This is a genomic window from Hafnia psychrotolerans (genome assembly GCF_014639435.1).
Classification (GTDB): Bacteria; Pseudomonadota; Gammaproteobacteria; order Enterobacterales; family Enterobacteriaceae; genus Ewingella; species Ewingella psychrotolerans.
On record NZ_BMFZ01000002.1, the window covers coordinates 115,343 to 230,685 of the forward strand.

Genomic DNA, 115,343 nt, shown 5'->3' on the forward strand with positions numbered 1-115,343 from the left:
TAGTTTCCAGCCGATATCATCCTTCATTACCGCCTCAACGTTTTACCTCGGCGCGCTTCACCTCGCCTGAGGTACTTAACTGCATCAGTTATACCTATAATTTTTTTATTCGATAAACTTGCGCTTCAGATAAGTGGATACTAATGTTTTAAAATGACTGAAAATGAGATATTCAAAGCGCTGGCTGACCCTACCCGCCGCGCCATCTTCGAGAAACTGTCGACAGGCGGCCTGAATGCCACAGCCCTGCGCGAAGGCATGTCGATCAGCCAGTCGGCCATGTCCCAGCACCTTGCAGTTTTGCGTCACGCAAGTCTGGTGCGCGAAGAGCGTCAGGGGCGTTTCGTAAATTATGAAGTCGATCCCGCAGGCCTGGCGTTTGTCGTGCAGTGGTTGGCTAAATATCGCGCCTTCTGGCCAACGCGGATCGACAACTTGAAAACCTTACTGAAGGATATGGAGTAAACGACATGATGACCGAGAGGAAAAATAAAGATGTCGTGTTGAAATACGATCTCGAGGCGCCTCCAGAGAAAGTCTGGCGAGCAATAAGCCTTTCCTCCCTGCGTCAGCAGTGGTTACCGTCACAAGTTTTGGCCGAAAGCGCACCGATGTGTTCCATACCAGGTAAGGAAATCCGCTACAAAATGCAGGACGATGAGCCGCCGTATCTCGCCAGCATCGTGACATTTCAGCTTATGCCTAACGCGCAAGGTGGCACCACACTCACCATTATTCATAGACTGGAAGACGACCGGCTGACGCCAGCCAATGACGCTCAACCCAGACTGATGTGTGCCGCCTGAGCCCACGTTTAAAAATAATTTTCCCCGATAAAAGGAGTTCGCCATGCGCGAAATGATGCAACTCGTCCCGATGGTCGTCGAGCAATCCAGCACGGGCGAGCGGTCTTTCGATATCTATTCGCGCCTGCTGCGCGACCGGATCATATTTCTCAACGGCGAGGTTAATGACGGCATTTCCATCCTCATCTGCGCGCAACTGTTATTTCTGGAAGCAGAAAATCCCAACAAGCCGATAAATCTCTACATCAATTCACCCGGTGGCGTCATCACCAGTGGCCTGGCGATTTATGACACCATGTGTTTTATTCAGGCACCGGTGCACACGCTATGTATGGGCACCGCCGGATCGATGGGTTCATTCCTGTTAATGGCGGGCGAGCCCGGTGAACGAGCAGCGTTGCCCAACGCCAGTATCGTGGTGCATCAGCCTTCAGGAGGATTTCAGGGAAAGGCATCCGATATTTTCATTCATGCGCAGGAGATGCAACTGACCAAGAGCCGGATCACCGCGCTATATGCCCAACATTGTGGGCGTACCAATGAAGAGGCCGAGCGAGCGCTCGATCGCGACAACTTTATGACCGCAGAACAGGCGCTTGAATGGGGGCTGATCGATCGCATTCTGACCAGACGTTATTAATGCGCAGGCCCACCATACCGGGTAAGCAACAGCACCTGATCGTGGATGCTGATATCTGCCAGACTCTTCCACGATGAGTTTAGGGCATAAGAAAATGAAGACGTTGATCCCGCCGAGACCGATTACATAAAATGGGATTTTTCATCACGGGTTATTCATCTGCCGATGATCATCGAGGGCCTTATGCACTGATGCATCTCGGATATCATCGCATTTAAAGGAGTTTTACTATGTCGGGTTCTTCCGCCAATCTGCTTTCATGTTCTTTTGTCCTTGCCGTACCCGATCTTAAGAAAAGTGCAGCCTATTTTCGTGACGTTCTCGGATTTAGTTTAGCCTGGCCTGAAGACCTGGGCTGGCAAATGGCATCGCGAGGAGCTGTACGTATCATGATAGGCCATTCACCGGATGCAATCCCCCCTTCAGCAACGGGCGACCACAGCTATTTTGGCTATCTGAATGTCGACGATGCCAACGCGCTTTACCATGAATTTGTCAGTTCGGGAGCTATCATACTTCAGCCTCCGGCCGATCAACCTCATGGTATGCGTGAATTTACGGTAGCCACTCCAGAGGGTCATAGAATGATGATTGGTCAGGACTTGTCATCAAACGGGTAGAGAGTCTCCTGTGGCAAGCGACTGTTTATATAGGGATCTGATGGATATCAGGCGATTTTGGCCGCGCCTCGCGCTGCAGATATCCCAGGCAGAGTGACTCCAGTTGCCCACAAAGTTTCGGGATCATTAATTGCGGTGACTCGCCTTCAAGCACCAAACGTAGGGGGCCGACTAAAGCTCCCCTGAACATAAACGACGTCATGGCAACGTCATCAAAATGCGCATCGCAAGCAGTCCTCAGCATGGCCTCCAGTGCCACACGGTTGCGTTCCCCCACTTCGCGAACATAGCGGCGTGAGTCGAGTTCGGCAGCAACTGCGTAGAGGGCCCGAGACTCATCGAGATTCTCCGTCTTAGCCTGTACGAATGCGGTAACCACGGCCTTTACCATCCTTTGCAAAGTCCCGTTATGTGCTGACGCTGCGGCTTCCTCCGTCACACTCACTACTCTTTCTAAATGTCGCTGTAGCACGGCAAATAGCAGCGCCTGCTTTTGCGGAAAATACTGGTAAAGGCTGCCGACCGAGACTCCGGCTCTCTCAGCCACGCGGATAGTGGTAAGCCGCTGCAATCCCTCAGCACGTAAAACCTGAATAGTCGCATCAAAAATCGCCTCCACGGTAGCCTGGGAGCGCGCCTGCCGCGGCTGTTTGCGGGCCTTTAGCCCCTGTCCGTCATCTGTCTGCATATGCGAATTCACAATATGAATAATTATTCGTATTCTACATGAACATCTTGTCGCTTACTAAACACCCCCGGAATAAGGAACGCACCAATGACTGAAGTAACACAAGCCGGTATTTTTCAACTGGGCGATTTGTCAGTGACGCGCATGGGCTACGGCGCAATGCAACTTGCAGGACCTCACGTTTTTGGGCCGCCGAAAGATCGGGCGGCAGCGCTGGCAGTGCTTCGCGCTGCTGTCGAAAGCGGAATTACCCATATCGACACCAGTGATTTTTATGGCCCTCACGTGACAAATCAGCTTATCCGTGAGGCGCTCCATCCCTATTCTGACGCGCTCACGATTGTGACAAAGGTCGGTGCGCACCGGGGTAGCGATGCGTCGTGGAACGTGGCGGCATCGGCGGCTGAACTGGAATCGGCAGTGCATGATAATCTGCGCAATCTCGATCTCGATGTGCTGGACGTGGTGAACTTTCGCGTCATGTTCAACGCCGCAGCACCGACTGAAGGTGATATTGAAGAGCCTTTGACGGCACTCGCAGAGCTTCAGACCAAAGGCTTGATTCGTCACATTGGACTCAGCAATGTGACCGAACGACAAGTGGCTCAGGGCCGCACCATCACCGACATTGTGTGTGTACAGAATATGTACAATCTTGCCCATCGTCATGATGACGAGCTGATTAATCGTCTTGCCAAAGAGGGGATCGCCTATGTTCCGTTTTTCCCGCTCGGAGGTTTCTCTCCGCTGCAGGCCGATGCATTGAGCTACGTTGCAGAGCAATGCGAGGCGACACCCATGCAAGTGGCTTTGGCATGGTTGCTACAACGCGCACCGAACATACTGCTGATACCCGGCACCTCGTCCGTGGCGCACTTGCAGCAGAACATCAAAAGTGTGAACCTTCAGTTGCCTGCGGATTTCCTGTCATCATTGGACAATATAGGTATTTGAAGCGACCAAACAGCGGCAGGCCGGAACGATGAGTTGATCTCGTCGATAGTGGGGCCGTCGAGTGATTTTCAGAAATAAAAAAAGCCGATAACACCTTCATGTTATCGGCTTTTTGCTGCGGTTTAACGCAGAAATGAAGCTTTACGCGTTGAGCAGTTGCTGCGCCGTACCTTCAACCAGCGCCAATAGGACTTTCACATCCTCGAGGCTAACGGTCGGGTTCAGTAAGGTAAGCTTCAGGCAGGTCACGCCGTTGTGCTCGGTAACACCGACGTTGGCGCGGCCAGAATCCAGCAGTGCATCGCCGATCTTCTGATTCAGCAGCGCAATCGCGGCATCGCTGGCGGTGGGCAGTGACGGCGGACGGAAACGGAACAGGACGCTCGCCAACTGTGGCTGCATCACTAACTCCAGTGAAGGCTGCGCGGTGACAAATTTCGCCACGCCCTGAGCCAGCGTCACACCGTGATCGATGATCTCGGCGTACTGCTTCTGCCCTAACGCTTCCAGCCCCATCCACAGTTTCAGTGCATCGAAACGACGAGTCGTTTGCAAGGATTTGGACACCAGATTCGGCACGCCCGCTTCTTCGTCAAACTCAGAGTTCAGGTAAGCCGCCTGATAGCGCATCAGCTCATAGTGACGCGCTTCTTTAAGCAGGAACGCACCGCAACTGATGGTCTGGAAGAACTGCTTGTGGAAGTCCAGCGTGATGGAGTCCACTAATTCAATGCCATCCAGATAGTCGCGATATTTTTCGGACAGCAACAGCGCGCCGCCCCATGCCGCATCTACGTGCACCCAGATCTGATGCTCTGCCGCCAGCGCGGCAATGTCACGCAGCGGATCGATCGCCCCCGCATCGGTGGTGCCTGCGGTCGCGACAATCGCCAGAATTTGCTCGCCGTTGGCCTGCGCCTGAGCGAGTTTATCTTGCAGATCCTTGACGTCCATACGGGCGAAAGCATCGGTTTTCACCAGCGTCACTGACTGGTAACCCAGACCGAGCAGAGCCATGTTCTTCTGCACCGAAAAATGCGCATTTTCAGAACATAAGACTTTAATTTTCTTCAGGTTACCGACCAGGCCATCCTGCTGGATAGAGTGTCCCTGACGCGCAAAAAAGGCATCACGCGCCAGCATCAAACCCATCAGATTACTCTGGGTGCCGCCGCTGGTGAACACGCCAGCATCGCCAGCCTGATACCCCACCTGTGTACGCAACCATTCGATCAGCTTCATCTCAATGATGGTGGCTGACGGGCTTTGATCCCAGGAGTCCATACTCTGGTTAGTGGCGTTAATCAGCACTTCGGCCGCCTGGCTAATGACCAGGCTCGGGCAATGTAAATGCGCGACGCACTGCGGGTGATGCACAGACAGGCTGTCTTTTAAAAAGTACTCAATCGCACGTTCAATCGCGACCTGGTTGCCCAGCCCCTGTGGATTGAAATCCAGCGTAATGCGTTCACGCAGTTCGGCGACACTTTTGCCCTGATACATCTCAGGTTGTTGCAACCACTGCACAACAGCTTCGCTGCTCTGGGCAATCGCCTGCTGGTAGGCCTCAGTGCTCTGCGCTGAGGCGGCCAGGATCGGATTTAACTCGGACATCGCGGTCATTCACTCCACTCAGACAGGTTTTACGCCAGCGGCTAATAGGGCTTGTTCAAATTTATCCAGGAAAATACCCAATTCATCATTGGTGATCAGCAAGGACGGCAGTAAACGTAGAACGCAACCGTTACGGCCACCGCGTTCCAGAATCAGCCCAGCTTCAAAACATTTTTTCTGCAGCAGTGCGGACAGATAACCGTCAGCCGGGTAGCAGCCCATGTGATCCTGCGCTTCGTTAGGTTTAACAATCTCAATGCCGATCATTAGGCCCAGACCGCGCACATTACCGATGACCGGATAACGTTTTTGCAGATCGGCCAGTTTATCTTTCAGCCACTCACCCTGAGCAGCCACTTTATCCGCAATGTTGTGTTCTTTAAGATGCTGCAGGGTTGTCAGGCCAGTGGCCATTGCCAGTTGGTTACCCCGGAAAGTCCCGGTATGGTGACCCGGTGACCAGGCGTCAAACTCTTTCTTGATGCCGAGAACAGCCAGTGGCAAACCGCCGCCGACGGCTTTGGACATCACGATAATATCCGGTTCGATTCCCGCGTGTTCGAAGGCAAACAGTTTGCCGGTGCGGCAGAAGCCAGCCTGAACTTCGTCAATAATCAGCAGAATGCCGTGTTCCTGAGTGACTTTACGGATGCGCTGTAACCACTCGGCCGGTGCCGGGTTAACGCCACCTTCACCCTGAACCGCTTCAAGAATGACCGCCGCAGGCTTACGCACGCCACTTTCGACGTCATTGATCAGGTTTTCGAAGTAATAGGTCAATGCCTTCACGCCCGCGTCACCGCCAATGCCCAATGGGCAGCGGTATAGATGTGGGTAAGGCATAAACTGCACTTCAGGCATCATTCCGTTGACCGCTTCTTTCGGTGACAGGTTGCCCGTGACCGCAAGCGCACCATGCGTCATACCGTGGTAGCCGCCGGAAAAACTGATCACACCAGAACGACCGGTATACTTCTTGGCCAGTTTCAGTGCAGCTTCCACCGCATCGGCACCGGTTGGTCCGGTAAACTGCAGACAGTACTCTTGGCCCTGTCCCGGTAATAAAGAGAGCAGATATTCAGAAAACTGATCTTTCAACGGCGTTGTCAGATCCAGTGTATGTAACGGCAAGCCGCTGGTAATGACATTTTGGATGCTTTGCAGCACATCAGGATGGTTGTGTCCCAAAGCCAAAGTTCCCGCGCCAGCCAGGCAATCAAGATATTGATTATTCTCAACATCAGTGATCCAGACGCCATGGGCTTGCGCAATGGCTAACGGCAATTTACGGGGATAACTCCTAACATTCGATTCAAATTTAGCCTGTCTGGCTAAATAGGTTTCATTGTTTTCATTAAATGAATTCGCACCAAAATTATCAATACGGACTTTATCCGTCATCATATCTCTCCTACAACTGGGTTATCACTAACACCAAAGTTGAATAAATGAGTAAAAAAATAACCACTATGAATAAATCGCGGCCAATATATGGCTTTTTCAGCCTGTTCTCAATAATTTATTGTGAAGAAATCTGTTTGTTATTTTTTTATACAAATCAATGTAATGGCGACATATTGACCGTTCATCCTGTCATAAGCATATTACGTGGTCATTAATACGGCATAAAACGCAGGATATTTTCTATACAAATGGGTCAGATTTAGATTTCTTTGCGCTCTCCCCCATCTTCAGAGATACTGGGTTAATAGACAGTCTGTTTAAAAAAACAGGCGTTTTCTTAACATCTCAATGAGGGATATCATGGGTGAATTTTCCGGTTTTACTCAACCTGGCCTGACCTTTTTGCAGCAGCTTAGTCAAAATAACAATAAGGAGTGGTTTGAAGAACACCGCGATATCTACCAGCAGCAACTGCTCAAGCCCGTGCGCAATTTGGTGACGGATTTAAGTCAGGACATGCAGGTGATTGATGACCTGTTTGAACTGCGTCCTGCGATAGGAAAAACCATCTCCAGAATGCACCGAGATACTCGTTTCTCCCGCGACAAGTCGATTTATCGCAGCAATATCTGGATCACATTTAAACGTTCACGCAAGAACTGGACCGACGCGCCGACCTACTTTTTCGAATTTGGACAGGATTGGTGGCGTTACGGGCTGGGCTATTACAGCGCTTCCAAAACGACCATGGATCTGTTTCGCCAGCAACTGCTGCATGATCCTTCGGCTTTCCTAACCATGGCGAAGTGCATCGAGCCCAATTTCACCCTTGAAGGTGAAAGCTATAAACGCCCACTGATTAAAGATCAATGCCCGGAACTGGCGACCTGGTACAACAAAAAATCCTTCGCGCTCATCAGCACCCATAGGGACATGGACACGATTTTCTCTGACAGACTGACGGGCATATTGAGCAAAGATTTTCAGCGTATCGCTCCGCTCTATCACATGCTGATGAAGATCGAAGGTATGAAGAGAAACCAGCTCACGGGTTGACAGCGCAAGGTTGCAATAAAGGCCATAACGTCGGGCTGGCTATTGGGACTGCATCGCGTCCTGCTCAGGTTGGTGTAAAACACCGGTCATGTTTAGGCGATTATTTGGGCCAGCGTTTTTATCCCTGCCACCAGTTCTGACGGTGAATGTGCTGCAAAACCTAACAAGATGGCCTGGTCTGTGGGCCTTGTTTGACAGTAGCGAGAAAGAGGTTGCGCGCCTAAACCCACTTGACGACATTTATCTATAATGTCCTGTTCATTAAGACTGTCCGATAACCAACAAACAATATGAATCCCTGAGTCCGTTGGTTCAACCCTAATACTTGCCGGGAGATAGCACTGTATCGCTTCAATCACCACGCGTTGACGTTCATAGCACGCTTTTCGGACCCGCCTGACATGACGTGCGTAATGCCCTTCAGAAATGAAGGCAGCAAGCGTGGCCTGTTCTAAATAAGAGGTCCGTGTATCCGCATAATATTTAGCGACTTTAAATGACTCAATGAGTTTATTCGGTATAACGAGAAAGCCTAAGCGAAATTCGGGAAACATCATTTTCGAGAAAGACCCAGCATAAATCACTCGGTGTTGTGTATCTAACCCCTGAAGCGCCTGTATCGGTGGCGCGGTATATCTGAACTCACTATTATAGTCATCTTCAAAAATCCAGGTCTTATTTTCAGCAGCCCAATCAAGTAAAGCCATCCGCCTTGATAAGCTCAATGTTCCTCCAAGAGGGAATTGATGGGACGGTGAGGTGAATATCATTTTTGCATTTGGCCAATGTTTGATGCCGTAGGCAATATCCATACCGAACTTATCACTGATCACAGGGCAAATTTTTGCCCCCATAGCAGTAAAGACACCTAACGCACCATCATAACCGGGTTCATCTAACCAAACCTCATCATCTTTTTGCAACAGAACTTGTGCTGCAAGATTCATTGCCTGCTGCGTTCCATTAACAATAACTATTTGTTTTTCATTACAATTTAAACCTCGCGTGGTTCGAACATAGTCAGCAATTGCCAACCTTAGTGGTCGAAACCCTAAAGGTTCATTTAGTTTCCAGTCCTGATCACGAAACTGACGCCAGATTCGACCTAACAGGCGTCCCCAAAGCTCATGTGGAAATAAATCAGTGCAACCTACGCCAATATTGAATGTCAGATTATGCCCTTTGTAAGGCGAGGATTTACGCCAGTTTGAGAGCATTACCTTCATATTCGGATTGATATTAAGATCTGCATTTTTATCATCAACATGGTGTTGATGCGGTATAGGCCGTATATGAATCATTTCATCAGGAATAATGGCTGAGACATAGGTTCCCGACCCTTTTTTTGTCATGAGATAGCCTTCATCAACCAAACGTTCGAAACCCGATATGACAGAGTTTCTGGAAATTGACATCATTTCAGAAAAGGTTCTGCTGGAAGGGAGTTTCGTTCCTGATTTCAGTTGACCATTCAGTATCAGTTCTTTTAGAACCTGATGGAACTGCTCTTTAATCTTTCCTTTTTTCAGCAATAAGCCTGGAAAGCTGGCACCGTTCTTTTTTATCACTAAAGTGGATCCATAAAAATCAAACAAAGTGTCCCTTATGCTAACCCACCTTAAGGGCTATGATCCAACTACAAAACGATTTTATCTTTTACTCGTCAATATAATAGGTTGATATGATTAATAAAAAACTCACTATCTCAGTAACCCCGATACAAGAAGATGATTACTCAGCGTGGCTGCCCTACTGGTTAAGTTACCAGCAATTTTATCACGTTGAATTGCCAGAAAAGACAACGTTAGAAACATGGAAACGCTTCTTGAATACAGATATCCCCCTATATTGTGCAGTTGCCAGAGAAGGCCAGGTCATTGTTGGCTTCGTGCACTATGTTTTTCACGGCTCAACCTGGGGCATAAATGATTTTTGTTATTTAGAAGACTTGTTTGTTGATCCAAAAATAAGAGGGAAGCATGTTGGGAAATATCTGATTGAATATGTTCAACTGCAGGCACAAGAGCGTCAATGTGCTCGATTATACTGGCATACTCAGGAAAGCAACCTGACCGCTCAGAGACTCTACAACTGGATCGCAGAGAAACCCGGCGTCATTGAATATAGGATGTCACTCTGAATAGCTGTTGCTGAAAATTATTCTTCACGTCATTCTTTGCAAATACAAATCTCCAGCCGGAGTTTACGTCACCATTACAAAAATAAGCATAAAAACGAGGTATGTTTTTTCCGCATGCCTCATTTTTTCCATTTCATTTATCAGTCAACACGCCTCTTAATTAAATAATATTCACATCGGATTAATCATAGATAAAATAATTTAATCAACGGGTGATTTATCTTCAGAAAACTAATATTGACAGCCATAAAAATGATGCTATATTTTTTTATTTTTACTAAAAGGATGAAGTAATGAAAAGGTTATTAATCACCTCTGCGTTAGTTGCCACTATTGGTTTTAGCTCTTTTGCACAAGCAGATAATCACACCGTTTCTTTAGGCTATGCTTATGGAAAAGCAGACGATGTCAAGCTAAAAGGTGTTGATGTTAAATACCGTTATGAATGGGATAGCCCAGTCAGCGTGATTGCCTCTTTCACCTATATGAAAGATAACATAAGTGATAGCATGGTTAATGGGTTTGAGGCTAATGGCTATATTGATCAGTCAGTAGATGTGAAATATTACTCACTGGCAGCGGGCCCAGCTTACCGTATCAATGATTATATTAGTGCTTATGCTTTGGTTGGTGTAAGCCATAGTAAAATAGATAGCAATCTATATTATAGTGGCAATAACTACCGGGAAAACGATAATACCAGCTCTACCAATCTGTCTTACAGTGCGGGTGTGCAAGTAAATCCAATTGCGCAGATGGTCATTGATGTGGCTTACCAAGGCTCAAAAATCAAGGGCTTTAATGATTACAGCACGAATATGAACGGTATTGTGGTCGGTCTTGGTTATCGCTTCTGATAATAAATGACCCTGGCCTTATGTCGGCAGGTTCCTTTACATGATGTTAGCCGGATAGCATGCTTTTAATGGTGTTATCCGGCTATGTCACTAATAGTTTGGTATACCTATGTATTACAAGGAATTACATAGAGAAGTATTGCCTCAATGACTGAAAAACAGCCTCTCGGCGGTGGTCAGGTTAATTGTTCTGATAGAGATCCCAACGGTTGCCGTAGATATCTTCAAAAACCACGACGGTTCCGTACTCTTCCTGCCGCGGCTCTTCGCAGAAGTGCACCCCTTTCTCTTTCATCGCGTTGTAGTCGCGCCAGAAATCATCGGTCTGTAAAAACAAGAAAACTCTTCCGCCGCACTGATCGCCGATAAAGTCTTTCTGTCTTTCATTTGAGGCTCTGGCCAGAAGGATATGACAGTCACTCAAAGGGTTAGGCGTCACGACCACCCAGCGCTTGCCTGGCTGGGGTGTGTCTTCAACCAAGGTGAAGCCGAGTTTGTCCGTATAATATTCAATGGCGCGATCATAATCATCAACCACCACCGCGATATAGCCCATGCCTCTTTTCTGTGTTCTCAACACTTTTCTCCTTTAATGATATGCCAATGTCATGCATCCCGAAGAAGATACCGCAACTGACTCATCGTCATCATGAAAACTGTCATCACACGCTTGCAACTAACCCTGACATCAGCATCAGAGTTAGTCGCATAGTTGACGTTATTTAAACGCAGACTTCCCGGCAAAACGTGCTGATGCACCCAGCTCATCCTCAATTCTCATCAGCTGGTTATATTTTTCGATGCGCTCACCGCGGCACGGCGCGCCCGTTTTGAGGTGACCGGCACGCATTGCGACCGTCATATCGGCAATAAAGCTGTCCACGGTCTCACCGCTGCGGTGTGAGATGAAAGCGCCCCAGTTGTTATCATGGCAGAGCTGGACGGCGTCAAATGTCTCACTCAGAGAACCAATTTGATTGAGCTTGATCAGCGCAGCATTGGCGAGATTTTCATCAATGCCGCGTTGTATATACTTCACGTTGGTCACAAATAGATCGTCACCCACTAATTCAACCTGCTCGCCTAATGCATCATGGAGAATTTTCCACCCAGCCCAGTCATCCTCAGCCAGACCATCTTCAATCAAGGCGATCGGAAAATCGTTAACCAACGTCTGATAGTAATCGGTCATCTCTTGCGAAGTTAGTTCGGTATTTTCGGTACGCAGGTGATATTTACCCTCACGGTAAAACTCACTGGAGGCGGGATCCATGCAGATGACAATGTCTTCGCCGGGCCGATACCCGGCATTCTCTATGGCTTGAACAATCAGCTCAAGCGGCTCACGGTTTGATGAGACAACCGGCGCGAAACCACCTTCATCTCCGACGCCAGCGGACAGACCTTTTTCCAACAGAACCTGACGCAGTGACTGGTAGACTTCGCTACCCCAGCGCACCGCTTCTCTAAAGGTCGGTGCTCCGTAGGGAGCAATCATGAACTCCTGGAAATCAGCGCCCTGCCCACGGGCGTGAACGCCCCCGTTGATGATGTTCATACAGGGCACGGGCAGCAGATTAGCCCCGATACCGCCGAGATAACGATACAACGGCGTATGAGATAGCTGAGCCGCAAGCCGCGATACGGCTAATGAGACGCCCAGAATGGCATTGGCCCCCAGACGCGCTTTGTTATCCGTGCCGTCCAGGCTAATCATGATGTTATCAATGCCGCGCTGATCGCGTACATCATGTCCTTTCAAGCTGTCATTGATTTCAGTGTTAACACTTTCAATGGCATTGAGAACGCCTTTTCCTCCAAAGCGCGCTTTGTCACCATCACGCCGCTCTATCGCCTCGCGCGAACCCGTGCTGGCTCCAGAAGGCACCGAGGCTCTTGCTGTGGTACCACATTCGGTCATGACGTCGACTTCAACGGTCGGATTTCCGCGTGAGTCAAGAATTTCACGGGCAACGATTTTTTCAATAATAAAGCTCATATAAACCTCAAATATCAGTGAGTTCAGATATGTTTAATCAACACATCGACGGTAAGGTGATTGATAAATTCAATAGAATGAGAAGAGAGCATCCCGAACAACCTGTTTTTATGCCCCATAATGACCAAGTCAATCCCGGCCTCAGTGACGTAGGCTTCAACATCCTTAAAACGATGAATCGTGACGATCTCTTTAACATCAACAGGAAAGCTCACGGAATCCACCAGCCGGCTTAGCATCTCTTTTGCCGCAATAACTTCGGCTGACTGGCGATCTTTCGTTAAGGCATCAGAGGCAATATCTAACTCCCCATAATCCGCAGTGAGGTGTCCAAGGGTGATCGCCGTGCCTTGTTCATTGAAACCCTGAACCCCCTCGAGCAGAAACTGACCATCGGTTTCATCGTTGAGTAACAAGAGAGCATGTTTATAAATTTGCATTGGTTACCTCGAACACGTTGAGACAGCGCCCATCAGCCACGGCGATAGCGCCTTTTCCCTGCTCAAAGCAGTGATAAAGGACAGCCACGACAGGTGGAGGGCATTATTTTCTGAGGAATGTAACGTTGATTTTTTCTTAAAAATGTCGCTGACAGCCAACATTGCGATCTCAAGATCACAGTGTTGCAAAATAAAGGCGATTTCAGGAGTGATGTCACCGGGGCAGAATGGCATTACAGGGCCATTTACTCCGTAGGCCGCGACAAATGTGCAGCAAATACGGCTACTGTCGGAGTGTCGAGGGCCATAAACAGAGATCATAGCCCCCCCTCTGACAGGTCAGATGAGCATAAAACAGAGGATAAATAAGAAATTTTTTTCATAAGAATACCTGACATACGTGCCTAAGGAGAAAAGCAAAAAATGTATATCAGGCGTCATCATCCGAACTGGGCAGTCCGGCGGTTGGGAAAGGTGGAACACCATCACCTTGTTAAAGACTATAGGTCAAGATTTCTACTGGCGCAATGAAAGTTCTGCACTGCCCTCGTCCAGGGTGAATAACCGGATACTCAGAACATGCATTTTCAGAACTCATGTGCCGCCATGACGACCTCCGTTTGGCAGCAACCCGTGTCCCATGCGATGCAATATGAAGGGAGATGAGTCCAACGTTGTGCTCGACAGCCGAGCAGCAGGCATGTGGCTCAATGCTGCCGCTGCGACCAAGATATACCCCGCAAAATCATCACCCGCGATGCTTACAGTGACACGCTTTATCGCTTATTTTCTATTTATTATCATGGTATTAAATATATCAAAAAACATTCACAAGATTGCATGTATAAATATTGTGGTCGCCAATAAAAAAAGTATTCTTTGACGATTGAGGGAAAGGTTAATTACCGAAGGCCATGAGTCATACATTAAAAACCCTCATCGCTTTATGACACGGTAGTAAAAACGACATACACGTTTATTGCCTTATTATAATCCGTCGTTTCTACATTCATTATGACACCACCACAATTAAGCCTATTGGTATCATTACTAAAGAAACCATTATCTACATTTTCTTCAAGGAGTGTGCACTCAGTTTCCCAATACTTACCTTTTACCATTTCAGAATAACCAGGATCGAAAAATGGAAATGTAGTCCCGAAAGCGCATATAACGCCGAATACAAACAACACGCCTAATGACAGCCGCCACATCAACATACTCATCTCCTGAATTATCTGGCAACCCAATGGCGGCGTTTATGACGCACTGTTTATCTAAGGCTGAAACCCTGATAGCTAAACGCCCACCGTACCGCAAAAGCATCAAATGTCCATCACTCAATATTCCCTACCCCTTGTAAAGGCGCGCTCCATTTTACTTTATTGGTCGTATATGTTTAGTATGGTTCCCACTAGTTTCTAGTATGCGCTTTAATTTTATGGCTTGATCATCCGTTCTCCATATCTTCCAGACCTGGTGAATTCAAAGGGGTTATAGACCTCCTTGACACCACTCATTCATCATTTTTTTAATGCGTGAATACCTTCACCAGATGAGTGCATCACTCCAATTCTCCATCTATGTATGTCAAGGAAAAGAGGCTGCATGATAACCCACGGCTTCGTATAGAACGCGACAGTCCAGAAGGAACCATTATGTTAAAAAACAGCGTTGTTTTTTCTGTAGTAGGCGAACATATTGTCATTCAGCACCGCTATGAAGCATTAGGCGCGCTGAATGACGTTCTTATTGCTCTATGGTTTCTGATTGGGAGCATATTTTTCCTCTATGACCTCTTAATGATTGATGGCACTTGGCTTTTTATTGCCGGCAGTGCACAGCTCATGATGAAACCAGCCATCAAACTCGCAGGGCTTATCCATATTAGAAGTATTTACCGCAAAATGCAGAATGCGCCTGCTGATTCTCCCTAAGAGGCGAAGACTCTGCGGCCAACCGAGTAGGTCTGATGTACACTCTACTCAGCTTGAAAGGCATGCATTCTTTCGTAAACCATCACAATGAGGTCATCATGATATTTGTTTTCGGGCACCTGAATCCTGACAGCGACACAGTTTGCAGCGCGTTAATTGCCGCTGATTGGCTTAATACGCAGGGGCGACCGGCGCGTGCCTTCAGGCTCGGGGAAATAAACCCGGAAACACGCTTTATTCTCACAGCGGCTGGCGTGGAAGCTCCGCCGTTACTGGAGGAAAGCCTGGTAGATAAAGACGTCTGGCTGGTGGACTTTAGCGAATTTGAGCAAGGCCCGGCGTCGCTTCCTCACAGCAATATTTTGGGGATTGTCGACCATCATCGGCTGGGCACTGTCACCACTCGCAACCCCGCTGAAGTCTGGGTTCAGCCGCTGGGAAGCTGCGCTACACTGCTGTGGCAGTTGATCACCCGCGAAACGGATCAGAAAATCACCGCGTCTCAGGCCACGCTAATGCTTGGCGCACTGCTCAGTGATACTGTCGCCCTCACCTCGCCGACCACGACACCGGTGGATATCAAAGCTGCTGACCTGTTGTTTGCCATCAGCCAGCAGGATCGTGAAACCTTCATCAGCGGTCTGCTGGCGGCGAAAACCGATCTGGCAGGCATGAGCCCGGAGACACTGATCAATAAAGACGCAAAAAATTATCATATTGCAGGTCTGGACGTTCTGCTGGCGCAAATCGAAGTCAGCAGTTTTACCCAGACAGAGTCGCTTTTGCCCCAGTTGATCGCCGCGATGGACCACCAATGCAACAAGAACGCGCTGGACCTATTTGCGCTGATCATCACCGACATCAGCACTAAAAACTCAGTGATCTATTTCTCGCAAAATACGCTGTTCGACTCCGCGTCCGTCCCACTGCCTGGCATGCTCAGCCGTAAGAAAGAGGTTCTGCCGTGGCTAACGACAACGTTGGAAAAATATCAAGGCGCGTAACCTGCAATGAAAAGTGAGAGGAATATCCGTAGGGATTTTAAATGAGGACGACACTCACTCTTTACTATTTCGTCGATATTCAGCGCTGGCATTCAGCGCTGAAATAATGAAATAAATAGAAATAATAAGGTATTTACATTCCAAAATAGGTACTCAAAGGCGCGGTAGCCCGGTATTTTAGTCGACCACAGGCTATAACATCATCGCCAGAAATGAACCCAATAGTGCCAGTAAACTCGCAAAAACAGCATGCATTCCTCGTAATAAAGCAGCAAAAACCACCATCCCCAGAGAAGCAACGGAAACAACTACCCGCGACGGGTTTTCAATGATATATCCCAAAAAAGCGTCCATTATCTCTTATTCCTGATGATGACATTTCACTATATTGCGGGAGCTTACCATGTGCCGATATCAGCCCGTTTTTCTCTTTACAGGACATTACTTAAAAGACGGCATTATTGGCTGGGAAACATATCGCCGGATGAGTATGAATACCGACGTCAGTCATGTGCCTAAACCAGTGTCCGGTTTTAGTTAACCTTTACATAGTGGAGTGCCGCAGAGACTGTAGACAAATCTGACCTATATTTTGAGCAGCGAAGGAGTCTATCGGCACACCACGTTGGCAGTCTGTTTGTTTGAGTCAGTCATAGAGCCACTTACCCGCCCTTGCACTCTGTGCCAACATCCTGAGCGTCAGCGGTTGAGGTTCATCATCACCGCCACAGGTGCACAGCGCAAATAAGATAAACGTCTCTTCAGGCCAATACTTTTCAAATGCGAAGCCAGCAGGATCAACGTTGAAACGCTCGAAATACTCCCGCATGATGTCAGCACCTGTTTCACTTGCCCATACATAGCGACCCGTTGAAAGGCTAGTGTCAATCGTGACAGGAATCTGTTTCTTTGAGAACAATACAGGCTTGTTGAATCGCTGGTTGTACCAGCCTATGACATCCTCATTGTTTACCATAGTTTGTCGTTCCCCCTCGCTATGGTGTTGTATTTAGTTGTGGCCTTGTAGGCAATCTGCGAGACATCAGAAGCAATAATGATAATCCCCAGGATGGGAATCCAGCGACCGACAAAAGCACCAAGGTTTGTCACATAGCTGAACTTAAGCCTTTTGATGCTTCCCGTTGTCAGTGTCGGCAATCGTCGGGTTTCAATGTCGAGATAATACCTCAACTGTGAGCTAAGCGGTGATGTTCCCTTTGTTGCCGTTCCGGGTTTGGTGCGTGTTCCTATCGTTGGTTGACCTAACAGAATCAGGCCAATAGTCAGGAAATCATCAGCACCAAAATGTTCCGCGGTAGTGTCTAAGAAAATCCAGAACAGTAATGCACCTGATGACAGGTTAGAGTATCCCCGATAAAAATACGTTCCGTTTAGTTCTTCAACTGTATCCATGTCGTAGCACCTATCCGGTTATACGTTCATTCCATGCGTCACTATATTGAATGTTACCATCAAGGTAATGCCACGTGATTTTGTCATAGCGAATCTGAACCTGTTCAAGATGCCCCACGTTTATAACCGTCTTGGTGTCGTGCATCATCGGGGTCACTGATACGATTTTCACATTTTCGAGCAGCATGTTGTAATACTCGACTTCCTGTCCTGCATCGTTGATGCGATACCATTTGAATTCTGCTGATTTCAGACTCTGACCAGTGGCAACAGCTTTAAAAAGGTACGGTGAAGAGGAATCAAATTCTTTCTCAAAAATTAGTGCACCGTGAACACGTGTACCCGTTAGTTTTCCTGTGTTGCCATCTGTTGGAATGTAGAGATTATGGCTGAATGAAGTAATTTCTATAGCGTGCTCGCGGTCTTTGACGTCCACTGAACCTTTAATCAAAGCACCACCATCATCTTTCAACCATAAATACGCAGGTATTGCCATTTTCAATCTCCTTATTGAAATTATGGAGATAAATTATTCACACAAGACCCACGCAATAACAAGAAAACTTCATTAATCTGGCTTATCGTAATTTATGTTTATCTAAGCACCAAGAGTCATAACACTAACGCCCTTCCTGAACATTTTCTTCACGTCTTCGATTGCCGTATCGATGTCAGCACGGGAAATCCTGTCAAAATTCTCTACAATGATTAAAGAGCCTGCGGGAATTACCTTAGAAATAACATTGTCGAACATGCGTCTAAATGCAGCACCTTCGGCTTTATCTTTTGGTGAAACCCTGACTTTCCCTTGTCCACATAACGATGCTCAGGCGTCATGTAGTATTCGTCCTGATGATTAGCCTAGAAGCTATCTATCAGCTGCGGTTGCCGCCGTAGGCTATCATCTGAGTCCTCTTCTTGGTTGACCAGCGAATAAACGAAACGAGCAATTTCATAGTGTGGACTACCTAAATTTACGAGATTAGGAGAATAATACATGTCAGAAGAAAAACGTGGTAGGACAAGAATACTGGTACTTTATCATTCCATGTACGGCCATATTGAAACGATGGCGCAGAGCATCGCAGAAGGGGCTCGCAGCGTAGCCGGTGTAGACGTTACCGTGAAGCGTGTGCCTGAAACCATGGATGCAGAGGCTTTCAAAGCCGCAGGCGGCAAAACGGAACAGTCCGCTCCGGTGGCTTCGGTAGCAGAACTTGCCGATTACGATGCCATCATCCTCGGCACCCCAACCCGCTTTGGTAATATGACCGGGCAAATGCGTAATTTCCTCGATCAGACCGGCGGTCTGTGGGCAAAAGGCGCACTGGCAGGTAAAGTCGCCAGCGTATTTAGCTCAACAGGCACCGGTGGCGGTCAGGAAATGACCATTACCTCAACCTGGACCACCCTCGCGCACCACGGCATGATCATTGTGCCTATCGGTTATACCACGCCGGAATTATTCGATATTTCCCAGGTTCGCGGCGGCACACCTTACGGTGCAACGACCATCGCCGGCGGTGATGGTTCACGCCAGCCAAGTGCAGAAGAACTGCGAATTGCTCATCATCAGGGCAAACATGTCGCGACCATCACCAGTAAACTGGTGAGTTAAGCTGAAGGGAAAAAGAGAAAAGGCGCAAATTTTTGCGCCTTTTGATTACCTTAATTTATTGATCACTTGCCACGTGAAGCGATAATACTTTCAGCGACATTGCGCGGTGCCTCGGCATAATGGTTGAACTCCATGCTGTAGGTTGCACGGCCTTGCGACATAGATCGTAAGGTGGTCGAGTAACCAAACATCTCGGAGAGCGGCACTTCGGCTTTAATGATTTTTCCGCCGCCGCCCGCGATCTCTTCCATGCCCTGTACCGTCCCGCGGCGTGAGGATAAGTCCCCCATGACGCTGCCCGCATAGTCTTCCGGGGTTTCCACTTCGACCCGCATCATTGGCTCCAGGATCACCGGGCTGGCAAGCCGTGCGGCCTCTTTAAAACCGAAGATTGCCGCCATTTTGAATGCCATTTCCGAGGAATCCACCTCATGATACGAACCGAACGTGAGGGTGACTTTAACGTCAACCACCGGATAGCCAGCCAGAATGCCATTGTTCAGCGCTTCCACTACGCCCTTCTCAACTGCCGGAATGAATTCACGCGGAACCACACCGCCTTTGGTGGCATCAACAAAAGCAAAACCTTTGCCCGCTTCCTGCGGTTCCAGCGTAAAGACCACATGGCCGTACTGACCTTTACCGCCAGATTGACGCACAAACTTACCGTCCACGTCAGTCACCGTTTTACGTACCGTTTCGCGATAGGTAACCTGCGGTTTGCCGATGTTCGCTTCCACCCCGAACTCACGTTTCATGCGGTCAACGATGATTTCCAGATGCAACTCGCCCATCCCGGAAATAATTGTCTGGCCGGACTCCTCGTCAGTACGGATGCGAAATGAGGGATCTTCCGAAGCCAACCGCGATAGCGCAATACCCATTTTCTCCTGATCGGCCTGGGTTTTTGGCTCGATGGCCTGCGAAATCACCGGTTCCGGGAACTCCATGCGTACCAGCGTGATGATGTCAGACGGATCGCACAGCGTTTCCCCCGTGGTCACATCTTTCAGCCCCACACAGGCCGCAATATCTCCGGCGCGGATTTCATCAATCTCGATGCGATCGTTGGCATGCATCTGCACGATACGGCCAATACGCTCTTTCTTACCGCGCACCGGGTTGTACACACTGTCGCCTTTTTTCAGCACGCCGGAATAAACACGTACAAACGTCAACTGGCCCACGTACGGATCTGTCATCAGTTTGAACGCCAGCGCCGAGAACTTCTCATTGTCATCAGAATGACGAAATACTTCGTTGTCGTCTTCATCCGTGCCCGCCACCGGAGGAATATCCAGCGGTGATGGCATCAGTTCGATCACCGCATCGAGCATGCGCTGTACGCCTTTATTCTTGAAGGCGCTGCCACACAGCATCGGCTGAATTTCGCCGGCAATCGTACGGATGCGTAGGCCCTGAGTGATCTCATCCTCAGACAGTTCACCCTGTTCAAGATATTTGTCCATCAGCGCTTCGCTGGCTTCCGCCGCCGCCGAGACCATTTTCTCGCGCCACTCTTGTGCCAGTGACTGAAGCTCAGGCGGAACGGCGGCATAGCTAAAGGTCATGCCTTGCGTGGCATCATCCCAGTAAATTGCCCGCATTTTGCGTAAATCCACCACGCCGGTGAAATGCTCTTCGCTGCCAATAGGAATGACAATCGGTACCGGATTGGCTTTCAGGCGATCGACCATCATCTGACGAACGCGGAAAAAATCAGCGCCCGCACGGTCCATTTTATTGACGAAGGCTAAGCGCGGCACTTTGTATTTATTGGCCTGCCGCCAGACGGTTTCCGACTGGGGCTGCACGCCGCCGACCGAGTCATACACCATCACCGCGCCGTCGAGCACGCGCATGGATCGCTCCACTTCAATGGTGAAATCAACGTGTCCAGGTGTGTCGATAATATTAATGCGGTGAGAATCAAACGTGTGATCCATACCCTGCCAGAAGCAGGTCACCGCAGCGGAAGTGATCGTAATTCCGCGCTCCTGCTCCTGCACCATCCAGTCCGTGGTCGCGCCGCCGTCATGCACTTCACCCAGCTTGTGATTCATGCCAGTGTAAAAAAGAATACGCTCAGTAGTGGTGGTTTTACCGGCGTCGATGTGTGCTGAGATACCAATGTTACGGTAGCGCTCGATGGGGGTTTGGCGAGCCATATAACGTCCTTACGTGATGGATGGCAAAGGTGACAATCTAATCAGTACCGATTTCTTGTCATTTCATTTTACGGAACACATAATACAACGGTACGTGTATAGTCGTACAATAATTTTATCTATCGCTGAAATCGGCGCGCTGTAAACGAAAGCGGGTATAGGCTATATTGCGCGGCCAATCCCGCAGCAAGATGAAAGATTTGAGGAAAGTTTGATGATAGCCAATCACCCTGAACGCGAGCAGATCCGCCTCGAAAATGTGCTGACGGCATTAGGAAATCCGTTACGGCTGGCCGTCATCCGTACGCTGGCAAAAGGCGGTGAGCACCCTTGCGGTACCCTGTTGCAAGGCCTGTCGAAATCGACGCTCACTCACCACTGGCGTGTGCTACGCGAGAGCGGCGTGATCTGGCAACGCCCGGACGGCCGCGCTAATTTACTGTCACTGCGCCGCGAAGACCTCGACACCCGTTTCCCCGGCCTGCTTGACTCCCTGCTTAACGCCATTGAATCGGACGGCATCACGCTGGAATCCACTCAGAAGCACATCTCCGAGCAGCATCTTTAGTTTCCGGCCAATTGTGACGTAACCAGTTGGCAAAACGTATTAATGATAGACGATGCGTGACTATCTCCGCGCCGCGCCAAATATAAGGGCGCGCTGAGCTGAGTCGCTGCATCCAGCGGTAGGAACACCACACCCTCCCCGCCCAGTCGAGTCATGGACTCCGGCACAATAGATATGCCCAATCCTGCGCCAACCAAACTCAGACAGGAGGTTAAGCGCGGTGCTTCTTGCACGATATGCGGACTGAACCCTGCGCGGACATACGCGGCAAGTATGGCATCGTACAGCCCTTGCCCGGCCCGCCGCCGGTACAATACAAAGGGTTCATTGCTCAGATCTTCCAGTTTCAGAAGCTGACCGGTCCGTTGCAATGCCAGTCGGTGCCCGGCCGGCACGGCCACCCACATGGGTTCCTCCAGTACCTTTTCCATCTCTAACTCTGGCATCTCTTTAACCGACATCCGCACAAACGCCACATCCAACTGCCCGGCCACTACCGCGGCCAACAACTCGCCGCTCCCGCTTTCCTCAAGCTGCGTGCTGACCGAAGGGAATATTTCACGATAACGGCGCAGCAGTGCAGGCACAAAGGTGTGCAAAGCCGCCGAACTGGTGAAGCCGATACGGATGCGCCCCTGTTCGCCAAGTGCAGCACGTTGCATGGCGGCACTCAGTTGTTCGGCCCGTGCCAGCAGCGCACGGGCTTCCTGTAATAACACTTCACCGGCATCGGTTGTTACCACGCCGCGCGGTAAACGTCGCAACAGCGGCACACCGAAATCCTGCTCCAGCCCCTGTAATAAGCGGCTCAGCGGCGGTTGTTGAATAAATAACAGCTCGGCTGCCCTGGTAATACTCCCGGCCTCCACCACGGTCACAAAAGCCTTAAGCCGCTTTAGCTCGATCATTGCCATACTTTCAAGGTATCCATTGTAGCTAATAAATGCATTAGACATCATGGCACATCCACGCGCATGATCCTTAACGAAATTTGTGCCTTTGGCATTGCCGAATGACATTCGTGGGAGAACGTGAGAATGACAGAAGAAATACGGGAAGTGACCATGTTGAACCCTGGCGATCAAACAGCACCAAGACCGGATTGCCGACAACTCTTTATGGGGTTTTTTGTTCTGGGCCTGACCGGCTTTGGCGGCGTGCTACCCATGGCAAGACATATGCTGGTGGAGAAACAGCGCTGGTTGTCAGTCGGTCAGTTCACCGAACTGCTGGGGCTCTGCCAGTTCCTGCCGGGTGGCAATATCATTAACTTGTCGGTCGCCTTGGGGATGGAGTTTCGCGGGTTGCGCGGCGCGCTGTCGGCGTTGCTGGGTCTCATTCTGGCCCCGACGATTTGCGTCGTGCTGCTCGGTTTAGTCTACGCACGCTATCAGAATGAACCGCTGGTAGAACATTTGTTTGCCGGAATGGCGGCGGCCGCGGCTGGCTTATTGCTCTCGACCGGCATCAAAATGCTGGCACCGCTGTGGGGAAAATGGCTGCAACTGTTACTGGTCACCGCTGGCGTGTTGGCTATCGCCGTATTTCGCGTACCTATGTTGCCGGTCATGTTGGTGCTGGCACCCATCAGTATTTTCATCTGCGCCAAGAGTCAATTCTGATGGCCATTTTAATATCTCTTGCCCTACTGTTCACCGAGCTGTCTTTACTGGCCTTTGGCGGCGGCAATACTATTTTACCCGAGATGCAGCGCGCCGTGGTCGATGTGCATCACTGGATGAGCGCACAGGAATTCAGCGCCCTGTTTGCGCTAGCGCAGGCAGCACCCGGTCCGAATATGATGATTGTGCCGCTAATAGGCTGGCAGATCGCCGGATGGTCAGGGCTGCTGGTGTCCTCGCTGGCGAAGTTCGGCCCATCATCGATCGTGACGCTGATCGTGATGGGCGGCTGGCGACGCTATAAAGACAGGCCGTGGCGGCAGGTTATTCAGCGCGGACTCGTGCCGGTGACCGTCGGGTTGGTGGTGTCGAGCGGATTGCTGATCGCCAACGCATCGGCAACGTCGCTAATGTTCGGTGGAGTGATCGTCCTGTGTACCTTGCTGGCGATGAATAAACGTATTCATCCTCTGTGGGTACTGGCGGTGGGGGCATTGCTGGGGCTAATGCTGGGTTGATAAAAAAAGCGGGCCGGTTTGCTGGCCACTGCACAGAAAGTGACCAGCAAACCGACGTCGGGCATGTCACATGACAGTAAGTCCCCGTTACGAAATTGGCTTCGGGATCTCGCGCTAAAAACGGTTTTAACCGATTACCCGCGCCAGCACAAAACCGTCCCAGCCTTTACTGCCAACGGTTTGCAATGCAGTCGCCGTCAAACGCGGTTCCCGCTCAATCATCTCAATAAAGCGACGCACACCCTGAACACGAGCATCATCGCTGTTTGGATCCACCACTGCTCCGTTACGCACTACATTATCTCCGATGATTAACGTCCCCGTCTTAGACAGCTTTAGCGCCCACGCCAAATAGAGCGGATTGCTGGGTTTATCGGCATCAATAAAGATCAGATCAAAGGGGGCTTCAGCCTCGAGTAACGGCAGAGTGTCAGACGCCGCACCCACGTGCAGCGTGATTTTGTCCTGTAAACCGGCCAGCAGGATATTCGCCTGTGCGATTTTGGCATGATGCGGATCGGCTTCCAGTGTCACGACGGAGCCACCGTCAGGTATCGCCCGCGCCAGCCAGAGGGTGCTGTATGCGCCCAGAGTGCCGATTTCCAGCACTTTATGTGCACCGATCATTTGTGCAAAAAATGCCAGTAACTTTCCCTGATTCGGGGCGACGTCGTGCGCGGGCAATCCCCCTTCGCGGTTATTTTCGAGTACCTGCTCTAAAATGGGGTCATCTTCAATTAAATGGCTGACCAGATAATTATCGACCTGCGTCCATTTCTCACTGTATTGCGCTGGGCTTAGCTGGCTCATTCGTTCTCCCAAGAGTGAATCTGTTTTATTTTGCAAAACTCACTATTAAAGCTAATCCCTTCCTGACGATTTGCTCATGTTTTTCACTGAATATCTCATCCATCACGCCGTGACATCAGCATTGATGCCACGTTACCCGAGATCCTCTTGCTCATGTTAAAACCATAAAAACCATAAAAACCATTAATTTCATGCGGATAAATCTTTTCACACGTCACGTTTTTTGAATAAACATTACCTGCATTTATAAAATAACAATGATAATAGTTATCATTATGCTTACCATTACCATGGAGGTCCTAAAAATACCTTTTATCACTGGCGGGGTTTTCTACGTGAAAACCGTTGGCGTTCGGGATTCGTTTTAGAGACGTCATACGCCCAGTCAATGAATTCATCACTCATTTCTATTTTGAAATTTATAGGGACTTTGAACATGTCGTTGGCCTTGCCTCTGAAGCGCTCGGTACTGTTTTGTGCCGTCACTCTGACGTTTCCTGCTGCCTCTTTGGCGGAAGAAGCCGTAGTTGTCACCTCAGCGCCGGTGCAAACCGCCGATACGCCAACTCAGGGGTATAGTGCGAAAACCAGCCGGACTGCCACCAAGAGTGATCAGCCGATAATTACTACGGGTCAGGCCGTATCTGTCGTCACGCGCCAGCAGATGGACGACCAGAACGCCACCACCGTCAACGCGGCACTAAACTATACGCCGGGCGTATTCACCAATTTTGCCGGTGGCGCAACGCGCTATGACACTATCTCGCTGCGCGGTTTCCACGGCGGTGACGTCAATAATACCTTCCTCGATGGCCTGCGTATTCTGAGCGATGGCGGTAGCTACAATGCCATTCAGGTTGACCCATGGTTCCTTGAACGTATCGATGTGATCAAAGGGCCTTCATCAGCGCTGTATGGTCAAAGTATTCCAGGTGGACTGGTGATGGAAACCACCAAACACCCACAGTTTAGGGAAGAAGGTCATTTCCGCCTTTCCGGTGGTACGCAAAATACCCAAGGCGGCGCATTCGACTACACCAACGCCATCAATGACCAGTGGGCGTTCCGCCTGACGGGAATGACCCGCAGCAGCGACACACAGTACGATCATCAGCGTGAAGAGCGTTACGCGATTTCCCCGCAGTTGATGTGGCAGCCGGATGAAAATACCTCGTTGTTATTACGCGCCTATCTGCAAAAAGATCCCTCCGGTGGTTATCACGCTGCCGTGCCTGCCGACGGTAGCTTGTACGGGAACAAACTGAGTCGCGGTTTCTTTGACGGCGAGTCGTCGCTCAACCAGTTCAAGCGCTGGGAGCAAATCTACAGTTACGAATTCCGCCACGCTTTCAACGACATGTGGTCTTTCCGTCAGAACGCCAGCTATACGCACTCCAACACCGAGTTGGACCAGGTTTATCAGGCGGGCTGGAATGCAGACCGAACCCTGATGAACCGCTACTATTCCGGTGAAACCTCCTCGCTTGATAGCGTCGCCATCGATAACCAGTTGGAAGCCGATTTTGCTACCGGCGACCTGGAACATAACGTGGTGGTAGGTTTCGATTACGCCTACTTTATGAATGATCTGAAATCCCTGGCGGCGACGGCCAGCACGCTTAACCCTTACACTGGCTACACCGGTGGGTCGGATCTGGCTTATTACAGCAATAAAACCGGCAAAAATCGTTATGAGCAAATGGGCACCTATTTACAAGATGATATGGTGTGGAATCAATGGCACCTGACGCTTTCCGGCCGCTACGATACCCTGAAAACCAAAACGGCGGCCGTAGACAGTATTGCTCTGACCGATGTCACCACTGAGCGTACTGACCGCCACTTCAACAGTCGCGCCTCATTGCTGTATGCGTTTGAAAACGGCATCTCTCCTTACGTCAGTTACAGCCAGGCCATGACCCCTTCAGCCCTGCCAGGTCCGAACAACACCTTGCTCAAACCCATGCAGAGCGAGCAGTACGAAGCGGGGATCAAATACCAACCCGTCGGAACGTCAGACCTCTATACCGCAGCGTTATATGACCTGACTCAGAATGACGTGGGTAATCGTGTGGTCGTGGGTAGCTACTATGAGCCAGCGGGGAAAGTGCGTTCGCAGGGCCTTGAGCTGGAAGCCAAGAAACAGGTTACAGAACGCTTCAACGTAATGGCCGGTTATACGTACAACAAAGTGCGCCTGGAAGACGCGACGGAGAACAACGGCAACACGCCATACGTGACACCAAAGCAAATGGCCTCTATCTGGGGCCAATATAAGACGCCAGTCGGTGTGGATCTGGGTGCGGGTGTGCGTTATATCGGTACCCAATGGGCTGATAACGAAAATACCCAGCCTATGCCTTCCGCCACCCTAGTCGATGCTTCAGTACGCATGAATCTGGCGCCGTTTAACCCGCAGCTGAAAGGCGCGTATGTACAACTGAATGCCAATAACCTGTTCGACAAAAAGTATGTCGCCGCCTGTTACGGCACCAGTTACTGCTACTGGGGTCAGGAACGTACTGTGGTGGCGACCCTCGGTTACGATTTCTGATCGACATTTCATCGTTTAAAATGCAAAACCGGCAAATTTGCCGGTTTTTTCAGCGGAAATGTAAAAAATCGGTGATGAATGGAGAAAAAATGCCGTCTCTTGCGGGAACTTCTCACACTTTCTGAGAAAGCTTTGGCCTGTTTGAAATAAATCCTTATAATTAGCGGCCCAGAAATGTGATTAGTTACACATATTGATTCCCTCTCAACCTTATGTGTCTCTACAATACTCATCCGGTTGTTTAACGCCGGGTTACAACCTGATAACAACTGCCGGTGTGGCAATAACAACCAACGAAAATATGAAAATGAGCATTCGCGCGATCTTTACTATGGTTTTGGCAGTTGCTGCGTACAGCCAGGCAGCCTCTGCCGTGGTCTATCCTCTCCCGGCCAATAACGGACGGTTGATCGGGGAGAACATCACCGTCACCGTTCCAGAAAACAGCAAACTGCCGTTGGAAAGTTATGCTGCACAGTTCCAGATGGGCCTGAGCAATATGCTTGAAGCTAACCCTGGCGTAGATCCTTTTCTGCCAACGCCAGGCACCGTGCTAACGGTCCCACAGCAGCTTATCCTGCCAGATACCCCGCATGAAGGTATCGTGATTAACAGTGCTGAAATGCGTCTGTACTACTACCCGAAAGGCAGTAATACCGTTGTAGTTCTGCCAATCGGTATCGGCGAACTGGGCAAAGACACCCCGATGAACTGGGTGACGACTATCCAGCGTAAAAAAGCGGGTCCAACCTGGACGCCAACCGCAAAAATGCATGAAGAATATGCAGCACGTGGTGAATCTCTGCCTGCGGTCTTCCCTGCGGGTCCGGACAACCCGATGGGCCTGTATGCCCTGTATGTAGGTCGTCTTTATGCCGTGCACGGCACCAACGCCAACTTTGGTATTGGTCTGCGCGTGAGCCATGGCTGTGTGCGTCTGCGTGACGGTGATATCAAATGGCTGTATGACAACGTGCCACAAGGCACACGAGTACAGTTTATCAACGAACCTTTGAAAGCGACCGTTGAGCCAGATGGCAAGCGCTATCTGGAGGTCCACAACCCGCTGTCAGCTAACCAGCAGGAGTTTGACTCTCAGGAGCCAATCCCTGTTTCCCTGACAGGTAAAGTCGGTGCCATCGCCATGGACCCTAGCGTAAATCAGACCGTGGTTCAGCGTGTCATCGAGCTGCGCTCAGGTATGCCAACACTGGTGAACTAGTTCAGCCTCAGCCACATCAGAGAGCTCCTCACTTGAGGGGCTTTTTTTTTACTCATCACGCTTTACCGGAATAGGCTGCTTTAAACGTTCAATGTCATAAAATCGTCACGCTACTGACTTAACCTCCTGTGTAACAAAGTAAGACCAGTTGTGTCTTTTCTTATCTAATGTTCCATTACACGGAGTTTTTTTATGTCTCATCCTATTTCTCTGATTTCCCGTGCAGTTGCCGCCGCCCTGCTCCTCGCCTCGACGCAGGCCGCACTGGCCGACGATTCTCTGACGTCCCGCGCAGCCAGTGGCGATATCACCGAACAAGGCGGCGCGCGTCGCCTGAGCGGCGATCAGACTGAAGCGCTAAAAGCATCGCTTTCCAATAAGACCGTGAAAAATGTGATTCTGCTGATAGGTGACGGCATGGGCGATTCTGAAATCACCTCAGCACGTAACTACGCTGAAGGAGCCGGTGGTTATTTCAAAGGTATTGATGCGCTGCCATTAACCGGTCAGTACACCCATTATTCACTCGACAAGAAAACCCATAAACCGAACTATGTGACCGACTCTGCCGCCTCGAGACGTCAATGGTAAAGATCACGCTACCTTACTTGAGCTGGCCAAAGCGGCAGGTTTTGCTACCGGCAACGTCTCTACCGCCGAGTTGCAGGATGCCACTCCCGCGGCGCAGATCTCTCACGTCACCTCGCGTAAATGCTATGGCCCCGAAGAAACCAGTGAAAAATGCCCGACTAACGCGCTGGAAAATGGCGGCCGCGGCTCAATTACTGAGCAGTTGCTGAAAACTCGCGCAGATGTCACGCTCGGCGGCGGCGCAAAATCCTTCGACCAGTTAGCTAAAAGCGGGGAATTTCAGGGAAAATCCTTGAAAGATCAGGCCATCGCACAGGGTTATCAATGGGTAGAGAATGCGGATGAGCTAAACGCAGTGGTGCTGGCCGATCAGAAAAAACCACTTCTGGGTCTCTTTTCTACCGGTAATATGCCGGTGCGCTGGAGCGGGCCAAAAGCCAGCTATCACGGCAATCTCGACAAACCTGCGGTCACTTGCGAAGCCAACCCGCAACGCACTAAGGATATCCCGACGCTGGCAGCGATGACTGAAAAGGCCATCGACTTACTGAAAGCGCAGCCGAAGGGGTTCTTCCTGCAAGTTGAAGGCGCATCGATTGATAAACAGGATCACGCGGCCAACCCATGCGGCCAGTTCGGTGAAACGGTTGATCTTGACGAAGCAGTACAGAAAGCGCTCGAGTTTGCCCGTAAAGAAGGTAATACGCTGGTCATTGTGACCGCTGACCACGCCCATTCCAGCCAAATCATTGAAGCCGATGCCAAAGCACCAGGCCTGACGCAAACGCTGACGACCAAAGACGGCGCACCCATGACTATAAGCTACGGTAACGCTGAAGAGGGTTCCCAGGGCCACACCGGAACACAGCTGCGTATTGCCGCCTATGGCCCACACGCCGCCAACGTCGCGGGCCTGACTGACCAGACCGACCTGTTCTTCACCATGAAAAATGCCATGGCCATTAAATAACGATTCTCTTCTTCTCCCCATCAATAATCCGGCGCTTGCCGGATTATTGATTAAATTAACACTACTGACTTATATAACTCTTCACGGATGCATGGTTTCCGCTAAGTGATTACGGTATGATTTGGCCCGCTGCGGCACAATCCGCAGCCGGGATTTGCACCCTGGATAACACAACGTCGATATGTAGATTTCATTTATATATCGGAGCCTTAGCACACCTTTTGTTTATTAACTGTTCACGTAATAAGCAATGCTTCTATGGTGGCTCAGGCGGGGCAGCCTTCGGGCTGGCCGGTGATCCGTTGTGGCCGGTAGTGCAAACTCCGTCTGGGCTACCACCCAAGAGATTTGCACCTTTTGGTGGTAGTGAGTTCGTTTTGCAACGGAGAATGCGAATGTCTATCACTCACCCATCAAGAAATAAGACCCGAGAAGTTAAACCCTCACCTACTATTCTGCCCAACCATTTTCATCAGAACTGGCACCCGGCGGATATCATCGCTGCGTTGCGTAAAAAAGGCACCACGCTGGCGGCATTGTCACGCGAATCTGGCCTCTGCTCATCAACCTTGTCCAATGCACTTTCCCGGCCCTGGCCGAAAGGAGAGCAGTTGATCGCGCAAGCCATTGGGGTCACTCCTTCTGAAATCTGGCCACAGCGTTATTTCGATCAGAATGGACGACCGATCGTCAAGAACATGAGGGATAAAACCAAAGTCTAACCTTAACTCTGGCGGTGAAATGATCCTGAACGCTCACTTGTTGTCACCGCCTTCATGCGCCCGCTGTAAAAAATCCTTCCCCTCACCTGCCATTACCGAAGCCTGTGCGGTATTCATTTTTGGGGAGTCAATCAATGAGGATCTTTATTCACTTTAAATGTAACAATTTTTATGAGAAAGTTAATGATAGTTATTATCATTTTCATTGAGGTTTATAATGCGTTTCCTTCTTGTCTCTGGTGGCGGGATGATACCCTCTGCAAAATCTGCCGTTTTCTTTATTATTCCTACCATCCTGATAAGTGTACCTGCACTTGCTGAAACCGCCGGTGAGACGATAACGGTAACGGCGGTCGCCCCTGAAGACAGCACGGACTATCTTCAGGGATATGTCGCAACCAAAAACCTCAGCGCGACAAAAACCGATACCCCGATCATCCGTACCCCGCAGTCGGTTTCCGTCGTGACCGCAGATGAAATGAAAGTACGGCAGATCGACACGTTTGCCGATGCTTTTAAATACACACCCGGTTTTCTGGCACAGCCAAACGGTTTTAGCCGTGCAGCCGATGACTATACTATTCGCGGTTTCAACGTGGGCTCTGGTACCGGTGGCATATTGAAAGACGGCATGAAAATGCAGGCCAGCGTCTATGATGGTGGCCTCGATCCTTATGCATTTGAGCGTCTGGAGATGATTAAAGGCGCCGCCTCGGTCTTATATGGTCAGCTGTCACCTGGGGGGTTAATTAATGCTGTCACCAAACGACCGACCTACACCCCCTGGCATGAACTCAATCTGGAATACGGCAGTTTTGACCGTAAACAGATCTCTGGCGATTTTTCAGGCCCACTGGATGATGAGGGAAAATATTCTTATCGTTTAACCGGTCTGTTACGCGACAGTAATACCCAGACGGACTATATCAACGATGACAAGCAGTATCTGGCACCGGCATTTACCTGGCGGCCAAACGACGATACCAGTCTGACATTGTTGGCGAGCTATCAAAAAATCAAAACAAAATTTGCCACCCCATTGAATTACAACATGACGACCTACAGTAAAACCCCCGGGACAAAAATCCAGCGCGACCAGTTTGTTGGGGAACCTAACTTTGATCGTTTTAACACTGAAATGAAGAGCATTGGCTACCTATTCACCCATCGATTTTCAGATACGGTGAAAATAAGCCACGCATTACGTTATATGGATGCAGAGGGTGATTTTGATTATATGAACGCCTCTGCCATTCGCGGTAACACGCTGACACGTTACTACAGTCAACGCCATGAACACTCAACAGGCCTGACTACTGATACCAACCTGACATGGACACTGGACGCCGGGAACTGGGAACACCAGGTCATGATAGGAACTGATTACTATCATAAGACCTATGATTCCGCGCGCTATATCGGCCTCGGATCATCACTTGATCTGACGAATATCCAGTATGGGAATGAACCGTCGATTACCGCGGCTGACAGCGGTTCCCGGCTGACTAGCGATCAATTAGGGGTTTACCTACAGGATCAAATCACCTGGAACAATAAATGGGTCTTGTTAATTAGTGGTCGTAATGACTGGTCGGAAAGCAGAACAACGAAACATTCTAACCAGTTAAAAACAATCCAGAGTGACCATAAGCCCACAGGACGTATTGGCGCAGTATATCTGGCAGACAGTGGCCTGGCCCCGTTTGTCAGCTATAGCCAGTCGTTCAATCCCTCATCGGGCACAGACCGGGAAGGCAACAGCTTCAAACCAACAGAAGGTGAACAATACGAAGCCGGCGTTCGTTTCCAACCGCCGCAAAGCAAAACGATGTTAAGCATGGCGGTTTACCAGCTCAAGCAAACTAACGCTCTGACAACAGATCCTGTTGACAGTAGTTATAATGTGCAAACTGGAGAAGTACGTTCACGTGGCCTGGAGCTTGAAGTAAAAAGTGAGGTGACATCAGATCTTAATGTCATTACCTCGTATACCTATACCGATGCACGAGTGACGAAAGATAATGATCCGGTAAAACAGGGCAGCCGCGTCGAAGGTGTGCCTTATAACACCGTGAGCATCTGGAGTGACTACCGACTGACACGCATAGGACTGCCGCAGGTGACAGTGGGTGCCGGGGCTCGCTATATCGGTACCACAAAAACGTCGCCTTCGATCAGTAATGATAAGATCCCAGCTTACACGCTCTATGACACTAAGGTCAGCTACCAGCCTGTCTCTAATCTGACTGTTTCCCTCAAAGTCCAGAACCTGACCAACGAGAAGTATCTCTACTGCAACACAGTTTGCCGCTACGGCGATGAGCGCTCAGTCATTGGTGGTATCAGCTATCAGTGGTAGCGACCATGACATTTGCCTGCCACGCCTGTGGCAGGCAGCAATTGGGACAGTACCCCTTTCCTGGCAGCAAATAACGCAGACAGCAGCCTTTGCGTAACCGAATAGCCTCGCCGGTGACGGAATGTCGTATAAATACCGGTCTGAACAGCAGGTTTCGCTCACCATCGGGCCAGAATTTTTGAGTAAACAATGTGCTCATCGCCTCCTGCTTTTCAGCGGAAAGCTGACCACCGGCACTGAGCATCCTGAACAGGGTATCCACTCCGCTGGCGACATTACTCCATAATACTGAGATTCTGATCCCCGTCACCTCAGACAGTGACAGGAAATGAGGTTCAATATGCTGGCGAAACAGCGGAATAAAATCATTCATTGCGCTGATAGGGGCTACATTTTTACCCTCATTCGGCACGACAACCGACGTTATTAGCCCGACCTCATCCTGCGTCAGTAAGAGATCGGCAGGATGAATCATAATTTCTCGGTCACAGAGCAGCCGAGCGATCAACCATCCCCCGGTAAAAAGCGACAAGTAACTTTTGCTCCACATCGAAGCCACCGCCGAGGCATCTTGATGTTCCCAGCCGTGCTGATGTGCAAAAAAATTTAGCTGTTGCCGGATAAAATAAGGCTCCATCAGTTGGGTACATGGCAGAAGCGGTGCACCTGCCACCTGCGCCTCTTCCGACATCACAATCCCACTTAACAGCGGATAAAAAGGAGCATCGGTGTGTAACTCAAAGAGTTTCAGCATGGTTTTACCTGTTTTGACGTCGCATCATGTACATGAAGTAAGGCGAACCAATAAAGGTGGCACATAATCCAGCCGGAATTTGCCAGGGATAGATCAGGTTACGTCCGATCCAGTCGGCAAACAGCAATAACATTGCGCCCATCAGTGCCGATGCCAGTAACCGACTGAACCCACGTTGGAATCCGATCATCACAACCAGATGTGGGGCGATCAATCCGACGAAACTTAGTGGCCCTGTGAGTAATGTCGCGCTGGCGCTAAGCAGAGCAGCCAGCAGTAATATGATCAGTCGGCTATAGGACACTGACATGCCGGTTGACCGCATCACCACTTCCCCCAGTGGAAAACGGTCAAGCCAGCGGACCAGTAAAGGGAGGATCAGCAGCGATACCAGTAATATCATCAGCGCAGGGCCGACTTCTGCTGGGGTAACCCGGTAGGTTGAGCCCGCCATCCAGTTGAGCAATAGCAGAGAACGATCATCACCTCCTGCAATATACAGCGCCGTTACTGCATTACACGCCGTGCCAGTTGCCATGCCGGTCAACAAAACACGCTCTGGTGAGAAGTGAGCCTTACGGCTGAGCGCCACTATCATGGCGAGCGTTGCCAGCGCACCCGCGGTGGCTGCGAGTAAGAGAGCTGCCGGACTGAGCGTCCCTGTGAACATAAACAGTATCACTACGCCAAAGGCAGAACCTGAGCTAATGCCCAGGACTTCAGGGCTGGCCATCGCATTCGCCGTCATTCTCTGCATCAGAGTCCCTGCAATCGCCAACATTGCACCTGATGCGATGGCAGCCAGTACTCTCGGCGCACGCCAGGTCATCAGGTTTTGCAACGGTTCGCCAACGGACCATGACCACCCGCCAGGAAGACGTCCGAAAGCAAGGGCCAGCCACGTCATCAGAAGGAGCAGCACAGACATCAACACCAGTAATTTCACAGGGGAACGGACTCGCCGTGGCACCAGTGAGGAGGAGACTGCGTAATGCCGCTCGCGCAGACGCGGTATCAATATCAGTAGCAAAGGCGCACCGGTCAACGCAGTCGCCAGACCAGTGGGAATCTCCGTATTAACAGCCTGGCTTAACGTCTGTACCAGCAAATCAGCAAAGGTCAGCATCAGCGCTCCCGTCACAGGGACCAGAATCAGACGCGCGGAAAGGCGCCGGATGCCAGTCAGTCTGACCGCCGCAGGTGCAGCAAGACCGATAAAGCTGATGACGCCGATCCTGCTGACAACCATTGAGCTCAACCACACTGCCAAGAGCAATAGCAATAACCGGGCATAACGCACCGAAAGACCAAGGCTTTGCGCGGTCGGCTCATTCAGGCTTAACAGATTAAGGGGACGGATTAGCATTACCAGCAGCAACAGGGCGATAGCCAATTGCGCAGCCAACCACCGCGCCGTCAGCCAGTCATTCTGGACCAAAGAACCGGTCTGCCAGAGAAAGAGATCCATAAGCGCAGCATGGTTGAACAGTACAAGCACCGCACTGACACTGGAGAAAAACAGCGTGACAACCATGCCGCCCAGTATGAGCGACAGAGGGGACGACTCCCGCCTTTTCGCCAGCAGCATCACCAGTGAAAGCGTAAATGCAGAACCGACAAAAGCGGCCCATTCGCGTCCGGGGATGAGTACCACCGGAAACCAAAGACCACAAATAACCAGCGCCAACCAAGCGCCGGCCGAAATACCCAGCGTTGCCGGTTCTGCTAAGGGGTTACGCAGCACCTGCTGGAAAATAAACCCCGCCAGGCTCAAGGCTGCACCGGCGAGCAGGCTGACCGACAATCGTGGCAGCGTGCTGTAGTGGAAAATCAGCTGCTGGTAGGCGTTATGGTCAGGTGACCACGCAGCCATAAGCAGATCGCTGAGTGGCATAAGGGTGATGTTATACATAAAAAACAGACCAGAACCCAGCAACAGCAGGACGCTCAAGATCACATAACTTCTGGAGTATGTTAGCGGGATCAAACGTTCTGCTCCTTCATTGACCTTTCAAACTCGCTGAGGAAGTGCATTGCAGAGAGAAGTCCGCCGCTGGGGTACAGTCGGCTCATACTGCTGTAACGTCCTTCTCTAATCAGCGGGATAGCCTGCCATAGAGGGGAAGAAAGCAGCTCGTTTACATTGCGTCTTTCCTGCTGATTACTGAAAAAAATCAGACGTGCATCAGGTTGCCTCAGTAAATAATCCAGTCCAACAACCGCGCCGCCCCAGGCGTTGGTTTTCCCCTCACAGGCATTTCGGAAACCCATTCTTTTCAGTAGGTCGTCATACATTCCCTTACGACCAAAAAGCAACAGATGGCGACCATCGTCATTGATTCGCGCCAGAAAAATCGGTCTCTGCTGATACTTTTCCAGGGCCACGCCCGTTGACGCCAGTTGCTCTGAAGCCTCTGCATTCAGTTTCTGCGCTGCGCGGGTCACAGAGGCATAATTTCCCAATTGAGTGATCATCTGTTGGGCAGCCAGCCAGGGGGAACTATCAGGCTTGAAAATATCCATTGTTGCGACAGGCGCAATTTGCTGCAGGCGGGAATTTACCTGCGCCTGGGCACGGGAGCAGAGAATGACGTCTGGCCTGAGCGCCTCGAGCAACTCGAGATTAGGCTCACCTGGCAGTCCCGCTTCCTGCACCGTATCCGGCAGTTGAGGATGACCGATAAAATTTAGGTACCAGCGTTTATTCGCTACGGCTATTGGAGCAATACCAAGGCCCAGCAGGCTTTCCGTAATAGCAAGGTCAAGTGAAACGATTCTCAGCGGGGGTGAATAGCCTGAGGCCAGGGCATAGGCAGCCGGGAATAATGTAAAGCCAGCCAGTAATAAATTTCGTCGGGTTAACACGGCAGAAGTCCGCTTGTATGTGAATGCTTATGATAATCATTATTAATACAGAAATCATCCTTGCTGACAAGCATCGATGGGGTGGTGTGCTCAACCGCCGCCATGTCTATAAGCGGGACTCGTTGCGTGTAGCGCAAACGCGTGATAATAGGTAAATACGTCATCTGTTATAGTTTTTATTCATTTTATTGTTACTGTTATACATAGCATCTGTTGTGTTTAAATTCACTCCTCGCAAAAAACCAACGTGGCATGACCTTTCTTCGAGCATTCGCCTGCAAATCTCATCGCGCACCTTCCACTGGCTGCGCCTATGCTGAAAGAGTCATTCCGCAAAAAACAGAGGTTGTTATGTTTGGTCTGGATGCACTCGAACTGGCTCGGATCCAGTTTGCTTTCACCGTCTCGTTTCACATTATTTTCCCTGCCATCACCATCGGACTGGCCAGTTTTCTGGCTGTGCTCGAAGGGATGTGGCTGAAAACCAAAAAAGAGGAATACCGCGACCTGTATCATTTTTGGTCGAAAATCTTTGCCGTAAACTTCGGAATGGGCGTGGTTTCCGGGCTGGTAATGGCCTATCAGTTCGGGACTAACTGGAGTTTTTTCTCGTCATTCGCCGGCAGTATCACTGGCCCGTTGCTAACCTATGAAGTGCTGACCGCCTTCTTCCTCGAAGCCGGTTTTCTCGGTGTCATGCTATTTGGCTGGAACCGTGTCGGCCCCGGTTTACACTTTTTCGCCACCTGCATGGTGGCACTCGGTACACTGATGTCCACTTTTTGGATCCTGGCATCGAACAGCTGGATGCAAACACCCCAGGGCTTTGAGATCATCAATAATCAGGTGGTGCCCGTCGACTGGTTCAAGGTCATCTTCAACCCCTCATTCCCCTACCGTTTGCTGCACATGACAACGGCCGCTTTCCTCTCTTCTGCCTTCTTTGTCGGAGCTTCAGCTGCGTGGCATTTACTCAGGGGCCGCGACACCCCGGCGATGCGTACGATGCTTTCGATGGCGATGTGGATGGCGCTCATCGTCGCACCTATTCAGGCGATGCTTGGTGATGCCCACGGCCTGAACACACTGAAATATCAACCGGCTAAGATTGCCGCGATTGAAGGCCACTGGGAGAATACCAACAGCGAACCCTCCCCGCTGGTGTTGATCGGCTATCCAGATATGAACCGTGAGGAGACGCGCTATGCCGTAGAGATCCCTTGGCTCGGTAGCCTGATCCTGACCCACAGTCTGGACCAGCAAATTCCGGCGCTGAAGTCTTTCGCCAAAGAGGATCGCCCCAACTCCACCATCATCTTTTTCACCTTCCGCATCATGGTCGGGCTGGGTTTATTGATGATCCTGGCCGGTGTATGGAGCCTGTGGCTGCGTCATCGCGGTACGCTTTACCGCTCGCGGCCCTTCCTCCATTTTGCATTCTGGATGGGACCTTCAGGTTTGCTGGCGCTACTGGCGGGCTGGTTCACCACAGAAATTGGCCGTCAGCCTTGGGTGGTCTACGGCTTGTTGCGCACTAAAGATGCGGTGTCCAGTCATGGCGCGATGCAGATGAGCATCAGTCTGCTGCTGTTTATCCTGATTTACTGCTCAGTGTTTGGTGTCGGCTATCTGTACATGATGCGTCTGATCCGTAAAGGACCGGTCGCTCATGAAGGATTAGAAACCAATCATGGTGGGCCGGGACAACATCGCACACCGGCACGCCCTCTCTCTGCAGCGCAAGAATCGCTGAATGACCATGATAAAGGAGCTGACAATGAGCATTGATCTTCCACTGATCTGGTTTTTAATCATCGTCTTTGGCGTGATGATGTATGTGGTGATGGACGGCTTCGACTTGGGCATCGGCATTCTATTTCCGTTGGTTAAAGAGGAGCATGAACGTGACGTCATGATGAACACGGTGGCTCCTGTCTGGGACGGCAATGAGACATGGCTGGTGCTCGGTGGCGCAGCGCTATTTGGCGCTTTTCCGCTGGCCTATGCCGTGATCCTTGATGCACTGGCGATCCCACTGACGCTGATGCTGTTTGGGCTGATTTTTCGCGGCGTGGCTTTTGAGTTTCGCTTCAAGGCTAGCCCAGAAAAACGCCATGTCTGGGATAAAGCCTTTATCTGGGGTTCGCTGTTTGCCACTTTCAGTCAGGGTGTGGTGCTCGGTGCGGTGATCAACGGCATTCCGGTGGTTGACCGGGCCTATGCCGGTGGGGCATTGGACTGGCTTTCACCGTTCACGCTGTTCTGTGGCGTCGGTCTGGTGGTCGCGTACGCCCTGCTCGGCTGCACTTGGCTCATTATGAAAACCGAAGGTCCTTTGCAGGAGAATATGCAGAGCCGGGTGAAACCGTTGCTGTTCGTCTTCCTGCTGGTGATGGCCGCCATCAGCCTGTGGACCCCATTGATACACCCGGATATTGCTGACCGCTGGTTTACCATGCCAAATATTCTGTGGTTCTTGCCGGTGCCCGTTCTGGTGTTGTTTGTGTCACTGTGGATGCTGAGAGCGGTGAATAAGAGGTCGCACCACGCCCCATTCCTGCTGACGCTGGCCCTGATTTTCCTTGGCTATAGTGGACTTGGGATCAGCATCTGGCCGAACATCATTCCTCCTTCCATCACGCTGTGGGAAGCGGCGGCACCTCCGCAAAGCCTGAGCTTTATGCTGGTTGGCGCGCTGATTATCATCCCGATCATTCTGGTTTACACGTTCTGGAGCTACTACGTATTCCGTGGAAAAGTGACCCATGATCAGGGTTATCATTGAGGTAATAATGAAAAAACTCATCAGAGAAATGGACGAGCAGACCGTGATCCACCAGCCCTGGTGGAAACGCGTGGTGTGGCTGGCAATCATCTGGGGCGGCAGCGTACTGGCACTGTTTGTGGTGGCGTCCGCGTTCAGGTTACTCATGACAGCGGCAGGTATGCGGAGTCATTAAATACAAACGGGCATAGCGTATTGCACGCTGTGCCCGATATAGCATTACTGACCCTGCTTATTTCACAATATTATTGAGCAAGTCATCCAGCCGGTCATCGTCAATCCCCGCGGGTTCGAGATGCGCCGTCACGTCTGCGGCACTGAATAACTGGCTGACAGCCACTTCGGCGGCATCGCCGATATCATGCCCGACATCCACCGACAGATTACCGTCAACCTCCACATGAAACTCCACGAACACGCGGTCGCCGCCGTTACGGGTGCGAATATCATGCACACCACTGACGCCCTTTACGCTGAGTACAGCGTTTTTGATACGTTTGCGGTCCTCAATGTCCAACTCGCGATCCAACAGTTGCTTAAGAGCATCACCGACCATGCTGCGTGCATTCCAGATCATATAGAGCGATATCAGCAACGCACCGATGGAATCAGAACGCGTCCAGCTAAGATGGCTTTCCAGCAACAGCGCGACCAGCACCGCAATATTGACCGCAACGTCGGTAATATAATGTGCGCGATCGGCGGCAATCGCCGTTGAACCGGTGCGTTTGACGACATACGTTTGCATCAAAACCAGACACACGGCGGCACAACAACTGGCGATGATCACCCAAATCCCCAACCCCAACTGCGCCAGCGGTTGCGGATTGATAATGCGGCTGATGGATTCTCCCCCCAGCACAATACCAGCCGCACCGAGTAATAAAGCCTGGACAAAGGCTGCCACGGCTTCGGCTTTACCGTGCCCGTAACGATGGCCTTTATCGGCTGGACGGCCGGCATAACTCACACCAACCAACGTCACCATTGAAGCCAGCACATCAACAAGACCGTCGGCTGCTGAAGTCAACATAGCGATCGAACCGGTAGCAATCCAGGCCCAGACTTTAACGGCCACCAGCACCAGCGCGACGCACACTGAAATCAGCGAGGCTGCACGAGTCAGACGTTTATAGGGAATAGGACGGCTCATGGGAATTTCCGAAAAATAACATCAGTTTGAAAACGATTCACGCTGGGTTCCTGATACAAAATTCAATTTTATAAATTAACATTGTGTTAACCATAATAGACGCCGTGGATTATACCTTTTTTCTGTTTTTCGGAGCAGACCTATGGTGTGGATTTTCGTGCTCCCAGCGTACTAACTTGACACTTATTTACTTGCTTTTACATCAATACAATCTAGGGTAAAACAAGAATAATGAGATCCCTCATTGAGGCATCATGCCAATAACCAGATGAGTATTATGGCCACTAATAAAAACGACGCGACCCACCACAATGATACATCTTCAGCCGATGCCCAAAGTGAACTCGATTCCAGCCAGATTAAAACCGGCGAAGGACACCGCTCTTCGTCACCCGGCGAAGACGAGAAGAAAAAGGATCACACTGATAAAGATCAAGATGATAGCGCGCCAGATGACGTTGAAAAACGCGAAGGGCCGGGAAAAAAACCGCTGATTATCCTGGGGGTTGTGGTGATTGTCATGGTCATCGTTGCGCTAGTCTGGTGGCTGATGACCAAAGACCAGATCACCACCGATGATGCCTTCACCGACGGTAACGCGGTCACTATCGCGCCCAAAATATCCGGTTATGTCACTAATCTGGCGGTAAAAGATAACCAATGGGTGAAAAAGGGCCAGTTGTTGGTACAAATTGATCCACGTGATGCCGCCGCACAGCGTGATCAGGCGCAGGCACAGTTGGGTGTGGCAATTTCCCAGTTGCATCAGGCGCAGGTGCAATATGAACTGTCGAAAGTGCAGTATCCCGCACAGTTGGCACAGGCTGAAGCACAACAGACACGCGCCGAAGCCAGTTTGCTCAACGCCACAGCGGATTACCGCCGTCAGCACGGCGTCGATCCTCGCGCCACGTCACAGCAAAATATTGACAGCGCCAGCGCACAGCTGCGTTCGGCCAAAGCTGATCTTGAAAATACCAAAGCACAGGTCAAGGTGGCTGCAGAGGTCGGGTTGCAAATTCGTCAGGCAGAAACCAACGTCGAAGCACGTCAGCAACAGGTTGAACAGGCAAAAGCCCAACTGGAAACCGCTACGTTGAACCTCTCTTATGCCGATGTTCGCGCACCCTATGATGGTTATGTGACCATGCGTAATGTACAACTGGGTACGCTGGTCCAGGCTGGTTCGTCGCTGTTCTCTATCGTCTCACCGAATATCTGGATCGTCGCCAACCTCAAAGAGTCGCAGCTCGAGCGCCTGCGTCCGGGTAATAAAGTCCTGGTGAAGATTGATGCCTATCCAGACATCGAACTGCATGGCCACGTCGACAGTGTGCAGCAAGGCACCGGTTCCCGCTTCTCCGCTTTCCCGGCAGAAAATGCGACCGGTAACTATGTGAAGATTGTGCAACGCGTGCCGGTGAAAATTGTTATCGACAGCGGGTTGGATCCAAAGCAACCGCTGCCATTAGGTCTTTCCGTTGAGCCGACGGTTACCGTCGAATGAGTGATGAACGCAGTAGTTGGAGACCTGCCAGTAACCCGTGGGCGGTGGCGGCGGTTGTCACCATCGCGGTGTTCATGGAAATTTTGGACACCACCATCGTCAACGTGGCCCTACCGCACGTCGCGGGTTCTCTCTCCTCCAGTTACGATGAATCCACCTGGGTGCTCACCTCGTATCTGGTGGCAAACGGCATCGTCTTACCGATTTCCGCATTCCTCAGCCGGGTACTTGGCCGTAAAAACTATTTTCTGATTTGTATCGGAATGTTCACCGTCTGCTCATTCCTGTGCGGTATCGCCACCGAACTGTGGCAAATGATTCTGTTTCGCATTTTGCAGGGCTTCTTCGGCGGAGGGTTACAGCCGGTACAGCAATCAGTGCTGCTGGATTATTTCAAACCGAAAGATCGCGGCAAGGCCTTTGGTCTGTCATCCATTGCCATTATTGTCGCGCCGGTTATCGGGCCGACCCTCGGGGGTTACATTACCGATAACATCAGTTGGCGCTGGATCTTCTTTATCAATATCCCGGTGGGCATTATTGCCCTGCTGGCGATTTACCAACTGCTGGAAGATCCACCGTGGGAGCGCAAAGCCAAAGGCAAGCTGAGCATTGACTACATCGGTATTGGGTTGATTGCCCTCGGCCTCGGCTGTTTGCAGGTGATGATGGACCGTGGCGAAGATGAAAACTGGTTCAATTCGGCCTTTATCGTCACCTTTGCACTGCTGGCGATCACCGGGATTGTTGGCGCGATTTACTGGCTGTTGTATGCCAAAAAACCGGTGGTGGATTTACGCTGTCTGAAAGACCGTAACTTCGCGGTAGCGGGCCTGTTGATGGCGGGCATGGCGATGATCCTGTATGGCAGTTCGGTGGTTATCCCTCAACTGGCACAGCAGCAACTGGGTTACACGGCTACGCTCGCCGGACTGGTCATGTCGCCGGGCGCGATTCTGATCGTACTGTCGATTCCGCTGGTGTTGAAGCTCATGCCTATCGTGCAGACACGTTACCTCATCGCCTTTGGCTTCTTCCTGCTGGCCGCTTCGTTTATCTACTCCGGCAATCTGACACCCAACGTCGATTTCATCACGCTGGTAATGTACCGCAGCGCGCAATCGCTGGGCCTCGGCTTCCTGTTCGTGCCGCTGACCACCATTGCTTTTGTGACGATCCCACAGCGTCTGAATGCCGATGCCGCCGCGCTGTTCACCATGTTCCGTAACGTCGCGGGGTCGATTGGTATTTCGCTGTCTACCGCCGCAGTGACCGAGCGAACGCAGGCGCATAGCGCCCACATGGTGCACAGCATGACGCCGTTGAACGAGTCGTTCAATCAAGCCATTAGCCGGAGTGCCGCAGCCGTCCGCGACTTTGCGCATATGGCCGGTGACCCGATGCAAATCGCCACTGTGCGTATCTATCAGGAGATGATTTCGCAATCACGTATTCTGGCCTACATCGACGTTTTCAGTTACTGCGCCGTTGTCGCCGTTATTTTGATCCCCTTCTGTCTGCTGCTTTCGCCGGTTAAGAGCGAAGGCAGTGCCGGAGCACACTGATAAAAAATGAAAAATCTGACCTATACACTTTCCATGCTCGCTCTGGCATTAACCGGTTGTACAGTCGGTCCTGATTACCAGCAACCCAAAACCGCAACGCCAGCGACCTATAACGACATGAGCCGCCCACAGGCCAAAGATGGGGCATCTATCGCCCTGCCCTCGGAGCCCAACCCGGTGTGGTGGAAAGCTTTTAACGATCCACAACTCGACAGCCTGATTGACCGCGCCATTGCCGGTAACATTTCACTGCAACAGGCGGTTCTGCGTATCGCGGGGGCACGTGAGCAAGTGACACAAGCCCGTGGCGCATGGATGCCATCCGTGCAGGCCAATACCAAGGTCACACGGCAGCAACTGGGTTTAAAAGGCATACTGGAATCCAATGGCGTTTACAGTCAGGCTGAAAACGCAGGCCCTCAAGCGACGAACACGCTTAATTCCCTCACCAAACCGGTGAATCTGTATCAGGGTAGTTTCGATGCCAGTTGGGAACTGGATCTGTTTGGCGGCACTCGCCGTCAGGTCGAAGCCGCCAACGCACAACAGCAGTCATCCCTTGAACAGCGTAACGATGCACTGGTGTCGCTGCAGGCCGAAGTCGCGCGCACCTATCTTCAACTGCGTGGTGCACAAAGCATTATTGCCACCCTTCAAACGCAGATTGATATCGCTCAACAAACGATGGAACTGACCCAAAGTCAGCAAAAGAATGGGTTGGCACCGCAGATGGATGTAGAAAACGCCCGTGCTCAACTGGGTTCACTGCGTGCACAATTACCGCAGTATCAGGCGCAGGTACGTCAGGCAATGAACGGGTTGGCCGTGCTGATCGGTCAGACTCCGGGCTCGCTTGATGGCGAACTGATGCCCGTCAAGCCGATGCCAACCTTGCCTGCCGCGGTTCCCGTTGGCGTACCGTCACAGCTGGCGCGCCGCCGCCCCGACGTGCGCAAAGCGGAAGCGGATCTCCATGCCGCAACGGCCAACATCGGCGTGTCTGTCGCGCAGATGTTCCCGAGTATTTCACTCACCGGTCAGTTTGGCATGCGCAACACCGACGCCAGTTATCTCGATAAATGGAGCAGCAATTTTTACTCCTTCGGCCCGTCGGTCACGGTACCTATCTTCCAGGGCGGGCGACTGGTCTCCAGCGTACATCTCTCCCGCGCAGAGCAGGCTAATGCTGCCCTGAATTATCGCCAGACAGTACTGACCGCCCTGCAAGATGTCGATAACGCGCTGGTCAATTACCGTACCGATCAGGACCGTGTGACTGGCCTTGATCAAACTACCGAAGCCTTGCAAGCGACTTTTGCACTGGCGACCGACAGCTACCGCAAAGGGCTGTCGTCCTTTATCAACGTACTGGACGCTCAGCGCCAGTTGGCGCAAGCCAAACAGCAATCTGTTGTGGCAAAAGTGCAAACCAGTACGGATTTAGTCTCGCTCTACAAAGCCCTCGGCGGCGGCTGGGAGCCGTACCAAAACGTGAAGTTGCCGACCTATACCGTTTTCGGCCCGGCAGCCACACCAGATGTCCGCGTGCAAACCACGTCTGAGGAATAAGTTCGATGAATGCCATTGCAAAAGAAGATAAAAAACCCAGTTGTGATTCCGTGGTTAACAGTGTGGCTTACCGGGATGGAAAGCGTTTACAGGAAGTCACCACACAAGACATCAGTGAAGTATTAAAAGAACCCGGCACTTTTGTCTGGTTGGGGCTATGGCAGCCAGAAGACAGTCTGATGCGTACCATTCAGAAGGAATTTGGCCTGCACGACCTGGCGATTGAAGATGCGCTCACGGCCCATCAGCGCCCGAAAATTGAACAGTATGGCGAATCGCTGTTTATCGTTATTCACACGGCGCAACTGGTGGATGACAAAATAGAATATGGTGAAACCCACCTTTTCCTGGGTAAGAACTTTCTAATCAGCGTACGCCATGGCGCATCATCCAGTTATAAACATATCCGTGCCCGTGCTGAAGAGTGCCCGGATATGCTGGTTAAGGGTCCGGCCTATGCGCTCTATTGCGTGCTTGACCTCGTGGTGGATAACTATCTGGCGATTGTCAGCCAATACACCAAACAGTTCGATGATATCGAGCAAAAGATGTTTCAGTCTGACTTCGACCAAGAGGCGATTCAAGATGTGTATAAGCTTCGCCGCGAGTTGTTATCACTGCGTAACGCCGCCGTCCCTGCGGAAGATATCTGTAACCAGCTCAGCCACCATTACGAAGATCTGATCCCGAAAAGCTTGCGGGCATACATTCGCGACGTACAGGACCACGCGCATCAGGTGATTACCGTGACAGACGACATGCGGGAAATGTTAGCCAACGCCATGCACGTCAATCTGGCATTGGTGTCAGTGCATCAGAACGAAGTCGTTCAGCGCCTGGCGGGCTGGGGGGCAATATTGGCCATCCCTACTGTCGTTTTCAGTCTGTACGGTATGAATTTCAAGAACATGCCGGAGCTCAATGACGCATGGGGCTACCCGGCCACCGTCGGGGTAACCGTTGTGGGATGTGTTTTGCTGTATTGGAAGTTGAAGAAGTCCGGGTGGTTATGAGTGTTTTTCAGCTTTTAGAAAGCTGAGGTGAATTTTTAAATTCGAATTTAAATTCAAATTCAAATTCAAATTCAAGGTCGTGGGCGCCGGCCCACACCGGGCAGGCTTCGGATTGCATTCCGAACTTGCTTTTGAAGGTCAAGATCAAGGTCGTGGGCATCGGCCCACACCGACCTGGGGGCGGCCAGTCGCCGCCGCCCCCAGGACCCCCGGGCTCTTTTATGCGGCTCTCGCAGCTGCGCAGGTCACAATGGCCGTGTTTCAGGCACAGTGGCTATAGCCGCAAACTCCGCCGCTGCGCGGTTCTCTCATTTCGGGCTTCAACCCGCGTAAACCCCCACGCAGTTTTACGCCTCTCACTCGACGTCGTTTTGAACGCGGCCCACACTTTTTTAAAGACAAACACAGTTCCGATTTTGAAGTGAAGAAAGCTTCGGCCGCATTCAAAAATGACGCCGAACGAACGGTGAGAAACTGTGAGCGGGTCTATTGCGAGCAGGTCCGAACCTGAAGTGAGGGTACCGCCTAAGCGGCGACATTTTGCGGCTATAACAGAAACACCTGAAACACGGCCATTGTGACCCGCGCAGCTGCTGTTTTTAAAAGAGCCGGAGATTCTTAAGAGGCGCGGCGATAGGCGCCTCTTAAGGCCGGTTTGGGTGGCAACCCAAGGTTTTGACCTTGTTCTTGAAGTTTGAATGTAAAGGCCAGTTTGGGTGGCAACCCAAGGCTCGACGTTGACGTTGACGTTGAAGCTGAATTGGAAAAAGCCTTTCCGGGCTTTCCCAAAGCCCAAAAAGCCCGCCGCGTCAGAAAACCCTACCGTTTTTCGACTGGCTGCTCCAACAACATGGTTTGCGTCTGAATCAGGCTAATACCGGCAGCGCGCAGCGCTTTGAGGATTTCATACCGCAAATCACTTTTGGTTCCACCGACCATACGCGGGCTGGCAACGTAGCCGGTGATACTGAGCACAATTCCGGTCGGGCCGAGCTCGTTGAAACTGACCGACGGTGCCGGATTGTCGAGAATAGCTTCATGCAACACGTAGCATTCCAACAACAGCGAGCGTACCTGTTCTGGGTCAATATCCAGTGGGAATGTCAGTGTGATCGTGGCGACCCCTTGGGCATTCCCCATGGTGGCGTTGCGTACGTTTTGCGAGATGAACTGCGAATTCGGCACTATCACCGTTGAACGGTCGCTCAGTTGAATTTCCGTCGCGCGCACATTGATACGGCGGATATCCCCTTCCACACCGCTGATCGTCACCAGATCCCCCACTTTTACCGGACGCTCGGTCAGCAGGATCAGGCCAGAGATAAAGTTCTTCACAATCTCCTGCAAACCAAAACCAATACCGACTGACAGCGCACTGACGATCCACGCCAATTTGTTCCACTCAATACCCAACGTGGATAAGGTCAGCAAAATAATCAGCACGTAACCCACGTTGGTAAATAGTGTTACCAACGAAGCGCGCATCCCTCGGTCCATCATGGTTTTGGGCAGGAAATCGTTATCCAGCCAAAGTTTGGCAGAACGCAATACATACCACCCCACCAACAGACACAAAATAGCGTTGACCGCATGTGCCGGGATGACATTGATGCTTTCCAGCCCTTTACCTCCCCAGATATCCACCACTTTGCTGAGTAATTCCAGCGGCGTCGTCGTACCGAAAGTACCATTAAGCAACGCCACTACCGCGAACAACACCAACAGGGCCTTACCTATGGCCGCAAACAGTGTGGCCGCCAATGACAGATGACGCTCATTAACACTCAGGCTACTTTTGAGCAGGCGGCCGCTGTAGGTTGTCGGTGCAAAGAAGCTTTCGCTAAAATCAACCACGAGATTAATAAGCAAATAGAGGCAGGTTAGGACCAGTCCAACCCAGACCAGTTCATACGTCAGGAAACGGGCCAGCGGAATGTAACCAATCATCAGGCAAACCACGATGGCAACGGCAGTGGCGCTGATGGCCAGATTGATCAAACCGGCCATGGTAGAGCGCGCTTCCGGCTGTTCATCACGTGCCAACATGCGGCGACGCATACGGTTGACCCGGACAGGAACAACCAGGCAACTGACCGCCACCAATAGCGCCGAGATACCGTTACCGAACAGTGTCACTGCCACGCTGGAGCCGACCAGATTATTCATCTCTTCAACAATGCCGAAAAGAAAGATAAATGATGCCAGCACGATCGGGAATGGTGCCATGGTTTTGGCGATAGGATCAGAAACCGCGGGCAACCGCCATGAAGGATGACGGTTCGACAACAGCGCCGAGCCCAGCCCGGCAACCAGAGAGGATAAGATCGCCAGCCCGATAATCGCGTTGGCAAATTCGAGCAACGCCGGCGATGTATCTGGCAGACGAGTAAAGAAGCGGCAAAACAACATCGCGCACATCCACTGGGCGACCACAATAATCGTGGTCGTTATCGTCGCCAGCAAACTCCGCCGCAGTCGCCCTCCAGGCAACCAACGCGGCAGTATCCAGCCCAGAGGGTGGTCGAATAGTCGGCGGCCAAACACTCCAGCCACCAGCGCCAACAAGAGATAAAGCGCAGATCCTACCCGCCACTCGGGTTGCCACGCCTGATCCCAGGCACTTTTAATCTGCGAATTGAAATCATCAAAACGGGCAATATCGTTATCTTGCGGAGAAAGCAAGGGCGACCAAAAATTAACACTGAAAATACTGCCTGAATTAAGGGCAATCTGCGTTTTCAACGTGTCGCGTCGCAGCGCACCGATTTGTGACGACAAGTTCTGCGCACCGGTACGGATAGCGGTAGCTTGCTCAATTTGAGCATCCAGTAAGGTTTTACTGGCACTCAATTTGCTGCGCTGGCGGACCACCTCTGTCGTTTCGGGTAATGCGCCTGCGGCCGGAGCTGGACCCAGCACTTCAACCTGTGATTGGACCTGCGCCCGCTGCGGCCCAAGCGCCACCACCAGCTTGTCAGCATCTTCCGCAAGCTTCAGCGCATCATCATTTAGCGCACTGAGTTTTTTCTCGGTTTTGGCCGTCGCCACTTGCTGTTTGATCGCATCAAGCCGTTTTTGCAGCGCAGTCAGCGTCGCCGGGGCATCAATTTTTACCGGTCCAGTCGCCGTTTCACCTTCGGCGAGTGTCGTTTTTGGCGCCGTATTATCCCCGGCAGCCAGTGCCATCACAGGTGCGGCTAACAACCATAACAGCAGTGTCCACATCACCGACGCTTTGAAGAAATTATGCATAAAGGAATGTATCCGTAACCTGGGGAATTATTATTTTTCAGTGTGATTAGAATAGCCACTCATTGACGTTTAAAGATCAGGTTTTTTCTGTATTACAGATAAAGTTCGTAAATAGTTTCCGATGCGCCAATACCCAACGCGGTAGCATCACGGGGGGTATCGACGACCGTTTTTAGCCTTGCTTACCCAGCATCAGGCGCAATATAGCCGCTGAGTCCTGCATCGGCAGTGCCAGAATACCGGTATAGAGGGTGATAGAAATGTCGCAAACTTGGGCACGGTCTACATCCTCAGCGCCTAAATCATTGAACATTTGCAATTTATCGCCGTATTTATCCTGTAATGCCTGACGTACCGGTACCATCAGTACCTTGATTTTTTCGCCGCTAACCACGGTGGGTTGCGCAGTCTGACCACTACCGCTGGCCAGCAGCAAGGCATTCATAGTGTCCAAATCTTTCTTAAACAGCTCAGGTGAAAGAACCTGCGCAGTGTTAACCCCGCCATTAATCTGCGGATAAAGGAATTTAAAACAGCTGCCGTCGTTACGGGCTTGCAGGGCCTGCATCTCTTCGAGACTGACCTTCATGGCGGCTATCACGTTGACATCCGGTGCCGTATTCATCCGGCGGGAAAGCAAGTCTGACACCATTGGCTTAACTGTATCAATAGCTTCCTGCTGGGTTTTACCCTCTTTCTTCAGCCGAAGAATATTGCTGCGGATCTGGCTGTACAACGCCGGTTCCTGCGCTTTAATGGTGCTGTAAATAGGTAAAGCAGAGAGCATCTGATCGATTTCCTGCGTCTGAACATCACCCGCCAGACGTGGTTTGATCACGCCCTCATACAGAAAATTCCCACCCAGGATCACCACCAGAAAAATAATAATGGCGGGCGTACGGCCAATTTTACCTTTCTTGTTCAGGGCCTGCAGCACCCCCCCCAGAATGGCAGCAACCGCGCCCGCAATAATGACATCATTCCAATTCATTCCCTGTTTCCTTTTAGTTTCCAATTCACGCTAAGTAACCGACGCGCCGCCGGGCAGGATTTACCCTGAATACGCGTGATATAAAATTCTGTACGCAGTGTAATGCGCCGTGAGTTGATATCAATGACTCTTCTCATTTTATCTGCTGCGCGTTTCGCCATGAGAAAAAAGCTGACAGCGGGTAAACCAGTTCCTAAACTCCTGTAATGGATAAAGAACAAGAACTTCATCGAAGTAAACGTAATGCGCTGGGGCTGCTGCTGTTCGCCGCGGCCTTGTTTGTTGTCACACTTTTTCTCCCCCCTAACTTTTGGGTCTCTGGGCTGAAGGCGATTTGTGAAGCCGCGATGGTTGGCGCGCTGGCTGACTGGTTTGCGATAGTCGCGCTTTTTCGTCGGGTGCCAGTGCCGTTTATCGCGGCACACACAGCGATTATCCCCAAGAACAAAGACAAAATTGCCGATAATCTGGCGGTCTTCGTGCAGGAAAAGTTCCTCGCGCCCGCCTCCATTGTCGAATTGATTCGCCAGCATGATCCTGCCCAGATGCTCTCCGAGTGGCTGAATGCGCCGGACAACGCCCCGCGCTTCGCCGGGTATATGATCAAAATAATGCGGAGTTTTCTCGATGTCACAGACGATCAGCGCATCGCCCAGTTGATCAAACGGGGGCTGTTTCGCGTGATCGACAAAATCGATTTATCACAGTCGTTGGCCACAGTATTGGAAAGTCTGACCAAAGACGGTCGTCATCAGGAGCTACTGGATCAAGCTATGGATCAGCTCGAGCTGTTGTTAGCCAAAGAGAGCACCCGAACGCTTATCTCCAGTCAGATTGTGAGCTGGATGAAGCGTGAACATCCTCTCACGGCCAAATTGCTGCCTACCGGCTGGCTCGGCAAAAATGGCGCTGAGATGGTGTCGAACGCGGTCAATTCCGTACTTGATGACATGGGTAACGATAAAACCCATGCTTTCCGCAAAGGTTTTGACCGTTCGGTACAGGGATTAATAGGAAAATTACAACATGACCCAGCCATCGCCCAAAAAGCGGAAGAGATTAAGCAATATCTGAAGAATGACAGAAAACTCAATGGCTACGTCATGCAGCTGTGGAGCGATATGCGGGGATGGTTGAAAGACGACGTCGACAACCCAGATTCCAAAGTACGCGCCAAAATAACGGAATCCGGTCAGTGGCTCGGTCAGGCGCTGGAGCACGATCCCACATTGCGCGCGTCGCTGAATACGCAGATGGAAACGGTCGCGGCCAGAATGGCACCGGATTTCGCCGAGTTCCTCACCCGGCATATTAGCGACACGGTAAAAAGTTGGGACGCAAAGGATATGTCACGGCAAATTGAGCTTAATATCGGCAAGGACCTACAGTTTATCCGTATCAACGGCACCTTGGTTGGGGCGTTTATCGGCCTGGTGTTATATCTGTTGTCCCAATTACCCGCATTGTTGCCGTGGGTGCTGGCGAGAGTGTAGAAAATCTCCCCCGTAACCGGGGGAGCATCACGATCACTTAACTGTTTTACTGAATGCATCCACGGCCAGAATAGCGTTAGCGACATCTTCCGGTGACAAATGTTGATTCAGGTTACCGAGGGTATCGCCCTTGCCACCGGCCAACGCGCCCACCTTCACCAGGTTTTCGTAAGATTCATTTTCAAGATGCATCTCTTTTAACGTGGTCGGCATTTTGATGGCGCGATAAAAACGCACATAACGGGCAATTTCCTGGTCCGGACGCTGTTCAAGCACCATCTGCGTTAACGTGCCATAAGCGACTTTCTCACCGTGGGTCAAGTGGTGAATATCCCCTGAAATCGCAGTAAAACCATTGTGGATCGCATGTGCGCCCGCCAAACCTGCGTTTTCAAAACCTAGCCCAGACAGCAGCGTATTGGCTTCAACGACGGCTTCAACGGCTGGCGTCACCAGCTTTTGCTCTACGGCGGTGTAAGCACTGTAGCCATAAGTCAGCAGGGTTTTTTCACAAGCTTCGGCAATCGCCATACCGGCAATAGTCGGGTCACCGCCCACCATTGATTGTGAATGCGAACGCAGTACGGCTTGCGCTTCGACGAAGGTCGCCAAACCATCCGCAATGCCGGAGGCAAACAGACGCACTGGCGCCTGCGCGCAAACTTGGGTATCCACCAGCACCAGATCCGGGTTTTTATCGTAGAAACGGTAAGTATCAAACACGCCTGTGTCGGTATAAATGACCGAAAGCGCACTGCAAGGTGCATCGGTCGAGGCCACGGTCGGGACGATTACCACGTTCTGTTTGAGTTCGTCAGCAATCGCTTTGGCGGTATCTAGCGTCTTACCGCCGCCAAGCCCAACCACGACATGAGTGCCGGCTTTGCGGGCAATCTCAGCCAGTCGGGTGATCTCATTGGATGACGCTTCACCTTTAAATGGCTCATAGAGGAAGGGCACTTCGGCTTTTTTCAGTGAGGCTGTCACGCGCTCGCCAATAATGCCCCATACCCTATCATCGGCGATCAGCAGAGACTTACCCCCCAGCGCAGGCAGGTACTCCCCCAGTTCATCCAGCACACCGCTACCTTGTACGTATTTTCGTGGCGAAGAGAAGATAAATTTACTCATGATAAAGACCTCTTTCCGTTGAAAAACCTACCTTGAGACTACGCTTCTGCACAGTAAATTCACATTATTAAATCTAATAATAACCGCATGAAATGGTAAGGAAAAAACATCAGGAAAAACGGCGCAATAAAAATTATTCTCTTCGGCACCCAATCTTCCAACGCAAGGTTTTAACTATCAAATCTATAAATAAATGCGCCTTTTATTTATCAAAAGAGTCAGTAGAATGCTTCGTATTGGCAGCACGACATGAGCAGCTGCAAACGATTCAGCTCGTTATTAACCATTCTGTTTAACTTTCAACATTAATGAATTCCCAGAGAATTGGCGTGGTATCAAGGCAGCACAAAACGCATCCCGATGCGCTAAACACATTCGGCGATTTGGGTGAGTGAACACAGCAAACCTGATGCGGCGCCAAACATGACGGAATTGAGGGATAACATGTATAACTTCCAGCGTTACCAGGCAAAAGAATTAGCTCTTGCATACATGAGCGGTAAGTCACATGACTTTTCACCACAAGAGTTTTTGCAGCAAGTCAAAGTGATGGAGAAATCCTTCGACGCCTTGATGAGGACAGGTCATGAACCTGCGCAGCGAGCCATGCTGGTAAAAGCATTCTGAATAATTTGTTTTATAAACCCAATGCCGCTGAGGTCTCCTGTGTCGGGTAAATCAGCAAGAACAAGCGTCTCATTCATCGGCGAAATAGCGTAAAACAAGAAGCCCCGCTCGGAAGAGACGGGGCTTTGTTATTGATGATCGGTAAACAAATCGTGGTTAACTCATCTGGCGGTCATCGATATAACGACGTTGGTCTGGGGCTGGCGGGAAGTACTGATATAACCAGGTTTCAGTGAGTGCGGTATTGCCGGTTTTAACATACATACGCAACTCAACCGGCTCGACTGAATCGCTATCCGGATACCAGTCGAACAAAATGCGATAGCCGTCAAACGGCTGCACATACAGGATTTCGATATCTTTAATTTTACCGGCTGACACGTTGATCACCGGTGCCAGGCCTTTGTCGGCGTTGGCTTTCAACTCACCACCAATAAAATCAACAGCGAAACGGCGTGCCCAGACTTTTGGGTAATGTTCTCCCGGCGCCCACCCTTCAGGGAATCCTCCCATGCCAGTGCGGGTGGCCAGCACGTTGTCCAGCGGGCTGTGCTCTGGTGGCGTGCTGCTCCAGTAGAGTTTGTAACTGAAATCGAACGAGTCACCGGCCTTGACCGGTTTCTCCGGCTGCCAAAAGCAGACAATGTTATCCAGCGTTTCACCGGTGGTCGGGATTTCCAGCAGATTGACCGCCCCTTTCCCCCAGTCTCCTACCGGCTCCACCCACAGGCTCGGGCGTTTGTTATACCAGCCGATCACGTCCTGATAGTTATTGAACTCATGATCCAGTTGTAACAGGCCGAACCCTTTTGGATTTTCATCAGCAAAGGCGTTGAACTGTAACTTCTTCGGATTATTCAGCGGACGACATACCCATTCACCATTTCCGCGCCACATCGCCAGACGATCTGAGTCATGAATTTGCGGGTGAATAGTATCGCAGCGGCCACGTTCGCTGGTGCCACAGCTATACATGCTGGTCATTGGCGAGATGCCGAGCTGTTTAATGTCTTTACGGGCGTTGATATGCTTTTCGATTTCCATCACCACGCGGGTCGGTTCGCAGTGAATGATGAAGCGATAGGCACCGGTGATGCTCGGGCCATCGAGCAACGCGTAAACCGTGAAGGTGGTATCGCCCGATTTTGGCGTGTCAAACCAGAAAGCGGTGAAGTCTGGGAACTCTTCAGGCACGCCGGCGAAAGTATCTACCGCCACACCTCGTGCTGACAGACCATACTGATAAGTGTCATCCACCGCACGGAAATAGCTGGCACCGAGAAACGACACCACGTCCCGGCGGGTCAGCTCAGGTGCTTTGTTGACTTTAAATCCGGCAAATCCGAGGTTGGTAATACCTTCGAGTTGTTCGGTTTTCACACCCGCATCGTGGTATTTGAACAGCTCGGGACGGAAGTGAATTTCACGGGCCAGATGCTGCTCGGTATCTACCGAGTACATACGCACCCGGCGTTTGAAGCCCATGCCGACGTGGAATAACTCAACGTCGAGCTGACGATTCGGGAGGTCATGCCACAGCGAATGGTCGTGATCGTACTGGATGGCGTTATAGGCCTGTGGCGTCAGGTCAGCCAGCGTCTGCGGCAGAGGCTGAGGCGGACCGCCAAAAGGTTGTGAAGCGAGGGAGCTGGCCATCTTTTGCAGCACCGAGAAGTCGAAAGTGGTGGCGCCACCATCTGCTACGTTCTCTTGCGCTGCGGCTGCAGATCGCGTGAACACGGATGCCATGGCTGGCACCCCGCAGTAGGCGGCAAACGCCATTGATGCTTTAATAAATGCTCTTCGTTCCATGCCAGAAGGGTTTCCTGTGCCATGCAGTAAATTATCCATAAGTGTCTATCGCCGCCGAAAGGCAATGTGCCAGACTGCGCGAAAGGCACCTAGGGCATGTGAAAATTATGACCTCAAGGCTAACGTAAAATTCACATGGCGAGTACCATAAAATTAAGTGCTTTGAGCTAAAAATAGCTTGCACAGGATGACGCTTCAGGCATGTGAGATCGCCACTGTAAGCGGCATGAAAGACCGCTTACGCAAATTTTAAATGATCCTTACCGAACCTTTATCTGCTGATCAAACCTGCTTGCCAACGTCTTTTTTAAGATGAATCTGTTACATTCCAGGTTAATAAATGGTTATGGGAATATTAACAATCATGGAGTGTGCGATTTTCTTTAGCTTCTCATTAAGCAGGATTGAATGCCTGATTCTCAAATTCGGCAATGGACCCGATCACTCTATTCACCATTAACCACGACCGCCGCCAGGCTGTTGCGCTGCTGTATTAATGTTCAGTAACAATATACATTATTAGTTTTTAACAATTGCACGAAAAATAATAATCCTGCTAATCAACTTCCTTGCACTAAATCCTAAAGTTTTATTAAACTATTCACGCTATGTGACTAGCATTATTAAGAATATTGCCACTCAGCAACGCCTGCGAGTGAAACGCCTTCCCCCATAACGACTTAAATCAAATTTAACTGGCACACTCATGTCGATTATGTGCTAAAAAATACCTTTGAACTCTATGGGCTTTTGTTGCAAAAAGGGTATCAGCAGTCCGCATTTTAGTTTCCACCAACAAAAATAGCGCACGATGTAAATATTATGACCAATAGGTAGGTCCTACGAGGATTGACAATGCAAACGATAATCTTAGATTCATGCAGTTATACCTGCCTCGGACTACTTCAGTCATTAAGCGATAGCGGTATTCAGGAAAAAAATGTCAGTTTTGTTCGTACTTTTGACCAGTTAAGTTTAAGGAGTTTGCAAAAAGAAACCGGTGTGATATTTATCAATGAGGCTTGTTTGCAACCCCATGATGAGAATAGCGAGCAGATAAGAAATTTAATCAGCCAGTATCCCAAAACGCTGTTCTTTATCTTTATGTCTGAAACGCGCACCCATTTTGAAGAGTGTGTTTTCATTAGAAGAAACGTCATCATTTCGTCAAAATCAATTAAGACTGTCACCCTAAATCTGTTGATTCGTAACTATATGGATAATTATGTTTTATCTGGGCTTGAGTTTACGACGCTGGATATTACACCAGTGATACTTAGCCGCAGTGAGTCTAACACGTTGAAAATGTGGATGTCGGGAGAAAGCACTGCTCAGATTTCGGATAAATTGCACATTAAAGTAAAAACGGTTTCTTCCTACAAAAGCAATATCAAGCGTAAAATAAAGTCAGCCAATAAACACATTATTTATCACGTAGTACGACTGAGCGATCAATTCACTGGCGGTATTTATGTTAACTAGTGCCTATCGCTTATCTTCCCGGACAGTAAATCTGTAGTGTCCCTTCTTTTAAGCGACCAATGGCATGTCTGGTTAATAGCAGAAGTGAGATCTGGATCCCACTTATACATTCAATTTCCGCCGTGAAATGCCGATGACATAGGATGGCGTTTTTTCGTCAGGGCAGGTCTTGCCGCTAGGCAAGCCCTACATTGTTGTCGCGTGGGCTGCATAATTGCCGCGCATGCACGATTAATAGAGCGGAATAATATGGATAATTTCACGGTGGAAACCCCGTTAGCCACAGCCAAAAAAAACATCTCTTTTATTGGTAACATTCGTCTGATCACCTTGATCAGCGCTATCTTGTCCGGGATCCTCATTTTATTTGCCCTTTCGATTGGTACCTCCAGTTTCTTTCTCAAACAAAGTAATGAGGCCCTGGAAAATGCCACTCAGGAGCTGCAAATCCGTCTGGCGCTGTCGAACAGTTCCAACCATCTACGTACAGCACGCCTGTTACTGATTCAGGCTGCTGCTGCCGCACGTATTGGCGATCAGGAGGTATTCCAAAAGAATATCCAAGACGCCGAAACTCGCATTAAGCAGTCGCAATTGTCCTTCGCACAATATATTAACCGCCCAAATAAAACCGCCACTGACATCCGCCTTGATGAACCGCTGATAAAATCCTACGAGAACTATCTAAAACTCGGCTTGACGCCAATGCTAGAGTCAGCTCGTCAGGCTCATTTTGAGGAGGTTATTTCTCAGGAAGCAGAAACAGTGCGCGGGCTAGATCAAAATAACAACATTCCCCTACTGGCAGCGATTGCTTACCGTACCGGCATTGCCAACAAGATTAACCAGGCAGCACAATCTGAGGCTAAATTAGGTTATGCATTGATGGGAGGCAGTTTTGCACTGGCGCTGATACTGACAATCATCACTTATTTTGTGATCCGCACAGTGATCATCATGCCGATTAACCGGCTGGTCAATCGTATTCAGAAAATTGCCGAAGGTGACTTAACCCAGCCTGCTGATAGTGCCGGTCGCAATGAAATCGGCGTACTGAGCAGCAACGTCGATATTATGCAGTCATCGCTAGCCAACACAGTACTTATTGTTCGCGAAGGGGCCACCTCTATTTATCAGGGCTCGACTGAGATAGCCTCCGGCAATACGGATTTATCTTCCCGCACCGAACAACAGGCCGCTGCGTTGGAGCAAACCGCCGCCAGCATGGAGCAGCTCACAGCCACGGTAAAACTCAACTCAGAGAATGCCCATCACGCCAGTAAACTGGCCGCAAATGCCTCCGAAAAAGCGCAAAAAGGTGGCGATATTGTCGCAAGCGTAGTCAGTACGATGGACAATATTTCCCGCAGTTCGACAAAAATTGCAGAAATCACCAGCGTCATCAACAGCATTGCGTTCCAAACTAATATTCTGGCACTGAATGCTGCGGTTGAAGCCGCACGCGCCGGTGAACAAGGTCGTGGTTTTGCCGTCGTGGCCAGCGAAGTCCGCAACCTGGCACAACGAAGCGCACAAGCTGCAAAAGAGATTGAATCGCTGATTGAAGAGTCCGTTGATTATGTCGGTGAAGGTAGCATTCTGGTCGGCGATGCCGGCGACACCATGTATGAAATTGTCACTGCCGTCAGCCACGTCACCGATATTATGGGTGAGATAGCCTCCGCGTCTGACGAGCAGAGCCGCGGTATTAGCCAGGTTAGCCTGGCGGTATCAGAGATGGACGGAGTGACGCAGCAAAATGCCTCGCTGGTACAGGAAGCGTCTGCGGCTGCGGCATCGCTGGAGGAGCAGGCAGAGCGCCTGACGCAGGCTGTGGCGGTATTCCGCCTCGATGAACGCGCTATCCCCGTTAGCCGTAAACCGGCGCCAGCGCTGATAGATGCCAAACGGGCTTCCAAAGCCGTCAGCACCAACGCTCAAAATTGGGAAACGTTCTGAGTGTCGGTCGGTAGTCATAGTTGAAAGTTGAAAGTTGAAAGTTGCGTTAGACAAATCGCCAGGCAGCACTAAAAAAAAACACCTGAGGCTATTGCCTTCAGGTGTTTTTTTATCGGGCCAGCTCAGTGCTGACGCGGGGCTAATCGGTCACCCCTTACTTACTGACGACATGTGGCTCAACGAAGGTGCCATCTTTACTGTCGCCTTCATTGAAGAACCAGATGCCTGCCGGATAGTCTTCCAGCGACACCAGATACATCACGCCCTCATAAAATTCCTCAACCGCCAGAACTTTACCTTCACGACGCGGACCGCCGTCAGTTTTTACCGTAACCAGATCGTTAACTTTCATCGAGTTATCTCATTATTTTCAATGCTATTGATTGTAGTACAGGATCTGTCAAAAAGGCATGCAGCTCCAGACTTTGCTAAACGCGCTACGGTGATACGCTTGGCAAAATTCAGGCATAAAAAAACCCGCATATGCGGGTTTTTGTAATCTACGTTAATGTGCTGTAAACAGCGCAGAAGCGAGATTAGATAGCGGTAACGTTTGCCGCAGACGGACCTTTAGCACCGTTCTCGATAGAGAACTGTACATTCTGGCCTTCAGCCAGGGTCTTGAAACCTTGATCCTGGATAGCGGAGAAGTGTACGAACACATCTTTGCTGCCGTCAGCAGGAGTGATGAAGCCAAAGCCTTTAGACTCGTTAAACCACTTAACCTGACCTTTCATCATTGACATAAGAATTACCTTTTAAATAAAAATTTCGCCGCCATGGGCATGTTATAGCCGGATTTCAGTCGTTACTTATGGAGGCACTAAGAAGGAAATTCGTCAGATCAGTGTTATCATGGATAACGCATTACATTTGAACAACTTTACTCAGGATGTCGTGCATAAATAGGTCTGTACCACAGGCCGGGATGTATTTACTCATGACAGCCTACTAATAGCAACTCTTTTATCAAATAATCTTTGTAAAATGGCTAAATTGGTGGTTTAAGCACCATCCTGCTCGTTCTTTGTGCTCTTAATCTTCTTTTTATCAATACGTTGAGCGAAAAAAGATAAAAGTGTCATTCCACAATTCACACAAAATAGTGCATTTGATTCTTGTCTCTGGTGACAATGCCGACAGTAACCCTTACTCCCTGCCCTATTTCACACCCGGGCGTCACCGACATACACAACGCCCACCACGCTTAATGTTGGCGATGCCACTTCGTATGCCTGTGCCTGAAGCGCTTTAATCCATTAATTCAGAAACAGCCTTACGCACATAGGCTGTGATTTGTGCAACATCTTCCGCATCGGCATTGCCCCCCCCAATGGAGCGAACCGTGCTCTCAAGATGCCCAATATCCTGTTCGACTTTCTTAGCAATCTGGACCTTAACGATGGTATCGACCGAAGAAATAAATGCCCGCATCACTGCTTTCAGCGCATAAATTTCACAAAATGAGTCATATGCAGGCTTGTCAGCAGGTACTGCAGCGACGATTTGTGCACGCGGTGGAAGGTTTTTCAGGCTATCCACATGTTCAATCATCAGATCAATATCTCTGATCAATTCATCAAAATTCTTTGCCACTGATTTTCCTTCGCTCGGCGAAAGCCGAAGAATACCACCGCCGACACCTAGCGGAAAGCCAGCAAGACAGGGAAAGATGAAATTTCAGCACGCAATGATTTCATGGGCCAGATTTCATATCACCACGAGTAAAAAAACGCCTGTAGGCAGAAACCCACAGGCGTTTATCAACGTATTACTGCACTACCGCGAGACGTTACGCGTTTTTAAGTGAAGCCATGTCCACCACGAAACGGTATTTCACGTCGCTTTTCAGCATACGTTCATACGCACCGTTGATGTCTTGCATATCGATCATTTCGACGTCGCAACCAATATTGTGCTCAGCACAGAAATCCAGCATTTCCTGGGTTTCCGCGATACCGCCAATCAGTGAACCCGCCACGGTTTTGCGGCCCATGACCAATGCACCACTGTGCAGTGCAGGTTCGATAGGCTCGATCAACCCAACCAGAATATGGGTACCGTCACGCTTGAGGGTGTCAAGATACGGGTTCAGATCGTGCTGGTTTGGCACAGTATCAAGGATGAAATCAAAGTGGCTTTTTACCGCTTCCATCTGTTTGGCATCTGTTGAGATGACGACGTGATCAGCACCCAACCGATAGGCTTCCTGCTCTTTGCCCGCTGAACGGGTGAACAGAGTCACGTCAGCGCCCAGCGCCTTGGCAAATTTCAGGCCCATATGGCCCAAACCACCCAAACCGACAACCGCCACTTTATGGCCTTTGCCGACTTTCCAATGCTTGAGTGGCGAATAGGTGGTGATACCGGCACACAACAACGGTGCAGCGGATTTAATATCCAGCTTATCAGAAACGCGCAACACGAACTTCTCAGCGACCACGATCTGCTCAGAATAGCCACCATAGGTCATCATGTTGTCATGACGATCGTAACTGTTATAGGTCATGGTCGCGCCTTCTTCACAGTACTGTTCCAGGCTTTCCGCGCAGGACTCACAGTGCTGACAAGAATCGACCATACAACCCACACCCACGGTGTCGCCGATGCTGAAGCCTTTGACTTTGGCGCCGACTTTCGTGACACGGCCAATGACTTCGTGCCCAGGCACCATCGGATAGATACTCTGATGCCATTCATTGCGTGCCTGGTGGATGTCTGAATGACAAACGCCACAATACAAAATGTCGATAACGACGTCAGTATCACGCGGATCGCGACGTACAAAATTATGGGGTGCCAACGGTGCATCAGCGGACGTGGCAGCAAAACCTCGGACGTTAAGGGTCATCTGTTTTCTCCTGAGGGGTGTTCAATAGACGAAATGCATCAGCGCAAGATGCACTGACGGTAAGAAGTATGGACCATAGGAAGATAAAATCGTTATAACGATCCTCGCCATTACTTGCCTGAATCTGTTTTTTTCAGGATATATGGCTAAGGTCTGCACAGCGACGTGGCAAGCGTGACACGTCGCTGGCGGTAAGGTAGAGGTTTGGCTGAAAAAGACGATCAGATCAAGCGGGCAGCTTTTAGTTCGCTTTTCAGATACGCGTAGTAAATCGGCGCGGCAACCACGCCCGGTAAACCAAAGGCCGATTCAAAGATCAGCATCGCCAGCAGGACTTCCCACGACTTGGCTTTAATCCTTGTCCCCACAATTCGCGCATTAAGAAAATATTCAACCTTATGGATCACAATCAAGTACGCCAGCACCAGCCCGCCTACCCATAAAGAGAGCGACAAGCCAACGATGAAAATTACCGTGTTAGAGATAAGATTGCCGATCACCGGCAACAACCCGCAGACGAAGGTAAAGGCCACCAGCGTTTTTGCCAGCGGCAGATGAATGTCAAACAGCGGTAAGATGCCAAACAAGAACACGCCCGAAAGCACGGTGTTGATCAGTGAAATCTGGAATTGAGCGAAAACGACGTTGCGAAAGGCATCTCCCAGCAAGCGGATACGTTGCAATAAATCACTTTTCAGTGGGGCATGTTGCGCATCTTTATCGTAGCGCTGCAGAGAAACGATGGCCCCTAAAATCATACCAATCAGCATAGTGACAAAAATATGCGCTGCGTTTTTCCCGACGGTTTGGATCATCGCAACGTGCTCACGCAGCCATTGCAGAAACTCGCGCTGCAACTCTTCTATGCTGGTTGGCATGTAATGAAGCATCACCGGTGAAATGCGGCTTTGTGCATCGGTCAGCAACCGCGAAACCATCGCGTTGAATGCCGCCGGGTTTTTCACATCTTGCATGAGGAAATTGGCGATCCCCACGACAGACAGAATCAGTGCGCTAACCACGATGGTGCTGATCAACGCCACCACCAGCCAGCGGGCGCGCTCACCGCTGATCACTTTCTGGAAGTGAGGAGTCAACCCATTGACCAGTTCGTACACGACAAAACCCGCGATAAAGCACGCGAGTAAATGTAGAGGAAGAATAAGTAATAATCCCCCCATCACGATAAACAAACTGAGCCAGCGGATATGATGCGATCTCATTAGTTGCATTGCCTGCGTCCTTAACATTCAATTGCCGGGCATCGTCCCGCTTCTTCGGTCAACATCCCGAGCGATATCATAGCACTGTTGTTCCCTGTGCCATCCTGTACACCAGTGAAACCGATAAGAAATTTTTGACAGTCATCCACAGTCTTTTATCATGGACATCCACCATGATAAACCGTCGATGTTTACAGAGAAAACCTCAGCAACGGGAGTAAAAGATGTCAGAACTGATCCGCGAAAAACTATCCCTTCCCAATGGACACTCGAGATTATTACTGCACTCTTGTTGCGCGCCCTGCTCCGGTGAAGTGATGGAAGCGATTCAGGCTTCCGGTATCGAGTACAGTATCTTTTTCTATAACCCCAATATTCACCCACAAAAAGAATATACGCTGCGCAAAGAAGAGAATATGCGCTTTGCCGAGCAGCACGGTATTCCCTTTATTGATGCGGACTACGACAGCGATAACTGGTTTGAGCGCGCGCGCGGCATGGAAAAGGAACCTGAGCGCGGCATTCGTTGCACCATGTGTTTTGACATGCGCTTTGAGCGAACGGCCTTGTATGCTTTTGAACATGGCTTCAGTGCCATTACCAGTTGTCTCGGTATTTCTCGCTGGAAAGACATGCAGCAGATCACGGGCTGTGGCGTTCGTGCCGCCGCACCCTATCCGGGCATGGTCTACTGGGACTATAATTGGCGCAAGCAAGGTGGTTCAACCCGCATGGTAGAAATCAGCAAACGTGAGCACTTCTATCAGCAGGAGTATTGCGGCTGTGTCTATTCGCTGCGTGACAGCAACCTGCACCGAAAATCCCAGGGCCGTGATCTGATCACGCTTGGCGTGAAATATTATGGTGACGAAGACGACGAATAAGTTTTTCCGCTCTTTTGTGGATGAGGCCCAGCGTAAAGTTAACTAATGATCCCGCGCGTCGAAAGACGGAAAAACTCATTGAAACAGCACAGTAACGGATAGCCTGCACTAAGCCGCAGGACCTCTGATTTCACATCCTCAATCGGCACGCGGTCATGAAACAGCTGGGCGTAGATTGACAACAATATCCCCTTGAGCGACGGATTAGCGTTCAAAAAGGGCAGCGCCAGGGCATTAAACCCTTCCGGTACCGCATGGTTACCGCTGGCGCAGACATAGGGTGGAACATCCTGCACGACGCCGGACTGATCGGCTATCAAGGCCCACTGACCCATCACACAAAATTGATGAATCGCGCACATCGAGCCAATCCTGGCGAAATCGCCGACCACAACATGCCCGGCAAGCCCGGTGTTGTCACCAATCGATATCGAATTTCCCACCACACAATCATGTCCAATATGCACATTGCACAACAAGCGGTTATTGTTGCCGATCCGGGTACTTTGCGCACCCTGTTGGGTACCGCGATGAATGGTGGAATTCTTGCCAATCTGGTTGTCGTTACCAATCACCACGCTGGTGAGTTCGCCCCGGAATTTCAGGTCCTGATTGATTTCGCCGATCGACGCAAACTGGCCGATAATATTGTTGCGCCCAATGTGAGTATGCCCACTAATCACCGAATGTGAGGCAATCACCGAACCTTCATCGATCACGACATTCGCTTCTATGACGCAAAATGCACCAATACGGACATTGGCACCAAGAGTAGCACCGGGGGCAATAACCGAGTTACTTGCCACAATAGCAGTGTTTGAAATCAACGCAAAAATCCCCAGACACCCGAAAAATAGGCATCAGTGATCGCCTTCACAGAAGGAAAATCGACAAAAAATTGAAATCGCGCTGAAAAAACAGAGAGGCATTCAGAGAGCACGTAGAAGTGTATACTGGTCCATTGATCTGACCATTTTGTGTATACATGCCTCAGCATACGTTGAGCAAACAACTTAGTTGCTATTTTATATTTTATTTCTTTTATGAACTTTCTTTCTCCTCAGGATCCGCGCTCAAGGATTAAGGCTTTCTTAAGCTTGCGCGATTAAGATCCCCGCCATCCTGGCTTTATTAGCCCATGTGTTACCTGAGCGTCCGCTTTGGCTGTTAATTCATTCAGCGAATTGCCTTTTAGTTGGAGTTATTCTTGCGCAAATCCCTCCCTAAAGTCAGTTATCTTTCTCTGACTTTACTCTTGAGCCTTTACTTTACCTTCATCGTTAATCTGCCGATTTTATTGCATTTCTACCACATACTTCACGCGCTTACAGCCTTTAGTATCGGCTTTGCCATCACTATCCCGCTGGTGCTCTTTGCGGCACTGAATGTCGTTTTCACGCCCTTCAGTTTTCGACCATTACTTAAACCTTTCTTCATTATCATTTTGCCTGTCAGCGCACTGGCCAGTTACGCGATGTACAAATATCAGATCATTTTTGATCGCGGAATGATAGATAACATCGTCGAAACGCAACAGAGTGAAGCCACGTCATACCTGAATATTTCGGTCGTGCTATGGTTCTTGGTGAGCGGCGTATTGCCTGCGGTCTGGCTGTCCTTTACGCCGGTAAAATACGAAAAAAGCGTTCTTCACCGTCTGGGGGTTCGCCTGTTATCCATGGTGCTTTCCCTGCTGGTGGTAGCTGCGGTTGCCGGGGTTTATTACAAAGATTATGCGTCAGTGGGGCGGAATAACCGCACGCTTAACCTTGAAATTGTGCCAACGAACTACCTGTACAGTACCTTCCAGTACTATAACCATCGCTACTTTACCCACACGGGACCTTTTCAGGTCATAGGCAATGACGCAAAACTGATTCAGCAACCGGGCCAGAAACCGACCCTACTGTTCCTGGTTGTCGGCGAAACGGCGCGCGCGCAAAATCAATCCTTCAGCGGCTACGACAAACCAACCAATGAATTCACGCAAAAAGTGTCGGATGTCGTCTATTTCAGCCATACCCGCTCGTGCGGAACGGCGACGGCAGTATCCGTTCCCTGCATGTTCTCAAACATGAAGCGGGTAGACTTCGACAATAATCGCGCCCGTAACAGCGAAGGTGTACTGGACATCGTACAGAAAGCCGGGGTTTCCGTTTTCTGGAAAGACAATGATGAAGGTTGTAAAGGTGTGTGTGACCGAGTGCCGAATGAGATCATCAGCACCGCTAAAGATGGCAAGTATTGCGACGGTGATACCTGTTATGACATGGCATTACTGAACAACCTCGATGCCGATATTAAAAACGAGGGTAAAAATACCCTGATTGGCCTGCATCTGGTTGGCAGCCACGGTCCAACCTACTTCAAACGCTACCCGCCAGAATTCCGCACTTTTATGCCGGACTGTCCGCGTAGCGACATCGAGAATTGCTCGCGTGAGCAGTTGAACAATACCTATGACAACACTCTGCGCTATACCGATTATGTGGTGTCACAAATCATTGAAAAGGCAAAGCAATATCAGGACAGGTATAACGTGGCGGTGATCTACCTGTCTGATCACGGCGAATCCCTGGGCGAGAATGGCCTGTATCTGCATGGCACACCTTACGGCCTCGCTCCGGCCGAGCAGACGCATGTCCCGATGCTGTTCTGGTTATCGCCCGGCTATATCAAAGCTAACGGCATCAATTTGTCATGCCTGAAACAAAAAGGAGCTAACGCAGAGGTGTCTCAAGATAACCTGTTTCATACCGTGCTGGATGCGATGAACGTGCAGACTTCCGAACTTGATCCGCAGTTGGACATCTTGCGCGATTGCAAAACAGGTTCATAGCAGCGCTAAAAGCGGGTTTCACTGACGCTGGCGAGTAAAGGCTCATTGCGATGTAGCAGCAATTTCCTGCATCACAATCTGCGCCAGCGTACTCACTGTGTGGTCGATCGTATTGGAACCCGCGCCAAATCTAAGATACAGGGGCGTCTGGCGCACCGTTTTCGCCGCCAGCGGCAACCGGCACAGCACGCCGTTATCTAGCGCACTCCTGACTCTCTCAAGCGGCATCCAGCCGTAACCTACGCCGACAGAGATGGCATCCACTGCGGCTTCAACCGTAGTAAACGTCCAACTGCTGGCGGCGTCCAGCCGTTGCTTTTCCCGGCGCGGCGCGTCACGGTCAGCAATGGTAATAAGAGGGAAGCGTGCCAGATCAGCACCCGAAAGGCTTGCTGACAACTGCAATAAAGGATGTTTGCTGCTCGCAACCGGAATAAAATCTACGTCCAACAGCCAATGGCCACTGAGAGCATTTTCCGGCGCCAGCGTGGTGATATACACATCAGCCGCCCGCTCGGAAAGCTGGCGTGCATCTTCCGTTCGCAGAATCTCAGTGAGATGTACCTGCGTTTGTGGGAATTGCTGCTGAAAAATCTTTAGCGCAGAAAACAGCTGACGCTTTGGGAAAACGCTGTCTACCACCAGGCTCAACTGCGTACGCTCTCCATTTGTCAACCCTGCAGCACGCTGCTCCAGTTGGATAAATGCCATGATAAGCGGTCGGGCCTGCGCCAACAGCGCCTGCCCCTGCTCAGTAAGCACCGCGCGGCGGCCAGCAATTTCCAACAAGGGTAAACCAAGCCGCTCCTGCAAACTGCTCAGAGCGTAACTGACCGAAGACTGGCTACGATGCAGATGCAATGCCGCCTGCGCATATCCCCCCTTCTCGATTACCGTCTGCAAAACGAACCATTGCTCTAGCGTGGTTTGCGGTACGCCCATCAGCCTCTCCCTAAAAGGTATCTCTGTAAATACGCCCCAAATACATCTGAATTTTAGATGTATTTTATCAAAAATAAGCGTTTTTTATTTAAAAAATGGAAGAGTAGGATCATTTCATCGACAGCAAATAGATACTTCAAGGAGAAATACATGAACAGCTTTGATAAACATGACCTGAGCGGTTTCGTTGGCAAACATCTGATTTACACCTATGACAACGGTTGGAACTATGAACTTTATGTCAAAAATGCCACCACGCTCGACTACCGTATTCACAGCGGGCTGGTTGGAAACCGTTGGGTAAAAGACCAGTTGGCATACATTGTGCGCGTCGGTCAGGATGTCTATAAAATCTCCTGGACTGAACCTACCGGTACCGACGTTAGCCTGACCGCCAATCTGGCTGACAAGGTATTCCATGGCACGATCTTCTTCCCACGCTGGGTGATGAACAATCCTGAAAAAACCGTCTGCTTCCAGAACGACCACATTGATGAAATGAAGGCGTTGCGAGACGCTGGCCCGGCTTACCCGACAGAAGTCATCGATGAATTCGCTACCATCAGCTTTGTACGCGACTGTGGTGAAAACAACGAAGAGGTTATCAACTGCGCGGCCAGCGAGTTGCCGAAAGATTTCCCAGCCGGCTTGCGCTGAGACTTACGGCTACATCGTTTGACATGCCTCTAAAAACGGCAGACGGGATCACACGTAACGAACAGAGTTTTACTCTATTGCGCCCGACTGCCGTTGCCTGCGCACAAGAAGCCCTCGGATATAATCGTAGCTCCAGTTATAAATGATGGTATAGGGCAGGAAAAACAACACCAGCCCTATTTCGACAATAAGCGCGTTAATTAAGGACAGATTGAGCAATATCATCACTACCGGTGTCAGTGTCAAAATCAGCCCGACTTCAAATGCAACGGCGTGCAGTAACCGCATCAAGAAGTTACGCTCGAATGCGTAGCGTTTTTGCAATTCGTCGAAAATCTTATTAAAGATGTAGTTCCAGACCATGGCCATCAATGCAGAAATCATCGACAGCGTTCCGGACTGAAGTAGTGAGACCTGTAGAAGATATGCCACAACAAGCGTAACAAGAACATTACCAATCAGTTCAAACAATACGGCATGTAAAATTCGCTCTCCGACACTTTTATTCAATTCAACCTGCATTACCGCTCCAATATCCTGGATTCTATATTTCTGTTTAGTCCCTGTCGGCACGGCTTAATCAACACCATCAGCCATCGTTCGATTGAGTAGATTCCTCCCCGCAATAATCCCCCATCGCGTTAACCTCACGGCTACCTTATTGATGATCTACGGCGCAGAAGATAATAGCAGCGTTACGTCAACGATTCATAAACGAGGGCGAACTCCCCGGCACTTGACAGACACCAATGAATCAGAATTCGCGAACGAACACAGTAATAAGACGACGCATCGCCAACGGCTTGTTCTGCATAGACAAGATTAAGACATCAAGAACTTTTTCTCTGCACATTTATCGTTTACATTAAAAGACGAATTTTAGATAAAAAACAGGAAGCAGGCTAATGGATACTAGCAATGAGAAAGGCGCAAGCATATATACTCATCTCATTCTCAAAGTGTATGACACATGGGTACTTAATATATCAAATACCTACGCATGGCGTTGCAATACGCAGGATGTCCTTCTTAATCACTTCCGGCGAAACATGGCAGCAAAGCATTTAGATATTGGTGTTGGTACAGGTTATTATCTTGCCAACATCACTGATAACACGAATAACATCACTCTCATGGACCTTAATCCAAACAGTCTTACCTCCGCGACAAAACGGATCGGTCCACATCGAATAAATCACATCTTACAGCATGATATATTCATGCCATTACCCGACAGTGAGAAAGGGCAGTATGATACGGTTTCTATGTATTACTTATTGCATTGCTTGCGGGGAAACATGCATGAAAAGGCACAAGCAATTGAACATGCATCACAGGCTTTAACAGACGGGGGAACCCTTCATGGTGCCACTATTTTAGGTAAGGACGTCAAGCACAACGGGTTTGGGCGATATTTAATGAAAATTTATAACAAAAAAGGCATATTTTGTAACATCGCTGATTCCAGTGAAGATTTAAAAGACGCTTTAGAACGATATTTCGACCATGTCACGATCAAACAACATGGGGTTGTTGCCCTATTTACAGCAACGAATAAAAAAAAGTAAAGTAGCAGGTGAATTGGATTCCCCTCAGTACCCACTATATTATTCTCACGGACAGATGATATGCCCCTGCTTAAGGGGCACTTACTCCCGGGTTGGCTTCTAATATTTTTAAACATCTCATCACTAAGGATATGGCAGCTATTTATCGCCGTTTTTCATAAAAGAATAACAGATTATTCAACATTAGAATGTTGTGACAACATTCACAAAAAAACATTATTTCCTGAGCCTACATTAACCGTTTATAAACCAATCTCTATTACTTATTTCAGCAAACAGCAATCTGATATTCTTAAACAGAAGGAGAAGAACTTATGGAGAAGGCAAATGAAAATACCTGTTGTATTACTGATGTCAGCCTGCTTGACTTCCTGCTCAGCAGGCGGGCAGAAATATCAGACTGAAATCGACGCATCTACTGCTGAAAAAGTGAATGAGATTATTCACACTCGCGTCATTCCAGCAAAGCACCAAAAACACGGTCTCATGATTGAGTCTGTATCGTCGGCATTCCTAGGTACACCATACCGTGCGGATACACTTATAGGCTCTCCAAATACCAAAGAAATTCTGGTTGCGGATTTTAATGGCGTCGACTGTTTTACTTTGATTGATTATGTTGCGGCACTGTCTCGCGCAAGCGATCAGAAAACGTTTCAGAATAACCTTGTCAAAACGCGATATGTTAACGGTCATGTTGACTATCTCAGCAGAAAGCATTTTTTCTCTGACTGGTTCGCCACCTCGCCCAGAAACGCTGTCGATGTGACCAGAGATGTCAGCCCCCATTACATCACCGTGAACAAAACGCTGAACAGCAAACCCGGAGGCGGTGAATACATTCCAGGTCTCGGTATTATTCCGCGTGTAATACATTATATTCCAGGTAATGCCGTAAACGAAAAGGTGCTTGATAAGCTTGATGCGGGCGATTTTATTGGCATATACACACCACTTAACGGGCTGGATGTTTCTCATGTTGGGATAGTGATAAAGCAAGGCGGAAAAGTGTGGTTCAGAAATGCATCCTCGCTTTCAAAAAATATGAAAGTTGTTGACTCACTGCTTATGGAATATGTGAGTTCAAAACCCGGGATTGTCGTTCTCCGCGAAGAGAGCAGTTAAATTAACGTAAGCTGATTGTGCCAGGCGTTATCACCGATGACCGGTTCAAAGCACTGCGTTATCTTGGGGTGCAGAATCGATTATCTCGCGCCTTACCTTCTGGACTCTCTGCCGGGATATTTTCCGGTAAGCCCCACCCCTGGCAGTATTTAACCGCCAGGGGTGTCGGCCGAAACAGTGTGTACATCAGCCAGTTAATGTGTGGCAATACCCAGCTTCTTCATCCGGGACAGCAACGTCGTACGCTTTAACCCAAGACGCTGCGCCGCACCGCGTGGTCCAGCGACAACGCCGTTGGTTTCTTTCAGCACCGCAATGATGCGGTCGCGTTCGTCGTCATCACTGAGGTGCGCAGCAGGTCCAGACCTCACCAGAGGCTCAACCACCGGCAAGGTCGTCAGCGGATAATTGAGCTCGGGAAGTTGCAGATCCAAAACAGTGCCACGGGTCAGCAGGACAGCGCGCTCAATGACATTCTCAAGTTCGCGCACGTTGCCTGGCCATGGCATCTGGCTTAGATGACGTAGTGTACTGGCCGGAATACTGTCGATGGTACGCTTCATGCGCTTTGCTATTTTATAGGTGAGAAATTTCACCAACTGGGGGATATCTTCCGGGCGTTCACGCAGTGGTGGAATGACAATCGGGAAAACGTTCAGTCGGTAAAACAGGTCACTGCGAAACTCTTTGTCAGCGACCATCTGCTGCAAATCGCGGTTAGTCGCCGCAATCATCCGCACGTTGACTGAAATCAGTTTGTTGCCACCCACCCTTTCAAATTCACGTTCCTGCAAGATACGCAACAGTTTGGGTTGCAGCTCAAGAGAAATTTCCCCCACCTCGTCGAGGAACAGTGTGCCTTTATCCGCCAGTTCGAAGCGCCCCATACGTTGTGCGGTCGCACCGGTAAATGAGCCTTTTTCATGGCCAAAGAGATCACTTTCCATCAGCCCGGCGGGCATAGCAGCGCAGTTCATTTTGACCATGCGCTGATCTCGGCGGTCGCCAAGATTGTGAATCGCGCGGGCGATCAGCTCTTTGCCGGTACCGGTTTCACCCAGGATCAGCACCGAACAGTCGCTTTTCGCCACGATCTCCACCTGTTTTAGCACCGCTGACATACTGGAACTGCGCCCAACAATGTCGCTAAAATCCGGGTTATTACTGTTGATCTGTTCAGTCAGATACAGATTCTCATGTTGAAGCTTTTCCTTCAGACTTTTGATTTCCTGATAGGCCAGCGCGTTATCGACCGCAATCGCAATGCGCTCAGCAATTTGCTGTAACACCCGCAGATTAGCCGAGTTGAAATTGTCCGGCTGGCACTGCGCCAGCTTCAGCACACCCAGCGTTTTATGCCCAAAGCGTAGCGGCAGTATGCACAGCGTTTTGGTTTGGTCCTGCCATAGCAGTTTGAACAGTGTGCTCTCTTCGCTCTCATCCTCTTTGGAAGGCTGTAGATTAGTCAGCAACATTTCGCCACTGGTCATCACCTCCCGTTCTAACGAACCGGCCAGCATCATGCGTGATTGCTCCCGCTCGGCGACGTGCATCTGTGGGTAATGCGTGGCGTAAACGCTAGCCTGTTCACTGTCTTTATCAGCATCGCACAGCACAATGCTAATGGCGTTGATATGGAAGAAATGATGAATAGTTTTCGCGATTTCGCCGGTCAGTTCGTCAAGATCCAGCTTGGAAAGTACCGCATTGGTGATATCCACCAGAATACGAAAGTCATCGCGTTCGTGGCGCAACAGAGATTGCTGAAACAACGCATTTTCGCGTAGCTGGATTTGTTCTACCGCGATGGCGGCCAGCATGCAGAGTTCGTGCAAACCGGCTTGATCGTCATCACTAAAAGGACGTGGGTGCTGACGGGTAAATTCGCAACCGCCAAGCAGACCGGAAGTGGCCAACAAAGGCACCAGGCAATAGTCCGTAAACGATGGGTACAGATTCAGCGCCGCCAATTGTGGGTAACGCAAGTTCAGCGCATCACTTCGCCAGACCTGCGTTTTGGGGTTGTTCCGTAGGGTATGTACCGGCCCGGTTGCCAGCAGCGTTTCATCTTCATAATTGATCGGCTGATGATGCGGATCGATACCGTAGAAACTAACGCGGTCGCTGTTGTTATCGAACAGCACCAGCGTGACGGCTTCGGCGATACCCGCGCTCTGCACCACCTGCATCAAGCTTTCCAGCAGTGATGCCATCGTCTGTTGCAGCAGCAGCACACGCGTCAGTTCCAGTAGTCCTTTATGTTTTGTGATGCTCATTGTGGCACTCGACATAGCATTCGCTCTGGATACTTTTTTTTCAGTAACATAGGTTTATTAGCAACCATTTCATCTAAAGGGCAATAACCCAAATTCTACCCCTTTTGTAGCAGACCATCCCCTGACGAGATCAACAAATCCGAGGTAACGGCTCCGCATGCGGCAACATCAACTGGCGGATGACGCCCAGGGCACCGCGTAAACACACCTGCGGATGCTCGGTCACCTCGCCGATGGTGGCTGCATCAACCCCCAGAGGATGCTGGCGCAGAATGGCCAGCACGGCCTCTTCCACTTGCGCCGACACCACCACAACCAGTTTGCCTTCGTTGGCAAAATTTAACGGTTCCAGCCCCAGTAGCTCGCAGATCCCGCGTACCGCCGGTTTTACCGGTAAGGCATTTTCGTCGATGCAAATCCCAAGACCGCTGGCTTCGCTGAACTCGTGCAGAATGGCATTCACCCCACCGCGCGTGGCGTCGCGCAACGCATGCACGCCGGAAAGCGCCCGTAGCGGCGCAACCATCGGTGCCAGTACGGCGCAGTCGCTTCCCACACCAAGATCCATACCCAGTTGTTCGCGCAGATTGAGGATCACCGCGCCGTGATCGCCGAGCGTACCGCTGACGATCACTTTGTCACCGGCCTGAATCATTTTCGCCCCCCACCTCACCGCCGTCGGGATCACGCCGATTCCCGCTGTGTTGATGAAGATTTTATCTGCCCCACCACGCTGAACCACTTTGGTATCGCCAGTCACAATAGCTATGCCCGCTTCCCGCGCGGTTTGCGCCATCGCACTGACAATTGTCTGCAAGTCACTCAGCGGTAAACCCTCTTCGAGAATAAATCCGCAGGAAAGATAAGCTGGCGTCGCGCCGCTGACCGCCAGATCGTTGGCCGTGCCGCACACCGCCAGTGTCCCGATGTTGCCGCCGGGGAAGAAAATCGGATCGATAACATAGCTATCGGTGGTAAACGCCAGGCGATCGCCCTGACGGCTGAGATCAGCCAAACTAAGCCGCGCACCATCTTCGCGTTCATTCAGCCACGGGTTGTCGAATGCGCTGAGAAACATCCGCTCGATCATCTGTTGCATTGCCCGACCGCCACTGCCGTGCGCCATCGTGATGACTTCATTGCGATCGCTCATCCTGTTACCTTCTGTTTCTCTTGATTTTGTACTGGTTGAGTTTCCTGATACCGGTACTGATACCACGCCGCACAAGCGCCTTCGGAAGACACCATGAGTGCGCCGAAGGCATTGTGCGGTGTACAACCGGTGCCAAACAGCGGGCACTGATGCGGTTTGCAACGCCCGGTCAGCACTTCGCCGCAACGTGCACGCGGGTCGTCAGCGACCGATTGCGCCTGCGGGCTGTAGCGCCGTTCAGCATCAAAGGCCGCATAAGCTGTGGTCAACGAAATCCCTGAGTCTTCAATCAGCCCCAGACCGCGCCATTCGCTGCTGCCGGAAAGCGCAAACACATCACGGATTGCGTCCTGTGCCAGCAGGTTACCTTCTTCCGGCACGACCCGACGATATTGGTTTTCCGTTTTACATGATGCCTCGCAAACTTGGTCCACCAGCATCAAAACGCTTTGCAACATATCCAGCGGCTCAAAGCCGCTTATCACCAGCGGTTTGCCGAACTGTTCATTAATGAAGTGATAAGGCGAGGTGCCGATGACCATGCTCACGTGGCCAGGCGCAAGAAATGCGTCGATGCGCACGTCGTCTTGCTGCAGCAGGCTGCGCAACGTCGGGATCAGGCTGATGTGCTGGCAGAACACGCTGAAATTCGTCAGGCTTTCGCGACGCGCCTGTTGCAGCGTGACGGCCGTCACCGGCAGCGTGGTCTCAAAACCGAGGGCAAAAAACACCACGCTGCGCTGCGGGTTTTCACGCGCCAGTTTCAACGCATCGAGCGGGGAATAGACCACACGGATATCCGCGCCGCGTTCGCGTGCCTGCAGCAGCGAACCCTGCTTTCCAGGCACCCGCAGCGCATCACCAAAAGTGCAGAAAATCACCTCCGGATGCGCGGCGATTTCACAGCAAGCGTCGATACGCCCCATCGGTAAAACGCAAACCGGGCAGCCCGGCCCGTGGATAAATTCCAACTGCGGCGGCAGCAATTTATCCAGTCCGAATTTGAAAATAGCATGCGTGTGGCCGCCACAGACTTCCATTATCTGCATCGGTTTTTCTGCGGTATAGGGCAATTTTGCCGCTCGCTGATGCAACCGTTCAATCAGTATTTTGGCCAGTTTGGGATCACGAAATTCATCAACAAAAAGCATTATCTCGTCTCTCCTTTGCCGAGGAACATCGCGACGTCGGCTTCGACTTCAGCCATCGCGTGCAGCGCCGCCAGCGTTTCTCTGGCCTCCTGTTCATCAAGTTTACTGAGTGCAAAACCGACGTGAATCAGCACCCAGCAACCGATCAACGCTTCACGACTCGCATCATGCTCTTTATTTCCACACACCAATGCGATATTGACTTCACGCCGCATTCCGCAGACTTCGGCCCAAGCGTGATCGGGCTGCTGTTCGTGTAGCGCGATGATTTGTCCCGGAATACCTATACACATTGTTGCTGCTCCAGCCACGTCAGCCACGGTTCCATCCCCTCGCCGGTCGTCGCCGAGAGCTGAATCACTTCAATGTCAGGATTGACCTGACGCGCATTGGCAATGCAGGTGTCGACGTCAAAATTGACGTACGGCAGCAGATCAATTTTGTTGAGGATCATCAAGTGGGAAGCCGCAAACATATGCGGGTATTTCAGCGGCTTATCTTCGCCCTCGGTGACGGAAAGTACAGCGACTTTATGACGTTCACCGAGATCGAAACTGGCCGGACACACCAGATTGCCGACATTTTCGATAAACAGCAGGCTGTTGTTTTTCGGTGCCAACTGATGTACCGCATCGTGAACCATCTGCGCATCAAGATGACAGCCTTTGCCAGTATTCACCTGAATCGCCGGCACGCCCGTCGCGCGGATACGGTCGGCATCGTTGGTGGTTTGCTGATCACCTTCCACCACTGCGCAATCGAATTGCGGCGCAAGACGGGTCAGCGTACTGGTCAGTAGCGTTGTTTTGCCTGAACCGGGGCTGGACACCAGATTCAGGGCCAGAATCGACGCCTGCGCAAAATGCTCGCGGTTATGGGCGGCGATATGATTGTTTTTCGCCAGCACATCCATTTCGATATCAACCAGCCGACGCGGTGCAAACGGCAGGCCGTGCGAATGATCGTGAGTGTGAGGATGAGTATGCGAGGAAGCGTCGTGAGGATGATGATGAGAATGTTCGCTGCTAACGCCTTCAATCCGAAGTTCGCCGCTGGCACAACCACAAGTACTGCACATAGTTTTCTCCCCAGGCAAATGAACGCCCGTTATTCGATTTCAATACGTTTAATTTTCATACCATCGTCTGCAATCACTCGCACATTGCGGCCACCGCACTGTGGGCAAAGCAACACGCCGGGGCTGAGTAAGTGAATATCCTGCCGACAGTCGTAGCACCAGCTTTCGGCTGCGGGCGTGTCAAGATGCAGCTCGCAGCCTTCAGCCAGCGTTTGGCGACAGACCAGGTCGAAGCAGAATTTCAACGCCTCCGGCTCGACGCAGGAAAATGCGCCGACTTCCATCCACACCGCCGTAATTCGCCGGGCATTATTTTGCTGCCCAAACTCTTGCATTATTTCCACCGCATTCTGACAAAATGTTATTTCGTGCATTATTTCCGCTCTCATTGGAGGCCAATAAATAAATGATTGCAATATCAATGCCAGAACTTAAACACGGATTAAAAACGAGTTCACTCAATTGGAAATAAAGCAGCGATAGTTTCCCGTCATATGTGTCGAAATAATCTGTCGTCGACATGTCGATATTTCCCGGCAACGGGAGCTGGAATCACAAGAAAAATGTAATACATTGATTTTAAGACACTTAAAAAAAACGCTTACACCTGGCACGCTTTATGCGAATAGAGCCTTATGCGCCCTATTTTCGTCGTCATCTGACCTGTCGAAATGGCACCCATAAAGAACTCAACAACGGGTAATCACCATGAGCACTCTCAGCGAACTGACCAGTAAAGCGGATTACATTGCCAGTAAAAACAATCATCTGAAATCACAGTGGCACAGCTATAAGAACAGCCTGGTTCAGGCGATCACCACATCAAATAAGAAAGTAAATCATGAGTTTATCTGTAGCGAAGAGCAGGATATTCGCTTCATGTTATTTAACCATTTTGCAGTTAGCATTCATTTGAGTGACGATTTCTACAGTCAGGATGTTGTCTACAGTCTGAATATGGCACCCGCCAGCGAAACGTCGGTGTTCAGAACCTTTGCCCACGCCAAACTAAGTGAAGATGGGCTTCTCGACGGCACCGTCGACATCCGCGACAAAATGGCCGTACAAGACCATTACCTGAATAAAATCTCCGCTATTTATCAGTGTTTGTTTGATTCTTTACATAACAACCAACCCATTCAACCGCAATTAGAGAAATTACTTCTTCAGGACTGAGTTTCAACCTGAAATTATTTTTACGGCATCCCGAAAATAAGCACCACGGCTACTGAACTGCCGTTTTATCTATGGGATTAATTCCGACAGAAGTGTCGAAATGTCATGTTAAGTGCCGATTTCGTCATGTTTGACGAAATAGAAAGGAGTTTTCATGCGCGTTAAAGCGGCCATGAATCAATATGTGATAGCCGATGCGAAACTCTGCATCGGCTGCAATACCTGTATGGCCAGCTGTTCGCAAGAACATCTACGCTACGGCTTACAGTCTGCACCGCGTTTGCAGGTGATGCGTAACCGTCTGGATTCCGCGCCGGTGATGTGCCATCAGTGTGAAGATGCGCCCTGCGCGCAGGTGTGCCCGGTCAATGCGATCACCCGCGAGAACGGCGCTATTCATCTGAATGAAAGTCTGTGCGTAAGCTGCAAGCTGTGCGGCATCGCCTGCCCGTTCGGCGCAATCACTTTTTCCGGCAGCACGCCGGTGGATATCCCGCGCGACTGCAACACCTCAAAAGCCCTGCCTGCCCCGCGCGCACCGCGTGCGATCAGCGCGTTTCTCGACTGCGTTCCCGGCATCCGCGCCGTGGCGGTGAAGTGCGATTTATGCAGCTTCAGCCCGGATGGCCCGGCGTGTATCACTACCTGCCCGACGCAGGCCATTAGATTGGTCACCGCCGGTCTGTCTGAACACGCCAGCCAGCAAAAACGCCTGAATGCCATGAACGTTTTTCCGGCCGACCTTCCGGTCGAACTGCCCCCCTTTACCGCACCTGACACGGAGGAAAAATGATGACCCCATTGTTCACATTGACTCCGGCATCGCTGCTGGCGCTGGCGCTGATCCTCTGGCTGCTAAGCGGCATAGCCTGCTGGCTGGTGGCGGCTTCCGCCCGCCTGAGCAGCCTGATCTCCGGCGCGGGCAGCATGCTGGCCTCACTCGCGGTCATCACCGCCGCATTGCAGATTCTGCACAGCGGGCCAGCACAGCGCATCACCTTACCGGTGCTTGCCTATACCGCTGAGTTCAGTGTACTGAACGGCTTGCTGCTGCTGGCGATGTCAGTCCCGGCACTGTTTTGCAGCCTGTATGCCTGCGCATGGCTCAAGCGTGTGGACCGCCGCAAACGTGCGCACACCGGCCTGTGGTGTAACCTGCTCATGGCCGCACTGACGGCATCGGCGGTGTCTGCCAATGCCACTGAACTGATTTTGATGATGGAAATGGCGGCGCTGTGCGCCTATTTCCTGATCGTGCAAACCGACGAGGTGAAAAGCCGTCGCGCCGGTCTGAATCAGTTTTTGTGTGGTCGTCTCGGCACGCTGTGCCTGATTCTGGCCTTTGCGCTGCTGCATCACGCCAGCGGGAGTGTGAATTTTGAGGTCTTGCGCCATACAGAATTCACCGCAGGCGTGAAATCTGTCGCCTTTCTCTTGGCGCTGACCGGTTTTGGGCTGTACGCCGGGATCATTCCGCTGCACGCCTGGGTGCCGCAATCGCATTCCAGCGCACCGGCCCATGCCGCGGCGCTGTTCTCTTCCGCCCTCATGAAAATGGGCATCCTGGGTGTCATAAAAGTCGGTCTGGATCTGCTCGGCGCACCGCCACTTTGGTGGGGCCTGGTGGTGTTACTCCTGGCGATCCTGACCGCGTTTATCGGTGGACTGTACGCACTGATGGAGCACGATATCCGCCGTCTGCTGGCGTATCACACGCTGGAAAACATCGGAATTATCCTGCTCGGCGTGGGCGGTGCAATGGTCGGCGTGGCGTTGAATCTGCCGATGCTGGCTTCTCTCGCGCTGCTGGCCGGTTTGTTCCATCTGTTCAACCACGGCCTGTTCAAAACCGCACTGTTCCTCGGTGCCGGTGAAGTCGAAATGCAGACCGGGATAAAGGATATGGAAAAACTCGGCGGCATTGCCCGGCTGATGCCGTGGACCGCTGTGGCGATGCTGATTGCCCTGATGTCGATGGCAGCGCTGCCACCGCTGAACGGCTTCGCCAGTGAATGGCTGCTGTATCAGTCACTGTTCCAGCTCAGTAACAGTCATGTGTTGATTGCGCGTCTGCTCGGGCCACTGCTGGCGGTCGGTCTGGCGCTGACCGGTGCGCTGGCGCTGATGTGTATTGCCAAAGTGTTCGGTGTGACCTTCCTCGGCGCACCGCGCAGTCAGGCCGCTGCAAACGCCACACCGGCACCGCTGCCGATGACACTAAGCAGCGTGCTGCTGGCACTTTTATGCGTCATTTTCGGTATCGCATCACCCTGGGTAATCCCGCATTTCTCCGCCGTGGCGACTTCGCTACTCAATGCGCCGCTTATGCCGTTTGCCTCTCACGACACAGTGGTTTCCGGTATCGCTGGCGTCTCCGCGCCGATGATTGCCCTGTTGCTGCTTGGTATGCCGATCTTACCCTGGCTGATTGCCAGCCTATTGCGAGGCAACCGCCTGCCCAATCGTCTGCGCGGCGACGCCTGGGCCTGCGGCTATGGTCATTCTCCTGACATGGTGGTGACCGCCACCGGTTTTGCCCAGCCGCTGCGTGTGATGTTTGCGCCGCTGTACCGTCTGCGAGTGTGCGCGACGCCTGCCGCACTGGTGGCCTCGCTGCATCAGGGCTGGCTCGGGGCGTTCTGCCGTCGTCTGGCTTTCATCGAACTGGCCGTGTTGCTGGTCGTGGCTTTCGCCTGAGGAACTGACTATGAATTTTCCCGTTTTGATGAGTAACGCGCTGTGGCCGCTGGCGCTGATTCAGGCCATTGCGCTGCTGGCCGTTGCGCCGCTGTTTGCCGGTTTCAGCCGCGTGATGCGCGCCAGAATGCACAACCGGCAAGGGCCGGGCGTGTTACAGGAATATCGCGACATGGCCAAATTACTGAAACGGCAAAGTGTCGCTCCGGCGGCATCCGGCGCGGCGTTTCGCAGTATGCCGTATCTGCTGACCGGCGGATTACTGGTGATTGCGACTGCCCTGCCGATGGTCACGCTGGCATCGCCGATGGGTGCCGCCGGGGATCTGATCACCGTCATTTATCTGTTCGCCGTGGTGCGCTTCGTGTTCGCCATCGCGGGTTTGGATACGGGCAGTCCGTTCACCGGCATCGGTGCCAGCCGCGAAGCGGTGCTCGGGGTATTGGTCGAGCCAATTTTGCTGCTTGGCCTGTGGGTCGCGGCGCTGGTGGCCGGTTCAACGTCACTCGGCGCAATCGCTGACTGCGTGCGTCACTGGCCGGTGTCCTCTTCCTTAACGCTGATCCTGGCCGGTCTGGCTTGCGCGTTTGCCACCTATATCGAAATGGGCAAGCTGCCGTTTGATATGGCGGAAGCCGAACAGGAATTGCAGGAAGGCCCGCTGACCGAATATTCCGGCGCGGCATTGGGTGTGCTGAAAATGGGTATCAGCCTGAAGCAGCTGGTGGTGTTACAGCTGTTCCTCGGTCTTTTTTTCCCGTTCGGGCTGGCTCAACACATCACGCCGCTGAACCTGCTGATCGCCGTGGTGTTGTGCCTGCTGAAACTTCTAATCGCCGTTTTTCTGGTGGCGCTGGTCGAAAACAGCGTCGCCCGTCTGCGCTTTCTTAAAACCTCCCGCACGACCTGGGCGGGCTTTGGGCTGGCGTTTCTGGCGCTGGTGTCCTGGCTGGTCGCTGGCTGACCTGACATTTTTCTTGTCCCGCTGCGGCGGGAAGAGGCTTTGTAATGAGTAATTTCAATACTGCGTTAAACCAAAATCCGGTCGGCAAACATTATCTGGCCGCGCTGGCGAAGCAGTTTCCGTCGGCAATATTAGGCAGCGAATGGCAGACCGACACGCAGGCAACCGTGACCATCAAACTGAACGCGTTGCCGGAAGTGGTCGAGTGGCTGTACTACCAGCAGGGCGGCTGGCTGTCGGTGCTGTTCGGCAATGATGAACGCACGCTGTGCGGCAATTACGCGTTGTATTACGTGCTGTCGATGGAGCAAGGCGTGAAGTGCTGGATCACGGTGCGCACCGAAGTGGATCCGATTTCGCTGGAGTTCCCTTCTGTGACCCCACGCGTGCCCGCCGCCGTCTGGGGCGAACGCGAAGTCCGGGATATGTACGGTCTGCGCCCGGTCGGATTGCCGGACGAACGCCGTCTGGTACTGCCCGATGACTGGCCTGACGATTTATATCCGTTGCGTAAAGATTCGATGGATTATCGCCAGCGCCCCGCGCCAACGACCGATGAAGAAACCTACCCGTTTATTTCCGAGGCCAAAGAAGGCAGCAAAATCGTGCCGATTGGCCCGCTGCACGTCACGTCTGACGAACCCGGACATTTCCGTCTGTTCGTCGACGGCGAAGACATTATCGATGCCGACTACCGCCTGTTCTACGTCCATCGCGGCATGGAAAAACTGGCCGAAACCCGCATGGGTTACAACGAAGTGACCTTCCTGTCAGACCGCGTCTGCGGTATCTGCGGCTTTACGCACAGCGTGGCCTACACCTCGTCGGTGGAAAATGCGATGGGGATCGTGGTGCCGGAACGTGCGCAGATGATCCGCTCGATTCTGCTGGAAGTTGAACGCCTGCACAGCCACTTGCTGAACCTCGGGCTGGCCTGTCATTTCGTCGGCTTTGATTCCGGCTTTATGCAGTTTTTCCGCGTGCGCGAGCAGTCCATGAAAATGGCTGAAATCCTCACCGGCGCGCGTAAAACCTACGGCATGAATCTGATTGGCGGTATGCGTCGCGACATCCTAAAAGAGGACATGATCGCCACCATCGCGTTGGCAGGCAGCATGCGCCGTGACCTGCATGAACTGGTGGATATTCTGCTCAGCACGCCGAATACCGAACAACGCAGCGTCGGGGTCGGCATTCTGGATCCACAGGTGGCGCGCGATTTCAGCAACGTCGGTCCGATGGTGCGCGGCAGCGGCCACCGCCGCGATATGCGCCAGGATCATCCTTACGCCGGGTACGCCAAGCTGCCGTTTGAAATTTGCAGCGAAACCGGTAACGACGTCTATTCCCGCCTGAAAGTCCGCATCCACGAAGTCTTTAATTCGCTGAACATGATCGAGTTCGGCCTGCAAAGCTTGCCAGGCGGCCCGCTGGCAGTCGAGGGCTTCAATTATATTCCGCACCGTTTTGCGCTGGGTTTTGCCGAAGCGCCGCGCGGCGATGACATTCACTGGAGCATGACCGGTGATAACCAGAAGCTATTTCGCTGGCGCTGCCGTGCGGCAACCTACGCCAACTGGCCGACGCTACGCTACATGCTGCGCGGCAATACCGTGTCCGACGCACCGCTGATCATCGGCAGCCTTGATCCCTGTTATTCCTGCACCGACCGCATGACGGTGGTCGATGTCCGCAAGAAAACGACCCTCGTCGTGCCCTACAAAGAGATCGAACGTTACGGCATTGAACGCAAAAACTCGCCGCTTTAAGGAACGGCTCATCATGCTGAAATTGATTAAAAAAGTGCTAAAAACCGGCACGGCAACGGTGGCCTATCCGTTTAAACCGCTGGATCTGGCGCCGAATTTTCGCGGCAAACCGCAATATAACGCGCAGCAGTGTATCGCCTGCGGTGCCTGCGCCAATGCCTGCCCATCCAATGCGTTGACCATGACCACGGCAGAAGACGGCGAAAGTATTCGCTGGTCGCTATTTTTAGGCCGCTGCATTTTCTGCGCCCGCTGCGAGGAGGTCTGTCCGACGGCGGCAATCACGCTCTCACAGGAATTCGAGCTGGCGGTATGGCGCAAAGAGGACTTGTTCGAAACCGCCGATTTTCCCGTCTGCCACTGCCATGAATGCGGCAAGCCTTACGCCGTGCAAAAGGAAATCGATTTCGCGCTCAGCCTGTTACAGGAGAACGGCGCACTGAGTGACCAGCAAATCGACGACCGCCGGGCGCAGTATGAGACCTGCCCGGCCTGCAAAAAACTGCACTGTCTTTCATCCACCGACCGGATTGATATCGGCCGTCATATGACCACGGAGGCGCAGTCATGAGCCAGACACTGATCGGCCCGCGTGACGGAAATGGCCTGCCGGTGCCCGTCACTGTTGACGAGAGCATCGCCAAATTAAAATCGACCTTACTCACCAGCATCCGCCGCTCTGCCTACGTATACCGTGTGGACTGCGGCGGCTGCAACGGTTGCGAAATTGAAATTTTCGCCGCGATTTCACCCCTGTTCGATGCCGAGCGCTTTGGTATCAAAGTCGTGCCATCACCGCGTCACGCCGACATTCTGCTGTTCACCGGTGCCGTCACCCGCGCCATGCGCGTCCCCGCGCTGCGTGCCTGGGATTCTGCACCGGATCCGAAAATCTGTATTTCCTACGGTGCCTGTGGCAATAGCGGCGGCATCTTCCACGACCTGTATTGCGTGTGGGGCGGCACCGACAAAATCGTGCCGGTCGACGTGTACATCCCGGGCTGCCCGCCGACACCCGCCGCCACGATTTACGGTTTTGCGATGGCGCTGGGCCTGCTCGATCAGAAAATCAAAGGTCAACAGCACGATGATGCCGCGATGCTTCCGGCGTCACTATTGCACCCCGATTTGCCGCAGCCGCTGCGCGTGTTGCTCGACCGCGAAGCGCGGCGCATGGCCGGTTACCGCTATGGCCGCCAGATTGCCGACCGGTTTATGCAACTGGTCGCCGCGCCCGGCCCGCAAGCGGTGGAACAGCGCGTGGCGGCGTATCTCGATGAACAAGGGGATATGCGGCTCAACGAAATTGTCGGCAACCTGCAACAGATTTACCAGCAGGTGCTGCGTGGGGAGGTTCATCTGTGATGACGTCAGCCAACGACCAGCGTTATGCCCGGCATCAGAAGCCCGCGGGCAGCCCGTACGATAAAAACAAAGTGATTTTCTACTCGCTGAGTAGCAAGTTTGTCGATGAGAAAAGCGCGCAGAAACGCAGCTCGCAAAAGGTAAAGGAAGTGATTTATTACAGTCTGGCGATCGGCCATCACCTTGGCGTGATCGACTGTCTGACATCCCGGCTCGAATGCCCCCTCGAGGGCTACCGGCAATGGATAGATTGCCTGCCGGAAAACAGCGAGGCGCGCCGCAAACTGGCCGGTGTGCAGCGCTTTGGCGAAATTAATATCGACCGCAGTCACACGCACTGTCTGGCGCTGGCGCTGCGCGATGCCCGCCCGCAGATGAACATGCAGCAACAGGGCTGGAGCGAACAGCTGATTGCCTTGCTCCAGCAAATCGAAAACGACCCCGCCATGTACCTGATGGTCAGGAGATACGATGCCTGATTTACCTTCCCACTATGCCCTGCTGTGCGTCGGCAACAGCATGATGGGTGACGACGGTGCCGGCCCGAGGCTGGCAGAACGGTGCGCTGAACAGCCGCTGAACGACTGGACCGTGGTGGACGGCGGCGCCGCGCCGGAAAACGACATCGGTTTTCTACGCGCACTGCGCCCCGACCACCTGGTGATTGTCGATGCCACCGACATGGGGCTGGCACCCGGCGAAATGAGGATTATCGACGAAAATGACATCGGCGAGATGTTCATGATGACCACCCATAACCTGCCGCTGACGTTTTTAATCCAGCAACTGCGGGAGGACATCCCGAACATCACGTTTGTCGGCATCCAGCCGGATGTCGTGGCGTTTTACTACCCGATGAGTCCGGTGGTTGAACAGGCGGTTTGCCGTTTGCATCAGCTTTTGCCGCAGCTTCAAACCGGGCTGGGTATCGCCCCTTATGTGGCCGAAATGGCCTGACATCGGTTTTCGACACAACTGTCGAGGCGGTGACGACGCGGGCATGACGTCAGCGACGAATGTCGTCACTGTAAGAAACACATATCCTAACCTGATGAATAACATCGACAAAAATAAACACACAGAACTGGCATGGTTTATGTATAGCCAGTTACTGCAAACATTAAACCACCCTATTTCAATCCAAGGCGTCGTCAATGACGAAAGGGATTTGGAGACAAAAACATGAACCGGTTCATCATCGCCGATCCAAAAAAATGCATCGGCTGCCGTACCTGTGAGATTGCCTGTGTGATGGCCCACAGTGAATCGCAGGATATCTCTCTACTCAACGCCGCCACGTTTGCGCCGCGTTTGCATGTGATCAAAGGCGTTAATCTCAGTACCGCCGTCATGTGCCGCCAGTGTGAGGATGCGCCCTGCGCTAACGTTTGTCCGAACGGGGCTATCAGCCGCGTCGGTGACCGCGTTCAAGTCATGCAGGAGCGCTGCATTGGCTGCAAAACCTGCGTCGTTGCCTGCCCTTACGGCGCGATGGAAGTCGTCACTAAACCAATCTTCCGCCAGAACGGCGCGGCCATGACCGCGACCTCTGACAAAGCCGAAGCGCATAAATGCGACCTGTGCCACGCCCGGCCAGCAGGACCTGCCTGTATGGAAATCTGCCCGACCAAAGCCCTGTTCGCCATTGATCGTAATCACTTACAGGAAATGAACGCAGAAAAACGCCGCCGCGCTGCGCTCGATAGCACCTCTCCCCTGCTGTTTTAACCTCGAATAGAGGAAGGAAAAACATGAAAAAAGTCACCACTGTCTGCCCATACTGTGGGGCGGGATGCAAAATGAACCTGATTGTGGATAACGGAAAAATTATCCGCGCTGAAGCCGCCAATGGCGTCACTAATCAGGGCGAACTGTGCCTGAAAGGCTACTACGGCTGGGATTTCCTCAACGACACTAAACTGCTGACCCCGCGCCTGACGCAACCGCTGATCCGCCGTCAGAAAGGTGGAAAATTCGAGGCTGTCAGCTGGGATGAGGCCATCCGTTATACCGCGCAGCGCCTGAAAGAGATCAAACAAAAACACGGCCCGCGTTCGATTATGCATACGGGTTCTTCGCGTGGCACCGGTAATGAAACCAACTATGTCATGCAAAAATTCGCCCGTGCGGTGATCGGCACCAACAACGTCGACTGCTGCGCCCGCGTATGTCACGGCCCTTCGGTGGCCGGTTTGCAAGCGACGCTCGGCAACGGCGCGATGAGCAACTCCATCGGCGATATTGAGAATTCAAAATGTCTGCTGGTGATTGGCTATAACTGCGCCGATTCGCATCCGATCGTCGCCCGCCGCGTGATTAAAGCCAAAGAGAAAGGCGCGCAGATCATTGTCTGCGATCCGCGCCGCATCGAAACCGCCCGTATCGCCGATCAGCATCTGCAAATCAAAAACGGTTGCAACATGGCGCTGGTCAATGCGTTTGCCTATGTGCTGATCGAAGAAAATCTGTATGACCACGACTATGTCGCCAAATACACCGAAGGCTTCGACGAGTACCGTAAAAACGTTGCCGATTATTCGCCGGAAGCGGTCGCCGAGCAGACCGGCGTATCCGCTCAGCAAATTCGTCAGGCAATGCGGACTTACGCCGCTGCGCCTTCTGCCACGATCATGTGGGGCATGGGCGTGACGCAGTTTGGTCAGGCGGTGGACGTGGTGAAAGGTCTGGCGGGGCTGGCTTTGTTGACCGGTAATCTTGGCCGCGCCAACGTCGGCGTTGGGCCGGTGCGTGGCCAGAATAATGTGCAAGGTGCCTGTGATATGGGCGTACTGCCGAATGAATTTCCGGGGTATCAGTCAGTTACCGACCCGCAAGTCCGTGCGAAATTCGCGGATGCCTGGGGCATTGACGTCAATCAGATGGACCCAGAGATCGGCCTGCGCATCACAGAGATTCCGCATCTGGCAATCGAAGGCCATGTCAAAGCCTACTACATCATGGGTGAAGACCCGTTGCAGACAGAGGCCGATTTAAGTCTGGTACGCCAGGGTTTCGAGGCGCTGGAGTTTGTGGTGGTACAGGACATTTTCATGACCAAAACGGCCGAACAGGCCGATGTGATCCTGCCGGCTACCTCTTGGGGCGAGCACGGCGGCGTGTTTTCCTGCGCGGACCGTGGCTTCCAGCGATTCGAGAAAGCCATTGAGCCGAAGTACAACGTCAAACGCGACTGGGAAATCATCAGCCTGCTGGCGACCGAACTCGGTTATCCGATGCACTATAACGACAATCAGGAAATCTGGGACGAAATGCGCGAGCTATGCCCGCTGTTCTACGGCGTAACCTACGAAAAAATGGGTGCGCTTGGACATATCCAGTGGCCGTGTACCACGCTCGAAAGCCCGGGAACGCAGTACTTGTATCAGGATAATCACTTTGATACGCCAACCGGTAAAGGCCAGCTCTTTGCCGCGCCGTGGCGCGCACCGGCTGAAGTGCCGGACAGCGACTACCCGCTGGTGCTGTGCACCGTGCGTGAAGTCGGCCACTACTCCTGCCGCTCCATGACCGGTAATTGTGCCGCCCTGCAAACGCTGGCCGATGAACCTGGCTTCGTACAAATGCATCCGCAGGACGCGCAAGCGCTGGGTATTCGCGATCAGCAACTGGTGTGGGTCGCTTCACGCCGTGGCAAAGTCATTACACGCGCCAACTATAACGAGCGTATCAACATTGGCGCAGTCTATATGACCTATCAGTGGTGGATCGGTGCCTGCAATGAACTGACACAGGAAAATTTGGATCCCATCTCCAAAACACCGGAAACCAAATATTGCGCGGTCAATGTCAAGCAAATCGCCGATCAGCGCTGGGCAGAAAACTATGCCCAGCAAACTTACAGCGACATGAAAGCGCGCTTGCGCAGTGCCGTTGAAGATGTGATCCCGGTGGTTGAGGTCGGTTGATGGTATTGGCGCCTTCTTCTGACAGGAGAAGGCGCTTCTTAACAGGAATTATTTATGTCTGGTTTATTGATCCGCATCAGCGGCAAGGTTCAAGGCGTCGGTTTCCGGCCTTTTATCTGGCAACTGGCTGACCGGTTGCGGCTTCGCGGTGAGGTCTGTAACGACAGCGCTGGCGTAGAAATCAGACTACTTCAGCCGGTCGATATCGACATTTTCATCGAACAGTTACAGCACCACTGCCCGCCGCTGGCGCGCATCGACAACATAACCCTGGATGCTTTCGACTGGCAGAGTCCCCCGCAAAACTTCACCATTACCACCAGCCGTAAGAGCCAGATGAACACGCAGGTGGTTCCGGATGCCGCAACCTGCCCGGAGTGCCTGAAAGATATCAGTCAGCCCGGCGATCGTCGTTTCGGCTATGCCTTTACTAACTGTACCCATTGCGGCCCGCGTTTTACGCTGATCCGTTCAATGCCATACGACCGCCCTTTCACCAGCATGGCGGACTTTACGCTGTGCCCCGCGTGTCAGCAGGAGTATCAAAACCCCGCTGATCGGCGCTTTCACGCCCAGCCAGTCGCCTGCCCGCACTGCGGTCCACAGATCAGCGCCACCCAGCAAAATGGCGAGATAGTGGCACAGGACCGGTCAGCCATTGAACACGCGGTAACTGCGCTCCGTGCCGGAAAAATCGTCGCGATTAAAGGGTTGGGCGGTTTTCATCTGGCCTGCGATGCCACACATCAAGCTGCCGTCATGCGCCTGCGGGCACGTAAACATCGCCCGACAAAACCGCTGGCGGTGATGCTGCCGGATGTTCACTGGCTGGCACGGTGCAGTAATGAAAGTTCACAGTGCGTGCTGCGTGAAGTGTTGCAATCCGCCGCCGCGCCAATTGTGCTCACCGGCAAAAACGCGATGTCACCGCTGTGCGCAGCCATTGCACCGGAACTGGATGAAGTGGGGTTGATGTTACCTTTTACGCCGCTGCATCATTTGTTGATGCAAGCCTGCCAGACACCGCTGGTGATGACCTCTGGAAATGCCGCAGGTTGCGCACCGGCGTTAACTAACGCGGACGCACTGTATCAGCTCACGGGCATCGCCGATCTGTGGCTGCTGCACAACCGCGACATCGTCCAGCGCGCCGATGATTCACTGGTTCGCCTGACGCCGCAAGGTACCGAAGTATTACGTCGCGCCAGAGGTTATGTCCCCGATGCCTTGTCGCTACCGCCAGGTTTTATCGCCCAGCCGCCGTTACTGGCGCTCGGTGGCGATCTCAAAAATACTTTTTGTCTGGTGCGCGGTGGACAGGCTGTGCTCAGCGCACATTTTGGTTCTCTGGCACATCGGGATATTGCCCTGCAACAGCAGCAGGCCCAGGAACATTTTCAGCATCTTTATGGTTGCACGCCGCTCACCGTCGCCCGCGATGCACATCCCGCTTACCTCAGCCACATTCAGGCGAATAAACCCGGAATAAGAGTGGTGGATGTTCTGCACCACCACGCGCATATCGCTGCCTGCCTGGCAGAACACCGCTGGCCGCTGAACGGCGGCAAGGTCATCGGTTTGGCTCTGGATGGGCTGGGATATGGCATTTCTTCTGATAATAAAGCCGCACTGTGGGGCGGAGAATGCCTGCTGGTGGATTATCTGTACTGTCAGCATCTCGGCGGTTTACCGGCAGTCGCACTACCGGGTGGCGACCGTGCCGCACAAGAACCCTGGCGTAACCTGCTCGCACAGTGGATGGCGTTTGTGCCGCACTGGCAGCGTCTTCCAGAGGCCAAAGCGTTGCTTACACATGCGTGGCAGCCGCTGTCCAAAGCGATGACGGCAGGAATTAATTCGCCGCAAGCCTCTTCCTGCGGACGTTTGTTCGATGCCGTCGCGGCCGCACTGGGCTGCGCGCCAGAAACCCTGAGCTGGGAAGGTGAAGCCGCGTGCCGGCTCGAAGCGCTGGCGCAACAGGGTTCTGGCGTTAAACATCCGGTCACTCTGCCACTCCTTCACGCTTCCGACGGCACTTTTCTGGATTTGGCCCGGTTCTGGCAACAGTGGCTCAGTTGGCAAGCCGCTCCTGCTGCACGTGCCTTTGCCTTCCATGACGCGCTGGCTCAGGGGTTTGCTGCCCTCGCCCGCTATCACTGTGCGAAAACCGGTACCCGCACCGTCGTACTCAGCGGTGGCGTGCTGCATAACCGTTTACTGCGCCAACTTTTACACCGTGCTTTATTGCCACTGCACGTGCTGATGCCTCTTGACTATCCGGCAGGAGACGGTGGGCTGGCGCTGGGACAAGCGGTCATCGCTTGCGCCCGGTTGCAATGTGCTGCTGATATTAACCTGCCTCTGGTTTTAAATTGAAATAAGGATCCTCATGATTAACCGCGAGTTTTTCCATACACATCACCGTGCTTTCTGGCTGTTTATCGGGCTGATAGTCGTCAATCTGCTGGCCTGGGGATGTGCGTTAGTGGTGTTCCGCCACAGTGCTGCATTGATGGCCGCAGCCCTGCTGGCCTATGGCTACGGCCTGCGTCATGCCGTGGATGCTGACCATATTGCGGCAATCGACAATGTGACCCGCAAACTGATGCAACAGGGGCAGCGTCCAGTGGCAGTCGGGGCTTATTTCTCCCTTGGTCATTCCAGCATAGTGATCATTGCCTGCGCAGCCATTGCAGCCACCTCTTTGTTATTTGGTGACAAAATCGGCTGGTTACACAACTACGGCAGCACCATTGGTACGCTAGTTTCAGCGTTATTCTTATTGTTGATGGCCGCGGTTAATGCGGCAATCCTGCGCGATGTCTGGCGTCGTTTTGGGCAGGTAAAGCGCGGTGTACCCTTTATTCAGACGGAAAATGCACAAGGCATCCAGGGCGGCGTGATGACCCGCGTTTTTCGTTTCGCGTTCAAACTGGTTAACCGCAGTTGGCAGATGTATTTGGTCGGTTTTCTGTTCGGGTTAGGTTTCGACACCGCAACGGAAATCGGTTTGTTGGGTATTTCTGCGGCGGGCGCTTCATCGGGCATGTCAGTCTGGAGCATCATGGTATTTCCCGCACTGTTTGCCAGCGGCATGGCGCTTATTGATTCACTCGACAATTTTGTCATGGTCGGTGCATACGGATGGGCTTTCGATAAACCGGTGCGCAAGCTCTACTACAATATGACCATCACGGCCACCAGCGTGGTAATTGCTTTATTCATCGGTGGGCTGGAAACACTGGGTCTGCTGTCCGAGAAATTTAACTGGCATCAGGGAGGTTGGCTGGTCATTAACGGACTGAATGAAAATATGGGTAACGTAGGCTATGCCGCAGTGGCGTTGTTCATCTTATTTTGGGGCATATCAGCGGCCAACTATCACTGGAAGGGATACGATAAGTTAGGCGCAGAGTAACGTGGTTTTGGTCACAGACATTTGTTGCTGTAAGTGCTTGAATAGTTCTGATGAAAGGCCGTGCGGATATAATTGAATATCGCCATATTTCAAACGGTTATGACCAGGCTATACTGAGTAATCTCGCCAGTTCCTGTATTGTGGTTGCAAAGTTAACCTGTTTTGCGGCAAGTTACAGTCCAACTTCAGCGAGCAGTTCAAATGATCACTGTGCGAGCAATCCGATGATTAAGTGGCCGTGGAAAACAAATGACCTCCAGACAAACAAATGGGATGCGTGGCAAGACGCGCTAAATATTCCCCTTTTGGCGTCATTGGATGACCAAGAGCAAAAACGGCTGGTGCAAATTGCCAGCCAGTTATTGCACCAAAAACGGCTAGTGCCCCTGCAAGGCATCGTTCTCAATGAACAGATGCAGGCACGGATAGCTCTGCTATTTGCGCTCCCGGTGATGGAACTTGGCGTAGAGTGGCTCGACGGTTTCCATGAAATTCTGCTTTACCCGAATCCTTTTGTCGTGGACTCACCCTGGCAGGATGATAACGGCCTGGTCCATGCGGGTTCACAAATTCATGCCGGGCAGAGTTGGGATCAGGGTCCCATCGTGCTCAACTGGCAAGATATCGAAGACTCCTTTGATACCTCGGGTTTTAACTTAATCATTCATGAAGCCGCTCATAAGTTGGATCTGCGCAACGGTGGCGAGGTCAGTGGTGTTCCACCTATTGCGCTCCGTGACGTCGTCGCCTGGGAACACGATCTCCATGCTGCCATGGAAAATCTTCAGGATGAAATCGACATGGTGGGCGAAGATGCCGCCAGTATGGATGCATACGCCGCCAGCGACGCCGCAGAGTGTTTCGCCGTGCTGTCAGAATACTTTTTCAGTGCGCCTGATCTGCTTTCTACCCGTTTTCCTTTGGTTTATGGCCATTTTACCCGTTTTTATAAGCAAGACCCTCTGGCCAGGCTGTACCGTGACCGTCCGTGCGACTGTTAATTTATGTTCAGAAGCTTGTTCTTAGTAAGAAGAGCCAGGGATTCTGCCTCTTTTCGCTCAGTTGGTGAGCAGTCAGCTTTGTAAAGCCAATTTAGCGTTGACACCCCGTGGGGCTCTGGATATGATGCGCCCCGTTCAAACGATTCCTCTGTAGTTCAGTCGGTAGAACGGCGGACTGTTAATCCGTATGTCACTGGTTCGAGTCCAGTCAGAGGAGCCAAATTAGAAAAGCCCGCTTAAGGAAACTTAAGCGGGCTTTTTGCGTTTCATACTTATTGAACACCCTAGTGGTTCAACTTATATAAATGCCAGTCAGGCTGAACTGACCAGCATTACGCCTCGGCGTATTTTTGTCAGGACACCTTGGTCAGGAAACAACCGCCCCGGTGATTAGCGCATATTTCTCCCAAAGTTTTTCTTTGCTTTCGGCAAGTTCGGGTAAGAGCGGAATACATTCCACCGGACACACTTGCTGACATTGTGGTTCGTCATAATGACCCACACATTCCGTGCAAAGGTTTGGGTTAATAACATAATATTCATCACCTGCGGAAATCGCGCTATTAGGGCACGCCGGACGGCAAATATCACAGTAGATACACTCTTCAGTAATGGTCAGCGACATCGTGCAGCCTTATGATTTCCACGGTGGATTGAAAGGAAGCTGGACATTTTCCGGTGCTGCCGTGCGCGCGACGTTAAGTTCCTGGCCAAGCAGCCCGAAATAACTGTCCAGCGCGGTCAGTTCAACCACACCTGACTCGCCAAAACGCGCTTTGAATGCGTCATAGGTTGCATCCTGCACCATATGAGTTTTATGAAGTTCGGTGACAAATTGATAGGTAATGGCTTCATCGTGGGTCATATGCGGAGGTCTGCGCTGTGCCGCCAGGGCATCGGCGGTTTCACGGGTCACCCCTGAGCGTAAGGCAATCGGCTCATGAATATACCACTCGTAGGGCGATTGCATTTCGCGCCCGGCAATCAAAATAGCAAACTCACGGATACGTTTAGGCAATTCGGAAGTGAAGCGCACATGCTCACCCAGCATCTGAACACGCGTCAGTAATTCCGGGCTTCTCAGTAACACCGAAAACGGCCCGAAAATACAACCGCGCGGCCCGGCACTGATTTTTTTAATCGCGGCACGTTGCTCCGGGCTGGCATTCTGCGGATCCATATCAGGCAATCTGTCCAAACTCAGGTCGCTGTCAGAAAACTTGACCGCATCACACTGCGCGGGCCACTTCAGCGGGTCGCTGATTTTCTCTGTCTGTGCAGCATGCGCCGCACCATTTGCCAATAAGAATGCCATCGCCACTGCTGTTTTTTTAAACGTATTCATTTCTGACTTCTCTGTTTATTGTCGATATTGGCTTCAACTCTGAAGCGCGTTTTTCTGAACCCGCCACCCGGCGGCGTCCAATGTCCTTTATTGAACCTCGTGGAAAGCCTCAAGCTCATAACACAACGCATAAATGCCGAAGAGCAACTTGTGATGGCTCAAATCTATCCCCTGTTTACGCCCCGACTCACACTGAGCAAAAAGACATATATCTGCCATCGTAGGAGAAGCACCACAGCAAAACTCATGTTGAATGGCTCTCTGCGACAAGGTTTCTTCTGCCATTTTCAGCGATTCGTCCAGCCAATGCCGTTTCCAGTGACTGATATCGGTTTCGGTCAGGCCCGACGCACGCAGCCGGTCGGCCACACGACGGGTGACCAATGGGTGATAATCGGCCGAGAACAGAGAGGCAAAACTACGGCACCAGGCCCGCTCCAGCGGATCGCGAGGCAGGACGTCGTGCCCGGCATGGACATCATCCAGGTATTCGATAATGGCCAGTGACTGCGTCAATATCTGAACGTTATGCATTAACAACGGAAGCTTTCTTTGTGCATTGAGTTCACGGTAAGAGGGGGTAAGATGCTCCCCCTGTTGTAAATCGACCTCAACATATTGATAGCTAATATCTTTTAAACGCAATGCAATGCGTACTCTGTTCGTCGCAGACGACGTGCGGCAGCCATAGAGCGTGATCATAAGCTGTCATCCGCCGTCTTCAGTGAGCCACGCTTCATCACACCGACGAGCCATTTGAAGAAACCAGGTGCCTGCAGGAGCAGCATAAAACCAAACGCGGCCTGATAGGCTATTTGCGGATAATGACCTGCGACATCCATTGGCCAGAATCCAATGATCACCCCGAACAGCGTTTGCGTGAGAAAGGCACCGAACAAGATAAGCAGGTTGAGACAGGTCGCCGCGCGGCCGGTCATTGCCGGTGACACATTTTGCGCGACAATGGTGTATTCAAGTCCAGCGATGGTGCCGATGAGTGTGAAACCTATCGACAATGCGGGAAGCAAAGGCACGATATTTAATGCACAAAGCACCTGCACGGCCAAAAACAGCGCAATACCGATACCCCCCACATCCAGCGGTTTAATGTTAAATTTTCCGGCCCATTGCGTTACCGCCCCCACGGACAACGACCCCACCACGACCGCCCCCATGCCGACGAAAAGATAAATAGAGGTTTCCGCGTTGCTATACTGCCCTACGTCCTGCAACCATTTCCCCATCCACAGCCCCTGCAAACCAAAAGCGACAGTGTGAGGGAGCAGCAACAGGCTGATCACTTTGCGAAACGCCCGATCTTTATATACCTCAAGCAATGAGGCGAGGCTCGGCCACTTCACCATTTTGTGTTCGACAGGATCTTTCGGTACCCACAAGGCGATAGCCAACATCACCATCAGCGTGATACCTGCCATGACAAAAAACAGCGTCCGCCAGGAGATAAATCCTACTACCCAAGCAACTGGCAAGGTTGACAACATCGCGCCCAGTCCCCCTGCCGCGAGGAGATACCCATGAATCGACGGTAACTTGCGCACAGGCACCCAAAATGACAGCACTTTAATTGAGCCCATAAAACATGCCGCCAGCCCCAACCCGATGAGTATTCTCGCCAGCAATAAGGTGGCGAAGCTATGCCCGATACCAAACAGCACCGCCCCTACCGCCGCCACACCAAGCAGTGTGAGCTGCACACGTTTCGGACCATAACGATCAAGCGCCAGCCCAACCGGCAACTGCGCCAGAGAAAATGAGAAGAAATACGCACTGGATAAAATGCCGAGCTGCCCGGCCGACAGCGACATTGCCGAAATCAGAAATGGTGTTAATACCGCATTAATATTCCTGAACAGAAATGACGTGCAATGCCCAAAAGCAAACGGCAAGAAGATGTGCGTCATTACTTTAGATGCGCTCAGCGACGGAGACGAAGATATTTCAGCCATGATGATACCTTTAATAATTAAGTAATTTATTTCGAATGAGGCGAGTACGTTTTATCTCCATCGTTTCGTAATAGTGTTCCCTGCTTTGCCATACCCGGCAAATTCTGGATCACATACAAAACCAGATTTTCATTCTCCTGATTAATAAACTGATGCTCACTCCATGCCGGCACATATATAACGTCACCGCTGGCCAATGGCGTCGGGGATTGATTATCCAGCACCAACTCCCCCCTTCCGGATATCACCACGTACAGATGCCAAAAGGAGTGAGAGTGTGACGTGGTGTGGTCGTTGGCAGGAATAACCTGAACGGTGACAGACAGGTCATGCAAGGTTTCTCCCTGCTTCTCCCGATGGGGATTTTCAAGAAACAGTGCACCGCGGGGGGTGAATCCTTCTGTTTGCAGGGCCAGTAAAATAGACGACTGCTTCCAGATGACGCTCTCTTCGCGAGGGCGCTGGTTATCAACCAGATAGCGACTGAATGACCGCAAGTTTCCCTGCTGTAAGACGTTGTGTTCGGTCATGCTGATGCCTCCACCGGTATCGTGAGCGGATATTCCTGACGGACGAGACGGCGCAGGCAACTCTTCACGCTGATATTCGCATCCTCAAACTGTCGCGATGGCAAATGTGGGCGTGGCAAGGCGTGGGTATAGTAATGTGGACCTTCGACGGGGAAACCGATCGCCCAAAGATTTTCGTCGGCCACTCCGCTGGCATTAATCGGATGCAGATCTCTATCTACCGCCATACCGCCCGGATGATAATCACCATTCATATAAGGCGTAATGAGTCCGTTCTTGAGCAGATTACGATTAAGCTCGCTGCCATCAGTCAGAGGGGAATATGCGTCGAGTCTGGCGATAATTATGGCGTCTACCGGACTCTGGTAATTTTGCCGGGTAAACTGGCCGCGCAGGACGAAGCGGGATTGGCTTTCATCGCAAACAATCTCGGTCGCGGGACCGCCGCCCAGGGTGACGACACCGGCAGCAAACAAGGCGAGTAGCTCCTGGTTTCTGCGCAGCGGAGGACCGAAAGAGATGCGATTAATAATCGGATTAAAGGATTCGATAAAGTAACGGTGTGATTCTGGTGTCAGCCCGTTCCATTCAACCGCCCGGCGCAAGGCTTCTCGCACATCGCGCAATACATCGGTCGCCGCCTTTAACGGGCTGTTCATATTGCCTAATTTAGCCTGTTGCAGGTCATGATTAACCAATTCAAGGAAGAATGCACACCAGGACGGGTAGTCATCAAACGTCCTGTTACGCAGCGGCCACAACACCTGTTTAATCTGCTCAACAACATGTTCATCGGCGCTGAATGTGTCCGGTTCCAACCGTGTCTGCGTCTGCGCGCACTGCCAGGCATAAGCCATCTCTTTAATTAAGAGCGGCAATATCTGTGATTGAAAATCGATCTGTTTCGAATTCCGCTCGGCAATATTGCTGGCAGCTATCGCCGCTACCGCCGCAGGCGTCAGAAATTGCCCGGTATGACGGCCGGTGAGCCCCTTCTGGTTAATGCCTCGCCCCGCAAACGGCAGACACTGGCGTGAGGAAAGCACGATTTTCGGCTCCCTTCCCGAGGCGATATATTCAAGCCCGTCGCCAGATTTGATATAGCGTCCCCCGCGCCCGAGGGTCAGCGCCGAAATCGCATCATGCGCCGTCAGGCCAAATCCCTGAATAAGCACCCGAGATTTTGCCGAAAGCGTGTCAAGCCGCTTAACCGGATAGGGAGAAGTGTGATAAGCCAGCAGTGGATTGCGATCACCATGACGCTCGCAGAATGCCGAAAAATGGCTATCGCTGTGCGTGGGTTTACGGTATCCGTGCCCGGTGGTCAGGAAAACGAAATCACAGGGAATACTTTTTCCATCTTGCAGAATGACAGTAAAACGCTCGTCTTTGGTCAGGTTCACGGCAAACTGACGATATTCGGTAAGCGTGATATTTTCCGGTAAAAGCTTAAGCAAACGCTGATAGTAATCCGCGAGGTATTCACCTAGCAGGGATCGGGGCAAATACTCCATATCCGTCAGCTCTGCCCCGACGCTTTGCGTAAAGGTGTCGTTATCACGCCGGTAGCCCGCCGTTTTTGCCCACTGAATAAACGATTCGCCTCCGGCTTTCAATGCCTGGCTATTACCTGAAAACAAGGTGATTTGAGAAGAGACCGTATTCACCAATAAATGCTCAGGTTGTTCTGCTGGATGGCTTCCCTGCCCCGGTTTTCCGGGATTAATAATATGCAGGTGAATAGGATCCTGAATGTCATCGTTAATGACATTTTCAATAATACGGTCAAGCACATTCAGGCCACGAGGACCAAAACCAATAATAGCGAGATGATTAACGCGCATGGATCTCTCCTTCTGGAGGAAGATGGAGTTGTACAATATTTTCTTCGCCCTTAAAGCGCGGGAATAACGTTCGTACCTGCGGATCATGGCCTGGAATAATGTAGGTAAGGTCGGGGACAAGCTGCTTCATGGTATTGTGCGCCGCAAGCATGTCGGGAATATCCATCACGATTGGAAACGGCGTTGAGGCATCGATATGGTGCCAGTAATGCGCGGAATCGCTGGCCAGGACTATTTTGCCACGCGCCGTATTTACCGTGACAATTTGCAGCCCTGCGGTGTGCCCCCCTACAAGCTGCGTATTAATACCCGGTAAAATCTCCTCATGCTTGCCGACATAGCGCACTTTACCTTCATGCAGGCGATAAACCGCATTGGCAATATTCTCCGGATCATAAGGCGCTCTTACATAGCGATGCAGCATGTGTCTGCCGGTGCAGTAATGCATCTCTTTTTCCTGCATATACAGCGTGGCATTGGGAAAGGCCTTGAGATTGCCGATATGGTCATAATGCATATGCGTAACGATAATTTTTTCAATATGGTTTGCGTCGACATCCAGCTTTTGTAACAGCGACTCTGGCGCACTGTAATAATGTCGATTACGTTTCCCGGCCAGCTCGCGATTAAATCCGGTATCCACCATCAGCACGGTATTTTCATGGCGAATTAACCAGCAATAAAAATCCAGTGGCATATCACTGTTATCGTGTTCATCGTGTGAAATAAAGTTTTCATTACGCGACCGGTTTTTATGTTCTGCGTAGCGCAGCGCATAGACTTCATATTCAGGTATCATTTTTAATTCCGGGCAGTTTATACAGTGACGATTCTGGCCATTTCGTCGAAAGGCGTGGTTTTATCTTTATTTTCGAAAAAGAAATGTGACTCACCAAAGGCAGGTCGCAGATGGTCCAGCCACGAGGCCTGCGGGTCATATTTGGCAAAGAAAGGCCGACGTACCCAGTCCGGGTTACGCGCCTGAAGAAATTGCAGCGCAAAGACTTTCTCGCCACGGATTTCTGTTATCCCATCAATCATAACTTTACCGGGGAAGGCACTCATTGAAGGGCCGCGCACCGTTCTCGCCAGCCCGGATACCGACTGATAAGCTTGCTGGAATATTTCCCAGGCTTTAAAGAGAGGAAGCCCGAAGTATTCATTAGGGCCGGTATCCCGCTCGACAAACATGTAATAAGGGATAGCCCCGAGGCGCACACCAGTTGTCCACAGGGTCGCCCACCCTTTTGGATCTTCATTAATATGGCGGATCAGCGGAGACTGCATTCTCACCGTAGCACCGGTGGCAATAATACGCTTCAACGCAGTCTGGGCTATTTCAGGCTGGATCTCCTGAGGGTGATTATAGTGTGCCATCAGGGCAAGATTTTTCCCCGCAGCCACGACCTCTTCGAACAAGCGTAATACATCGTCAGCGTCTTTATCGGTAACATAGCGCTGCGGCCAGTAAGCCACTGACTTTGTACCAATACGAATATTCTTGATATGGCTAAGCTCCGGAATAAGCAAAGGACGAATATAATCACCCAGAGCGCGCGCATTCATAATCATCGGATCGCCGCCGGTGATTAATACATCGGAAACTTCAGTATGACGCTTGAGATATTCAACCAGCAGTGCAGACGTTCGCGCCTCAAATTTAAGTTCATCCATGCCCACAAACTGCGGCCAGCGGAAACAAAAGGTGCAATATGCATGGCACGTTTGACCTGCAGAGGGGAAAAATAGCACGGTCTCTTTGTATTTGTGCTGAAGTCCCTGCACTGCTTCACCATTAAGCATAGGAACATTATGCGTAAGCTGTCCCGCCGGGTGTGGATTCATACGATGGCGGATATTATTAATGATCGACTGCAAAGTCGCTTCGTCTTTATTCTGACGAAGAGCATCACTGAGCTGAGAAAATTCATTTTCTCTCAGCATTTCACGATGTGGGAACGTCAGACGAAAAATAGAGTCATCCGGAATATTATCCCAATCGATAAGCTCATCGAGGATATATTGATTTACACGAAAGGGTAAAACCTGACTCAGCACCTCAACGGTATGTTTCATTTCTGGAGTGAACTTTTCCCATTGAGGGGCTTTGCTGATAGTACGTTGGGTATAAGGGATAAATTTCGTTACTGCTGTCATTTTTATTACTCACATTGTCTTCAATTTAAAAACATGATTAATGGCCCTCGAATGGGGCGCACTTTTAATACTGATATTTGTTTTTTATATTCACCGGATACAGATAACGACAACAGCGAACGCCTTAATTATCTAATTATTCACCCATTGTGGCCTGCTTACTCCCCGTATAAGGCCATAAGCCCCATAACACAGCAGCTCGACCACTATCAGAGAGGAAAAAATGCTCACTGAAAGCAGTAGGCCATAATCAGCAATGTGAAAGAGGTAAAACACCGCAACAGGCGTCACCAGCGCAGTAAAGATACTGAAATTAATTACACCAAGACGGTTATTCGTCATCAGGACAGAACGAAAATATCCGCGGACAATCCACAGTGTCGAAACACCGATAATAGCGATAAAGAAATACACATTCATATATAATGTTTTACTGCCTGACGGGAATAAATTAAAGCTATCCAGGATGACGCTCAGGAATATAAACAGTACCGGCGCAACCAGACATTGAACGCTCAGAAATGTAAATAATGACTTGCCTGGCGGCTGATGCCCCAGGATCTTGAGCAGAATACTTTCGATATCAAGCACCGTACCAATCGAAATACATATCATCCCAAAGGTCAGTGGCCAGTATTTTAAAACAGTGCCTCCCTCTGCAACTTGCCCTAAACAGATCACAACGATGATATTACTCATCAGTGATGAAGCTGACATAAGGAAAGCCGAAGCGTACGGCGCTAACAGCTCCGTATAGTTATGACCTGTGCTGTCATATAAACGTATCCCCTGCCAACGTACCATAATGAATAGCAGGGTTGCCTCGGTATAGGCTCCGCAAACCAGCGCCACAATGGCCGCCATATCGACCGGCACCTGAAATCGGGTCAACGTAAAACAACCGATGACCGACACCAGCACCCGCACTAAGGAAGCCCGGCTCATCAGTGCAGTTTTTCCTTCCAAAATACAGCATCCCTGCAAGTAACGCCTGACGGCTACGGCCAATAATGAAAGCGAAAAGAAATGCGTGATGAATTCAATATGTGGCGTCATCTTTGCACTGAAGATTGAGACGGCAATATTGAATATAACAAAGACGTTGACAGCCAGCAGCATAGCGAACATCAGCGTCTCCCGGCTCTTCCTTATTTTGATAACCACTGCGCACAAAGGAAAAACAAAGGCATTGGCAAACATAAAGGTACTTAAGGCTATGGCATAATCTCCGGACGCCTGCAGACTATAGGCAGACAGAATGACCGAAATCAGCGGTAATTCCAGATTAAGTAAGCTAATACTCATTGCGCTTGGCCACCATAACCTCAACATACCCCATGTATTCATTCTTTGACCTCATTACCAACCTGTTGCAAACGCTGATAAGGAACATAGTTATCAACCAGCCATTGATAATCTTCTCTCAGAGACGAATAAGAGGATCCCCAAAGCAGGATACCGCCAATGCGGTCGCGAACACTTTGTGGACGAACAAGCAGCGAACCGTGCTTCACTTCCCACACCGTTTTATATTCATTTGCGATATTGATGGCTTTCGTCAGGTCGGCACATTCTCCTTCACGATGGGGATACCACACCCAGGCGGCATAAGTTTCTGACTGTGGTACGGATTTTTTCCACTGCCCCATTTGTGAACGAAAATGCTGCTCTTCAATATTACTTCCGGAACAGAGTGCATGCATTTGCGGGATCCAACCGCCCGGCGCCCGGGCCGCAATCTCTAAAAATACGATGCGATTATCTTGTGTGAGGAAAGCTTCGAGGTGGGTTGCCCCGTCCGGCACATAGCCCAGAGCATCAAATACGCTTTGATTGTATTCATAAAAATGCTGATACAACGGGTCATTTTTTTCCAACGGCAGACTACCAATAGGTTTGCCCTCAATGAATTCCGCATTCGGATAGCTGTATTGGCAGATATAAATTTCTTCGATTTTACCGTTAAAAATCAGCGAGTCGATATGGTAAAGACGCCCTTCGATAAACTCATCGAGCTCATAGTTCGCGACATCACGGTTATCAGTGCACCAGCGGCGTAACGCGTCAGGATCCTCAATTTTAGCGATCCGCTCACTCCCCGCCGAGTCAATCTGCTTGGCAAAAACGGGATACCCCACGGCCTTTTCAATCTGCTGACAATATTTTTCCGGCTCACGCTGATACTTTACCGGCGAGAATGGCAGCGCCCTGGGAATATCTATCTTCCCGGCTTCCATTACCGCTTTCATACGCAACTTATTAATGAATGGCTCTATTTGCGCAAATGTCGCGCCCTTAATACCCAATATTTCACGTAACCGGGCAGCATGGCCGAGGAAATATTCGTCATTGGTGATAATTCTGACTTCAGACATATCGCTGATATGGCGTTCAGCGAACAAATCTCGGCAAGCTTGCTCAAGACTGTCGACGGTAAAAGGATCGCAAATTTTGATATCGTCAAAACAGACTTTTTGATCTTCAGGCAGATTTCCCCATCCCTGATGTCCGGTAAGCAAACATACCGAAAACTGATCGCGGTCGATTAATTTATTCCAGTCAGCACGAAAGGTGACAATATTTTGAAGAATGATAAATGTTTTCATATTAACAATTCTCCAGTGAGTCCTGCTTAATAACTGTTGACCAGTCGTGGGTGTTTACCGTCTTGCCATAAAAATCAGTCACCGTCGCGGTATCGGTATTCCAGTGTTCGCTGGGAACAACGACTTTTCCGTATGCGCTGGGAATATCGATAACATGCTGCGGGAAGGCCAAACCGGAAAGTTCATTACGTAATTGCGTCATGATCGCCATTTCATCTTCCAGGCTCATAACAAAGCGACGCGTTGAGGTCACTTCCTGACCATGATAAATATAGTAAGGTCGCACACCCAGTTCGAATAAATGCAGGAACAACGTTTTAAGTGTTTCTTTATTATCGTTGATGGTTTTTAAGAAAACGGTCTGCGTTAACATCACGTAGCCCATTTTTCTAAATGCATGAATAAGCTCGATGACTTCAGGCTGAAGCTCATCGGGATGATCAATATGCAGGCTTAAATAGACCGTTGGTTTTGTTTTTGCCAACTCTTCCATTAATTCCATACGTACTTTGCCTGGGTTTTGTAACGGATAACGTGTGTGGATCCTCACGACCTTAACATGTTCGATTTCTTTCAACTTGTTAAACAGGTATTGCAATCCTTTTGGGTTGGTCAGAGGGTCCCCGCCACTGGCAATGACTTCATAAATGGTCGGATCATTGGTAATATACTCAACAATATCATCTATCTGAGACATCTTAAGTCTACCTTCAACGTCCAGACCTACCCCGACACGATCCTGACGTTCGCAATAACGACAGTTCGCCGCACAGGTATAAGAGAGCAATACCAGCAGTTGACCATCATATTTCCTTACCGTGCCGAATACCGGTGTCGAGGTCTTTTCATTTAATAAATCCACATCCAGATTAGCCGGTAACGTTTCATATTCTGGATTAAATTCATACATGTCTCTGATTGCGACGCTTTTCTTAATCAGCTCTCTTAAATAGGGGGTGGTTTTTTCAGAGAATCGGGTTTCTTCTTCTTCAAATTGTTTAATTTCAATCATATTATCTTTAGACATGCTCATAACCTTTATATTTAGTAGGGTACAGATTGCTCGCCGGTATTTTCATTAACGCAGTTTCTGACGTGTAGCCCGTTCATTTTTTGTCTAACCAATTCAGCGGATTTTGTTCGCATTTCGAGAAAAGATTCTTCCGTATAAAAAGCTGAGTGTGCGGTCAGCAGGACGTTATCCAGCGTTCTGAAGCTATGGGGAATATTGGGCTCATTCTCCAGCACGTCCAGACCGGCAGCCGCGACTTTTCCTGATTTAATGGCTGAAAAAAGGGCGTCAGAGTCGATAATTCCGCCACGCGCGGTATTGACCAGCAAAACACCCTTTTTCATCATGTCAAATTCTGCATGTGACAATAGATGGTGAGAGGAGCGGTTTAAAGACGCATTTACGGAGATGATGTCTGAGCTAACCAGAAGCTCTTGCAGAGATTCACAGCGAAAGACACCATGCGTTTTATCCAGCCCGCTGACCGCATAGGGATCGTAGAACTGAACATTTAGACCAAACGCCGCCGCCCTTCTGGCAACCGCGCCACCGATGCGGCCAAAACCGATAATGCCTAATTTACGGTCACGCAGGCGATAGAGCTTTTTGACACTTGCCCAATCCCAGCCACCTTGTTTAACGTGGATATTGATCTCTTCAAGTTTTCTCGCAATCCCCAGCATCAGTGCCAAAGCATGGTCGGCCACTTCCTCCGTCCCATAATCAGGAATGTTAAGCACAGAAATACCCAACTCACGAGCGGCAGAAATATCAATATTGTCATAGCCGACTGCCGCTTTAACAACGGTTCGGCAATTTTTTAAACTGGATAAAAATGCTTTATCGAAATTAACAGCAGGTACACATGCCCAGATAATAAGATAATTGACTTCTGAAAGAAGATTTAAAGGAATTTCATTTACATGGCTAATATGCACTAACTGAACATCATGCCCGGCTAATATCTCTTGTTCGATAATAGCTGTTTTGAAATGCTTTTCTGTCGTTGAATCAATGATTAGAATCTTTTCTCTGCAGATGTTCAAATTGCCGTCCTTAATAAGTAAATCAACTGATGCTTTTAAAGCGCCATAATTAGGATATATCTGATAAAAACTACTCTTCGCAACCGCAGGAATTAGACATTCATAGCGTTGACTCCGCCAGACGATGCTTTCAGCTGCCAGGAAGGTTAAGAATGAAAAAAGTATCTAATTCATGAGTAATGCTTTCACCTGCTTAATGACGTTTATCGCTCGCGACTACCGAGTGATGAATGTTGATTTCTCCGGTAAACTTTCACCGGAAGATGCTTTTTCGCACGCATATTGCAGTTAAACTTTTTCCGATAAGCAATATTTAACAAAATGAAAAGCATGATACAATTTCATTAAATTGATTTCAGAAATGACGAATGGGAATGGTGATGAGCTTATATCTGGATATGCATTCAATTGAGGCTTTTCTTAAAGTCGCGGAACTTAATAGCTTTACCCTGGCAGCAGAGGCACTTTGCATCACTCAGTCAGGAGTAACGGTTAAAATTCAAAAGCTTGAGAATATGCTCGGGTATCCGCTTTTCCACAGAACGCCGCGTCATATCTACCTTTCGCCGCAGGGCGAAGTGTTCCTTTCCCGGGCTAAAAGCCTGATGGTGGCCCATACCAGCGCGTTAACAACACTCAACATTTGTGAAAATACCCAAAATATCAAAATTGGCATTAGCGACCATGTGTTGGATATCCCGCTGATGCAGACGATTAAAAGTATTAGACAAACTTATTCCGATCTTATGATTGAAGTTAAAGTAGAAAGCTCTTCCAAAGTTCTGCACGCACTGGAAAATAAAAAAATAGATATAGCCATAATCACTCAGGATGGCGATAAAAAAGGGGGGGAATATCTGCGAAATGAAAACTATCGATGGTATTGCTCTCCAACATTGGTTTTTAAACAGGATAAAATCCCGCTAATTACCCTGAGAGAATCTTGCCGTATGAGGAAGCTCATTCTGGACTTATTACTTGAAGCTCGAACCCCATGGTTTGATAGTTTCCAGGGTGGCGGAATGGACACCATCATTGCGGCAGCAAAATCAGGGCTGGGTATCGTCCCCTTACCCGAAACCGCGCTCACCGTTTCGGACCTGAAAGAGCTAACGGACGCCAGTCACTTTGTCAGTCTTCCGAAAATACCGTCGGCGCACATCGTTACCTATAATAACTGCCTGGATCTGCGCTCCAGAGCGATGCTTAAGGATCTTGCCCTGGCAATAAAAAATCAGACGGTAAAGATGCCTGATGCCGATAAGTTTGTCTCCCTAGGTAGTCTGGTGACTGTTTAAAGTTTTGTCCTCTTCTGCTTGAAAACCAAGCCTCGGCGTTATGCTTACCAATTAACGTTTTAATGATCGTGCAAGTGTAGTTTTTGGACGATAACAGTCAGCGGAACCATATTTATGTTTTCATGCATCTTCATGCATCTTCATGAATCTTTATACGATTTAGATTCAACAAGTTAGTGTGAAAAATCTTCCCGATGCGTTTTCATTTCCCCCTCCGCATCGGGCAAGATTGGTGGTCTGATTTGGGGGCATTTCAGTTCGATTATGAGGTGACCCCCCTATGTCTCTGAACGACGCGCCTCACTTTTCTGGAAACCTCCGCAAAGGAAATGGGATATCTCGAGCTGAGGCTGGAAACCCGACAGATCAACCATCGGGCCGTAAATTTTTACGAGAAAAATGGGTATGTCCGTATTGAGAATTATGGCCCATACATAGGCAGAGAAGAGGCACTCTGTTTCTCAAAGGCATTGTGCTAATGGCATTAATGGATCCTGATCTCCGCGCTTGCCACCAGAAAAAAGAGTTGTCATACCTGCTACGAGCGATGAGCGGGCGTTGAAGCTTCCCGCTCATCACCTCAGTTTTGGACTCGAACCTTCAATCCTATAACAAGAGCAGCGAGCAGCATGACGCAGCCAGCAGTAATGAAAACACCTGTTACGCCATTGAGCCCAAACATTACACCACCCAGCGCCGCGCCGGCAGCGATAGAGGATTGAACGGATGCGACAACCATACCTCCGGCTGTTTCAGCCTGATCGGGAACAGCGCGCGCTACCCAGTTTGACCATGCTACCGGAACGCCGCCAAACGCCAGTCCCCACAACGCAACTAACAGCATGAGTCCCGTCTCCTGAACACTAAGCAAGACCATACATAGTGCCGATATGCCTACAACTGCTGGCATCACTATCAAGGTGGCGCGTAGGTTTCGTTCCATGAGCCAACCGGCCAGCAACGTGCCTACGAAATTAGCCGCACCGAATCCAAGCAACATGAGGGACAAGCTACCCACAGAAATATGCACAACGCTTTCAAGAGCCGGGCGAATATAAGTGAACAGTGCAAACTGGCCGGTATGGGCAAGCACACATCCCATCATTCCCATCGCGATGCCAGGGCGGCGGAGTAACCCCAGCACTGATGAAGTTTTGATCGTTTTGCTCGGGGCCATTGTGGGAAGGGTGAATAGCTGGAAGATTAGCGTCAGCGCCCCCACTGTCGCTGCGGCTAGAAAGGCACTCCGCCAGCCATATAGTCCTCCTAAATAACTTCCCAGCGGCACCGAAACTACAGTACCTACGGCGATGCCGCTGAAAATGATGGAAAGAGCACGTGGAACACGTTTAGCTGGCACCAGTCGCATGGCTACGGCTGCGGCCATACTCCAGAACCCTCCCAGAGCTATACCCAAAAAAATTCGCATGATTAACAGTACTGTCAGGCTGGAAGAAAGCGCGACCAGCAGATTCGAGGCAATCATCAGCATAGTGAAACCCAACAAAACGACTCGCCGATCCAGCCTGCGCGTCAGCCCTGGCACAATAAGACCGGAGAACAGTGCCACCACTGCCGTCACTGTCACCGCCTGGCCTGCCAGTGCTTCTGATACGCCCAGAGCAGAGGCCATTGGCGTCAATAGGCTGGCAGGAAGGTACTCAGCTGTTAGCAGGCCAAAAACCCCCATAGCGAGTGAAAACACGGCCAACCATGCTGGTTCTGTCGGCTCAATATCAGTTGCATCACAAAGTACGGTATCAGTCATATCATCTCCCATCTCAAAAATTCCCGGATAAAAATTGCAGACGAAAGTCTAGGGTTGAAGGTGGAGACGATCTATGATGCTCAGTCTTTATTTTTTGACCGAAACGCCTAACATGACAACTAAACAACAATTTGCCCTGTCTTCCGATCTCATCAGTGAACTGCTGACCGGGATGCGCCTTCGCGGCGTCCAGTACCGTCGCGTCCAGACAGGTCCCGTTTTCGGTCTGGGCTTCGATGACAAACCGGGACATGCTTACTTCCTTTATCTGGCTGCTGGCAGCGCACTCTTACGAACAGATGACGGTAAGTTAAAGGAGCTGAAGGCAGGGAGCGCAGTTTTAATGCCAACGGGCGGGAGCCATCAGCTTCTGTCGGATGCCCGAGCCTCATTTCAACATATTGACAAATTCGGCGTGGCCCCCCTGGGCGAAGCCGTAAGCGGAGTGGATACCTGCCCCAGTACGCATCCGACGCCAAGCGCAGTTCTCTTTTATGGCTGCATGGAATTCGATCTCGGCGGCATGCAAGGCCTCGTTAAACTGATGCCGAACACTATGATGGCGGTAACAGAAGAGAATAACTATCCGGGACTGATGGCCATTATGGACGCCATGAAACGTGAAATTTGCTCTGGGCGCATCGGCTTCGCCGGCATACTGGCGCGTCTTGCCGAGGTGGCAGCAGCAATGATTGTACGTGGGTGGATTGAATGTGGCTGTGAGAACGCCTCGGGTCTGGTCGCTGCATTGCGTGACCCACGTCTCGCTCGGGCCATACTGGCAATACACCGCCACCCTGGCCGAGATTGGTCTGTGGCTGAGCTTGCTGCTGAATCGCACGTGTCGCGTTCTGTCTTTGCAGAACGCTTTAAGGCGACAATAGGTGTACCGCCACTAAAATATGCAACGGAGTTGCGGATGCGCCTTGCCAGCCAGTGGCTCAGCCACGAGGGGTTATCGATCGATGCAGTAGCCCACCGCTTGGGCTACACCTCTCAGGCTGCGTTCAGCCGAGCATTTAAACGTATCAACGGCCAGTCACCGGGAGCCCTCCGACACCGGCTATCCTGAAAAAACGATCTTGATACACCAGCGTTCGAATGTCTCAGGGTGCGAATGACGATATCTGGCACATAACCGCCAGGCCAGAACGGGCAGCTAAGAGCGATGACCCTACCCCCAAAATCCTGCCCCATTCAGGGACAGAATTTCGGCATGATAAACGCCCCTCGAAACGGATGGAGGGCCGATGAAAAAGTCACGGTTTACCGAAGAACAGATTTTCTTTGCCCTGAAGCAGGTCGAGCTGGGTAGGACGCCGCCGGAGATGTGCCATAAGCTGTGGCAGGTAAGAACTCTGCGTTTTATTTTCCCGGGTCAAAGACCGAAAAGACTGAGTGGTTTCGATTCTGTAGACGCAACACAAATCTGAGGCTCACACTGGGGTGGAGAGTGACGGAATAGATTGCCGTAATTACTGGCGGCATGCGGCGGAAGCTCTGCCCGCAAAACCGATGGCGATGGGCCATCCAGGCACTCTGTAGATCTCAGAAATCACCTGCATCGTTGCGTCTTCGATCGTTCCTTCATTACGGCATAAAACCCAGCCATTATCTGCAATTTCGCGCTCGAACGCCTTGGTACAAGCAACATGATCTTCAAGCTTATGAATCACAGTACTACTTAGCCCACGCGGTCGGGCCGCGGCCCTCGCCCATGAAATATCAGGCGCAGTAACAACCCCGATGTGTAGGTCTGGCGTTCGCACGTTTCGTTCAATGTTAAGCTGTAAAATCTCTGCAAATGGAACCATCCGGCGAAACGCGGCATCCGACGGGTACCAACGATCCATCAAGATAATGCTGTCCGGTGGCTGTTTAGTCAGCACATGCAGGGAAATCCAGGCACGGCTATCAGCAAAGCGCTCACAAACCTCCCATTCCAAATCCAGGGCGGGATTTCTGGCGAGTTTGTTTACGAGGGCCATTGTTTCCCTTCTGTAGGGATCGCTTTTTTTCTCGCAAAGTCGGATCACCTTCTTGTTGTCTGCCCTTAGTACTTTCGTAATGGCCTCCAACAGTGTGGTTTTGCCGGCTCCCTTGGGTCCATCCAGAGAAACAAACAGCGGACGACTCATTCTTCAAATGACGATTGATATACGGTTTTTGTAAAGCTCAAATCAGGCAAAAGCATCTTATTTCCTTTGTATGAACAGCTGAACACCCTCTTCGCTCGCCGGAATCACCTGGCGCGTGAGCGCGAACCGAATGGAAGACTCTTATAAACAGACACTGATGAATATTCTAGCAATGATCGAACTCATGGGTCTAAAAACCCAGGATTACAGCTGGTTAGGATCATCGCTCATATGTTATGGCCTGCGCGGTGTAGTTTAAGGGATCCGCTTAGAAAACGGAAAACATCCCACGTTAAGCCTGTTTTTTTAAGCAAATAGTACTTGAACTCACAGCGAATAACGAACAGAAGAATGTCTTACAAAATAAACTGGATCAGAACGCTGCCGAGTTTATATGTGTACTTTTCTGGAAGCCGCTCAAACGATCCAATCAACACGGTTACATATATTTTGCAATTGAATGGTCAATTGCGTTTTTCTAAGTCGGTCAATGCATATCTCCCACGTTCTGCTACTGATTGAGATGTGTCAGAAGCCAGTATATTTGCCAGTTTAAAGGCTTCATCACCAATATTATCCAATTCTTTTATAAGCATTTCACCAGCTATACGCCGAACCATAGGGGAACGGTCGGTTATCGCCATTGTAGTGGCCAACAAAAGCTGGCCACGGCTTTAGCGTTTTTCAGAACAATCGTTCTGATTCATTCGGCGTCAAACCACCATTGTATTGATGAGGTCTTAGCTGGCCATAATATCCCATAAGGTAATTTGTTATCGCTGTGCTGGCTTCGCTAACGTTTGCATACCCATATTCCGGAACACAGTCTGTTTTCAGGCTCCTGAATAACCGTTCCATTGGACTGTTATCGGGCTTTGTTGAATAAATCCGATTTATTCAACAAAGCCCGGGTGATGCTATGAGCGCCATCATTCCGTCCGATGGACTAAAATTCGCTGCCCACGGGAAATGATTTTGTTGAATTCGGCACACTGGGTATGGTCTTGCGCTGTACATTTAGCAATATGTTTAAGGCCCAGGCTAAGTATCTGGAGTTTCCGGATTGTCTTATCTATTTCCTGCGCTCGGGTGTGCAATTGTTCCCGGTCAATACTCAGCTTATCCTGTGTTTCGAACATCTTAGCTATTTCATCAAGGGTGAATCCTGCCACCTGTCCTAAGGCAATAAGCTGCAATTTTTTAACCACACTTTCAGCATACTGTCTTCGCAACCCATGACGACCTACCGACTTTATTAACCCCTTCTTCTCGTAATAACGCAGTTTTGATGGCATCACTCCGGAGCGTTTAGCAACGACCCCAATGTCCAGTACCTTTATCATTGACTTAAACCTAACTTCAAGTTGCACAATGACTGCCAGATTAACACCCGAAGGTAAGAGAGAGATAGGCTATGCATAACGAACTGATTTTTCGAACTTTTTTAACCGGCATGGGCGCAACACTGATCATGGATGTCTGGACACTGTTTCAGAAACATGTGCTGTCTCTTCCTGCATTGAATTATGCCCTGGTGGGCAGAGGGTTTTTATGGATGTGGAGGGGAAAATTTATACACAACACCATTGCCGAGACGCCCCCTGTATGCGGTGAAAAAACCGTAGGCTGGGTAATCCATTATTTTACCGGAATATTCTTCGCCTTCATTCCGGCGGGACTAAGTGGAGCCAACTGGTTCTGGCAACCTTCAATCATGGTGGGCCTACTGACAGGAATACTCAGCCTGGTTGCACCGTTGTTAATCATGCAGCCATCATTCGGCTTTGGAATCGCTGCAGCCAAAACGCCTCATCCCCAAAGAGCCCGTTTTCTGAGTTTTTTAACACATCTGGTATATGGCTTTGGGTTGTATATTACAGTGAAGGTGATCGTCGCGTGGTCCTCAATGTAATAGAGGTTGGCTCATCATTACCCTATCTAAATCATCCGCAATCTAGATAGGGTATCGGACTGACTCGCTGAGTATCGTGTTAAATCTCCTCAATATCAGAGGGTGAAAACCGTGCGGCAACGGCTGTCGTCTTCATTCCAGGCATCTTTCACTTCGCTTAACGGGCGAAGACGGAATGGGACGGAGAAATCGCTCTGTGCCGCAGCTTGTAATAATTCCCCTACTGAAGCCACCAACTCTGCATTCGATACGCTGCCCAGACCGCTGCCCATCAGGGTTAACCCTGATGAGCGCAGCAATTTGCTGTGCAATGCGATTTCCTGACCACTCAGCGAGCCAATCTGGACAAAACGTACCACTCTGGCACCGCCTGCAACAGCGGACTTCATGATATCCAAAGCACTTTCCCCCCAGAGATAATCCAGAACGACATCGATCCCCTCTTCCATCAGTGCGGGGAGTTCACGCGGCAATGCTTCCAACGTAAGGGTAATATCCGCACCCTGATTACGTAGCTTCTCCAGCACTTCCGTATTACGTCCGGTCGCAATGATTTTCCCCGCACCAAGATGACGGGCGATACGCACTGCCAGACCGCCTGAGGTGCCTGTTGCACCATTGATGAGAACAGTTTCTCCTTTTTGTACCTGTGCCAGACGCGTTAACGCCGCCCAGGATGACATACCGGGATTACCCAGGGCGGCGGCCATAGCAGGATCGAGTGTTGCAGGGAGCGGGACGATGCTTTTTTTCGTCACCAGTGTCTTCTCTGCCATACTTCCAAAAGGAGAATTTAAGGCGAAGAAAAAGACCGGATCGCCGTTAGCCAGGTAACCGGCACCATCGATTCCGGGTATAAATGGATATTGAACCGCTGAGCTGTAATGTGTTCCCGCTGCTCGTGACTTGGCCAGTTGGCTGATGGCGGCGGCTTTCACGTTGACCACACTATGCCGCTCATCTGCTTGAGGGTCGATGAAATCCCCGTAAACCGGCGTTTCGCCGTTCTTAATAACCATTGCTGCTTTCATTGATATCACCTTCTGTTGATGGAAAAATAAGTGTATAATACACACAATATTAGTGTTTCCAGAGGCCGTCAATGAAAAGAGTGCAAAATACACATAAAAGCACAAGCTTTGATGATTTACATGATACGTTGCTGGCGATCGTAAATGCCTTCAACCGCCCGCAACGTGATGAAATCATGATAAAAGATTCCGGGATAAGTCTTGATCGCGCGTTATTTCCGCTTCTGGTGCTGATAGGCCGCTTTGGCCCAATAGGTGTAGGAGAACTCGCTGACCGGGTGGGTCGGGATTACACCACGGTGAGCCGTCAGGTCGCTAAACTCGAGCAAATCGGTCTAACCCAGCGACAGAAGAATGAAAAGGACAAGCGAATTAATGAAGCGGTGATTACGCCTGAAGGAAAAATGATGACCGATAAAATCGATCAAACGCGAGCACGCATTTATGGCAGTATCTTTCAGAATTGGCCAAATGATGAGAGCGCTGAACTGGAAAGATTATTGAAGAAGTTCATGAATGACTTCACGACGCTGGAATAAAACAAATAATTAGCCACATAAAAAACCCGGGAACCTGAGTTGCCCGGGTTTTTCAACAAACGGTGCTCTTAATATATTCACACCTGTGATCACACTTTTTAACGCTCAAGCCTTTTACGCCACAGCTTTAATTCCTGCTAACATTCGCTAATGTGAAGACGTGAATATTCAACTTCTCATGATATGAAATTGCAATATACACATTCTCCTTCATTGTTGAATGTGATAGATGATTGATGTCTAAAAAAGACGTCAGTCTATCCCGCAGAACTTTCCAATAAGCGTGAGCAGGCTATTTTATATGAAGCTGTATTCTAGTCGTTTGTTTATTTAAATTGAGGGAGATACGCTTTGTTGATCTCAATCATTTCATCCAGAATCTGCTTAGTAATATGCCCTTTTCTTACCAGCGGGTTAATGGTTAATGCCTGCAGGGCTGCGCCATAATTACCTTCAACCCCGGCCTTAACGGTTAATTCTTCAAAGGCTTTTTGGAGTTGTAATGTTCCACGGATTGCCGGATTTTCAATGGCAGGAATATTTAATGGGTGGGCCCCCGACGCGGTAATCAGCGAGGTGACTTCAATCGCACAATCTGACGGCAATTCAGAAATCGTACCGTTGTTGCGCGTATTGACGTGCATGAGGATACCTTTATTATTATAGATGCTATTAATCAACTCACATGCCGCATCCGAATAGTAAGCACCGCCCCGCTCCTCAAGCTGTTTAGGCTTAGTCGCGAGATTTACATCCTCATATAATTTGAACAGTTCTTTTTCGATCGCTTGGACTTCTTCGCCACGCGTTATGAAGTCTTTCGCATCCATCTCCT

General features: G+C 50.8%; 110 protein-coding genes, 1 tRNA gene, 3 pseudogenes and 1 riboswitch (2 of these 115 running past the window's edge). Of the genes and pseudogenes, 58 read left to right on the top strand and 56 right to left on the bottom strand.

Features of this window, described 5'->3' with window-relative positions; genetic code table 11:
• The 5 genes from IEV89_RS03660 to IEV89_RS03680 all read left to right on the top strand — a co-directional run.
• Positions 1 to 3 carry the final stretch of a DUF1345 domain-containing protein gene (locus IEV89_RS03660; RefSeq protein ID WP_188470556.1) on the top strand. Its footprint begins 663 nt before the window's first position, so only the last 3 of its 666 coding nucleotides appear in the window; its start codon lies off the left edge, out of view; the stop codon is at positions 1 to 3.
• A gap of 150 nt (positions 4 to 153) precedes the next feature.
• Entirely contained in the window at positions 154 to 465 is a 312-nt protein-coding gene (locus tag IEV89_RS03665) for an ArsR/SmtB family transcription factor (RefSeq protein WP_188470558.1), read from the top strand.
• Between the two features lie 5 nt (positions 466 to 470).
• Positions 471 to 806: an SRPBCC family protein gene (locus IEV89_RS03670; protein ID WP_188470560.1), complete on the top strand. Its 336-nt coding sequence runs from the start codon at positions 471 to 473 to the stop codon at positions 804 to 806.
• Between the two features lie 43 nt (positions 807 to 849).
• Positions 850 to 1,446 (top strand): ATP-dependent Clp protease proteolytic subunit, encoded by a 597-nt coding sequence (locus IEV89_RS03675; protein ID WP_188470562.1) that lies wholly within the window; start codon positions 850 to 852, stop codon positions 1,444 to 1,446.
• Between the two features lie 230 nt (positions 1,447 to 1,676).
• Positions 1,677 to 2,066, top strand: coding sequence for a VOC family protein (locus IEV89_RS03680; RefSeq protein ID WP_188470565.1), 390 nt, complete (start codon positions 1,677 to 1,679; stop codon positions 2,064 to 2,066).
• A gap of 25 nt (positions 2,067 to 2,091) precedes the next feature.
• Here the strand turns inward: IEV89_RS03680 and IEV89_RS03685 are convergent, their stop codons facing one another.
• The gene (locus IEV89_RS03685) at positions 2,092 to 2,754 is read right to left on the bottom strand and encodes a TetR/AcrR family transcriptional regulator (RefSeq protein ID WP_188470567.1); all 663 of its coding nucleotides are present in this window, start codon (positions 2,752 to 2,754) and stop codon (positions 2,092 to 2,094) included.
• Between the two features lie 87 nt (positions 2,755 to 2,841).
• On the opposite strand from IEV89_RS03685, the gene IEV89_RS03690 reads away from it, so the two are divergent.
• Positions 2,842 to 3,708 carry an aldo/keto reductase family oxidoreductase gene (locus IEV89_RS03690; RefSeq protein WP_188470569.1) on the top strand — a complete coding sequence of 289 codons (867 nt, stop codon included), beginning with the start codon at positions 2,842 to 2,844 and terminating at the stop codon, positions 3,706 to 3,708.
• A gap of 141 nt (positions 3,709 to 3,849) precedes the next feature.
• On the opposite strand, the gene IEV89_RS03695 is transcribed toward IEV89_RS03690, so the two are convergent.
• Positions 3,850 to 5,322, bottom strand: coding sequence for a pyridoxal phosphate-dependent decarboxylase family protein (locus IEV89_RS03695; protein WP_188470571.1), 1,473 nt, complete (start codon positions 5,320 to 5,322; stop codon positions 3,850 to 3,852).
• A gap of 18 nt (positions 5,323 to 5,340) precedes the next feature.
• Complete coding sequence (locus tag IEV89_RS03700) at positions 5,341 to 6,726, bottom strand: diaminobutyrate--2-oxoglutarate transaminase (RefSeq protein WP_188470573.1); 1,386 nt, start codon at positions 6,724 to 6,726, stop codon at positions 5,341 to 5,343.
• Between the two features lie 360 nt (positions 6,727 to 7,086).
• Between IEV89_RS03700 and IEV89_RS03705 the strand changes: the two genes are divergently transcribed.
• Positions 7,087 to 7,782, top strand: coding sequence for a DUF2461 domain-containing protein (locus tag IEV89_RS03705; RefSeq protein WP_373283346.1), 696 nt, complete (start codon positions 7,087 to 7,089; stop codon positions 7,780 to 7,782).
• A 92-nt stretch (positions 7,783 to 7,874) separates the two neighbouring features.
• Here IEV89_RS03705 and pdxR read toward each other — a convergent pair whose 3' ends face one another.
• Positions 7,875 to 9,347, bottom strand: coding sequence for a MocR-like pyridoxine biosynthesis transcription factor PdxR (gene pdxR, locus IEV89_RS03710; protein ID WP_188471315.1), 1,473 nt, complete (start codon positions 9,345 to 9,347; stop codon positions 7,875 to 7,877).
• 116 nt (positions 9,348 to 9,463) lie between these two features.
• On the opposite strand from pdxR, the gene IEV89_RS03715 reads away from it, so the two are divergent.
• Together IEV89_RS03715 and IEV89_RS03720 are read left to right on the top strand one after the other, a co-directional pair.
• Positions 9,464 to 9,922, top strand: coding sequence for a GNAT family N-acetyltransferase (locus tag IEV89_RS03715; protein ID WP_188470575.1), 459 nt, complete (start codon positions 9,464 to 9,466; stop codon positions 9,920 to 9,922).
• A gap of 293 nt (positions 9,923 to 10,215) precedes the next feature.
• Positions 10,216 to 10,779, top strand: a complete 564-nt coding sequence (locus IEV89_RS03720) for an Ail/Lom family outer membrane beta-barrel protein (protein WP_188470577.1) — start codon at positions 10,216 to 10,218, stop codon at positions 10,777 to 10,779.
• Positions 10,780 to 10,960: 181 nt separating this feature from the next.
• Here IEV89_RS03720 and IEV89_RS03725 read toward each other — a convergent pair whose 3' ends face one another.
• From IEV89_RS03725 to IEV89_RS03740, 4 genes are all read right to left on the bottom strand, one after another.
• Positions 10,961 to 11,356 carry a VOC family protein gene (locus tag IEV89_RS03725; protein ID WP_188470579.1) on the bottom strand — a complete coding sequence of 132 codons (396 nt, stop codon included), beginning with the start codon at positions 11,354 to 11,356 and terminating at the stop codon, positions 10,961 to 10,963.
• Between the two features lie 141 nt (positions 11,357 to 11,497).
• Positions 11,498 to 12,778, bottom strand: a complete 1,281-nt coding sequence (gene eno, locus IEV89_RS03730; RefSeq protein ID WP_188470581.1) for a phosphopyruvate hydratase — start codon at positions 12,776 to 12,778, stop codon at positions 11,498 to 11,500.
• Positions 12,779 to 12,801: 23 nt separating this feature from the next.
• Positions 12,802 to 13,218, bottom strand: coding sequence for an adenine nucleotide alpha hydrolase family protein (locus IEV89_RS03735; RefSeq protein ID WP_188470583.1), 417 nt, complete (start codon positions 13,216 to 13,218; stop codon positions 12,802 to 12,804).
• A 3-nt stretch (positions 13,219 to 13,221) separates the two neighbouring features.
• Entirely contained in the window at positions 13,222 to 13,539 is a 318-nt protein-coding gene (locus tag IEV89_RS03740; RefSeq protein WP_188470585.1) for a hypothetical protein, read from the bottom strand.
• Between the two features lie 103 nt (positions 13,540 to 13,642).
• Positions 13,643 to 13,717, bottom strand: a riboswitch (Fluoride riboswitch).
• A 153-nt stretch (positions 13,718 to 13,870) separates the two neighbouring features.
• Here IEV89_RS03740 and IEV89_RS03745 point away from each other — a divergent pair.
• From IEV89_RS03745 to IEV89_RS03755, 3 genes are all read left to right on the top strand, one after another.
• Positions 13,871 to 14,101 (top strand): hypothetical protein, encoded by a 231-nt coding sequence (locus IEV89_RS03745; RefSeq protein WP_188470587.1) that lies wholly within the window; start codon positions 13,871 to 13,873, stop codon positions 14,099 to 14,101.
• 775 nt (positions 14,102 to 14,876) lie between these two features.
• On the top strand, positions 14,877 to 15,155 hold the full coding sequence (locus IEV89_RS03750; protein WP_188470589.1) for a YrhK family protein: 279 nt from the start codon (positions 14,877 to 14,879) through the stop codon (positions 15,153 to 15,155).
• A 98-nt stretch (positions 15,156 to 15,253) separates the two neighbouring features.
• Positions 15,254 to 16,159, top strand: coding sequence for a manganese-dependent inorganic pyrophosphatase (locus IEV89_RS03755; protein WP_188470591.1), 906 nt, complete (start codon positions 15,254 to 15,256; stop codon positions 16,157 to 16,159).
• A gap of 192 nt (positions 16,160 to 16,351) precedes the next feature.
• Here the strand turns inward: IEV89_RS03755 and IEV89_RS03760 are convergent, their stop codons facing one another.
• The 4 genes from IEV89_RS03760 to IEV89_RS03775 form a co-directional block, all read right to left on the bottom strand.
• Positions 16,352 to 16,513 (bottom strand): hypothetical protein, encoded by a 162-nt coding sequence (locus IEV89_RS03760; protein ID WP_188470593.1) that lies wholly within the window; start codon positions 16,511 to 16,513, stop codon positions 16,352 to 16,354.
• 292 nt (positions 16,514 to 16,805) lie between these two features.
• Entirely contained in the window at positions 16,806 to 17,135 is a 330-nt protein-coding gene (locus tag IEV89_RS03765; RefSeq protein WP_188470595.1) for a DUF1493 family protein, read from the bottom strand.
• Entirely contained in the window at positions 17,129 to 17,572 is a 444-nt protein-coding gene (locus tag IEV89_RS03770; protein WP_188470597.1) for an STM2901 family protein, read from the bottom strand. The genes IEV89_RS03765 and IEV89_RS03770 overlap by 7 nt, the downstream gene beginning before the upstream one ends.
• Positions 17,573 to 17,582: 10 nt before the next feature.
• Positions 17,583 to 18,068: an Hcp family type VI secretion system effector gene (locus IEV89_RS03775; RefSeq protein ID WP_188470599.1), complete on the bottom strand. Its 486-nt coding sequence runs from the start codon at positions 18,066 to 18,068 to the stop codon at positions 17,583 to 17,585.
• A 501-nt stretch (positions 18,069 to 18,569) separates the two neighbouring features.
• On the opposite strand from IEV89_RS03775, the gene wrbA reads away from it, so the two are divergent.
• Entirely contained in the window at positions 18,570 to 19,190 is a 621-nt protein-coding gene (wrbA, locus tag IEV89_RS03780) for an NAD(P)H:quinone oxidoreductase (protein WP_188470601.1), read from the top strand.
• Between the two features lie 62 nt (positions 19,191 to 19,252).
• Here the strand turns inward: wrbA and fusA are convergent, their stop codons facing one another.
• A complete protein-coding gene (fusA, locus tag IEV89_RS03785) occupies positions 19,253 to 21,358 on the bottom strand; it encodes an elongation factor G (protein ID WP_188470603.1) in 2,106 nt (701 codons plus the stop codon).
• A 214-nt stretch (positions 21,359 to 21,572) separates the two neighbouring features.
• Here fusA and IEV89_RS03790 point away from each other — a divergent pair, with 214 nt between their 5' ends.
• Complete coding sequence (locus tag IEV89_RS03790) at positions 21,573 to 21,926, top strand: ArsR/SmtB family transcription factor (protein WP_188470604.1); 354 nt, start codon at positions 21,573 to 21,575, stop codon at positions 21,924 to 21,926.
• Here the strand turns inward: IEV89_RS03790 and IEV89_RS03795 are convergent.
• On the bottom strand, positions 21,923 to 22,840 hold the full coding sequence (locus tag IEV89_RS03795) for a LysR family transcriptional regulator (RefSeq protein WP_229746384.1): 918 nt from the start codon (positions 22,838 to 22,840) through the stop codon (positions 21,923 to 21,925). The two genes, IEV89_RS03790 and IEV89_RS03795, sit on opposite strands and share 4 nt — an antisense overlap.
• Positions 22,841 to 22,990: 150 nt before the next feature.
• Here IEV89_RS03795 and IEV89_RS03800 point away from each other — a divergent pair, with 150 nt between their 5' ends.
• On the top strand, positions 22,991 to 23,548 hold the full coding sequence (locus IEV89_RS03800) for a chromate transporter (protein ID WP_188471321.1): 558 nt from the start codon (positions 22,991 to 22,993) through the stop codon (positions 23,546 to 23,548).
• Entirely contained in the window at positions 23,548 to 24,066 is a 519-nt protein-coding gene (locus IEV89_RS03805) for a chromate transporter (RefSeq protein WP_373283347.1), read from the top strand. The genes IEV89_RS03800 and IEV89_RS03805 overlap by 1 nt, the downstream gene beginning before the upstream one ends.
• A gap of 126 nt (positions 24,067 to 24,192) precedes the next feature.
• On the opposite strand, the gene IEV89_RS03810 is transcribed toward IEV89_RS03805, so the two are convergent.
• The gene (locus tag IEV89_RS03810; protein WP_188470606.1) at positions 24,193 to 24,876 is read right to left on the bottom strand and encodes an O-methyltransferase; all 684 of its coding nucleotides are present in this window, start codon (positions 24,874 to 24,876) and stop codon (positions 24,193 to 24,195) included.
• 436 nt (positions 24,877 to 25,312) lie between these two features.
• On the opposite strand from IEV89_RS03810, the gene IEV89_RS03815 reads away from it, so the two are divergent.
• The 5 genes and pseudogenes from IEV89_RS03815 to IEV89_RS03840 all read left to right on the top strand — a co-directional run bounded on the left by IEV89_RS03815 (position 25,313) and on the right by IEV89_RS03840 (position 33,294).
• On the top strand, positions 25,313 to 27,430 hold the full coding sequence (locus tag IEV89_RS03815; protein WP_188470608.1) for a TonB-dependent siderophore receptor: 2,118 nt from the start codon (positions 25,313 to 25,315) through the stop codon (positions 27,428 to 27,430).
• 301 nt (positions 27,431 to 27,731) lie between these two features.
• Complete coding sequence (locus IEV89_RS03820; RefSeq protein ID WP_188470610.1) at positions 27,732 to 28,652, top strand: L,D-transpeptidase family protein; 921 nt, start codon at positions 27,732 to 27,734, stop codon at positions 28,650 to 28,652.
• 192 nt (positions 28,653 to 28,844) lie between these two features.
• A pseudogene (gene phoA, locus IEV89_RS03825) lies at positions 28,845 to 30,213 on the top strand (alkaline phosphatase).
• Between the two features lie 395 nt (positions 30,214 to 30,608).
• Positions 30,609 to 30,935, top strand: coding sequence for a helix-turn-helix domain-containing protein (locus IEV89_RS03835; protein WP_188470612.1), 327 nt, complete (start codon positions 30,609 to 30,611; stop codon positions 30,933 to 30,935).
• A 217-nt stretch (positions 30,936 to 31,152) separates the two neighbouring features.
• Positions 31,153 to 33,294: a TonB-dependent siderophore receptor gene (locus IEV89_RS03840; RefSeq protein WP_229746364.1), complete on the top strand. Its 2,142-nt coding sequence runs from the start codon at positions 31,153 to 31,155 to the stop codon at positions 33,292 to 33,294.
• Here IEV89_RS03840 and fhuF read toward each other — a convergent pair.
• Genes fhuF through IEV89_RS03855 form a run of 3 tightly spaced genes read right to left on the bottom strand, consistent with a single transcriptional unit; the run spans position 33,278 to position 36,913 of the window.
• A complete protein-coding gene (gene fhuF, locus IEV89_RS03845) occupies positions 33,278 to 34,048 on the bottom strand; it encodes a siderophore-iron reductase FhuF (RefSeq protein WP_188470614.1) in 771 nt (256 codons plus the stop codon). The genes IEV89_RS03840 and fhuF overlap by 17 nt on opposite strands.
• 4 nt (positions 34,049 to 34,052) lie before the next feature.
• Positions 34,053 to 36,035 carry a Fe(3+)-hydroxamate ABC transporter permease FhuB gene (gene fhuB / locus IEV89_RS03850; protein ID WP_188470616.1) on the bottom strand — a complete coding sequence of 661 codons (1,983 nt, stop codon included), beginning with the start codon at positions 36,033 to 36,035 and terminating at the stop codon, positions 34,053 to 34,055.
• The gene (locus IEV89_RS03855) at positions 36,032 to 36,913 is read right to left on the bottom strand and encodes an ABC transporter substrate-binding protein (protein WP_188470618.1); all 882 of its coding nucleotides are present in this window, start codon (positions 36,911 to 36,913) and stop codon (positions 36,032 to 36,034) included. The genes fhuB and IEV89_RS03855 overlap by 4 nt, the downstream gene beginning before the upstream one ends.
• 351 nt (positions 36,914 to 37,264) lie before the next feature.
• Here IEV89_RS03855 and IEV89_RS03860 point away from each other — a divergent pair, with 351 nt between their 5' ends.
• Genes IEV89_RS03860 through IEV89_RS03870 form a run of 3 tightly spaced genes read left to right on the top strand, consistent with a single transcriptional unit; the run spans position 37,265 to position 39,873 of the window.
• Positions 37,265 to 38,701 (top strand): cytochrome ubiquinol oxidase subunit I, encoded by a 1,437-nt coding sequence (locus IEV89_RS03860; RefSeq protein ID WP_188471326.1) that lies wholly within the window; start codon positions 37,265 to 37,267, stop codon positions 38,699 to 38,701.
• The gene (gene cydB, locus IEV89_RS03865) at positions 38,691 to 39,698 is read left to right on the top strand and encodes a cytochrome d ubiquinol oxidase subunit II (protein WP_188470620.1); all 1,008 of its coding nucleotides are present in this window, start codon (positions 38,691 to 38,693) and stop codon (positions 39,696 to 39,698) included. Before IEV89_RS03860 ends, cydB begins: the two co-directional genes overlap by 11 nt.
• A gap of 28 nt (positions 39,699 to 39,726) precedes the next feature.
• On the top strand, positions 39,727 to 39,873 hold the full coding sequence (locus IEV89_RS03870) for a DUF2474 domain-containing protein (protein ID WP_188471328.1): 147 nt from the start codon (positions 39,727 to 39,729) through the stop codon (positions 39,871 to 39,873).
• Positions 39,874 to 39,930: 57 nt separating this feature from the next.
• Here the strand turns inward: IEV89_RS03870 and IEV89_RS03875 are convergent, their stop codons facing one another.
• The gene (locus IEV89_RS03875; RefSeq protein ID WP_188470622.1) at positions 39,931 to 40,851 is read right to left on the bottom strand and encodes a cation diffusion facilitator family transporter; all 921 of its coding nucleotides are present in this window, start codon (positions 40,849 to 40,851) and stop codon (positions 39,931 to 39,933) included.
• Between the two features lie 277 nt (positions 40,852 to 41,128).
• Here IEV89_RS03875 and IEV89_RS03880 point away from each other — a divergent pair, with 277 nt between their 5' ends.
• Genes IEV89_RS03880 through corA form a run of 4 tightly spaced genes read left to right on the top strand, consistent with a single transcriptional unit; the run spans position 41,129 to position 46,505 of the window.
• Positions 41,129 to 42,358, top strand: a complete 1,230-nt coding sequence (locus IEV89_RS03880) for an HlyD family secretion protein (protein WP_229746365.1) — start codon at positions 41,129 to 41,131, stop codon at positions 42,356 to 42,358.
• Positions 42,355 to 43,923 (top strand): DHA2 family efflux MFS transporter permease subunit, encoded by a 1,569-nt coding sequence (locus IEV89_RS03885; protein ID WP_188470624.1) that lies wholly within the window; start codon positions 42,355 to 42,357, stop codon positions 43,921 to 43,923. The genes IEV89_RS03880 and IEV89_RS03885 overlap by 4 nt, the downstream gene beginning before the upstream one ends.
• Positions 43,924 to 43,929: 6 nt before the next feature.
• A complete protein-coding gene (locus IEV89_RS03890; RefSeq protein WP_188470626.1) occupies positions 43,930 to 45,492 on the top strand; it encodes an efflux transporter outer membrane subunit in 1,563 nt (520 codons plus the stop codon).
• Positions 45,493 to 45,497: 5 nt separating this feature from the next.
• Positions 45,498 to 46,505, top strand: a complete 1,008-nt coding sequence (gene corA, locus IEV89_RS03895; protein WP_188470628.1) for a magnesium/cobalt transporter CorA — start codon at positions 45,498 to 45,500, stop codon at positions 46,503 to 46,505.
• Positions 46,506 to 47,324: 819 nt separating this feature from the next.
• Here the strand turns inward: corA and IEV89_RS03900 are convergent.
• Both IEV89_RS03900 and IEV89_RS03905 read right to left on the bottom strand, forming a co-directional pair.
• Positions 47,325 to 49,757 (bottom strand): DUF3772 domain-containing protein, encoded by a 2,433-nt coding sequence (locus tag IEV89_RS03900; RefSeq protein WP_188470630.1) that lies wholly within the window; start codon positions 49,755 to 49,757, stop codon positions 47,325 to 47,327.
• 172 nt (positions 49,758 to 49,929) lie between these two features.
• The gene (locus IEV89_RS03905) at positions 49,930 to 50,748 is read right to left on the bottom strand and encodes a hypothetical protein (RefSeq protein WP_188470632.1); all 819 of its coding nucleotides are present in this window, start codon (positions 50,746 to 50,748) and stop codon (positions 49,930 to 49,932) included.
• A 206-nt stretch (positions 50,749 to 50,954) separates the two neighbouring features.
• Here IEV89_RS03905 and IEV89_RS03910 point away from each other — a divergent pair, with 206 nt between their 5' ends.
• The gene (locus IEV89_RS03910) at positions 50,955 to 52,241 is read left to right on the top strand and encodes a DUF445 domain-containing protein (RefSeq protein ID WP_188470634.1); all 1,287 of its coding nucleotides are present in this window, start codon (positions 50,955 to 50,957) and stop codon (positions 52,239 to 52,241) included.
• A gap of 33 nt (positions 52,242 to 52,274) precedes the next feature.
• On the opposite strand, the gene IEV89_RS03915 is transcribed toward IEV89_RS03910, so the two are convergent.
• Entirely contained in the window at positions 52,275 to 53,372 is a 1,098-nt protein-coding gene (locus IEV89_RS03915; RefSeq protein WP_188470636.1) for a glycerol dehydrogenase, read from the bottom strand.
• A gap of 444 nt (positions 53,373 to 53,816) precedes the next feature.
• Here IEV89_RS03915 and IEV89_RS03920 point away from each other — a divergent pair, with 444 nt between their 5' ends.
• On the top strand, positions 53,817 to 53,999 hold the full coding sequence (locus IEV89_RS03920) for a hypothetical protein (RefSeq protein WP_188471332.1): 183 nt from the start codon (positions 53,817 to 53,819) through the stop codon (positions 53,997 to 53,999).
• A 156-nt stretch (positions 54,000 to 54,155) separates the two neighbouring features.
• On the opposite strand, the gene IEV89_RS03925 is transcribed toward IEV89_RS03920, so the two are convergent.
• Positions 54,156 to 55,811, bottom strand: coding sequence for a glucan biosynthesis protein D (locus tag IEV89_RS03925; protein WP_188470638.1), 1,656 nt, complete (start codon positions 55,809 to 55,811; stop codon positions 54,156 to 54,158).
• Between the two features lie 855 nt (positions 55,812 to 56,666).
• Here IEV89_RS03925 and rcsA point away from each other — a divergent pair.
• A complete protein-coding gene (gene rcsA / locus IEV89_RS03930) occupies positions 56,667 to 57,293 on the top strand; it encodes a transcriptional regulator RcsA (RefSeq protein WP_188470640.1) in 627 nt (208 codons plus the stop codon).
• Between the two features lie 249 nt (positions 57,294 to 57,542).
• Complete coding sequence (locus IEV89_RS03935) at positions 57,543 to 59,252, top strand: methyl-accepting chemotaxis protein (RefSeq protein WP_188470642.1); 1,710 nt, start codon at positions 57,543 to 57,545, stop codon at positions 59,250 to 59,252.
• Between the two features lie 154 nt (positions 59,253 to 59,406).
• On the opposite strand, the gene dsrB is transcribed toward IEV89_RS03935, so the two are convergent.
• The 5 genes from dsrB to IEV89_RS03960 form a co-directional block, all read right to left on the bottom strand.
• Positions 59,407 to 59,604, bottom strand: coding sequence for a protein DsrB (gene dsrB / locus IEV89_RS03940; protein ID WP_188470644.1), 198 nt, complete (start codon positions 59,602 to 59,604; stop codon positions 59,407 to 59,409).
• A 184-nt stretch (positions 59,605 to 59,788) separates the two neighbouring features.
• Positions 59,789 to 59,998, bottom strand: coding sequence for a transcription antiterminator/RNA stability regulator CspE (cspE, locus tag IEV89_RS03945; RefSeq protein WP_034789491.1), 210 nt, complete (start codon positions 59,996 to 59,998; stop codon positions 59,789 to 59,791).
• 505 nt (positions 59,999 to 60,503) lie between these two features.
• Positions 60,504 to 60,848, bottom strand: a complete 345-nt coding sequence (locus tag IEV89_RS03950; RefSeq protein ID WP_188470647.1) for a hypothetical protein — start codon at positions 60,846 to 60,848, stop codon at positions 60,504 to 60,506.
• Positions 60,849 to 61,044: 196 nt separating this feature from the next.
• The gene (locus IEV89_RS03955) at positions 61,045 to 62,103 is read right to left on the bottom strand and encodes an NAD(P)-dependent alcohol dehydrogenase (RefSeq protein WP_188470649.1); all 1,059 of its coding nucleotides are present in this window, start codon (positions 62,101 to 62,103) and stop codon (positions 61,045 to 61,047) included.
• Positions 62,104 to 62,324: 221 nt separating this feature from the next.
• Positions 62,325 to 63,335: an AI-2E family transporter gene (locus IEV89_RS03960; RefSeq protein WP_188470651.1), complete on the bottom strand. Its 1,011-nt coding sequence runs from the start codon at positions 63,333 to 63,335 to the stop codon at positions 62,325 to 62,327.
• A gap of 215 nt (positions 63,336 to 63,550) precedes the next feature.
• Between IEV89_RS03960 and IEV89_RS03965 the strand changes: the two genes are divergently transcribed.
• The gene (locus IEV89_RS03965) at positions 63,551 to 64,210 is read left to right on the top strand and encodes an epoxyqueuosine reductase QueH (RefSeq protein WP_188470653.1); all 660 of its coding nucleotides are present in this window, start codon (positions 63,551 to 63,553) and stop codon (positions 64,208 to 64,210) included.
• A gap of 38 nt (positions 64,211 to 64,248) precedes the next feature.
• On the opposite strand, the gene lpxA is transcribed toward IEV89_RS03965, so the two are convergent.
• Positions 64,249 to 65,037, bottom strand: coding sequence for an acyl-ACP--UDP-N-acetylglucosamine O-acyltransferase (gene lpxA, locus IEV89_RS03970; RefSeq protein ID WP_188470655.1), 789 nt, complete (start codon positions 65,035 to 65,037; stop codon positions 64,249 to 64,251).
• Between the two features lie 380 nt (positions 65,038 to 65,417).
• On the opposite strand from lpxA, the gene IEV89_RS03975 reads away from it, so the two are divergent.
• Entirely contained in the window at positions 65,418 to 67,049 is a 1,632-nt protein-coding gene (locus IEV89_RS03975; protein ID WP_188470657.1) for a phosphoethanolamine transferase, read from the top strand.
• A 42-nt stretch (positions 67,050 to 67,091) separates the two neighbouring features.
• On the opposite strand, the gene IEV89_RS03980 is transcribed toward IEV89_RS03975, so the two are convergent.
• Positions 67,092 to 67,991, bottom strand: a complete 900-nt coding sequence (locus IEV89_RS03980) for a LysR family transcriptional regulator (RefSeq protein WP_188470659.1) — start codon at positions 67,989 to 67,991, stop codon at positions 67,092 to 67,094.
• 150 nt (positions 67,992 to 68,141) lie between these two features.
• Here IEV89_RS03980 and IEV89_RS03985 point away from each other — a divergent pair, with 150 nt between their 5' ends.
• Positions 68,142 to 68,648, top strand: coding sequence for a phenolic acid decarboxylase (locus tag IEV89_RS03985; protein WP_188470661.1), 507 nt, complete (start codon positions 68,142 to 68,144; stop codon positions 68,646 to 68,648).
• Positions 68,649 to 68,717: 69 nt separating this feature from the next.
• Here the strand turns inward: IEV89_RS03985 and IEV89_RS03990 are convergent, their stop codons facing one another.
• On the bottom strand, positions 68,718 to 69,170 hold the full coding sequence (locus IEV89_RS03990; protein WP_188470662.1) for a PACE efflux transporter: 453 nt from the start codon (positions 69,168 to 69,170) through the stop codon (positions 68,718 to 68,720).
• Between the two features lie 383 nt (positions 69,171 to 69,553).
• Between IEV89_RS03990 and IEV89_RS03995 the strand changes: the two genes are divergently transcribed.
• Positions 69,554 to 70,216: a class I SAM-dependent methyltransferase gene (locus tag IEV89_RS03995; RefSeq protein ID WP_188470664.1), complete on the top strand. Its 663-nt coding sequence runs from the start codon at positions 69,554 to 69,556 to the stop codon at positions 70,214 to 70,216.
• Between the two features lie 327 nt (positions 70,217 to 70,543).
• Positions 70,544 to 71,341: a DUF1460 domain-containing protein gene (locus IEV89_RS04000; protein ID WP_188471334.1), complete on the top strand. Its 798-nt coding sequence runs from the start codon at positions 70,544 to 70,546 to the stop codon at positions 71,339 to 71,341.
• A gap of 194 nt (positions 71,342 to 71,535) precedes the next feature.
• Here the strand turns inward: IEV89_RS04000 and flhA are convergent, their stop codons facing one another.
• From flhA to IEV89_RS21630, 7 genes are all read right to left on the bottom strand, one after another.
• Complete coding sequence (flhA, locus tag IEV89_RS04005; protein WP_188470666.1) at positions 71,536 to 73,632, bottom strand: formate hydrogenlyase transcriptional activator FlhA; 2,097 nt, start codon at positions 73,630 to 73,632, stop codon at positions 71,536 to 71,538.
• A 115-nt stretch (positions 73,633 to 73,747) separates the two neighbouring features.
• The gene (gene hypE, locus IEV89_RS04010; protein WP_188470669.1) at positions 73,748 to 74,770 is read right to left on the bottom strand and encodes a hydrogenase expression/formation protein HypE; all 1,023 of its coding nucleotides are present in this window, start codon (positions 74,768 to 74,770) and stop codon (positions 73,748 to 73,750) included.
• Positions 74,767 to 75,921 (bottom strand): hydrogenase formation protein HypD, encoded by a 1,155-nt coding sequence (hypD, locus tag IEV89_RS04015; RefSeq protein WP_188470671.1) that lies wholly within the window; start codon positions 75,919 to 75,921, stop codon positions 74,767 to 74,769. Before hypD ends, hypE begins: the two co-directional genes overlap by 4 nt.
• Positions 75,921 to 76,214 (bottom strand): HypC/HybG/HupF family hydrogenase formation chaperone, encoded by a 294-nt coding sequence (locus tag IEV89_RS04020; protein WP_188470673.1) that lies wholly within the window; start codon positions 76,212 to 76,214, stop codon positions 75,921 to 75,923. Before IEV89_RS04020 ends, hypD begins: the two co-directional genes overlap by 1 nt.
• Positions 76,205 to 76,999 (bottom strand): hydrogenase nickel incorporation protein HypB, encoded by a 795-nt coding sequence (hypB, locus tag IEV89_RS04025; protein ID WP_188470675.1) that lies wholly within the window; start codon positions 76,997 to 76,999, stop codon positions 76,205 to 76,207. The genes IEV89_RS04020 and hypB overlap by 10 nt, the downstream gene beginning before the upstream one ends.
• 29 nt (positions 77,000 to 77,028) lie before the next feature.
• Positions 77,029 to 77,373 carry a hydrogenase maturation nickel metallochaperone HypA gene (gene hypA / locus IEV89_RS04030; RefSeq protein ID WP_188470677.1) on the bottom strand — a complete coding sequence of 115 codons (345 nt, stop codon included), beginning with the start codon at positions 77,371 to 77,373 and terminating at the stop codon, positions 77,029 to 77,031.
• Complete coding sequence (locus IEV89_RS21630) at positions 77,309 to 77,521, bottom strand: hypothetical protein (protein ID WP_229746393.1); 213 nt, start codon at positions 77,519 to 77,521, stop codon at positions 77,309 to 77,311. Before IEV89_RS21630 ends, hypA begins: the two co-directional genes overlap by 65 nt.
• Positions 77,522 to 77,707: 186 nt before the next feature.
• Here IEV89_RS21630 and hycA point away from each other — a divergent pair, with 186 nt between their 5' ends.
• From hycA to IEV89_RS04105, 15 genes are all read left to right on the top strand, one after another.
• Positions 77,708 to 78,175, top strand: coding sequence for a formate hydrogenlyase regulator HycA (gene hycA, locus IEV89_RS04035; RefSeq protein ID WP_188470679.1), 468 nt, complete (start codon positions 77,708 to 77,710; stop codon positions 78,173 to 78,175).
• 172 nt (positions 78,176 to 78,347) lie between these two features.
• Positions 78,348 to 78,968 (top strand): 4Fe-4S dicluster domain-containing protein, encoded by a 621-nt coding sequence (locus IEV89_RS04040; RefSeq protein WP_188471336.1) that lies wholly within the window; start codon positions 78,348 to 78,350, stop codon positions 78,966 to 78,968.
• A complete protein-coding gene (locus IEV89_RS04045) occupies positions 78,968 to 80,872 on the top strand; it encodes a proton-conducting transporter transmembrane domain-containing protein (RefSeq protein ID WP_188471338.1) in 1,905 nt (634 codons plus the stop codon). Before IEV89_RS04040 ends, IEV89_RS04045 begins: the two co-directional genes overlap by 1 nt.
• 10 nt (positions 80,873 to 80,882) lie before the next feature.
• On the top strand, positions 80,883 to 81,836 hold the full coding sequence (locus tag IEV89_RS04050) for a respiratory chain complex I subunit 1 family protein (RefSeq protein WP_188470681.1): 954 nt from the start codon (positions 80,883 to 80,885) through the stop codon (positions 81,834 to 81,836).
• Positions 81,837 to 81,880: 44 nt separating this feature from the next.
• Positions 81,881 to 83,605 (top strand): hydrogenase large subunit, encoded by a 1,725-nt coding sequence (locus IEV89_RS04055; RefSeq protein WP_188470683.1) that lies wholly within the window; start codon positions 81,881 to 81,883, stop codon positions 83,603 to 83,605.
• A gap of 13 nt (positions 83,606 to 83,618) precedes the next feature.
• On the top strand, positions 83,619 to 84,176 hold the full coding sequence (locus tag IEV89_RS04060; protein WP_188470685.1) for a formate hydrogenlyase complex iron-sulfur subunit: 558 nt from the start codon (positions 83,619 to 83,621) through the stop codon (positions 84,174 to 84,176).
• Positions 84,173 to 84,970 (top strand): NADH-quinone oxidoreductase subunit B family protein, encoded by a 798-nt coding sequence (locus IEV89_RS04065; protein ID WP_188470687.1) that lies wholly within the window; start codon positions 84,173 to 84,175, stop codon positions 84,968 to 84,970. Before IEV89_RS04060 ends, IEV89_RS04065 begins: the two co-directional genes overlap by 4 nt.
• The gene (locus IEV89_RS04070; protein WP_188470689.1) at positions 84,970 to 85,449 is read left to right on the top strand and encodes a formate hydrogenlyase maturation HycH family protein; all 480 of its coding nucleotides are present in this window, start codon (positions 84,970 to 84,972) and stop codon (positions 85,447 to 85,449) included. Before IEV89_RS04065 ends, IEV89_RS04070 begins: the two co-directional genes overlap by 1 nt.
• Positions 85,442 to 85,927: a hydrogenase maturation peptidase HycI gene (hycI, locus tag IEV89_RS04075; RefSeq protein ID WP_188470691.1), complete on the top strand. Its 486-nt coding sequence runs from the start codon at positions 85,442 to 85,444 to the stop codon at positions 85,925 to 85,927. The genes IEV89_RS04070 and hycI overlap by 8 nt, the downstream gene beginning before the upstream one ends.
• Positions 85,928 to 86,152: 225 nt before the next feature.
• Positions 86,153 to 86,698, top strand: a complete 546-nt coding sequence (gene hydN, locus IEV89_RS04080) for an electron transport protein HydN (protein WP_188470693.1) — start codon at positions 86,153 to 86,155, stop codon at positions 86,696 to 86,698.
• A gap of 23 nt (positions 86,699 to 86,721) precedes the next feature.
• The gene (gene fdhF, locus IEV89_RS04085; protein ID WP_188470695.1) at positions 86,722 to 88,896 is read left to right on the top strand and encodes a formate dehydrogenase subunit alpha; all 2,175 of its coding nucleotides are present in this window, start codon (positions 86,722 to 86,724) and stop codon (positions 88,894 to 88,896) included.
• Between the two features lie 54 nt (positions 88,897 to 88,950).
• Entirely contained in the window at positions 88,951 to 91,272 is a 2,322-nt protein-coding gene (gene hypF / locus IEV89_RS04090; RefSeq protein WP_188470697.1) for a carbamoyltransferase HypF, read from the top strand.
• 13 nt (positions 91,273 to 91,285) lie between these two features.
• Positions 91,286 to 92,314 (top strand): HoxN/HupN/NixA family nickel/cobalt transporter, encoded by a 1,029-nt coding sequence (locus tag IEV89_RS04095; RefSeq protein ID WP_188470699.1) that lies wholly within the window; start codon positions 91,286 to 91,288, stop codon positions 92,312 to 92,314.
• Between the two features lie 224 nt (positions 92,315 to 92,538).
• The gene (gene mtfA, locus IEV89_RS04100; protein WP_188470701.1) at positions 92,539 to 93,315 is read left to right on the top strand and encodes a DgsA anti-repressor MtfA; all 777 of its coding nucleotides are present in this window, start codon (positions 92,539 to 92,541) and stop codon (positions 93,313 to 93,315) included.
• A gap of 144 nt (positions 93,316 to 93,459) precedes the next feature.
• Positions 93,460 to 93,535: transfer RNA gene (locus tag IEV89_RS04105), tRNA-Asn, on the top strand.
• Positions 93,536 to 93,682: 147 nt separating this feature from the next.
• Here the strand turns inward: IEV89_RS04105 and IEV89_RS04110 are convergent.
• From IEV89_RS04110 to IEV89_RS04165, 12 genes are all read right to left on the bottom strand, one after another.
• The gene (locus IEV89_RS04110; RefSeq protein ID WP_188470703.1) at positions 93,683 to 93,940 is read right to left on the bottom strand and encodes a YfhL family 4Fe-4S dicluster ferredoxin; all 258 of its coding nucleotides are present in this window, start codon (positions 93,938 to 93,940) and stop codon (positions 93,683 to 93,685) included.
• 9 nt (positions 93,941 to 93,949) lie between these two features.
• Positions 93,950 to 94,660: a carboxymuconolactone decarboxylase family protein gene (locus tag IEV89_RS04115; protein WP_229746366.1), complete on the bottom strand. Its 711-nt coding sequence runs from the start codon at positions 94,658 to 94,660 to the stop codon at positions 93,950 to 93,952.
• Between the two features lie 87 nt (positions 94,661 to 94,747).
• On the bottom strand, positions 94,748 to 95,362 hold the full coding sequence (maiA, locus tag IEV89_RS04120; RefSeq protein ID WP_188470705.1) for a maleylacetoacetate isomerase: 615 nt from the start codon (positions 95,360 to 95,362) through the stop codon (positions 94,748 to 94,750).
• Entirely contained in the window at positions 95,359 to 96,627 is a 1,269-nt protein-coding gene (locus tag IEV89_RS04125) for an MFS transporter (RefSeq protein ID WP_188470707.1), read from the bottom strand. The genes maiA and IEV89_RS04125 overlap by 4 nt, the downstream gene beginning before the upstream one ends.
• Positions 96,628 to 96,653: 26 nt before the next feature.
• Positions 96,654 to 97,157, bottom strand: a complete 504-nt coding sequence (locus tag IEV89_RS04130) for a cupin domain-containing protein (protein ID WP_188470709.1) — start codon at positions 97,155 to 97,157, stop codon at positions 96,654 to 96,656.
• On the bottom strand, positions 97,154 to 99,001 hold the full coding sequence (locus IEV89_RS04135) for an FAD/NAD(P)-binding protein (protein WP_188470711.1): 1,848 nt from the start codon (positions 98,999 to 99,001) through the stop codon (positions 97,154 to 97,156). Before IEV89_RS04135 ends, IEV89_RS04130 begins: the two co-directional genes overlap by 4 nt.
• Positions 98,991 to 99,800, bottom strand: coding sequence for an N-acyl homoserine lactonase family protein (locus tag IEV89_RS04140; protein WP_188470713.1), 810 nt, complete (start codon positions 99,798 to 99,800; stop codon positions 98,991 to 98,993). The genes IEV89_RS04135 and IEV89_RS04140 overlap by 11 nt, the downstream gene beginning before the upstream one ends.
• Positions 99,801 to 99,817: 17 nt before the next feature.
• Positions 99,818 to 101,158, bottom strand: coding sequence for a KamA family radical SAM protein (locus IEV89_RS04145; RefSeq protein ID WP_188470715.1), 1,341 nt, complete (start codon positions 101,156 to 101,158; stop codon positions 99,818 to 99,820).
• A 132-nt stretch (positions 101,159 to 101,290) separates the two neighbouring features.
• Entirely contained in the window at positions 101,291 to 102,463 is a 1,173-nt protein-coding gene (locus tag IEV89_RS04150; RefSeq protein ID WP_229746367.1) for a hypothetical protein, read from the bottom strand.
• 38 nt (positions 102,464 to 102,501) lie between these two features.
• Positions 102,502 to 103,764, bottom strand: coding sequence for an ATP-grasp domain-containing protein (locus tag IEV89_RS04155; RefSeq protein ID WP_188470719.1), 1,263 nt, complete (start codon positions 103,762 to 103,764; stop codon positions 102,502 to 102,504).
• Position 103,765: 1 nt separating this feature from the next.
• A complete protein-coding gene (locus IEV89_RS04160; protein ID WP_188470721.1) occupies positions 103,766 to 104,791 on the bottom strand; it encodes a KamA family radical SAM protein in 1,026 nt (341 codons plus the stop codon).
• Between the two features lie 17 nt (positions 104,792 to 104,808).
• On the bottom strand, positions 104,809 to 105,822 hold the full coding sequence (locus tag IEV89_RS04165; protein WP_188470723.1) for a C-terminal binding protein: 1,014 nt from the start codon (positions 105,820 to 105,822) through the stop codon (positions 104,809 to 104,811).
• Between the two features lie 368 nt (positions 105,823 to 106,190).
• On the opposite strand from IEV89_RS04165, the gene IEV89_RS04170 reads away from it, so the two are divergent.
• Positions 106,191 to 107,120 (top strand): LysR family transcriptional regulator, encoded by a 930-nt coding sequence (locus IEV89_RS04170; protein WP_229746368.1) that lies wholly within the window; start codon positions 106,191 to 106,193, stop codon positions 107,118 to 107,120.
• A 299-nt stretch (positions 107,121 to 107,419) separates the two neighbouring features.
• Positions 107,420 to 107,599, top strand: a pseudogene (locus IEV89_RS21635) (GNAT family N-acetyltransferase); the annotation flags it as partial.
• A gap of 101 nt (positions 107,600 to 107,700) precedes the next feature.
• Here IEV89_RS21635 and IEV89_RS04175 read toward each other — a convergent pair.
• Positions 107,701 to 108,888 (bottom strand): MFS transporter, encoded by a 1,188-nt coding sequence (locus IEV89_RS04175; RefSeq protein WP_229746369.1) that lies wholly within the window; start codon positions 108,886 to 108,888, stop codon positions 107,701 to 107,703.
• A 73-nt stretch (positions 108,889 to 108,961) separates the two neighbouring features.
• Here IEV89_RS04175 and IEV89_RS04180 point away from each other — a divergent pair, with 73 nt between their 5' ends.
• Both IEV89_RS04180 and IEV89_RS04185 read left to right on the top strand, forming a co-directional pair.
• Positions 108,962 to 109,960, top strand: a complete 999-nt coding sequence (locus IEV89_RS04180) for an AraC family transcriptional regulator (RefSeq protein ID WP_188470730.1) — start codon at positions 108,962 to 108,964, stop codon at positions 109,958 to 109,960.
• Positions 109,961 to 110,138: 178 nt separating this feature from the next.
• Positions 110,139 to 110,321 (top strand): hypothetical protein, encoded by a 183-nt coding sequence (locus IEV89_RS04185; RefSeq protein WP_188471402.1) that lies wholly within the window; start codon positions 110,139 to 110,141, stop codon positions 110,319 to 110,321.
• Positions 110,322 to 110,363: 42 nt separating this feature from the next.
• On the opposite strand, the gene IEV89_RS04190 is transcribed toward IEV89_RS04185, so the two are convergent.
• The 3 genes and pseudogenes from IEV89_RS04190 to IEV89_RS04200 all read right to left on the bottom strand — a co-directional run bounded on the left by IEV89_RS04190 (position 110,364) and on the right by IEV89_RS04200 (position 112,366).
• Positions 110,364 to 111,026 carry a dTMP kinase gene (locus tag IEV89_RS04190; RefSeq protein WP_188470732.1) on the bottom strand — a complete coding sequence of 221 codons (663 nt, stop codon included), beginning with the start codon at positions 111,024 to 111,026 and terminating at the stop codon, positions 110,364 to 110,366.
• Positions 111,027 to 111,660: 634 nt separating this feature from the next.
• Positions 111,661 to 111,896, bottom strand: a pseudogene (locus IEV89_RS04195) (integrase core domain-containing protein); the annotation flags it as partial.
• 59 nt (positions 111,897 to 111,955) lie between these two features.
• Positions 111,956 to 112,366 carry a helix-turn-helix domain-containing protein gene (locus IEV89_RS04200; RefSeq protein ID WP_188471342.1) on the bottom strand — a complete coding sequence of 137 codons (411 nt, stop codon included), beginning with the start codon at positions 112,364 to 112,366 and terminating at the stop codon, positions 111,956 to 111,958.
• A gap of 74 nt (positions 112,367 to 112,440) precedes the next feature.
• Between IEV89_RS04200 and IEV89_RS04205 the strand changes: the two genes are divergently transcribed.
• Complete coding sequence (locus IEV89_RS04205) at positions 112,441 to 112,938, top strand: DUF2938 family protein (protein ID WP_188470734.1); 498 nt, start codon at positions 112,441 to 112,443, stop codon at positions 112,936 to 112,938.
• A gap of 95 nt (positions 112,939 to 113,033) precedes the next feature.
• On the opposite strand, the gene IEV89_RS04210 is transcribed toward IEV89_RS04205, so the two are convergent.
• Entirely contained in the window at positions 113,034 to 113,969 is a 936-nt protein-coding gene (locus tag IEV89_RS04210; RefSeq protein ID WP_188470736.1) for a quinone oxidoreductase family protein, read from the bottom strand.
• A 71-nt stretch (positions 113,970 to 114,040) separates the two neighbouring features.
• Here IEV89_RS04210 and IEV89_RS04215 point away from each other — a divergent pair, with 71 nt between their 5' ends.
• Positions 114,041 to 114,508, top strand: a complete 468-nt coding sequence (locus tag IEV89_RS04215; RefSeq protein WP_188470738.1) for a MarR family winged helix-turn-helix transcriptional regulator — start codon at positions 114,041 to 114,043, stop codon at positions 114,506 to 114,508.
• A gap of 326 nt (positions 114,509 to 114,834) precedes the next feature.
• Here the strand turns inward: IEV89_RS04215 and IEV89_RS04220 are convergent, their stop codons facing one another.
• Positions 114,835 to 115,343: the 3' end of a 6-phospho-beta-glucosidase gene (locus IEV89_RS04220; protein ID WP_188470740.1), read on the bottom strand. Its footprint extends 787 nt past the window's final position; the window shows 509 of its 1,296 coding nt (coding positions 788-1,296); its start codon lies off the right edge, out of view; it ends in the stop codon at positions 114,835 to 114,837.

Bases quoted from the DNA above. Each gene is read 5' to 3' on its own strand.
- IEV89_RS03665 (WP_188470558.1), top strand. From the start codon at position 154: ATGACTGAAAATGAGATATTCAAAGCGCTGGCTGACCCTACCCGCCGC.
- IEV89_RS03670 (WP_188470560.1), top strand. From the start codon at position 471: ATGATGACCGAGAGGAAAAATAAAGATGTCGTGTTGAAATACGATCTC.
- IEV89_RS03675 (WP_188470562.1), top strand. From the start codon at position 850: ATGCGCGAAATGATGCAACTCGTCCCGATGGTCGTCGAGCAATCCAGC.
- IEV89_RS03680 (WP_188470565.1), top strand. From the start codon at position 1,677: ATGTCGGGTTCTTCCGCCAATCTGCTTTCATGTTCTTTTGTCCTTGCC.
- IEV89_RS03685 (WP_188470567.1), bottom strand. From the start codon at position 2,754: ATGCAGACAGATGACGGACAGGGGCTAAAGGCCCGCAAACAGCCGCGG.
- IEV89_RS03690 (WP_188470569.1), top strand. From the start codon at position 2,842: ATGACTGAAGTAACACAAGCCGGTATTTTTCAACTGGGCGATTTGTCA.
- IEV89_RS03695 (WP_188470571.1), bottom strand. From the start codon at position 5,322: ATGTCCGAGTTAAATCCGATCCTGGCCGCCTCAGCGCAGAGCACTGAG.
- IEV89_RS03700 (WP_188470573.1), bottom strand. From the start codon at position 6,726: ATGATGACGGATAAAGTCCGTATTGATAATTTTGGTGCGAATTCATTT.
- IEV89_RS03705 (WP_373283346.1), top strand. From the start codon at position 7,087: ATGGGTGAATTTTCCGGTTTTACTCAACCTGGCCTGACCTTTTTGCAG.
- IEV89_RS03715 (WP_188470575.1), top strand. From the start codon at position 9,464: ATGATTAATAAAAAACTCACTATCTCAGTAACCCCGATACAAGAAGAT.
- IEV89_RS03720 (WP_188470577.1), top strand. From the start codon at position 10,216: ATGAAAAGGTTATTAATCACCTCTGCGTTAGTTGCCACTATTGGTTTT.
- eno (WP_188470581.1), bottom strand. From the start codon at position 12,778: ATGAGCTTTATTATTGAAAAAATCGTTGCCCGTGAAATTCTTGACTCA.
- IEV89_RS03735 (WP_188470583.1), bottom strand. From the start codon at position 13,218: ATGCAAATTTATAAACATGCTCTCTTGTTACTCAACGATGAAACCGAT.
- IEV89_RS03740 (WP_188470585.1), bottom strand. From the start codon at position 13,539: ATGATCTCTGTTTATGGCCCTCGACACTCCGACAGTAGCCGTATTTGC.
- IEV89_RS03745 (WP_188470587.1), top strand. From the start codon at position 13,871: ATGAAGGGAGATGAGTCCAACGTTGTGCTCGACAGCCGAGCAGCAGGC.
- IEV89_RS03750 (WP_188470589.1), top strand. From the start codon at position 14,877: ATGTTAAAAAACAGCGTTGTTTTTTCTGTAGTAGGCGAACATATTGTC.
- IEV89_RS03755 (WP_188470591.1), top strand. From the start codon at position 15,254: ATGATATTTGTTTTCGGGCACCTGAATCCTGACAGCGACACAGTTTGC.
- IEV89_RS03760 (WP_188470593.1), bottom strand. From the start codon at position 16,513: ATGGACGCTTTTTTGGGATATATCATTGAAAACCCGTCGCGGGTAGTT.
- IEV89_RS03765 (WP_188470595.1), bottom strand. From the start codon at position 17,135: ATGGTAAACAATGAGGATGTCATAGGCTGGTACAACCAGCGATTCAAC.
- IEV89_RS03770 (WP_188470597.1), bottom strand. From the start codon at position 17,572: ATGGATACAGTTGAAGAACTAAACGGAACGTATTTTTATCGGGGATAC.
- IEV89_RS03775 (WP_188470599.1), bottom strand. From the start codon at position 18,068: ATGGCAATACCTGCGTATTTATGGTTGAAAGATGATGGTGGTGCTTTG.
- wrbA (WP_188470601.1), top strand. From the start codon at position 18,570: ATGTCAGAAGAAAAACGTGGTAGGACAAGAATACTGGTACTTTATCAT.
- fusA (WP_188470603.1), bottom strand. From the start codon at position 21,358: ATGGCTCGCCAAACCCCCATCGAGCGCTACCGTAACATTGGTATCTCA.
- IEV89_RS03790 (WP_188470604.1), top strand. From the start codon at position 21,573: ATGATAGCCAATCACCCTGAACGCGAGCAGATCCGCCTCGAAAATGTG.
- IEV89_RS03795 (WP_229746384.1), bottom strand. From the start codon at position 22,840: ATGGCAATGATCGAGCTAAAGCGGCTTAAGGCTTTTGTGACCGTGGTG.
- IEV89_RS03800 (WP_188471321.1), top strand. From the start codon at position 22,991: ATGTTGAACCCTGGCGATCAAACAGCACCAAGACCGGATTGCCGACAA.
- IEV89_RS03805 (WP_373283347.1), top strand. From the start codon at position 23,548: ATGGCCATTTTAATATCTCTTGCCCTACTGTTCACCGAGCTGTCTTTA.
- IEV89_RS03810 (WP_188470606.1), bottom strand. From the start codon at position 24,876: ATGAGCCAGCTAAGCCCAGCGCAATACAGTGAGAAATGGACGCAGGTC.
- IEV89_RS03815 (WP_188470608.1), top strand. From the start codon at position 25,313: ATGTCGTTGGCCTTGCCTCTGAAGCGCTCGGTACTGTTTTGTGCCGTC.
- IEV89_RS03820 (WP_188470610.1), top strand. From the start codon at position 27,732: ATGAAAATGAGCATTCGCGCGATCTTTACTATGGTTTTGGCAGTTGCT.
- IEV89_RS03835 (WP_188470612.1), top strand. From the start codon at position 30,609: ATGTCTATCACTCACCCATCAAGAAATAAGACCCGAGAAGTTAAACCC.
- IEV89_RS03840 (WP_229746364.1), top strand. From the start codon at position 31,153: ATGCGTTTCCTTCTTGTCTCTGGTGGCGGGATGATACCCTCTGCAAAA.
- fhuF (WP_188470614.1), bottom strand. From the start codon at position 34,048: ATGCTGAAACTCTTTGAGTTACACACCGATGCTCCTTTTTATCCGCTG.
- IEV89_RS03860 (WP_188471326.1), top strand. From the start codon at position 37,265: ATGTTTGGTCTGGATGCACTCGAACTGGCTCGGATCCAGTTTGCTTTC.
- cydB (WP_188470620.1), top strand. From the start codon at position 38,691: ATGAGCATTGATCTTCCACTGATCTGGTTTTTAATCATCGTCTTTGGC.
- IEV89_RS03870 (WP_188471328.1), top strand. From the start codon at position 39,727: ATGGACGAGCAGACCGTGATCCACCAGCCCTGGTGGAAACGCGTGGTG.
- IEV89_RS03875 (WP_188470622.1), bottom strand. From the start codon at position 40,851: ATGAGCCGTCCTATTCCCTATAAACGTCTGACTCGTGCAGCCTCGCTG.
- IEV89_RS03880 (WP_229746365.1), top strand. From the start codon at position 41,129: ATGGCCACTAATAAAAACGACGCGACCCACCACAATGATACATCTTCA.
- IEV89_RS03885 (WP_188470624.1), top strand. From the start codon at position 42,355: ATGAGTGATGAACGCAGTAGTTGGAGACCTGCCAGTAACCCGTGGGCG.
- IEV89_RS03890 (WP_188470626.1), top strand. From the start codon at position 43,930: ATGAAAAATCTGACCTATACACTTTCCATGCTCGCTCTGGCATTAACC.
- corA (WP_188470628.1), top strand. From the start codon at position 45,498: ATGAATGCCATTGCAAAAGAAGATAAAAAACCCAGTTGTGATTCCGTG.
- IEV89_RS03900 (WP_188470630.1), bottom strand. From the start codon at position 49,757: ATGCATAATTTCTTCAAAGCGTCGGTGATGTGGACACTGCTGTTATGG.
- IEV89_RS03905 (WP_188470632.1), bottom strand. From the start codon at position 50,748: ATGAATTGGAATGATGTCATTATTGCGGGCGCGGTTGCTGCCATTCTG.
- IEV89_RS03910 (WP_188470634.1), top strand. From the start codon at position 50,955: ATGGATAAAGAACAAGAACTTCATCGAAGTAAACGTAATGCGCTGGGG.
- IEV89_RS03915 (WP_188470636.1), bottom strand. From the start codon at position 53,372: ATGAGTAAATTTATCTTCTCTTCGCCACGAAAATACGTACAAGGTAGC.
- IEV89_RS03920 (WP_188471332.1), top strand. From the start codon at position 53,817: ATGTATAACTTCCAGCGTTACCAGGCAAAAGAATTAGCTCTTGCATAC.
- IEV89_RS03925 (WP_188470638.1), bottom strand. From the start codon at position 55,811: ATGGAACGAAGAGCATTTATTAAAGCATCAATGGCGTTTGCCGCCTAC.
- rcsA (WP_188470640.1), top strand. From the start codon at position 56,667: ATGCAAACGATAATCTTAGATTCATGCAGTTATACCTGCCTCGGACTA.
- IEV89_RS03935 (WP_188470642.1), top strand. From the start codon at position 57,543: ATGGATAATTTCACGGTGGAAACCCCGTTAGCCACAGCCAAAAAAAAC.
- dsrB (WP_188470644.1), bottom strand. From the start codon at position 59,604: ATGAAAGTTAACGATCTGGTTACGGTAAAAACTGACGGCGGTCCGCGT.
- cspE (WP_034789491.1), bottom strand. From the start codon at position 59,998: ATGTCAATGATGAAAGGTCAGGTTAAGTGGTTTAACGAGTCTAAAGGC.
- IEV89_RS03955 (WP_188470649.1), bottom strand. From the start codon at position 62,103: ATGACCCTTAACGTCCGAGGTTTTGCTGCCACGTCCGCTGATGCACCG.
- IEV89_RS03960 (WP_188470651.1), bottom strand. From the start codon at position 63,335: ATGCAACTAATGAGATCGCATCATATCCGCTGGCTCAGTTTGTTTATC.
- IEV89_RS03965 (WP_188470653.1), top strand. From the start codon at position 63,551: ATGTCAGAACTGATCCGCGAAAAACTATCCCTTCCCAATGGACACTCG.
- IEV89_RS03980 (WP_188470659.1), bottom strand. From the start codon at position 67,991: ATGGGCGTACCGCAAACCACGCTAGAGCAATGGTTCGTTTTGCAGACG.
- IEV89_RS03985 (WP_188470661.1), top strand. From the start codon at position 68,142: ATGAACAGCTTTGATAAACATGACCTGAGCGGTTTCGTTGGCAAACAT.
- IEV89_RS03990 (WP_188470662.1), bottom strand. From the start codon at position 69,170: ATGCAGGTTGAATTGAATAAAAGTGTCGGAGAGCGAATTTTACATGCC.
- IEV89_RS03995 (WP_188470664.1), top strand. From the start codon at position 69,554: ATGGATACTAGCAATGAGAAAGGCGCAAGCATATATACTCATCTCATT.
- IEV89_RS04000 (WP_188471334.1), top strand. From the start codon at position 70,544: ATGAAAATACCTGTTGTATTACTGATGTCAGCCTGCTTGACTTCCTGC.
- flhA (WP_188470666.1), bottom strand. From the start codon at position 73,632: ATGTCGAGTGCCACAATGAGCATCACAAAACATAAAGGACTACTGGAA.
- hypE (WP_188470669.1), bottom strand. From the start codon at position 74,770: ATGAGCGATCGCAATGAAGTCATCACGATGGCGCACGGCAGTGGCGGT.
- hypD (WP_188470671.1), bottom strand. From the start codon at position 75,921: ATGCTTTTTGTTGATGAATTTCGTGATCCCAAACTGGCCAAAATACTG.
- IEV89_RS04020 (WP_188470673.1), bottom strand. From the start codon at position 76,214: ATGTGTATAGGTATTCCGGGACAAATCATCGCGCTACACGAACAGCAG.
- hypB (WP_188470675.1), bottom strand. From the start codon at position 76,999: ATGTGCAGTACTTGTGGTTGTGCCAGCGGCGAACTTCGGATTGAAGGC.
- hypA (WP_188470677.1), bottom strand. From the start codon at position 77,373: ATGCACGAAATAACATTTTGTCAGAATGCGGTGGAAATAATGCAAGAG.
- IEV89_RS21630 (WP_229746393.1), bottom strand. From the start codon at position 77,521: ATGTCGACGACAGATTATTTCGACACATATGACGGGAAACTATCGCTG.
- hycA (WP_188470679.1), top strand. From the start codon at position 77,708: ATGAGCACTCTCAGCGAACTGACCAGTAAAGCGGATTACATTGCCAGT.
- IEV89_RS04040 (WP_188471336.1), top strand. From the start codon at position 78,348: ATGAATCAATATGTGATAGCCGATGCGAAACTCTGCATCGGCTGCAAT.
- IEV89_RS04045 (WP_188471338.1), top strand. From the start codon at position 78,968: ATGACCCCATTGTTCACATTGACTCCGGCATCGCTGCTGGCGCTGGCG.
- IEV89_RS04050 (WP_188470681.1), top strand. From the start codon at position 80,883: ATGAATTTTCCCGTTTTGATGAGTAACGCGCTGTGGCCGCTGGCGCTG.
- IEV89_RS04055 (WP_188470683.1), top strand. From the start codon at position 81,881: ATGAGTAATTTCAATACTGCGTTAAACCAAAATCCGGTCGGCAAACAT.
- IEV89_RS04060 (WP_188470685.1), top strand. From the start codon at position 83,619: ATGCTGAAATTGATTAAAAAAGTGCTAAAAACCGGCACGGCAACGGTG.
- IEV89_RS04065 (WP_188470687.1), top strand. From the start codon at position 84,173: ATGAGCCAGACACTGATCGGCCCGCGTGACGGAAATGGCCTGCCGGTG.
- IEV89_RS04070 (WP_188470689.1), top strand. From the start codon at position 84,970: ATGACGTCAGCCAACGACCAGCGTTATGCCCGGCATCAGAAGCCCGCG.
- hycI (WP_188470691.1), top strand. From the start codon at position 85,442: ATGCCTGATTTACCTTCCCACTATGCCCTGCTGTGCGTCGGCAACAGC.
- hydN (WP_188470693.1), top strand. From the start codon at position 86,153: ATGAACCGGTTCATCATCGCCGATCCAAAAAAATGCATCGGCTGCCGT.
- fdhF (WP_188470695.1), top strand. From the start codon at position 86,722: ATGAAAAAAGTCACCACTGTCTGCCCATACTGTGGGGCGGGATGCAAA.
- hypF (WP_188470697.1), top strand. From the start codon at position 88,951: ATGTCTGGTTTATTGATCCGCATCAGCGGCAAGGTTCAAGGCGTCGGT.
- IEV89_RS04095 (WP_188470699.1), top strand. From the start codon at position 91,286: ATGATTAACCGCGAGTTTTTCCATACACATCACCGTGCTTTCTGGCTG.
- mtfA (WP_188470701.1), top strand. From the start codon at position 92,539: ATGATTAAGTGGCCGTGGAAAACAAATGACCTCCAGACAAACAAATGG.
- IEV89_RS04110 (WP_188470703.1), bottom strand. From the start codon at position 93,940: ATGTCGCTGACCATTACTGAAGAGTGTATCTACTGTGATATTTGCCGT.
- IEV89_RS04115 (WP_229746366.1), bottom strand. From the start codon at position 94,660: ATGAATACGTTTAAAAAAACAGCAGTGGCGATGGCATTCTTATTGGCA.
- maiA (WP_188470705.1), bottom strand. From the start codon at position 95,362: ATGATCACGCTCTATGGCTGCCGCACGTCGTCTGCGACGAACAGAGTA.
- IEV89_RS04125 (WP_188470707.1), bottom strand. From the start codon at position 96,627: ATGGCTGAAATATCTTCGTCTCCGTCGCTGAGCGCATCTAAAGTAATG.
- IEV89_RS04130 (WP_188470709.1), bottom strand. From the start codon at position 97,157: ATGACCGAACACAACGTCTTACAGCAGGGAAACTTGCGGTCATTCAGT.
- IEV89_RS04135 (WP_188470711.1), bottom strand. From the start codon at position 99,001: ATGCGCGTTAATCATCTCGCTATTATTGGTTTTGGTCCTCGTGGCCTG.
- IEV89_RS04140 (WP_188470713.1), bottom strand. From the start codon at position 99,800: ATGATACCTGAATATGAAGTCTATGCGCTGCGCTACGCAGAACATAAA.
- IEV89_RS04145 (WP_188470715.1), bottom strand. From the start codon at position 101,158: ATGACAGCAGTAACGAAATTTATCCCTTATACCCAACGTACTATCAGC.
- IEV89_RS04150 (WP_229746367.1), bottom strand. From the start codon at position 102,463: ATGAGTATTAGCTTACTTAATCTGGAATTACCGCTGATTTCGGTCATT.
- IEV89_RS04155 (WP_188470719.1), bottom strand. From the start codon at position 103,764: ATGAAAACATTTATCATTCTTCAAAATATTGTCACCTTTCGTGCTGAC.
- IEV89_RS04160 (WP_188470721.1), bottom strand. From the start codon at position 104,791: ATGTCTAAAGATAATATGATTGAAATTAAACAATTTGAAGAAGAAGAA.
- IEV89_RS04170 (WP_229746368.1), top strand. From the start codon at position 106,191: ATGGGAATGGTGATGAGCTTATATCTGGATATGCATTCAATTGAGGCT.
- IEV89_RS04175 (WP_229746369.1), bottom strand. From the start codon at position 108,888: ATGACTGATACCGTACTTTGTGATGCAACTGATATTGAGCCGACAGAA.
- IEV89_RS04180 (WP_188470730.1), top strand. From the start codon at position 108,962: ATGATGCTCAGTCTTTATTTTTTGACCGAAACGCCTAACATGACAACT.
- IEV89_RS04185 (WP_188471402.1), top strand. From the start codon at position 110,139: ATGAAAAAGTCACGGTTTACCGAAGAACAGATTTTCTTTGCCCTGAAG.
- IEV89_RS04190 (WP_188470732.1), bottom strand. From the start codon at position 111,026: ATGAGTCGTCCGCTGTTTGTTTCTCTGGATGGACCCAAGGGAGCCGGC.
- IEV89_RS04205 (WP_188470734.1), top strand. From the start codon at position 112,441: ATGCATAACGAACTGATTTTTCGAACTTTTTTAACCGGCATGGGCGCA.
- IEV89_RS04210 (WP_188470736.1), bottom strand. From the start codon at position 113,969: ATGAAAGCAGCAATGGTTATTAAGAACGGCGAAACGCCGGTTTACGGG.
- IEV89_RS04215 (WP_188470738.1), top strand. From the start codon at position 114,041: ATGAAAAGAGTGCAAAATACACATAAAAGCACAAGCTTTGATGATTTA.